Origin of the sequence: Ideonella flava (assembly GCF_051857595.1) — a bacterium.
In the GTDB taxonomy this organism is placed as follows: domain Bacteria; phylum Pseudomonadota; class Gammaproteobacteria; order Burkholderiales; family Burkholderiaceae_C; genus Ideonella.
The window spans coordinates 222,613-336,717 of sequence record NZ_JBPZHD010000004.1 but is presented as its reverse complement, the minus strand read 5'-3'; the positions used below and the strand labels follow the sequence as shown (position 1 = coordinate 336,717).

The following is a 114,105-nucleotide window of genomic DNA, read 5'->3' as shown; positions in this document are numbered from 1 at the left end:
CATCGACGCCGTACCGGCCCCTTGCGGCGCGGCGCCGCTCGCGTCCATCACCTCCGGCGATACGGCGCCGGTGTCCGATGCCTCGGCAGCCGGCGTCGCCATCGATTCCTCTTCGTCCGGCGTCACATCGGCGGGCGACTCCCCGGAGAGCGCCCGCTCGATGCGCTCGATGACCGCCTCGGGGGCATGGAACCAGTCCCTGGACAGGACCTGCACCACGCGCCATCCGAAGGCTCCCAGGATGCGCGGCCGCGAGACGTAGCGCTCCAGCACGTCGGGATTCGCGTAGTGCGCCTCGGTGTCGACCAGCACGCCGAGCTGGTAGGTCCCGCCCGGGCCGCGGATCGCCAGGTCGCAGCGGAAGCGCGACTGCCCGACCTGCTCGTCCACCTGGTGCCCGCGCGTGCGCAGCGCCGAGGCCAGCTGCTCCAGCACCTCGTCTTGCAGGACCTGCTCCGTCAGCGCCTGGCGCGTCGCCGGATTGAGCCCCTCCAGCACGCGCTGGGCCCCCTCCCGCTGGCCGCCGGACACCTGCTCGGCGTAGCGCAGGAACTGCCTCAGCGCCGAGGCGCCGTCGTTGTAGTCGTTGGTGATCGCGTCATGGCGGATGCTGCTCACCACCGCCATGTGATGTCGGGCCCGGCTGAAGATCACATTCAGGCGCTTCTCGCCGCCGCGCTGGTTGATGGGCCCGAAGTTCATCAGCATCCGCCCGTTGGGGCCGGGCCCGTAGCAGATGCTCAGCAGGATGATGTCGCGCTCGTCGCCCTGGACGTTCTCCAGGTTCTTGACGAACAGTCCGCAGAACTGCTCGTCCTCCTCTTTCACGTACTCCGCTTCCAGGCGGGTGCCGAACGCCGGATCCTGCGTGGCCAGCATCGCCAGCGCGTCTTCGATCTCGCCTTGCTGCGCCTCGGAGAACGCGACGATGCCGATGCTGCGGCCGCTCTCCCGCGCCAGCAGCTCGCGCACCAGCTGCGCGATGTAGGCCGCCTCGGCGGCGTTGCGGCGATCCTCGTATCGCCCTTCGGGCAGCGCGTGGAAGCTGATCGGGCGTGACAGCAGCGCGTCCGCGTGCAGGCCTATCGTCTCAGGCGTTGGGATGGCGCCCACCACGATCTCCCCGCGCCGGGCGGCCATCGACGTGCGGTCCGGGATCGTGTACAGGGTGCCGGCATAGAAGGCCGCATTGGAAAAGCCGATCAGCGACTCGCTGCGGCTGCGGTAGTGCCAGGACAGCACCGTCGCCTGCAGGTTGCGGGCGCCCTGGTTCAGCAGGCTGTCCGCATCCAGCACCACCGACAGCCGCTCGCCGTCGCGGGTGACCTCCACCGTATCGCCCTCGTCGTCGCGGCCGGACGAGAAGAAGCTCGTGGGCGGCAGCTGCATCTCGTCGCCGACGATGATGACCTGCGGCGCCCGCGAAAGCGCCGGCACCGCCTCCTCGACCGTGATCTGGCTCGCCTCGTCGAACACGACGACGTCGAACAGGTCGGGCAGCAGGGGCAGGGTGTCCGACACCGACAGCGGGCTCATCAGCCAGATCGGCTTCATGTCGCGCACCACCTGCCCGGTGTCACCGCTGGCGAGATCGCGGATGGACTTGTAGCGCATCGTCTTTCCGAACTCGTGCTCGAGTTCGCGCCGGCCGGCGCTGTAGGCCTTCTTGAACTGCCGGCCCTGCTCGTCGAGCTGGCCGACCGCCAGCATCGACATCCGCACCCGCTCGGCGAAGCGCCGGCGCACCGCGGCGCGCACCGTGAGCGCGTTGAGCTCCAGCAGCTTCCGCTCGCCGGCCTCCAGCCGCTCGGCATGACGCGCCAGCGCCGCCCCGTCGAAGCGCGGCAGCCAGCGCTCGGTGCGGTACAGCCGCTCCAGCGCCTCGTGGGCGATGGCGTATTCGATGCCCGAAGCCGGCCAGGGCAATCGCCGCAATGCCCGCGCGAACGCAGGGTCGGCGAGCCTCAGCTCACGCAGCAAGGGCAGCAGGTCCGGCAGGGCGTCGGCATGCTCACGCAGGTCGCGCACGGTCTCGCCCAGGTCACCGAAGGCGATCTCGCCGCGCTCGGCCAGCAGCTCCTGCAGCAGCGGCGCCAGGGCCGCCACGTCCTCCAGCAGGGGCGACAAGATCTTCACCGCCGCGCCCGCCGCCGCGCCCTCCTGGCTCAACACCCTCCGATGGAAGGCGGCCACGAGCGAGTCTTGCCGCGCTTGTGCACGCCATCGCCCGAGGGCCTCGGCCTGGGCTGGCGCAGAGGCTCCTCCGTGGAGGGTGGCCCATGCGGCGCGTGCCTCTTCCAGGCGCGCGGTGGCCTCGTGCTCGGCTGCGAGTTCGGCCAGGACCTGCGCCAGCGTCGGCCGCACCGGCTGCGCGCTGAAGTCGTAGCGCGCCTTCACCTGGCCGCGCAGCCGCCACCACGCTGGCTGCAGCCAGCGCAGCGGGCTGCCTTCCAGCGTCCGCGCCTGTGCCAGGGCCGCCGACGTGTCTGCCGGCGACAGCCTGTCTCGCCAATGCGAGTTCCTCGCCCGGGCGGCCTCGTACGCCTGCTGCAATGTCTCGAGCCCGGCGAGCGCCTGCTCCCACTCGCGCGTCGCGGCGGAGCCGGCGTCCAGCAGCGCCAGCTGGCCGCGCTCGGCCAGCGGCTGCAGTTCGCCGGCCAGGCGAAAGATCGCCTCGGCCTGCGCCCAGTTCAGCACCGGCATGTCCGGCCACGCCTGCTGCATCGCCTCGGCGCAGCGGTCGACCAGTGGTTCGGCCGCATCGGTCAGGTCGGCCAGCCGCGAAAGCGGATGTTCATGACCGATCACGCCGTCACCCAGCCGCGCCAAGACGTGCCCGGCCAGCGCCTGCACGCCCAGCGTCTCCTGCAGCGCCTGCTGCAGGCGCTCGGCCAGGCCGCCATGCGCCAGCCAGGCCTCGTAGCCCGGCAGGGCCTCGGCCTGTCTTGCGTCCGGCGCGGTTCGGTGAGCCCGCAGCGCGACGAGCCGGTGCACGAGCTCGCGCAGGCGCACGCCCGCACCGGCCGGCACGCCGCGCATGGCGGCGTCGAAACGCTGCAGGGCATCCAGGTCCTGCTGCATTTGCGCGAGCGCGTTGGTCCTTTGACGCGTCAGCGCCTCGTGCCCGTCCTCGCTCGCCAGCCAGCGTTCGTAGGTCTGCTTCAGGTTGAGGACGAATGCCTTCTTGTCCGCCTGCGAGTCGTGGATCAGGCAGCAGAGCTCGTCCAGCCCCTGCTGCCGCAGGCGGTGGAACACGACGTCGATCGCGGCGCGCTTCTCGCAGACGAACAGGACCCGCTTGCCCTGGCCGATGTGGTCCGCGATCAGGTTGGTGATGGTCTGCGACTTTCCGGTGCCGGGCGGCCCCTGGATGATGTAGCTGTCGCCCCGGCGCGCGAGCGCCACGGCGGCCGTCTGCGTCGCGTCGGCAGCGACGACGTTCCAGGGCTCGCCCAGTGGAGAAGGCGCCGGCGAAGCCGGATCCGCCGCGAGCTGGCGCGGCTGCATGGAGAACACGCGATCGAAGGCCGGGTTCGCCTGCTCGCTGTCGACGAGCGCGTTGTAGTCGCGCACCAGCGACATCTTGCGGTAGTTGAAGTTGCCCAGCGTCACCGAAGCCAGGTCGACGTCCCACTGGTACGGATTGCCGGTGCCCTCTTGCAATGCGTAGGTGGTGTGCTCCTGCAGCGCCTGGGCCATCTGCGGATGGCGCGGCGAAGGCGCGCCACCGACGGCGCCGCGCAGCGGCAAGGGCGCCGGCAGCACGTGGTCGGTGAACCACTTGAGCCCGAGGGGGCGGAAGTCTTCGGCGGCGTAGCTGTAGTCCGCACTGGCGGCCGTAGCCGCGCGCGCCGGCGCAGACGCCTGACGGCGGCGACGGAACTGCTCGAGACGCTGCTTCGCGCGCTGGTGGATCAGCTCGATCTGGGGCTCGGTGATCAGGCGCAGCTGCACGCCCGGCTCGGTGCTCGCAATGCGCGCGCGCAGCTGTTCATGGAAGGCCTGGATGGCGCCCTCGGCGAGTTCGAGCGTCTCGGGCAGCTCGATGCCGTAGACGAGCCTGAACTGCTGGCGAAGGACCGGGTTGACCTCGGCCGCGGTGCCCTGGGCTTGCAGGACGTACTGGTCGCGCACGCCCTTCTTGCGGGTGAGCTCGACCGGCAGCAGCAGCAACGGCGAGGCGATGCGCTCCTCGGGCGCTTCCTTCAGGTGGTGCCAGCGCAGGAAGGCGATGACGAGGTACAGCTGCGAAAAGCCGTACTCGGCACGGTCGCGGCGGGCCTCCTGGATGAGTCGGTCCAGCGCAGCGGGCAGATAGGGCTGGTCCTCGAAGCGCAGCCAGCTCAGCAGCGGCACGCGTTCGTTGGCGGTGACCGCCTGCGCAAAGCGCCCGCCCCAAAGGCACAGCTGGTCGGCGCGGATGCTCTTGAGGTCGACCACCAGCGGCACGCTCGCCACGGTCAGGTTGACGCTCGCCTGCGTGGGGCGGAAGTGCAGCAGCCGGTTGCGACGCGAGAGGTCGAACAGGCGGTCGCGAAGATGCGCCTGCACGGCGCTGCGACGCCGGGCGTTGCTGCTGCCGGCGGCGGCAATGCGGTCGAGCTGCAGGTCCTGCGGCTGCTCGCGATAGGTCTGCAGGCGCTGGATGATGGACGGCAGGTCCTTGGCGCGGCGGCGACGGTCCAGCTCGGTCATCTCCAGGATGACGCTGCCTATCACCGGGTGCAGGCGGGGCTGCAGGCGGAACAGGTTGTCCCGTCCCCTCGCAAACGTGCGCAGCTCATCCGGCTCGCCGAGGTCCAGCCCGCAGGCCAGGGTGGCCAGCATCTCGCCCAGCACCAGGATGTCGGTGACCGCGTCGTGGTGCCCCAGCAGCGATTCCCAGGCCGTGAAGTCCGGCAGGTAGACCGGCCGCTTCAGGCCGGCCGCCTCGACCGTCTCGGACACCGCCAGATCCTCGATGTCCATGCCGGACTCGTTGTCGACGGTGACCCGCAGCTCGCCCACCACGTGCAACACCGACGAGACCGGCGCCTGCAGCCGATCGACCTGCTGTCGCTGCTGGCGGGGTTCTTCGCCTTCGGGCCGTGCCAGCGCCAGGCCACCGTCCTGTCGCTGCACGATGCAGGCGGCGCCATGCAAGCCGGCGATGCGCTCGCGTTCATGCAGTGCGGCGACCTCCTGGAAAAGCGGCAGCAGCAGCGTCAGGACGTCGTCCGTTTGCAGCCCGCCGTGGGCCAGGCCGGTGTCCAGGATCCTCAGCAGCGCGGGGGACTCACGCACGGTCCGCCTCCGCCTTCTGCAGCATGCCGGCCGACTCCTGGTTGAGCTTGTTCAGCTGCCGCTTGCTCATGCCGAGGTCCTGCGAAACACGGCGTTCGAGAACAGGGGCGAGGCCCCAGGCGCGACCCAGTTCCAGCGCGGCCGCCAGCGGCACGTCTTCCAGCGCTCGGTCCGCGACCGCCATGTCCAGCAGCAGGGCTGTGATGTAGTCATGGCAGCCGGTGGCGGCGGCGACGTCGGCTGCGAGCGCGACGTCGGGGCTGGCGTCGATCGTGAAGTCGGGGAAGAAGCGCCGGGCGTGCGCGAGGGTCGCCTCGCTTTGCATCCAGGCAGGGCGAAGCATCTGCTGAAGCACGCGGCGGGTGAGGCGGGACAATGCCTGCCGCCCGGTCAGATCGGCCCCGTCCAGCCGCAGCGGCCCTCGCAGGGCGGCGGACAGCCAGGCGTCCGCCTGCGCGTCGCCCTGGCTCCACAAGCGCAACGCGCGGGCACGCACGAACACTTCCGGATGGCTGCTGCCCGTGTTCATGGCGGCGCGGCTGGCGATCTCGTCGGCCTGCTTGAGGTAGCTGGCAGCGCTGACGGCCTGCAGGCCGGTCTGCGTCTTCACCAGCGCGGTGACGGCCGGCTCGAGCGAGCCGCTGGCCACCACGGCGCCGCGATCCGCGTATGCCTCCGTGAAAAGGCGGTACAGCCGGGCGGTCTGCAGATGAGCCGCATCGGCGCGAGGATCGGCAGCGGTGGCGTCGAGGATGCGGTCGGCGGCGTGATAACGCCCGCCTTCCGACGACCACAGCAGGTAGTGCGAGAGCTCATGCCCAAGGACCGCTTCCAGCTCGGCGCCCTGCAGGCGCTCGAGCATCGGCCCCGAGAAGACGACGTGCGCCTGGCCCGGCAGGTAGAACAGCGAGGCGTTCATCGGGCCGTCCGTGGCCTGGTACAGGAAGATCGGCACGTCGAGCCCCAGGCGCCCGGCAGCCGCCTGGGCGGCACGATGGAGTTCGGGATGCGCCGTCTCGTCGAGGCGGTAGGTCTGCCTCAGGAGATCGGCTCGGACGGCCTCGGCGTGTTCGTCCTGCGCGGTGGCCGACTGCGACCATTGCCAGACGTCGGGCTCCTCGTCCTGGAGGTAGCGCACGACCTCGTCGTGATAAGGCAGCGGAGCGAGCGGCGGCACGGGTGGAGGCACGGCATGCAGGGCGTCGGTCATGTCGTTCGAAGGCGTGGGGTCGCGGCCGGCCGCCCGGCCGGCTGGTCAAACATGCTGGAGCCTCCTCCCGGAGGAGGCTGGAGGAGCCCGACATTCGGCCGCAGGCTTAGGAGCCCTTTCGGGCTCCTAAGCCCAGAGCACCGGTTGGTGACTGCCGACCCAGCGCTCGTAGTTCGACGAGTACAGCTCCTCGATACGGTTGCGCTTGACCTTGAAGGTCGGCGTGATCACGCCATTGTCGACCGTCCACGGCTCGCTCACGACGACGATGCAGTCGAGCTGCTCGTGCGGGTCGAGCACGGCGTTGACGGACTTCAGGTGCGCAGCCAGCGAGGCCTCGAGATCGGTACGGCCGCCGTTGGCCGCTGCCTTGGCCGCCTCGGGGTTCAGCATGACGATGCCCAAAGGCTGGCCGAGGTTGGCGCCGGTCACGCAGCAGGCCTCGACCGACGTGTGCATCACCAGCCTGTCCTCTATCGGCGCCGGCGCCACGTACTTGCCCTTGCTCGTCTTGAACAGGTCCTTCACCCGGCCGGTGATGCGCAGGTTGCCCTCGCCGTCGAGCTGGCCCTTGTCGCCGGTGTGCAGCCAGCCGTCCTCGGTGAAGGACTGCTTCGTCAGCTCCGGCTCCTTGTAGTAGCCCAACATCAGGCCCGGGCACTTGACCTGGATCTCGCCGTTGTTCGGGTCGATGCGGCTTTGCACGCCGCGGTAGGGAACACCCACCGTGCCCGGCCGCGGATGGCCTGGCATCGTGGCGTGGCTGACACCGCAGTTCTCGGTCATGCCGTAGACCTCGACGATGGGCAGGCCCAGGCGCTCGTACCAGCGCAGCAGGTCCGGCGGCATCGGCGCCGCGCCGCCGGCGGCGAGCACGCATTGATCCAGACCCAGCGCGCCGAGCACCTTCTTGCGCACGATGCCGCCGAGGATGGGGATCTTCAGCAGCCGCTCCAGCTTGGCCGGCGGCATCTTGGCGTTCACCCCCTGCTGGAACTTCACCCACAGCCGCGGCACCGAGAAGAACACCGTCGGTCGCGCGCGCTGCAGGTCAAGCGTGAAGGTCTCCAGGCTTTCGGCGAAGTACACACGCATGCCCGTGGCCAGCTGGCCGTGCTCGACCAGCGTGCGCTCCGCCACGTGCGACAGCGGCAGGTAGCTCAGCATGCGGGTGTTCTGGTCGATCTTGTTCACCCGGTCCAGGCCCGAAAGAATGGACCATGCAAAGGTGCCGAAGCTGTGCATCACGCCCTTGGGCACGCCGGTGGTGCCGGAGGTGTACATGATGGTGGCCAGCTCGTCCGCAGGCCGCGTCGGCTCGCCCGTCAAGGGCGTTGCCTTGGACAGTACCTCGTCCCACTTCGGATAGTCGTTGGGCGGTGCGAGCGGTGTGGCGATGCACGGCAGGCCGGCGGGGATGCCGGCCTTCATGTGCTCGAAACCGTCGAGCTTGCCGACGACGAGCAGCTTCGCCTCGCTGTGCTGCAGGATCTGGCGGATGGTCTCGGCGGCCAGCGTCGGGTACAGGGGCACCGAGACGTGGCCGGCCAGCCAGATCGCATAGTCGCTGATCAGCCACCAGACGGTGTTCTTCGACAGCAGCGCGATCTTCGAGCCGGGCGGGAAACCCTGGGCCTTCAGGTGGCCGGCGAGGCGGCGGGCCTGGTCCATCATCTCGCGCCAGGTCACGTCGCGCACCACCCCGCCGCCCATGGGCTGGGTGCAGGCGATGCGGTCGGGCGCGGTGCGCTCCCAGTGGTACAGGCGTTGCAGCGCGAGGGCCGAGTCCGGAATGGGCAGGCCGAAGGAGGTGTCGTTGGAGCTCATCGCAGGCGCAGGGAAAGGGCTGGACCGATCAGGGTAGCCAGCCCCCCGCGCGCCCGGCATCGGCGCGAACCCTCACCGCAGCCGCGCTGTCGCGCCTTCCTCATCGCAGGAAGGCGTCGTAGCCCGTCTTCAGGATCAGCGCGCCCACCACCGCGATGAACACGGCCCGCACGAAGCCGGCGCCGTGCCGGAGCGCCAGCCGGGTGCCGATCAGGCTGCCGGCCACGTTGGCCACCGCCAGGACGGCCGCCGCGGCCCACCAGACGTGCCCCGTCCAGGCGAAAAGCACCAGCGCTGCGAAATTGGTGGACGTGTTGAGCAGCTTGGCCGCCGCCGAGGCATGCAGGAAGTCGAAGCCCAGCAGGCGCACGAAGAGGAAGACGAAGAAGCTGCCCGTGCCCGGGCCGAAGAAGCCATCGTAGAAGCCGATGACCAGGCCGATGCCGCCGGCCACCAGGCGCTCCTGCGCGGCGGCATAACGCGGCAAATGGTGGCGCCCGAGGTCCTTGCGCGCCAGGGTGTACAGCAGGATGGCCAGCATCACCACAGGCAGCGCGCGGCGCAGCATCGACGCATCCACCTGTGTCACCGCCCAGGCGCCCACGAAGCTCCCGACGAGCGCGGCGCCCATGGCCGGCACCATCGTGGCCGCCGTCAGGGACACGCGGCGCGTGAACTGGACCGCCGCCCACGCCGTGCCCCAGATCGCCCCGCCCTTGTTCGTGCCCAGCAGCGTGGCCGGCGCCGTGCCCGGATAGGTGGCGAACAGCGCCGGGACCAGGATCAGCCCGCCCCCGCCCACGATGGCGTCGATCAGCCCGGCGAAGAGGGAAGCAAACGCGACGACAACCAGGTCGAACATGGGCAGCGAAGGCCATCCTGCGACGGCCGTTGGCGCGGGGGATAGGGCGGCCGCTCCCCCTTGGGGGGACGGGCTCGGCTTCGCCGGCGCCTCGGGGGCTCACAAAAGCAAAGGGCGCCAGCGTTTGGCTGGCGCCCTTGCATTCTTCCATGGTCACTCTCGCGGCCTTCTGGATGGCGGCGCGCGGGGGCCTTCGATATGTTGTGCTGCTGGCCCGGACTTGTCTCCTCGGACCCCCTTCAGTCGTGCACTCGCACAGGGCAATGACGACCGAAAGTGGGCGCACTATAAGGGTGCGCTGTCACTTTTCGCATCCGTGCTTTCCCCGTGCCGCAAGGGTCATCGCGGTGTAGCGGGCGGCCGGGTCAGCATCCATTCGGCCGCCCGCTCCGCGATCATCAGGGTCGGCGAGTTGGTGTTGCCGCTGGTGATGGTGGGCATGACGCTGGCATCGGCCACCCGCAGGCCGCCGACGCCGCGCACCCGCAGGCGTGCATCCACCACGGCCAGCGGGTCGTCCTCGCGGCCCATCCTGGCCGTGCCTACCGGGTGGAAGATGGTCGTGCCGATGTCGCCGGCCAGGCGCGCCAGTTCCTCGTCCGTCTCGTACTCGGTGCCCGGCTTGACCTCGCGCGGCCGGTAGCGCGCCAGCGCAGGCATGGACGCGATGTGCCGCGTCAGCCGCAGCGACTGGGCGGCGACCTCCCGGTCGCCCGGCGTCGAGAGGTAGTTGGCCAGGATCGAGGGCGCGTCTTCCGGCCGCGGCGAGGTGATGCGCACCCGCCCCCTCGACTCCGGGTTCAGGTTGCACACGCTGGCGGTGAAGGCGTTGAAGCCGTGCAGCGGCTCGCCGAAGGCCTCCAGCGACAGCGGTTGCACGTGGTACTCGAGGTTGGGATGCTCGCGCATCGGGTCGGAGCGGGTGAAGGCCCCGAGCTGCGAAGGCGCCATGCTCATCGGGCCGCTGCGCTTCATGGCGTACTCCAGGCCGATCATGGCCTTGCCCCACCAGCGGGCGGACAAGGTGTTGAGCGTCTTCACGCCCTCCACGGCGAACACGGCGCGGATCTGCAGGTGATCCTGCAGGTTGGCGCCGACGCCCGGCAGATCGACGAGCGGCTTGATCCCGTGCGGCTGCAGCCAATCGCCCGGCCCGATGCCCGACAACTGCAGGATCTGCGGCGTGCCAATCGCCCCGGCGGCCAGCACCACCTCGCCGCGGCAGCGTGCCGTGAGGGGCGCACCGCCGCCGAGCGGCAGGACCTCGACGCCGACGGCGCGAGGCCGGCCGTCCGGGCCCGGTTCGAGCAGCAGGCGGCTGACCGTCGCCCCTGTCCACACCTGGAGGTTGGGGCGGGACATCACCGGGCGCAGGAAGGCCTTGGCCGCGTTCCAGCGGATGCCGCCGCGCTGGTTGACCTCGAAGTAGCCGACGCCTTCGTTGTCGCCGCGGTTGAAGTCCGCGGTCGGCGGGATGCCGGCCTGCTGGGCGGCGGCGGCGAAGGCATCGAGCACGTCCCAGCGCAAGCGCTGGCGCTCGACCCGCCATTCGCCGCCCGCTCGCGCGCCGGTGCGATCGAAGCCGGGCGCGCCGTGCATCGCATCCTCGCCACGCCAGTGATCCTCGTGGCGCTTGAAGTGCGGCAGGCAATGCTCCCAGCGCCAGTTGGCATCACCCACCTCGGCGGCCCAGCCGTCGTAGTCGCGTGCCTGGCCCCGCATGTAGATCATCCCGTTGATGCTGGAGCAGCCGCCCAGCACCTTGCCGCGCGGGTAGCGCAGCCGGCGGCCGTTCAGCCCCGGATCGGCGTCGGTCTGGTAGAGCCAGTCGGTGCGCGGGTTGCCGATGCAGTAGAGGTAGCCCACCGGGATGTGGATCCACAGGTAGTCGTCGGCGCCGCCGGCCTCGATCAGCAGCACGCGGCGGGAGCGGTCGGCCGACAGGCGGTTCGCCAGCAGGCAGCCCGCGGTGCCGGCGCCGACGATGACGTGGTCGTAGGTCGGGCTGTCGCCTTCCACCGGTGCACTCCTTGGGACGTGGAAGGCGACATTCTCAGCGCACCGCCGCGGGAGCGCTGAAATCGTCGAACAGGCGGTACCAGTCGATGCGCCGCGTCAGCGCCATCACCACCGCCAGCAGCGCGAACAAGCCCAGCGCGCCAACGACCAGCGCCGTCTGCTCGCGGGTCAACAGCACGTACAGCAGGCCATACATCGCGGCGAGCGCGGCGCCGAAGCCGAGGCCACCGCGCCATCCCCCGAGGAGGTGGCTGCCGTAGTACGCCAGCACGCCCGCGCACCCGAGGCTCGCCGCAGCGTAGGCCCATTCAAAGCTCAGGTGCTCGGACAAGGCCAGCAGCAGCAGGAAGAACAGGCTCAGCGCCAAGCCCACCAGCGCGTACTGCACCGGGTGAATGCGCCGCACGCGCGGTCTCGCCAGAACTTCGGTCAGCGCCACGGCGACGAAGGTCAGCACGACGAACAGCAGGCCGTACTTGGTCGCCCGGTCGGCCAGGACGTAGGGATTGATCGGGTCGATGAAGGTGACGGCGAGGGAGTCGAGGCACGGGGCGGCGGAGCGATCGACCGTGCCGTCGTCGTAGGCCGCCGAGGCGTCCACCCGGCCCGCGCACAAGGGCGTTCCTTCGACGAGGTCGCGCGGGGCGGAACTCGCCAATTCGGACACCCGCCACACGGCGTGGAAGCCGCCTTCGGCCACTTCTCGTTCCGCGGGCAGGAAGCGCCCGCCGAAAGACGGGTGCGGCCAGTCGGCGCGCAGGTCCCACTCGGTCTGGCCGGCGGCAGGCACCAGGTCGAGCCGGCCCGTGCCGCGCAAGTCGATCGCGAGATGTGCCTTCAGCGGCTCGGCCTTCGCCCGTTCAGGCAGCGCGGCATGCAGGCCGCGGGCGTACTTCGGGTGCCCGGTGCCGGCGGCCACCGGCAAGGACTGCCCATCGAGCTGCAGCTCGGCACGCTGGACGCCACGCGTATCGGTGATCGCCAGCAGCAGCTCCACCGGCTCGCACGCGAGACGCGAGCCCCGCACGCTGCCTGTAGGCTCCAGCGCGGCGAGGTTCGCCCAGTCGGCATCGAAGGCCAGGCGGCCCAGGTAGCCGTTGACCTTGAACAGACCACGGTACCGGGTCTCGGCCATCGCCTGGCTGGCCACGTGCAGGCGGGTGGCCGCCAGGTCGAGGGTGAACTCGCGCCGCTGCGTCTGCTGCCGGCGCTCCTTGCCTTCGCCGACATCAGTCTCCCACTCTTCCGTGCAGCGTCGATGCAGCCACGGCCCGAGCACGGCCTGGGCGCCGGCCTGGGATTGCTGCACGCTCTGGATGGCCTCGAGCTGCCGGCCGCGGCGTTCGTCGACCAGCCAGCCGATGCGGGCCAGCACCAGCGTCAGGATGCCGACGATGGCGCCTATGGCCATCAGCTTGGCCCACGGTGATTGCGACAAGGTTTTCACGAGCCTCTTCCTCCGTTCGAAACGATGAAGGGCGCAGGCTCGCCCCGGCCGGTGAAGCGGTGATGGGCTGCGTGAAGCGAGCGTGAAGTCAGGCCCGTGGCAGGGCCAGCGTGACCTCGAGGCCGGGCGATGCCGGGGCTATGCGGAGCTCTGCGCCATGCAGCGCGGCCACCTGCCGCACGATGGCCAGGCCCAGCCCGCTGCCCTTGCGCGTGCCGCCAGGCCGCGCAGTGGCGTAGAAGCGCTCGCCCAGGTGAGGCAACGCATAGTCAGGCACGCCTTGACCATGGTCCCGCAGGCGCCATACGACGTGCTCCGCCTCGACCATCGTGGTGAGCTCCAGCGTCGAGGCTGCAGGGGCGAAATCGATGGCGTTGGCCAGCAGGTTGGACAGGGCCAAGGCCAGTTGCGCCGGGTCTGCTTGGACTGTCAACTTGTCATCGCGCACCAGCCACTGCACCCGCAAGCGACGCTGCTGCAACGTCGGGCCATGGTCGGCCAGCACCCGCTCGGTGAGCGCCACCAGGCCCACGCGCTCGCGCGAACGCGCCGGCCCGGCGCTTTCCAGCTTGGACAGCTCGAGCAGGCGATCGACGAGCTCGCGCAGGCGGTCGGCCTGCTCCTGCACCTGGGCCACGAAGCGCTCGCGTTCCGTGCGTTCCAGCGCCGGATCCTCCAGCAATTCCGCCGCGCCGCGGATGGCCGTCAGCGGCCCTTTGAGCTCGTGCGTCAGGGCGCGCACGAACTGCTCGCGCTGCGCGCGGCCATCCAGCCTTTCGCGCATCGCTCCCATGGCCCGTGCCAGGTCGCCCAGTTCGCCGGGCAGCCGAGGGGGCGCCACGGCGGGTTGATCGGCGCCGGCCTGCTGGGCATAGCGCCTGAGGCGCCGCACCTCCCACACCGCCCACAGCGTGACGGCCACGCCCACCGCCAGCGACAGCCCGAGCAGCCAGGCGCCGGCGACGAGGATCTTGCGCTCGGCCCGCTCCACGAACGGCGCGATCGTCGACTGGGCCTTGGCCACCGTCAGCACGCCCAGCACCTGTCCATCGGCCGCTCGCACCGGTGCGCCCACGTACATCACCGAGCTGGATTCGTCGGTTTGCAGCTCACGCGTGGCGCGGGCACCGTAGTCGCCGCGCAGGGTGAGGGCCACGTCGCGCCAGCGGGAGTAGTCGGCGCCGAGGGCCCCGCCGGCCGCCAGGCCGGCGCCCTCGTCGAGCACCACGCGGCCCGCGGCATCGGTGACGTAGATGCGCAGGTCCAGGCGCCGCTTGTGCAGGCCCCAGATCTGGGCATCGATGCTGCGTCCGGCGTAGGCCCGTGCCGCCGCGGCGAAGCGGCTGCCGCTCAGGTCGCCGCCGGGCGGCATGGCGGCCAGGTCGGCGGCCGCCTCTTCGGCCAGCAGGTTCGCCGTGTCGACCAGGATGTCTTCCATCACCTCGCGCACGCTGGGCTTGACCTCGGCGACGAAGACCCGCATGACGAAGAAGGCTGCCAGGCCGGTGATGACCAGGAAGCCGAAGAACAGCCGCAGGCCAAGGTGCATGGCGCCTCAGCGCGGTGGTGTGCGCGACACCAGCTCGAGCGCATAGCCCAGGCCGCGATGGGTCACGATGGGGTCGAGGTCGGGCCTCGCATCGCGCAGCTTGGCGCGCAAGGTCTTGACGTGCGTGTCGACCGTGCGGTCGCTGGCTTCGCAGTCCGGACCCCACACCTCGTCCAACAGGGCGCTGCGGCTCCTGATGCGGCCTTCGGCACGCCACAAGGCCTGCAGCAGCCCCAGCTCCAGCCGCGTGAGATCCAGCGGCCGGCCGCCCAGCCAGGCACGCTGGCCGTCGAGCTCCAGCATGGCCGCAGGCGCCGCGGGCGGCGGCGTCCAGGCGGCGCGCCGCAAAAGCGCGCGCACCCGCGCCACCAGCTCGCGCGGGCTGAAAGGCTTGGCGACATAGTCGTCGGCCCCCGCCTCCAGGCCGAGCACCCGGTCCATCTCCTCGCCCTGGGCGGTCAGCATCACGACCGGCAGGGTGCGAAGGCGGGGCTCGCTGCCCGCCCGCCAGGCGCGGCAGAGCGCGAGGCCATTGCCGTCTGGCAGGCCCACGTCGAGCACCGCCAGCGCCGGCGGATCGGCGCGCGCCAGGCGATCCGCCTCGCGCACCAGCAGCACCTGCTCCACGCGCCAGCCCTCGCGCTCGAAGACGAACGCGACGGTGCCCGCGATGGCCGGATCGTCCTCCAGCAGCAGGATGCGCGGCGCGGGCAGGGAGACGCTCACGCGTTCACGGCATCCGGATGCCGCCCAGCACCGGGAACAGCTTGAGCAGGCCGTCGGCCAGCAACTCCACTGCCATCGCGGCCAGGATCAGGCCCATCAGCCGCGTCATCACGCTGATGCCGGTCTGCCCCAGGACACGGGCAATCCGGTCGGACGCGAGGAAGACGAGGTAGGTGGCCAGGCCGATCACCACGCCATAGCCCACCAGAGCGGCGTGCTGCCAGAAGGTCTTGGTCTTTTCGGCGTAGATGACCATTGTGGAAATGGTCGCCGGGCCGGTGAGCAACGGGATGGTCAGCGGCACGACGGCGATGGAAGATCCGGCCTCGGCCTTCTCCTGGCCCTGATGGACATCGTCGGGCCGGCTCTCGGCCTGCTGGGCATTGAGCATGTGCACGGCCGACATCAGCAACAGCAGGCCGCCGCCGACCTGGAAGCTGGCGATGGTGATGCCGAAGAACTCGATGATCTTCAGCCCCGCGAGACCGCTGATCGAGATCACCAGGAAGGCCGCCGTGGCGCTGACGCGCCGGGTGTGGCTTCGTTGTTCCGCGCTGAAGTTCTGCGTGAAGTGCAGGAAGAAGGGCACCGCCCCGATCGGATTGACGATGGCCAGCAGGGCGATCAGGGGTTTGAGAAGGTCCATGCGCCGCATTGTGGTGCGACCCGGGACGGTCATCCCCTCATTCGTGGGGGATGGGGCTCAGGGGAAGCCCGAGGGACTCGCGGTCCCGCCGCGGAAATACGACACTTTGGCCGCCGGCGCTTTGTGGTGGCCGTGGAAATAGTCCCATAATAGTTTGGGGGGCCTCCACTGGACAATCGTTCAAAGCCCCCGGTTTCGCTGTGTATGGACGCGGCACCTTTGCTTGATGGGTTCACGCTGGGTTGAAGCTCCACATGGTCTTTTTGTTAGTGAGCGATTGAGGAGCTTCCCCCATGGGAAACAAGCTTTACGTCGGCAACCTCGCCTACAGCGTGCGTGACGACTCCCTGCAACAAGCGTTTTCCGAGTTCGGCACCGTCACGTCCGCCAAGGTCATGATGGACCGCGACACCGGCCGGTCGAAAGGCTTCGGCTTTGTCGAGATGGGCTCGGATGCCGAGGCGCAATCCGCCATCAACGGCATGAACGGCCAGACCCTGGAAGGCCGCGCGATCGTCGTCAATGAAGCCCGCCCCCGTGAAGAGCGTCCGGGCGGCTTCGGCGGCGGTGGTGGCAGCCGCAGCGGCGGCGGCGGCTACGGTGGTGGCGGCGGTGGCCGCAGCCCCTACGGCGGCAGCGGCGGTGGTGGCGGCGGCTACGGCGGCGGCGGTGGTGGCGGCTACGGTGGTGGTGGCGGCGGTGGCCGCAGCCCCTACGGTGGCGGCGGCCGCGGTGGCAACCGTGGCGGTGGTGGCGGCGGCTACGGCGGCGGCAGCAGCGGCTACTGATTGACCCAGGGCTCGGCACGTCGGCCGAGCCGGAGCTGCTCGAAGAGCCGCCAGATGACTCGGCCGGAATGACCGGCAGGAAAGGGCGCTAGCGAGAGATCGCAGCGCCCTTTTGCTTTGATGCCCGCGAAATCCGCGGATCCTAGGGTTCTCGCCGCGCCTTGCGGCCACGGCCGGCGAGCAGCCTGTCGAAAAGCGGATTGGGCAGCATTCGCAGCAGCTTGGCGGCGACCCCCATCTGCCACGGGATGACCCGATAGCTGGTGCCTGCCTCGATGGCACGGAAGGCGCGCTCCGCGAACTCCGCCGGCTGCATCAGGAACGGCATCGGGTAGCGGTTCTCTGCCGTCAAGGGCGTGGCGATGTAGCCAGGGACGAGCGTCACCACACGCACCCCGGATCCGCGGCACTCCCCGCGAAGGCTCTCGCAATACGCCACCACGCCTGCCTTGCTGGCGCAGTAGGCCCCGTGGCCGGGCAGGCCGCGGATGGCGGCCACACTGGCCACGCCCACCAGGGTGCCGTGGCCGCGTTCACGCATGGCCGCCAGGAAGGGATGGAAGGTGGCCGCGAGGCCGAGCACGTTGGTGTCGAGCGTCTCGCGCATGACCTGCAGGTCTTCCTGCTCGGCCGTGTCCATGCCCACCGAGATCCCCGCGCTGGCGATGACCACTTCGGGCAGGCCCTGCTCCGCCACGCATTGACGGCCGGCGGCGACGATGCTTTCCACCTGTTGGACATCGGCCGCGTAGACCTTCCAGCGCTCCGGCGCGAACCCCTGCGCAGTGGCCCACGATGCCACCGCCTCGGTGCGCCGGGCCACCAGCGCCAGGCGCCAACCCGCCGCGTGGTAGCGCGCGGCGAGCGCCTGGCCGATGCCGCTCGAGGCGCCGGTGATGAACGCCAGCGGCGCGGTGTTCACTTGGCCGTCGCTTTCACATCCAGTGGCAGCAGCGTGGCGCGCACGCGGCCGTGCAAGGTGACGAACTGCGTCGCCTCGTCGAAGTCCATGGCATCGGCCACCAGCACGCTGCCGCCCTGCCGCACGGTGACCGGCTTGTCCGACTGCACCTGCCGCTGCTGGGCGAGCACCAGCAGGTGCTCGCCGGTGATATCGACTTGCCGGCCGTCCGGGCCGGTCGAAACGACGTGGGCGCCGCCTTGCAGGCTGTAGCGGGATCCATCGCCTGCCGCCAGGGCCTGGCGCGCGGTGGCCTCGGTGCGGCGACCGTCCGCACCCGCGGTCGCCAGGCGCACGGTGTCGACCTCGATCTCGTCGGTGTCCGGAAAGTGGCGCACCTGCTCGCCCTCGACCTGCGCGATCAGTTGCCCGTCGGGGTTGTAGCGTTGCAGTTTCGCCCGTTCGGCGGTGTAGTCCGGATCGTGGCGCACGGCCTGGGCCGAGCGCTCGTCCGGCGAGCGCGGCGAGTAGCGCGCCAGCCACCACGTCGCGGCCGCCAACGCGCTCATCAGCAGCACCGGAAGGTAGGTCGTGAGCATGCCGCGCAGGCGGACGCTGAAGGCTTCGCGCCGTCGCCGCTCCCGGGTCTCGGTGGTCTCGGGTGCGATGCCGATCGCGACCGGGACTTCCGGCAGGTCCGGCAGGTGCAGCTCAGCCGTCACGCCCTTGTGGCCTTCAGCGGCTGTCCAGGGTTTGCAGGTGGCCGTGCAACAGCCCGGCGTAGCGGCCCGCGGCCACCAGCAGCAGGTCGCAGAACTCTCGTGCCGCGCCCTCTCCGCCGCGCGCCGCGGTCACGTGATGCGCCACTGCCTTGACTTCGGCGTGCGCGTTGGCCGGCGCGCAGGCAAAACCCGCTCGGGCAAAAAGTGGCAGGTCGGGCCAGTCGTCGCCGATCACGGCAGCCTCTGGCCAGGCGACACCCAGCGAGGCCAACAGCGGCTCGGCGGCCGCGACCTTGTCGCCCACGCCGAAGACAGCATGCTGCAAGCCCAGGTCGGCCACGCGGCGCCGCACGGCCGGTGAATCGCGGCCAGTGACGACGACAGGCACGATTCCACCCTGCGCCAGCAGCTTCAGGCCATGCCCGTCGAGGACGTGGAAGGCCTTGAAGGACTCGCCGTGTTCGCCGATGAAAAGCCGCCCGTCGGTCAAGACGCCGTCGACGTCGAAGATGGCGGCCTTCAGGCCCGACCCCGGGCCCTGGGCCTTGAGCAGCAGCTCGGGTGGAAACTGCAAGGCCGGCATCAGATCACCTTCGCGCGCAGCAGGTCGTTGGTGTTGAGCGCCCCCACGAGCAGGCCCGCTTCATCCACCACCAGCACGCTGGTGATGCTGTGTTGCTCCATCAGGTCGGCGGCGTCGACCGCCAGCGCATCCGCACGCACGCGCTTGGGCCCGATGTGCATGACCTCGCGCGCCTTGAGCGCGCGCAGGTCCGCGCCGGTCTCCAGCAGGCGGCGCAGGTCGCCGTCGGTGAAGATGCCCACGGGCTGCTGCTGCTCGACGATGACCGCGAAACCCAGGCCCTTGTCGGTCATGGTGTGCATCATGTCGATGAAGCCCGTCTCGGGAGCGACGCAGGGCAGGGCTTCGCCGGTACGCATCAGGTCGTGCACGTGCATCAGCAATTTGCGGCCGAGCGCGCCGCCGGGATGCGATCGAGCGAAGTCGTGTTCGCGAAAGCCTCGGGCATCGAGCAAGGCCACGGCCAGCGCGTCGCCGAGCGCCATTTGCGCGGTCGTGCTGGCGGTCGGGGCCAGGTTGAGCGGGCAGGCCTCCTGATCGACCGCGCAGGACAGCGTGACCTCGGCATGCCGCGCCAGCGTCGACCCGGCCCGCCCGGTGATGGCCACCATCGGCACTCCCAGCCGACGGACGGCGGGCAGGATGGCATTGATCTCGTCGCTTTCGCCGGAGTTGGAGATCGCCAGCAGCAGATCCTCCGAAGTCACCATGCCCAGGTCGCCGTGGCTGGCCTCCGCCGGGTGGACGAAGAAGGCCGGTGTGCCGGTGGATGCGAGCGTGGCGGCGATCTTGCGGCCGACGTGCCCGCTCTTGCCCATGCCCATCACCACCACGCGGCCCCGGATGGCGAGGATGGCTTGCAGGGCTTGCGAGAAGCTCGCATCCAGCCGATCGCGCACTCCCCGCAAGGCGGCGGCCTCGATGTCGAAAGTCTCGCGCGCCAAGGCGAGGGCACGATCGGGATCGAAGGGCTTGGCAGCGGCGATGTTCAAGGCAGACCCGGGTACAGAATGGGGGGATTCTAGGAGCCCATGGCCTCGACCCTTTCGCTCATCCTGCTGTACCTCGTTGCCGCCGTGGCCGGGGTCGTCGCCTGCCGCAGCCTGAAGCTGCCGCCCATGCTGGGCTACCTCGTCGTCGGGGTGCTGATCGGCCCCAATGCGCTCGCGCTCGCCAAGGACTCGGCGGCGGTGAAGGTGCTGGCCGAGTTCGGCGTGGTGTTCCTCATGTTCGTCATCGGGCTGGAGTTCAACCTGCCCAAGCTGCGCAGCATGCGCACCATGGTGTTCGGCCTGGGCTTGTCGCAGGTCTCGCTGACCATCCTGGGTGCCGTGGCCGGCAATGTGCTGCTGGGTGTCGGATTCGGGTGGCTGGGCATGGCATGGGACCTCGGCTGGCAGGGTGCCGTCGTGCTGGGCAGCGCCATGGCGATGTCGTCCACGGCCATCGTCGTGAAGATGATGTCCGAGCGGCTGGAGCTGGAGAGCGAACACGGCCGTCGCGTGATGGGCGTGCTGCTGTTCCAGGACCTGGCCGTGGTGCCGCTTCTGGTGCTGATCCCCGCGCTCAATTCCAGTGGCGAGGACATGGCCCGCTCGCTCGGCCTGGCCCTGGTCAAGGCGGGCGTGGTGCTGGGCCTGTTGCTGCTGGGTGGCCAGAAGCTGATGCGCTGGTGGCTGACCCTCGTGGCCCGCCGCAAGAGCGACGAGCTGTTCGTGCTGAACCTGCTGCTCGTCACGCTGGGGCTGGCCTGGCTCACTGAACATGCCGGGCTTTCACTGGCGCTGGGCGCCTTCATCGCCGGCATGCTCATCGCCGAGACCGAATACAAGCACCAGGTGGAGACGGACATCCGGCCCTTCCACGATGTGCTGCTGGGCCTGTTCTTCATCACCGTCGGCATGAAGCTGGACTGGCGGCCGCTGTGGGACCAGTGGCTGCTGGTCCTGCTGCTGACGCTGGTGCCGGTGGTCGCCAAGGCCGCGCTCGTGGCCGGGCTGGCCTATGCCTTTCGCGCCGCGCCAGGGGTGGCGTTGCGCACCGGCCTGTACCTCGCCCAGGCGGGCGAGTTCGGCTTCGTGCTGCTGACGCTAGGCAGTGACAATCGCCTGATCCATGCCCAGTGGACCAGCGCGGTGCTCGCCTCGATGGTGCTGTCGATGCTGGCGACGCCCATCATCATCCAGTACAGCAACCGCATCGTCATGCGGCTGGCCTCGAGCGACTGGCTGATGCAGTCGGTGGCGCTGACGGCGATCGCCAAGAAGGCCATCCGCACCGAGGCCCACGTCATCATCTGCGGCTACGGCCGCAGCGGCCAGAACCTGGCGCGCCTGCTGGACCAGGAGCACATCCCCTACATGGCGCTGGACCTGGACCCGGACCGCGTGCGCCAGGCCGCGGCGGCCGGCCAGAGCGTGGTCTTCGGCGATGCCGCGCGGCTGCAGAGCCTCATGGCGGCGGGGCTGGCCCGCGCCAGCGCGGTGGTGGTCAGCTATCCCGACACGCCATCGGCCTTGAAGATCCTCGACCTGGTTCGCCAGCACGCGCCGCAGGTGCCGGTGGTGGTGCGCACCATCGACGATTCGGACCTGGAAAAGCTGCGCGCGGCCGGCGCCACCGAGGTGGTCCCCGAAGCCGTCGAGGGTTCGTTGATGCTGGCCAGCCATGCGCTGGCGCTGGTCGGCGTGCCGATGCGGCGGGTGATCCGCCTGGCGCGTGACGCCCGTGACGCCCGGTACCGGCTGCTGCGCGGTTACTTCCACGGTGCCGACGACGACACTTCCGAGGAGCTGCAGCAGGAAAGACTGCGCACCGTCAGCCTGCCGCATGCCGCGGCGAGTGTCGGATCGACGCTGTCGGACCTCGCGCTGCACGCGCTGGACGTGCACGTGGTGTCCATCCGACGGGCCGATGGCCGCACCGTGCCGCCCGACGACAAGCTGCGCCTGGCTGGCGGCGACACCCTGGTGATCGCCGGCCTGCCCGAGACGCTCGCACTGGCCGAATCCAAGCTGCTCTCAGGCTAGCCGGCGCGCGCGCCGCGCCGGCCCTCCAAGGGCGGGCGCGGATCCTGCGGCAGACGGGTCCACTGCGCCCTCTGTCAGGTCAGCGACGCCTTCTGAGCGCGCGCAGCGCCGCTCCCACCCAGGGCGTGCGCGGATCCGGCTTCGCCGGTCCGCTGCGCGAGCCCCCTCGGGGGGCAGGCCCCGGCAGGGGCCGTGGGGGCCAATTCACGCCGCCGGCATGCCTCGTTCGAGATTCGCTCTCATGCGCTCGGCCATCACCGCACCGGCAGCGCGGAGGAACTCGATGGCCATCTCCGGCTGACGCTGGGCGAATTCGTCGAAGCGGTTGCGGGTCAGGCCCCACAGGACGCTGGGGGACATGGCCTCGACCTGCGCCATGCGCGGTGTTTCCGCGAACAGCGTCGGCTCGCCCACCACGGCGCCCGGGCGCAGGATGGCCACCGGCCGGCGCACCGGCCCGGCATCCGGCACGTAGACCTGCAGCGTGCCGCTCTCGAGCAGGTACATCACCCTGTCCATGTCACGGAAGCGGATCAGCGTGTCGCCGGCCCGCAGCTTGAACTGCTGCATGAAGGTGGCGAGCTGGCGCCACTGGCTCAGGTCGAGCCGGGCACGGAACGCGTCCTCGGCGTTCAGCGTCTGGATGGCTTGCAGAAGGATCTCGACGGCCATGGATGTGACCCCCTCCAGGCGTTGGGTGCAGCGGCCTCCCGGGCGCACGCCGCCGCACGAGGCAGTTGTGGATGTGCAACCCATTATCAGCAGACGGTTCGACGGCCGACAACCGCAAAAAGTGGCGTTCGTCGGCCCCGGGGTGCCGCTCGTCGTCTTGCGCGGGCTACTTGCCGATGCAGAAGCGGCTATTGAATCGCAAGTCCGCGCCAGTACAGGGCTGTCGACGAGCCCGCCACCCGAAAGGGACACAGCCGTGGACACAGCAAGCCCACCTGCCTTCGGCGACCGCCCCGACCGCTGCCAAGTCGTGACGCCATCGTCCGGCCGTGCCCCGAGCACCGCCGGCTTGATCCCCGGCGGCTCACACCCACGTTCATCGCGCCGCTCGGGGCACGCCCAGGCGCGATGACAAAGGAAAATGCGATGAACGATTCCACCGACCGCCGGGCCGAAGCGCCGCGCGTCATTCTTGTTGGCAACCTGGGCCTGAAGCAGCGTCTGGAGCAGCTCCTGCGCCGCATCGAGGCACTGGACCCGCCGACGGATCGCGAGGCGGTCAAGCCGCTCCGGGCTGCTTCGCTGACCGAGTTTCGTATTGGCGACCTGCTGAAGCAGGCAACTGGCGCGATCGACACCCTGGAAGATGCGGTCGCCCGGCCGTGCGGCGAAGGACCCTCTCGGCTGACCGTCGCCGATGCTTATGACAAGTTGAGGTTCGCCTGGCCGATTCTTCACCGCCACGCGGCTCAAGGGGACAGGGAAGGGGGCGGCACCGATGATTGCCTGGCCGAGTTGGAGCTCGCCATCGTTGCGGCGGAAGGCCAGGCACCTTCCCAGTTGGAGGGTGCACTGGCGCTGGCCCAGGTGCGCATGCTCGCGAGCTGCCATCGCGAAACTGTGGCAGCCATCCAGCATCAGGCCGTGTACTGGTTGACGAAGGGCCGCGCGGTACGCGTCGTCCTGGCCGCCCAGGTACGCAAGGTCTTCGGCGAACGCGCGATGCCCTTGTCGATGTCGCCAGACGAAGTGGCTCGGTTCCTGGTGGGCGATCACCTCCCTGCCGCGAGCCCATCCGATCAGGCCTCGTGGAACAACGGCACGGCCAAGCCAACCCGGACCACCTTCAATCTGGCGGCGTACACCCAGCTCACCGACTGATCGCAAACGGGCCCGTCGGCGCTCAAGACGTCCCGCGAGGCAGTCGTGACAGCAACGTTCGCGTGCCGGCAGCACGCGGATCCCCCCGCGAGTTGGCCCTGCCCCGCCATGCCGGTTTTCGCCGGCGGGGCCATCCACACACCGGAGAATCCCTTGTACAAGCTCGAACCGTCACAGACCGCAGCAAGCCTGCCCAGCCCGCCGCCCGACAGGAATCACATCGCCCTGTCGGCCAACCTTCGTTGCTCGTCCCTCTTTGGAATCGAGGCATGGCGGCCGATTCCCGGCCTGCCTGGCTACCAAGTGTCGAGCTTCGGCAAAGTGCGCAGCCTGCCCCGGGTGATCCAGCGCGGCGGCCGCTCGGCCAGGATGTCCGGCCGCATTTTGCGGCCGACGCTGCTCAAGGTGGGCTACCTTGCCCTGAACATCCGCGGCGCCACTCGGTATGTGCACCACCTCGTTTGCGACGCGTTTCATGGCCCTTGCCCTAGCGGCATGGAGCGGCGCCATCTCAATGGCAGCAAGACCTGCAACTGGGCCAGCAACCTCGCATATGGCACTTCATTGGAGAACCACGACGACATGCGGCGCCACGGTCGCGCTCCCTTGGGCGAGCGGAACCACAGCGCCACCCTGACGATGGCGGAGGTCGCCTGGGCTCGCCAGCAGGCATCTGGCGGCCACAGCGACATTCGCATTGCGGCCATGCTGGATCGGCCTGTCAAGACCATCAACGCGGCCGTGATCGGCAGGACATGGGCACATTGCCCGGTTCCACCCGTCCGGCGCCGGCCTGGTTGTACCGACCGCTCAGGGGGAACAAAAGGGTAGCCGACCTTGGACGCCCACAGGCGGCCTGCCGAGCCTCGCTCTATAGAACTTCGAGCGCCCGCCAGCCGGAGACGTCCGACACCGAAACGCGCCGCGGCAGCAACGGCGAGGGCCGAGCTCGCCGCACCGGCCCTGCTGCGCCAAACGGCGCGCCGGCGTGAGCGGCGTCGGCTTGCCACTGCGGCACAAGCCAGGCGATGCCCTCGATCGCCGGCTCTTGAGTTGGCCAGCGCAAGTCCAGCCCTTCCTCCAGCTCCCGGAAGGGCTGCAACGACCGCTCGCGCCAGCCGCCGAACGCGACCTCCACACTGACTAGCCAGTAGCGGGGGCCCGCGATCACGCCCACAGCGAGGCGCTCGACGCGCGTCGCCGCCGGGCGATGGCCCTTGGCGTTTCTCCCGGCGCGGGCCTCCCGCGCGCGATTGAAGCAGCTCACACAAATCGCGTCGACGACGAGGCCACCGCGGTCGCGAGAACCTGGCTGCGTCCAACACCGGACGCAATGCTGACGCCGCGGTGGTGGATCGAACCGCAGAGGTGGTGCGCCCTCGCTCTGCAATGGCCGTCGGGTCGGCACTTCGCAGGGAGCGTCGGCGTGTTCGACCCGATGCAACGCGCCTACGCCGCAGCCATGGCAGCTGGGCCTGCCGACCTTCACGTTGTCTGCGCATGCCTGCGTCGAAAGCATTGCCCTGAGCGGCCGGCAATTGAAGTGGCGCTGGCTGGCGCACAGCTCGCGGTACTGGACGCCCGCTGCTGGTGGCCAATCGTCCAGGGTTGGCCTGATGCGCGCGATGGCAAAGCTCTCGTTCCACATGCACCGATGCTCGGCGCACGACCACTGAAGCGGCGTAGCGCTCGTGAAATGAGGTGCTCCAGCGTGTCAACCAAGTGGCGCGTGGCTGACGCCAGCAACGGCGTCCATTTGGTCTCTTGCCGTCTCGCACAAGCCCGCTGCACGACACGGGACTGACACTTGACTCGTCAACCGGGTGTCAAGCTGGCCGTCAACCCTTCTTGGCCTGCCAAATGACGTTGGCCGCCACCTTCTGTGCAGCGAACTTGTCGCGTTGGCGCTCGGCGAGCAAGGCCTCTACCAGGGCCCCGGCGCACATGGCCTCCACCAACTTCAACGTCGCCGCGTCGGGTTGCAAACCCATTAACTGAAGCGCGGCCACCAGCCGGGCCAAGCGTTCTGTCTCGAACTCCGCTTCACTCAGCTCATGCTCGATGCCGGCCAGAGCCATTCCGACGACCTGGTTGTCGCCCATTCGAACCAGGCAAGGCTCCAGGCCCGATTCCCTCAGTGCTGCAAGCAGCTCCTGGGCGTTGATGCCGGAGCCGAGCCGCAGTGACACCACCGCCGCTTTTAATGCCCGACGGAAGGCTTCGCCCGCCTCCCCGGAAGTCAACCCCTGCAATTCCTGGGACAGCCGGCCCGCGATGTCATCCAGATCCCGGCAGTCGTCGAAAATCCCGGTCGGCACCGCCACCGAGGGCTCCTGGGCCAACACGTCCCAAGCATCGAGTCGCTCGCGCCAGAACGGGTCTTCCCCGACGGGGCGCTCGTCGTCGGGATGCACATAGCCCGGCGGCGGCGCCACCATTTCACCGGGCTGGTCCAGCCGCTCCAACGGCCGGATCTCCCAGCGAGAGGTGTCTTCGGAGAACTCGTGAAAGGCCAGCGGCACGCAGGGTGCGCTTTCCAGGCGGCGCTGAAACTCCCTCAACCAGGCGAGGTAGGCAGGGTCAACATCACCCACGCATTGCTCTCGCAGGTGTTCCGGCACGCTGACCATGATTGCCTTGGCGAGCGCCTCCGGCATGATGTCCCGACGCACCGTTCCGCCGGCGTGGTCCGCCAAGTAGCGAGAACCCGCGCCTTGCGAGTACCGGTAGAGCACACGGCTCGGGTGGCCAAGAACGTGGAACTCGCAGCGCCAGTAGCCCGCGCCCCCCACGTAGGGCAGGAAGGCAAGCCGGCCGAAGCCGTTCTCCGCCAGGTGAATACCGGCCTGCAGCAATCTCATTGACGCTTCGAGCAGTGCAACGTCATCCACGCTGACCCGGCGACCGCCTGGAGTTGCTGCGAAAACATTCATACCACTGCCTCCTTCCCCCGCTGGGAGCGGCATGTTGCCATCCGACAGGCTGGTTAGCTCCAGGTCAAGTTCGGATCACTGCCCGGCAAAATCTGTGCGACTCTCATTCCTCAACGCCTGCGCACCGGCCTGGAGATTCGTCCAGATCACCCCATGAGCTTGTGGCTCTGCAGAATGAGCGCATCAACTCGGCAAGGGCCGTGAGCCACGGCCACCCACCACCCAACATGCCCTACAACGATCGCCTGTTCCAGCTGCTGCGAGAGCTCGATGACGCGGAACTGCGCTCGATCTGGGTCACGGCCCTGCGCCGCGAAGGCGGCGACGAAGAATTCGACGCCGTGCCTCATGAGCTGAAGGTGGCCCTGATCAGCGCAGATTGGCGCGCCGTGCATGGCCACTCGTTGCGCAATCTCTTGCGCGACAGCCATGACTTGCCCTGGAAGCGCATCCTCATCGACGTCGCCGACAAGCTCAAGCCCGGGATTGGCTGGACGGCCTTCGACATGGATGACCCCATCAGCGAGGCGGAGCTGGAGCGGGTGATCCTGCGCTTCTTCGACGAGCGCGCTCGTGACGCCTGGGCGGCCATGAAGGACGAGGACAAGCAGAAGCTGGCCGACCAGATCGACGCCGAGCTGGCGTCCGCGGCCGGGCTGACCCGGCAGCAGGCGACCAAGGCCGGCTTGGGTCATGTCACCACCACGTCGCTGGCGACAGGCATCGGCACCGGGCTGCTCTCCGGCGCCGGCGCGCTGGCCCTGGCCAGCGGCACCACCACGCTGGCGCTTGGCGGCTTGATGGGCGGCGCGCTCTACCAGATCGGGCTGTGGGTCGTGGTTCGGGTGTTCGGCGTGCTGTCCGGCGCCCAGCTTGTCGCGTCCGGCGGCGCGGCCGCGGTGGGTGGTGCGCTGTTGTCCGCCCCGGCAGCGGCGGCGTTTCTTGCCAACGCGGCGATGTCGACCTCCTACCGCAAGACGATCCCGGCCACCTTGCTGCTGCTCGGCGCCCACGAGATGCGCCGCCAACTGGCCGAACGGGAGTGAGCGCCGTGTCGTTGCACCTCATGCAGGTCCCGGGCTGGCTGCTGGCGGCCGTGGACGCCAAATCGGCCTTCGTCGACGGAGCTGTGGTCAAGGACGCTGCGACGCGCCAGATCCTGGCCCATCTGCAACCCACACAGCAACTCAGCAACCTGGTGTTCGAGCAAGGCCTCGGCCTGGTCTCCCAGCCCTTGACCGCATTCAGCAGCGTGGCCGGCAACCTGCAGCTGTTGGAGCTCAAGCACATGGTCGAGCAGGTGCAAATGGTGGCCAGCATCGGCGCCGCAGCCTCGGTTCTGAACTTGGGCATCTCGGTCGGCGGCTTCGCCATGGTGCTGCACAGCCTGCGACGAGTGGAGTCCAAGGTCGACGCCGTGGCGGCCAGCATCAACTCGGTGGCGATGCTCCAGAAGGCCGAGTTCATGGGCCGCTGCAGCCACGCACTGCGCCGCGCCGAAGACGCTTTCAGCCTGAGCGCGCCGGCCGAGCGTCTCCGCTACTGGCAGGAGGCCGACTCCCTCCTCGCCGAGCTGACCGAGGTCGCCCTCCACCTGGTGGCCAGCCAAGGCTTGCCGCTGGAAGGCGCCCCGAGGGCGGACCTGACCGAGCGCGACCGCTTGCGGCTGCTCGCCAGCCCCCCAGTGCTGGACACGCTGCGCTGGCTGATGGCCTTCAGCGCCGCACGTACAGAGGTACTGCTGTGCTTGGGCCACCCCGGCAACGCGGCCGAGGTGGCCAGCCGCAGCGTCGAGTGGCTGGCCCCATTGCCAGCGTCCGTCAAGGCGCTGGCCCAGGCCAGGCTGGCGGGCCGGGTGCTGCCGCCCAGCCAGATGCAGGTCGTCACCAGCCTGGCGAAGGCCACAGGCACGTTGGTAGCGGCCGGCAGGGAGGTGGCCTCTTCGCGCGCGGCCCTTTGCCGCGATCTGCACGCCCAAGGGGCCGATACGACCCAGCACATGCTGCAGTTGCGCGAAGACCTGCAGGCGCGGGTGCTGGCGTGGGCGCCGCCTGAACCGCCAGCACAAGGCCGCTCATGAGCAAGGTCCTGGGCGTACTGGCCGTCCTTGGCATGCTGGGCCTTCTGCGTGGTGCGTTGCTGTACGGCGCAAGCCGCTGGTGGGTGGACCGGCGCAAGCCGATTGTTCCGCCGCCCAGCGCGCCCGAGGACGGTACCTGGGTCGAGGTCGAAACCTTCGGGCGTAGCCGCCAGCTCCAGCGGCTCCGCGTCGCGTCTCGCGCACGCCATTGGGTGGCGGCGCTGTACGCGGCGGTGGGCCCGTTGACTTGGCCGCTGCTCGCCTGGCGCTACGGCGCCAGGGCAGCCACGTTGTGGAGCTTGCCCGTGTTGGCCGGCCACGCGCTGGTACTCGGGCTCGTGCTGAACGAGAAACTGGGCATCGCCTGGCTGGGCCTGGGCGTTCCAGTCGTCTACTTCTTGCTGGCCCTGCGCCTCGCGTCGCGGGACCACGAGCGGCGCGTCGCCGGCCTGCAGCGCCGCGGCTGGCACAGCCTGGGCTGCTCCCGCGTGCTCGCCAGCACTCGCACCGCGTCCAACTCGCCGCGGCCGCCATCAGCGTTCGGCGCGGCCGCGACGTCGCCCACCTCTGCCTCTTTACGCCACCTGACCCCGCCGCAGCGCTGACACTACGCCCATGCTCGACGACATCAAGAAAACACTCTGGGCCGCCGCCGACAAGCTGCGCGCCAACATGGACGCAGCCGAATACAAGCACCTGGTGCTCGGCCTGATCTTCCTGAAGTACATCTCCGACACCTTCGCCGCCCGCCGCGCCGAGCTGCAAAGGCGGCTGGCCGACCCCGCCGACGAGTACTACTACGGCGACGCCAGCGCCGAAGACCTGGCCGCCGAGCTGGAAGACCGCGACTACTACAAGGCCGTCAACGTCTTCTGGGTGCCTGAGGCCGCCCGGTGGGGGGCGCTGCGCGCCGCCGCCAAGCAGACTGACATTGGCAAGCGCATCGACGACGCGCTGACTGCCATCGAGGTCGAAAACCCCAAGCTCAAGGGCATCCTCGACAAGCGCTACGGCCGCGCCCAGCTGCCCGACGGCAAGCTTGGCGAGTTGGTCGACCTGGTTTCCACCATTGGCTTCGGCGAAGACCCGTCCGCCGCCCGTGACGTGCTGGGCCAAGTCTACGAATACTTCCTGGGCCAGTTCGCCAGCGCCGAGGGCAAGAAGGGCGGGCAGTTCTACACCCCTGCCAGCATCGTGAAGACGCTCGTGGCCGTGCTGGCGCCGCACCACGGCAAGGTCTACGACCCCTGCTGCGGCTCGGGCGGCATGTTCGTGCAGAGCGAGAAGTTCATCGAAGCCATGGCGGCAAGCTGGGCGACGTGGCCATCTACGGCCAGGAATCGAACCCCACCACCTGGCGCCTGGCAGCCATGAACCTGGCCATCCGCGGCATTGACTTCAACCTCGGCCGCGAGCCGGCCGACACCTTCACCCGCAACCAGCACCCCGACCTGCGCGCCGACTTCATCCTAGCCAACCCACCCTTCAACATCAGCGACTGGTGGCACGGCAGCCTAGAAGGCGACCCGCGCTGGGTCTACGGCGACCCGCCGCAGGGCAACGCCAATTACGCCTGGCTGCAGCACATGCTGCACCACCTGAAGCCCGAGGGTCGTGCCGGTATCGTGCTGGCCAACGGCAGCATGAGCTCCAGCCAGAACAACGAGGGCCAGATCCGCGCCGCGATGGTCGACGCCGACGTGGTCGAGGTGATGGTGGCGCTGCCCGGCCAGCTCTTCTTCAACACCCAGATCCCGGCCTGCCTGTGGTTCCTGGTCAAGCAGAAGCAGGCGCGTCAGGGCGAGGTGCTGTTCATCGATGCCCGCAAGCTGGCCCGCATGATCAGCCGCGTGCAGGCCGAGCTGAGCGACGAAGTCATTGAGCGAATCGGCGCTACCGTGGCCGCTTGGCGTGGCAAGTCCGGAGCCGATGCGTACGCCGACGAGCTTGGCTACTGCCGCAGCGTGAGGCTGGCCGAGATCGCCCAGCACGGCCATGTGCTGACGCCGGGCCGCTACGTGGGCGCTGAGGAGGTCGAGGACGACGACGACGCCTTCGCCGAGAAGATGCAGAAGCTCACCGAGAAGTTGGGCGAGCAGATGGCAAAGGGAGCGGAACTGGACGAGTCGATCCGGCAGAGGCTGGGGGGGCTGGGATATGAGTTCTGAATGGCGTGAACTCACACTTGGCGATCTGTGCGCAGAGCAGGGCGGATCAGTTCAGACGGGGCCCTTCGGCAGCCAACTCCACACTTCCGACTACACCGAGGTAGGTGTGCCGGTAGTCATGCCAACCAACATTGGCGAAGGCGGGATAGATGTCGGCGGTATTGCCCGCATTGGCGCCGCCGATGTAGAGCGCTTAGCTCAACACAAGCTGAAGACCGGAGACATCGTCTTTAGCCGGCGCGGAGACGTGACAAAGAATGCCCTAGTCCGCGACTTCGAAAGCGGCTGGTTGTGTGGCACTGGATGTCTGAAAGTGCGCCTAGGCCGTTGCTCAATAGCCAGCCCGAGCTTTGTCTCTTACTTCTTGCGTCAGCCAGAAGTCAAAGACTGGCTGATTCGGCATGCCGTTGGCGCCACGATGCCCAACCTCAACACCGGCATTCTTTCTGCGGTTCCGCTGAGACTTCCACCACTGGCGGTTCAACTCGAGATAGTGGAGATGCTGGGTGCGCTCGACGAGCGCATCGCCCTCCTGCGCTCAACCAACGCCACCCTCGAAGCCATCGCCCAGGCGCTGTTCAAATCGTGGTTCGTCGATTTCGACCCCGTGCGCACCAAGTTGGAAGGCCGCGCCCCCGAAGGCATGGACGAGACCACCGCCACCCTGTTTCCAGATCGTCTGGACGTCGGGGACGAGGGCGAGCGGCCTGCCGGCTGGTCGCGTCGACCCATTCAAGACGTGGTCTCGGCCGTCTACGACGGCCCGCACGCCACGCCAGCAGAGGCCGACTCGGGGCCGATCTTCCTGGGCATCAAGAACCTCACCGGCACTGGCCTGGATCTCGACGAGATCCGTCACATCAGCGAGAGCGATTGGCCGCAGTGGACACGCCGGGTCACGCCTCGGGCCGACGACATCGTCTTCAGCTACGAAGCCACCTTAGGCTTCTTCGCCCTGATCCCGCCAGACTTGCGGTGTTGCCTGGGGCGCCGCCTGGCGCTCATTCGACCGCATGCCGTCGATGGCGCAGCGCACTTCTGGTTTCACCAGTTCACGGCCGCACCCTTCCAGCGCTGGCTCGAGAAGCACACGATCCACGGCGCTACGGTCAATCGGATCGCGCTGAAGGAGTTCCCCTCATACCCGGTACTGGCGCCCCCGATACCGCTGCAACTGGCGTTCGATGATGCTGTACGCCCGCTCTGGGCGAGGATTCACAAGAACTCCGCCCAGGCCAAGACACTCGCCGCCGTGCGCGACACCCTTCTACCCCGGCTGATTTCCGGTCAAGTTCGCCTGCCCGACGCCGCGACCACCTTGAATGAGGCCATCGCATGACTCGACCCATCAATGAGAGACAGGCCCTTTGGGACGACTTCCTGACGCGCTGGCCTCTCGAGACATTGGGCGAAATGACACTACCCCAGTACGCCACCGCTGGCGACAAGGATTGCTTCGTCTACTGGCTGGAAACCGCGACGGAAGACCTGGGGTCGATCTGGGGCGGCTCGGCCTTCAAGTTCGGCATCTACTCACGCAAAAACCAGGTCGACAAGACCAGCAAGCGGCCGATTCACTACGACGCCCAATACGCCTGGGCCGCCAAGTACGGCGAGACCCGTGAAACGGCATTCACGGCCGTCCGCGACATCATCGTCGAGGTCGCCAGCGCTGCGCGCGCTGGCAATCTGGCGGCAGTCGAGGACGCAGACCTCGGCAACGCCACCAAGTGGAAGATCGCCTTCCTGTATCAGGATCGGGTTCAACCGAGCATCGTTCCCGTCTTCAGCCGCGAGAGCTTGGAAACGCTGTTTGGCCCGCGCAAACCGGGAACGCCGCACAAGACCTGTGCGCAGATGCAGGCAGCCTTGGCGGCGGAGCGCGGCGAGCGCGCGCTACTCGCCTATGGCGATGAGCTATGGGCGCGAGTTGAGACGGTGGAGTCGGCCAAGCTGACCAGCGAGCAGGCGCTGGCGCTGCTGCAGGACTCCGATCGCTTCAAAGCCACCATGGCGCCGGCGCAAAAGATCGCAGGGTTCCGCAACAGCGACGGCCTGGAACTGGCCTTGATTCGCGAGACAGCTACTCCGACATTCTTCCTGACGCCGGGTGACTGGCTGAAGCCCGCCCGGGGCTACCTCGTGTCTGACCCTGTGCTCTATACCGCCGACAGAGAGCGCAACAGCGGGCTGGCCACACATGCTCCCAGCCTGGCACTTGGTCACCCAGCGGCCAGCGTCAAGGTGGCCTCACGGGCTGATCTCTTGAAGCTGCTGGACGCGTACGACGACCCTGAGGGTAGTAGCGCCACTGACAGCCCTGTGCCACCTTTGCCGATGCCATCGGCGCTGACCATGCCGAAGCCGCCACTGAACCAGATCTTCTTCGGTCCTCCGGGCACCGGCAAGACGTACACGACGGTCGACGCCGCATTGAAAGTTCTGGATCCAACGTTTCTGGCTGCACATGTCGGCGACCGGGTGGCACTCAAGGCGCGCTTCGACGCGCTGGTGAAGGACAGGCGAGTCCGATTTGTCACCTTCCACCAGAGCTTCAGCTACGAGGACTTCGTCGAGGGCATTCGGGCGACAACGGAGACTGACGACGAGGCAACGTCTGGCGCCATTCGCTACCGCGTCGAGAAGGGCGTGTTCGCGGAGCTTTGCCAAGATGCCAAACGCAATCGACAGTTGGAGGCGAAGATCGGCGTCCGCAGTGCGGCGAGGGTGTGGAAGATTTCGATCAAGGACGCCAACGCTTCAGACCACACTCGCCAGTACTGCCTGACGCATGGCGAGGCCCGCATCGGTTGGGCAGAAGCGGGTGACTTGCGCAATGCAAACCTCGCCGACCCAGCGCTGAAGCTTGGCCCCAAGGACCAAGCGTCGCTTCTGAACTTTGCCCACGAGATCGCGGTAGGTGACGTGGTCGTCTGCTTGTCGTCGACATCTTCGATCTGCGCGGTCGGCGTTGTCAGCGGCGACTATGAGTACGCCGCGCAGGTCCCCCAGGGCGTTCGCAGTGACTACGTCCACAGGCGGCCGGTCCACTGGCTGACGACAGGCATCGACTTCAACATCCTGCCTTTGAACAAGGGTGTTCAGTTGACGCAGCAGACGGTGTACCCGCTGTCGCGCGTCGATTGGCCGGACCTGCTTCAGGCGCTGAAAGCGGAGGGTGTGACGCTCGCCGACGTGCCGACCACGCTAGATCCGACCCCGGAGCCCTACGTGCTGATCATCGACGAGATCAACCGCGGCAACGTCTCGCGCATCTTCGGCGAGTTGATCACGCTGATTGAACCTTCCAAGCGCGCTGGCGCTGACGAGGGGTTGGAGGTGGTGCTTCCCTACTCCAGACAGCCCTTCAGCGTGCCCGCCAACGTCTATCTGATCGGAACGATGAACACCGCCGATCGGTCCCTCGCCGGGCTGGACGTGGCTTTGCGTCGACGATTCGTCTTTAGGGAGATGCCTCCGCGGCCCGACTTGCTCGATGCGGTCACGGTGGCAGGCATCTCGGTCGGGCAGCTCTTACGAACCCTAAATCAGCGCATCGAGGCGCTGCTGGACCGTGACCACTGCCTGGGCCATGCCAACTTCATGGCGTTGAGGGCCGAGCCGAAGATCGAACTCCTGGCGGCGATCTTCCGCAACCAAGTGCTGCCGCTGCTGCAGGAGTACTTCTTCGAGGACTGGCAGCGGATCCAGTGGGTGCTGAACGACCACCGAAAGCCGGCCAAGGCCTTCCAGTTTGTTCAGGCCCGACCGCAAGACACGGCGAGCTTGTTCGGCGACGACGTGAACGTCTCTCGCAGTCGCCAAGCCTGGCTGATCAACGACATCGCGTTTGACCACCCAGAGAGCTACCTCGGGGTGATGGACCACACCGCAGCAGCGTGAACGAGGTCATCAGCGTCCGTGAGTACGCTCGGCTGACCACCGAGCCGGTTGACGCTTCGCTGGACCGCGCGCAAGTGAGAGCGAGCGCGTTCGACTATCTCTGTCAGCTGAATGCCTCGTTCTCGCGTGCCGGCGTCAGCCTGGTTCAAGTGGAGGGGCGCCGTTGGCTGCGGCTGGACAACTATGTGGGCGTGCTGCAAACGCCCTGCGGCACGACACTGGAGGTGCTGCCCAAACACCACGAGCACACCGACAGTCTGAAGGACTGCCGAGCGTTGCTGCGCAAGATGATCCAGGCCACCCTGGACTTGCCCGCCCGCGAGGTGGGGCCAGCCCCACTTGAACTTTTCGACGCGCCCCTGTCCGAATGGGTGATGCAGCGCTTTCTAAGCGAGCTCGATCTGCTGGTGAAGCGCGGTCTGCGTTTCGAGTACCAACGCGTAGAAGACGAGACCCCGTTCTTGCGCGGCCAGTTGAACCTGGTGGCCCAGATGCGCCAGCCGCCAGGCAGGGATCACCATTTCCATGTTCGGCACGACATCTACTCACCCGATCGGCCTGAGAACCGCCTGCTGCGCCTGGCCCTGGACCGGGTGCGCCAGGCCACCCAGGAGCCCGAGAATTGGCGCTTGGCTCAGGAGCTGAGCTTTCGGCTGGCCGAAGTACCACCTAGCCGGCGACTGCGGGAAGACTTCCGCGCCTGGGGCACCGACCGGTTGATGGCCCACTACCAGGCCGTCAAGCCGTGGTGCGAGCTGATCCTGAATCGGCACATGCCGTTGGCCGTGCTGGGCGAGCAGTTTGGTCTGAGCTTGCTATTCCCGATGGAAAAGCTGTTCGAGCGCTACGTGGCGGCCTGGCTGCGGCGGCAGGTAGCCTCGTGGGTAGACATCCGCACACCAGCCAGCAGCGAGTCACTCTGCCTGCATGGCGGCAGCCCCATCTTCCAGCTGGAGCCGGACGTGCTGCTGCGAGCTGGGGGACAACGTTGGGTGCTGGATATGAAGTGGAAGCGCCTGGATGGCAGCGACCGAGCGGGCAAGTACGGCCTCAGTCAGGCAGACTTCTATCAACTCTTTGCCTACGGCCACAAGTACCTGGCTGGCCAAGGCGAGATGGCGTTGGTGTTCCCCCGCTCAGAGTCCTTCGCCAAGCCGCTGCCGCCGTTCGATTTCGACTCGGACCTTGCGCTTCACGTCTTGCCGTTTGATCTTGATGCGGACCGCCTGATCGGTTGGGATAGTCTTCAGATCCCGCTGCGCCAGGTGCATCAGGTCGTGCACGCTGCCATTGCCCTTTAGATAAGGCCCCATGAGCGCGATCGCGACACGTCCTCTGTGTGCAGTAGCCGGCTACGATTCATGCCAAACGAGGCAGCGGCGCGCTAGCTGCGCGGCCGAGGAGATTGCCGTGACCGAAGACCAACTCGAAGAGGAGGCACTGGGCTGGTTGGCCGAGGAGGGCTATGGTCGCCTCTACGGCCCCGATATCGCCCACGACGGCCCAGCTCCCGAGCGCAGCAGCTATCGCGAGGTCGTGCTGACCAGCCGTCTGCGCCAAGCCTTGGCTAGGCTGAACCCCGAAATCCCGCTGACTGCCCGGGAAGACGCGCTGAAGCAGGTGCTGGACCTCGGCATCCCGGCCCTGCTGAGCGCCAATCAACGCTTTCACCGCCTTCTGGTTGGTGGGGTGCCGGTGCAGTACCAGAAGGGTGGCGACACACGAGGCGACTTTGTGCGACTGGTCGATTGGGCAGACCCAGCGCGCAACGAATGGCTGGCCGTCAACCAGTTCACCATCAAGGGGCTGCACCACACGCGCAGGCCGGACGTCGTCCTGTTCGTCAACGGCCTGCCACTGGTGTTGCTGGAGCTGAAGAACCCGGCCGACCAGAACGCCAGCGTCTGGAAGGCCTATGACCAGATCCAGACGTACAAGGAGCAGACCCCCGACGTCTTCCACTACAACGAAGTGCTGGTGATCTCGGACGGCAGCGAGGCCTTGATGGGCTCGCTCTCAGCCGACAGCGAGCGTTTCATGGGCTGGCGCACGATCGACGGCGAAACGCTCGACCCGCTCGGCCCCTTCCAGGAGTTGCAGACCCTGGTGCGGGGCGCGCTGGCGCCGGCGCGCCTTCTGGACTACCTGCGGTACTTCGTGCTGTTCGAGGACGACGGTGGGTTGGTCAAGAAGATCGCCGGCTACCACCAGTTCCACGCGGTGCGGGTGGCGATCGAGCGGGTCGTCGCCGCGTCGCGGCCTGGCGGCACGCACAAGGGCGGCGTCGTCTGGCACACCCAGGGCAGCGGCAAGAGCATCACCATGACCTGCTTCGCCGCCCGGGTGATGCAGGAGCCGGCGATGGAGAACCCCACCATCGTCGTGATCACCGACCGCAACGACCTGGATGGCCAGCTCTTCGGCGTGTTCAGCCTGGCGCAGGACCTGCTGCGTGAGCAACCGGTGCAGGCGCTGACCCGGCAGGATCTGCGGGCCAAGCTGACCAACCGGCCTTCGGGCGGCATCGTCTTCGCCACCATCCAGAAGTTCATGCCGGGGGAGGACGAGGATGTGTTCCCAGTCTTGTCCGACCGCCACAACATCGTGGTGATCGCTGACGAAGCACACCGCACCCAATACGGCTTCGAGGCCAAGCTGAAGACGGTGAAGGTGCGCAGCAGGGGCATCGCCACTGGCGATGGCGGCGGCGCCAGCAGCGCGCTGGCGGCCGATTTCGTGCCGCCCGAGTACACGGTGGACCGCTACCAGGTCGGCTATGCGCAGCACCTGCGTGACGCGCTGCCCAACGCCACTTTCGTCGCCTTCACCGGCACGCCGGTGAGCAGCGACGACCGCGACACCCAGGCCGTTTTCGGCGAGTACATCCATGTCTACGACATGCAGCAGGCCAAGGAGGATGGCGCCACCGTCGCCATCTACTACGAGAGCCGGCTGGCGAAGCTGAGCCTGAAGGAGGAGGAGCTGCCGCACATCGACGACGAGGTCGATGAGTTGGCCGAGGACGAGGAGGAGAGCGCGCAGGCAAGGCTGAAGACCCGCTGGGCGGCGCTGGAGAAGGTGGTGGGCGCCACGCCCCGCGTGGCCAGCGTGGCCACGGACCTGGTGGCGCACTTCGAGGAGCGCAGCAAAGCCCAATCCGGCAAGGCCATGGTGGTGGCCATGAGCCGCGACATTTGCGTGCAGCTCTACGACGAGATCGTCAAGCTGCGGCCCGAGTGGCATGACACCGACCCCGAGAAGGGCGCGGTCAAGATCGTGATGACCGGTTCGGCCAGCGACAAAGCGCTGCTGCGGCCGCACATCTACAGCGCGCAGGTCAAGAAGCGGCTGGAGAAGCGTTTCAAGGACCCGGCGGACCCGCTGCGCATGGTGATCGTGCGCGACATGTGGCTGACCGGCTTCGACGCGCCCTGCGTGCACACCCTGTACGTCGACAAGCCCATGAAGGGCCACAACCTGATGCAGGCGATCGCCCGGGTGAACCGGGTATTCAAAGACAAGCAGGGCGGCCTGGTGGTGGACTACATCGGCATCGGCAACGAGCTCAAGGCCGCGATGAAGGAGTACACGGCCAGCAAGGGGCGCGGCCGGCCGACCGTGGACGCCCACGAGGCCTACGCTGTGCTTGCGGAGAAGCTGGACGTGCTACGGGCGATGCTGCACGGCTTCGACTACAGCGGCTTCCTGACCGGCGGGCACAAGACGCTGGCCGGGGCCGCCAACCACGTGCTCGGCCTGAAAACCGAAGGCGGCCGCGACGGCAAGAAACGGTTCGCGGACACCGCCCTCGCGATGAGCAAAGCCTTCACCCTCTGCTGCACCCTGGACGAGGCCAAGGCTGTGCGCGAGGAGGTGGCTTTCATGCAGGCAGTGAAGGTCATCCTGACCAAGAAGGACATCGTCGCGAAGAAGCGCACGGACGAGCAACGCGACCTGGCGATCCGCCAGATCATCGACTCGGCGGTGGTCTCCGACAGCGTGGTGGACATCTTCGACGCCGTCGGGCTGGACAAGCCGAACATCGGCCTGCTTGACGACGAGTTCCTGGCCCAAGTGAGAAGCCTGCCCGAGCGCAACCTTGCGGTCGAGTTGTTGGAACGGCTGCTGGAGGGCGAGATCAAGAGCCGATTTGGCCGCAACTTGGTTCAGGAGAGGAAGTTCTCCGAGCTGCTAAGCAACGTGATCGCCCGCTACCAGAACCGTTCGATCGAGACAGCCCAGGTGATGGAAGAGCTGGTCGAGATGGCCAAGAAGTTCCGCGAGGCAGCGTCACGTGGCGAGCAACTCGGACTGAACGACGACGAGGTGCGCTTCTACGACGCGCTGGCCACCAACGAATCGGCGGTGCGCGAGCTGACCGACGAGACGCTGAAGAAGATCGCCCATGAGCTGACCGAGAACCTGCGGCAGAGCGTGAGCGTCGACTGGTCCCAGCGGGAGAGCGTGCGGGCCAAGCTGCGGCTGATGGTCAAGCGGGTCCTGCGCAAGTACAAGTACCCGCCGGATGCCGCCGAGGCGGCTGTCGAGTTGGTGCTGCAGCAGGCGGAGGCGCTGGGTGAAGACTGGGCCGGGTAACTCGGCAGCAGAGTTGGACTTTCGCGGCTGGGCACGCGAGTCGGATTCGAGTTTCGCCGTCGCCCGTCTTGCGGAATACCCAAGCTGTCAACGTCCAACAAGACATTGATGGCATCGGCGACCTAGCGCGACGCCCAGCGACGATGCGCCTGGGTATGCCGCTTCACGCGGCTGACCAACGGCCTCTCAAAGAAGGTCGAGACCCTTGAGCACGCCGTGTCGCCTACAACTTCGCGCGCATCCACAAGGCGTTGCCCGTGACGCCAGCGAAGGCGGCCGGCACCAGTGACCATGTTGGTCGCTGAAGGATTCAGCGCGCTTGCCGATTGAAGGCCTAACGCTTCGGTTCTGGGTGCGGCTGCGGTATTGTCTTCGCAACCTTCGCCGCCACTTCGCGCACCATGGCGGCAGTCGGGCGCTGGTTGAAATCCTTGCGAAGGATGTCCTTCACCAGAGCCTCAGCCTGCTTCAGGACTTGGTCTTTGCTCATGATTTGCACCTCAAGAAATCTGGTCCCACACACGATCAATGATGAGGTCGGCAAAGAAGGACACCCAAAATTTGCCCTTCAACTTGTCGGCCGCCAGCTTGTTCACAAGCGCCTCATCGACTGCAAGAATCGGCGTTAGGGCGTTAGAGACATCGTCTCGCCGAATGGTTGCACCAGCAGGGAACGTATCTTCAACAAAGTCATAGGTCTTCTGCGCTACCTCTTTCCAGCGAGCCTCGTCCGCCGTGAAGAAGTCGATCAGTTCGGCGGCCTCAAGCCGCTGCTCTGCCTCAAGAGTCAGTGCCATTATTTTATCTCCCACACCGCAATCGACGCGGCTATGGCGACCGCCAAGAGCGCCAAGCCGAGACACACGACCGAAACGATCACCAAGCAGTTGACTTCCATCAACTTGCCAGCCAGCGCGAAGCCGGTAGCCAAGAGGGAGAACATGAAGCCAAGCAGCGCAAGAATCCCGCGCAGCAGAAACTTGGCTTTCACGGCTCGTTGAGCCGTCTTGTCGAATGAATCGAAGCTGTTGGAGATCGCACCGATGAACACGAGCAGTAGCCCGCCGAGCGCTGTTGAAGCAGCGGCGATGTCGCCGGCCGTTCCGACCCATTGAACCATTGCGGTTCACCCCCTGCGTGAATCGTATGCTTCGCAACGGGGCAGGCGGAGAGGGTCTGGCCGGCTTGACGATCCGAGCGCACAGGGGTACCCGTTGCACATCAGACTAAGACACTACCGCGCCGGTCGGCGGCTTGACCTCGGCGCCAGGGACCAGCTCGTTCGATGCGGTCGCTCAACCAACCGCTAAGTAAATCACCGCAGTCCACTTCGAGCGGTCAAACGGCTGGCTGGACCGCGCCTCGTCTGCCGGCGCGCCGTGGTTTGAGATGAAGTCTGAAACTGGGTTGCGCTGACGCCGCGATCGTCAGGCGCTGGGCGCCAAATCGGGCAGCACCGGCAAAGCGCGGCGCTGCCGGCACGGTCGGGGGAAGCTGACGGCCAGCGGCGTTGGTGGGGCAGGCGGCGACTTCACGCGGGCGAGCGCCGCTTCGTTCAACGCGTTCGAGACCGCCTCCAGCGGGAAGATCCAGCCTTGGCCGTACTTCAGGCCCGGCAGTTTCGCTTGACGCGCGAGTTCTTCGACTGTGCTCTTGGCGCAGTCGAGCAGGTCGGCCATCTGTGAGGCGTTCAGAACGGGGGGAAGGCGAGCCATGCGATTCTCACAAGTTGGGCTTCGTCCAGTTGAGGCCACAGGCGAGACCAGTTGATCTTTGCGTCTGCCTGGCTGGCCCATGGGATGCGGTGCAAGGTGTCTCCTGCACCCGCGCCAGGGGTGGCACCCGTGCCACGGGTGGCGCCCATGCCAGGGGTGGCGCCCATGCCAGGGGTAGCGCCCGTGCCAGGGGTGGCGCCCGTGCCAGGGGTAGCGCCCGTGCCAGGGGTGGCGCCCGTGCCAGGGATGGCACCGATGGGCAAACGCAGCTGTGGGGACGGCGACGGGCGTAGAAGCCGCCTCATCTTCTCGCGTAACCAGCCGACGACCGCTGCGCTGATCTGGGCGATGGGGACGCGGCGCCAGGCGATCGCCGTACCACCTGCCAGGCGCTCCCGCACCCATGCCAGAGGCGGCATCAATGCCAGGGGTGGCGCCCATGCCAGGGGTGGCGCCCATGCCAGGGGTGGCGCCCGAGCGTGCTGGCGAGGTGACGAGCCCCACCTCGGATGGGGCCCGACCGGCATCAATCGTCTTGTGGCGCTCAAGGGTGTGACGCAGGGCTGGCGCGTACTTCTTGACCGAGGTGAGGCCCACCCCAGCCGCCTGGGCGATTTCGGCGTTGGTACTCCACGGTGGCAAGCGACGCATGGCGTCGGCAACCCGCTCGCGTGTCTCCTCGGCACGATCGGCACTCGTCCTGCGCGCTGACGCAGCTTGCCGCCGCTTCACCTCCGCCTTGGGCAGCCTCTCGCCGGTCCCAATCCAGCGTGTGCACTGCGGATCGACAGTCCAGACCCGGCCGTCGCGTGGTTGATCATCCCGTCCGCGCCTTGGCCCGCCACCCACGAGCAATTCGCCGCGGTGGCAGTAGCGTGCCACTGAGCTTGCGACACCTCGAACTTCAGAGGCAGGAAGCGGCCAAGTGAGCGTGTCGTTGAGCAGCGTCGCTGCCTGCAAAAGCGCCTCCTGGGTCGGCGCCCGACGCGAGCGGATGGCTGCGCCCGCCCAGCGGCGCAGGCTGTCAAACAGCCAGCAGTTCCTCGAGTTCTCGCGGGAGCTTGCGGCTTTGCGAATGGCGCGCGCCGGCGAGCGATCGCCTTCAACGAAGGTCGCCAGCTCCTGCAGGGCCCAGGCCCGGGCGCACACCCAGGTCTCTCGATGCCCGTCTGCAAACGGCGACCGAAGGCCGTTTCCGGCGAAGGACGGGTCAAATCCTGGCAGGCGGGCGGCAAACTTGAGGCTGACGTCCCGCAAGAAGGCAGCGGCCTTCGGCGAATCACGCTTCACCGGGACGGCGAGGGCCCACACCATATGGCAGTGCCCGCTGCGCAGGTTCTCGACCACGCAGAGCGGCGGCGGCAGGCCGGCGTCGCGCCATGCGTGGCCGGATCCCTTCTCGTCGACGTCGACGACTACGAACCGCGCCACGTCTTCGTTGACGTACAGGTGCCTCCGGCGCACGGCCTCGTCGGGTGCGTGCCATTCCCGGGCGGAGTGGTGATCCGCGCAAGCCACGCGCCACGGCATGAGCGCCATGAACAAGTTGGGCGCGTCAGCTTCTCCACGCCCAGCGTCGCGGTCGACTGCACCCCGCCGTTGCGGCCCGTATGGTGCCGCCTGGCCTTGGCGCTGCACCGGCGCCGAATATAGAATCCCACCCATGGAAGGTGATCCCGCCTGATTGCCATTCCAAGAAGCCCACGCTGATCGGAAGTCGGCGTGGGTTTCGTCTTTTCTGGACTTGGGGCGACCCCGAATCCAATGCGATCAGTATGCCACTGTTGCTCTGAGGTGATTTCAGAGTGCATGCGGTATTCCTACAAGAGGCGTGGGAGTCGATATTTACCGCAACGGTGAATATCGAGCCATTTTCAGGTCAGTCCTCGTGCCCGTCGCTTGAGGCCGGGCGATCGGCAATGAGGAGGCCCGGCCACCAGGGCGTCAAGACCGGCGGCAACCGGGCTCAGGCGACGCTTACATTGTGGTCAGATGGAGGTATTTGACCTCTCAAGTAAACCCAGCACAGGCCGCCGACCGTCAACCGCCTTGTGATTTTGGATGGCCTTTCGGGGCATCATTCCTGTAGGGCACCGAAACGGCCTTCGTTTTCACCTTAGATTGACCAACAAACCAACTCCAGCATTTTGTCCGACCAGCTTTCGTTCAGCGCCAATATCGACTTGGCCGGGGTTTTACCTGCGAGGCCAAATACTGCCAATCAAAACCCTTGGCGTGGGTCTTCTTCACCGTCAAGACCCGCGCGCTCGATCATCACTCGCAAAGTGGCGTGACCGCTGGGCGGCGGGTCTGGCGACAGGGCCAGCCCATTTGCCTTGCGCTCGCCGTCCTGGGCCACTGTCAGGGTCTCGGCGGCGATCTTCCCCTGCTTCGCCTTTGCCGTAGTCGCGCGCGTTCACCGCCTCTCCTCGTGTCTGGTGCGCCGCATCGGCCCGGCTGTCCGCTTGACGCCAGGACGTCCCGCGTGACCCACCGCTTGATCACTTTGGCCTCGGCTTTGCTGGGCTGCCCGCACACCAGCCTGCAGTTGCGCCAGCCATGGTGGCCACGATTCACCTTCAGGTGGAATGGGGCCGATCCACATGGCATGGGTGCAGACCTCGCCTTTGCCATGTGAGCGCCGTTGTTGCGGCCGTCGTTGGCGCTGGGGCCTGCGGGAATCGCGAAACGGCTGAAGCGGCGGCGAATGTGCTTCGCCGCCATCCAAGCAGCGCCTTAGCCCTTAGTCGAGGGACAGCGCCGGCAATCGAAATCAGGCGCGCCGTGACGCTTCGCGCGCGCGCATTTGGGCCTCGATCCAGGCGTCGATGTCCGAGTCGAGCCAGCCGACGGCACGGCCACCGAGTTGGATGGGCGACGGGAAGCGGCCCTCGCTGATGCGGCGATAGAGCGTGCTGCGGGAAAGGCCGGTGCGCGACCTGACGGTCGACAGGCGAAGGAACGAACGGGACATTCGAGACCTCGTGAGGCGTGTTGGATGCCCTTGATCCTGTTGTCACGACTCACGGCCATGAGCCCTGGCGCTGCTCTGCCGACGCCTTGGCGGCGACGAGGGCCGCCTGATGCTGGCGCAGTTGTTGGAGGCGCTCCGCCATCGAAACCATTCGGGCTTCGAGTTCTCGAATCTCGTCGGCCAGTACCGCGGCGACCGCCTCACCGTCGACGGCCATCACGCCGCCTTCACCAACAGGACTTTTGGCTGGCTGAGCCGCAGGACGGCGGCGTCGACCGTATCGGCCCATTGTTGAAGCATGGCCTTGCGCTGCTCGGAGTACTCGGCACGGTTGTAGACGCCGCGCACGCCGCCGATCGTGTGGTTGAGGGCCTTCTCAACCACGTCGGATGCCCAGCCTTGTTCATGCAACAGAGTCGACGCCGTGCGTCGCAGGTCGTGGATGGTGAAGGCAGGGATGTCCTGACCCTGCAGCGACGTTTTCAGCGCCGAGTTGATGGCGTTGTGAGCGAAGGGCTTGTTGAGGCTGCTCCGGCCCGGCAGGACGAGCGCGCTACCGCCGGCCAACATGTGAAGCTCCTTGAACAGGGCGATCGCTTGCCGCGAGAGGTAAACGATGTGCGGCTTGCCGGTCTTTGAGGCCTCGGCCGGGATGTGCCATTCCGCCTCGTCAAGGTGAACGTCTTTCCAGCGGGCGAGCAGCAACTCCGACTTGCGCGACATGGTGAGCAGCGTCAGGTGCAGGGCAACCTTGAATTGGCGCCGGATGTTTGATTCCTTGGTGGCGCGCAGGAAGACGCCGATCTCGTGAACGGAAAGGGCCCGTTCGCGCGCCTTGGCCTTGAACACATGCCGCATGGGCAGGGCGAGCACGGGGTTGGACGCGACATGGCCACAGGTCAGGCCGTAGTCGAACAGGCGCTTCAACAGGCCGCGCAGGTCGGCGGCGGCGGCGTCAAAGCCCTGGTCCTTCTTGGCCCAGATGATGGCGCGTACGTCTTCGGTGGTGACTTCGCCCATGGGCTTCGCCCCGAGCGCCGGCAGGATCTGCTTGTCGAGGTAGCGGCGTGGCATGGTGGTGTTCTTGCGGTCGCGCTGGACGATTTCCCGGAAGAACTGCTCGCTGAACTCGGTCACCGTTTGGCTCTTGGGCGTCGCCGACTTGGCTTCCTGCTTGGCCCGTGCGGGTGATTCACCACGCGCGACTGCACGGCGGGCCTCGAAGTGCCGCTCCCGGGCCTCCTTCAGCGAAACCTCGGGGTAGATCCCGATCACCAGCTTTTCGGCCCTGCCGTCGAGCCGATAGCGGTACATCCAGGTTTTGCGCCCGCTCGTCTTGACCTCGATGACCAGGCCCTCGCCGTCGGCGGTTTGATACGTGCTGGCCCTCGGCTTGAGCGCCTTGATGCCGGTGTCGGTGAGTCGTCCCATTCCTGTTTTGTCCCTCGTCTGTGTCCACGGCCCTCCGCGGAGGGTGCGGAATTTAGCTCTGTGGACACAGTCTTGGACACTACACAGGTGGTACGTAGTGGGACTAAATGAGACACCCTGGAATCAAGATTCCTTTGGCGACAGGGGTTTAGGAGGGACGTCGGGACGCGACGAGACGCCCCGGAACCCCGGACTACTTTCCGATGCAGAAGCGGCTGAAGATCTCGCCCAGCAGGTCGTCCGCGCTGAAGGCGCCGGTGATGCGCTGCAAGGCCTCGTGGGCGAGGCGGAGTTCTTCGGCGAAGAGGTCGAGCGACGCGTCGGCCTGAGCGGCGTGTTCGGCGGCCCAGGCGAGATGGCTTTCGGCTTCGCGCAGGGCCTGGACATGGCGGGTTCGCGCGATGAACAGGCCTTCGGCCGAGGCCACGCCCCCGGCTCGTTCCAGCAGCGATTCGCGCAGGGCGTCGAGGCCCGTTCCGCTGCGGGCTGACAGACGCAGGCCCGGGCGGGCCTGCTCGAAGGTGCCGGGCGATGTGCTCGCGGCCAGGTCGGCCTTGTTGAAGACGTGGAGCAGGCGCGCCGGCTCCACGCTGTGCAGGCGCTCGGCGATGGCGGCGTCAGCGGCCTGGTAGGTGGGCTCCTCGACGCGCGTCAGGTCGTGCAGGAAGAGCACGGCATCCGCGCCGCCGATCGCCTCCCAGCTGCGCGCGATGCCGATGCGCTCGACTTCGTCGGGGCCGGTGTCGGTGTCGGCGCGCAAACCGGCGGTGTCGGTCACATGGACGGGCACGCCGTGGATCTGGATGGTCTCGCTGACACGGTCTCGGGTGGTGCCGGCGATGGGCGTGACGATGGCCAGCTCCGCGCCGGCCAGCGCATTGAGCAGCGAGCTCTTGCCCACGTTGGGCTGGCCGGCCAGCACCACGCGCAGGCCCTCGCGCAGCAGCGCGCCCTGGCGCGTGCGGGTGAGCAGCTCATCCAGGCGCGCTTGCAGGCCAGCGAGTTGGCCGCGTGCGTCGGCCTTCTCGAGGAAGTCGATCTCCTCCTCGGGAAAGTCCAGCGTGGCCTCGACCAGCATGCGCAGCCGCACGATGCCCTCGGCCAGTGCATCGACCTGGGACGAGAAGGCCCCGGCCAGCGATCGGCTGGCCGAGCGGGCCGCCGCCTCGGTGCTCGCGTCGATCAGGTCCGCCACCGCCTCCGCCTGCGCCAGGTCGAGCTTGTCGTTGAGGAAGGCGCGCTGGGTGAACTCGCCCGGCTCGGCCACGCGCATGCGGGGCAGGCCCGCCTCGGGTGCGAGCTCCAGGCAGCGGGCCAGCAAGAGCTGCAGCACGACCGGGCCGCCGTGGGCCTGCAGCTCGAGCACGTCTTCGCCGGTGTAGGAGTGGGGCGCGGGAAAGTACAGCGCCAGCCCCTGGTCGATGGGCTGGCCCTGGGCATCGAGGAATGGACCGTAGTGCGCACGGCGCGGCACCAGCGTCGCTCCGGTCAGCCGTTGGGCCAGCGATGCCAGGGCGGCGCCGGACACCCGCACGATGCCGACCGCGCCCCGGCCGGGGGCCGTGGCGATGGCGACGACGGGATCCTGGTGGTGGCCGAGCTGCAAGGTGCCGGCGATTGTCCCCGAGCGCCGTGGCGCGCCGCGAAGGGAGGAATTGGCGCGGGGGGAGCGTCGTTCGCCAGCCGTCACCGGCCCCGAACGATCACTCGCTTCCCGAGGAACTGGGTTGGCCCCGCGGCTGCATGATCGTCCGCGGATCCGGTCCGCTGAAGGCCCGAACGATCAACAAAAGTCGCGCCGCGGTAACCACCGTGGCATGCGTCACGCCGGGGGCGGGGCAGTCGCCGAGCCGCGGCCCGGCGACTGTCTCAGCTCACGCCGAGCCGCTTGTTGATGAACCACTGCTGGGCGATCGACAGCAGGTTGTTGGTCAGCCAGTACAGCACCAGGCCCGACGGGAAGTAGAAGAACATGAAGCTGAAGGCCAGCGGCATGATCCACATCATCCGGGCCTGCACGGGATCGGGCGCCTTCGGGCCCAGGGCCACCTGCAGGACCGAGCTGAGCGTCATCAGAATCGGCAGCGGGCCGACCGGCATGTGGAAGTAGGGCACCAGGCCGAAGAGGCTGTCAGGCTTGGACAGGTCGGTGACCCAGCCCATCCACGGCGCGCCGCGCATTTCCACCGACGCCAGCAACACCCAGTACAGCGCGATGAAGAAGGGCATCTGCACCACGATGGGCAGGCAGCCGCCCAGCGGGTTGATCTTCTCCTCCCGGTAGATGCGCATCATCTCCTGCTGCATCTCCTGGGGCTTGTCTTTCATCCGCTCCCGCATCTCCATGATGCGCGGGTTGACCGCCCGCATCTTGGCCTGGGAGCGGTAGGCGCTGGCGTTGAGCCAATAGAAGGCGATCTTCAGCAGCACCACCAGGGCGATGATGGCCCAGCCCCAGTTGCCGAGCAGGCTGTGCAGCTGGTCGAGCAGCCAGAACATGGGCTTGGCCAGGACGGTGACCCGGCCGTAGTCCTTGACCAGTTCGAGGCCAGGCTCCAGGGCGCCGAGCTTCTTCTCGTCCTGCGGCCCGGCGTAGAGCGAGGTCTGGAAAGCCGCGGTGGCGCCCGGCTCCAGGGTGCCCAGGGACTGCACCATGGCCACGGTGTAGTCGTTGTCGACCTTGTTGGTGACGAAGTCGCGCGGCTTGCCGGCCGGGACCAGCCACGCGCTGACGAAGTGGTGCTGGATCATGGCGATCCAGCCGTCGCTCGCGGCACCTTCGACCTTGTAGGGGTTCGCGCCTCGCTTGTCGATTTCCGCCGGCTCGACCTTCTTGAACTTGGTCGCGTCGTTGTAAAGGGCCGGCCCCGTGTAGGTGAAGCCGGTCGACGAGAACATCGACGTCGACTGGCCCTCGGGCGGCCGGCCGTCGCGCAGCAGCTGCAGGTAGATCTGCGGCGTCATAGGCGCGCCCGAGACGTTCGTCAGCTCATGCCGCACGCCGATGATGTAGTCGCCGCGCTTGAAGGTGTAGGTCTTGACCAGCTTGGCGCCGCCGATCTCCGGCGACTCGAAGCGCACCACGACCTCGTTGGCGCCGTCCTTGAGGCTGCGCTCGCCGGGCTGGACGCTGAAAGGGCTCAGGTGGCGCGGCAGCGGGGCGGCGCCCGGGGCCGGGTTGATGAAGCCGGTCTGCGCGAGGTAATGGCGCACCGCGCTCTGGTCGAACAGCACGACCGGCTTGTCCGGATCGATGGCGTCCGGATAGGTCTTGAGCTCCAGGTGGGTGAGGGTGGCACCCGTGCTGTCGATCGTGGCCTTGAACAGGTCGGTCTCGACGTTCACGGCCTCGCCGCTCGCCGCGCTGGCTGCCGCCGCAGCCGCGGCGGGCAGGGTGGTCGCGCCGGCCATCCCGCTGGCTGCGGCAGGCACGCCTGCGCTCGCTGCCGCGCTGGAACCCGCGGCCGGCGCCGAAGCGACCGGCTCCGAGATCGGCGCGCCGAACAGCGTCGGACGCCCGTTGTGCTTGTTCCACCCGTCATAGAGGAAGACGAGCGACATGATGAACACCACCCACAGCAGGGTGCGGCGCATATCGGTCATGGATGGGGCCTGGAAGGAATCTGAAGGGTCGAAGAGGGGGGCAGCGTGGCGCCGGGCAGCAACCGGCTGAACAGCCGCGGACGCACGACAGGCACCGGGTCGCAACCGCCTGCGCACCAGGGATGGCAGCGCAGGACGCGGGCCACGGTCAGGTAAGAGCCGGCCAGCGCTCCGTGGCGCTGCAGCGCTTCGATGCCGTATACCGAGCAGGTCGGCGCGAATCGGCACTGGTTGCCGAGCGAAGGGCTCAGCAGCAGCCGATAGGCCCGCAACAGGGCCACCAACACCCGGCGCGGGAACTGGCTCCAGCGTCTGGCCGCGGGCTGATCGACAGGCTTCATCGCGGGCGGGCGGGCGGCCTGGCCGCGCGGCTGAACAGCACCTCGATCTCGGCGTGCGCGGTTTCGCGCAGCGGCTCGGATGCAGGGCTAGTGAAGGCCTGGCGATCGAAGCCCTGCCTCAGCCGCACCACCCACAGGCCCGGGGGCAGCCGGCCGGCATGGCGCGCCATGGCCGCACGAAGCTGGCGCTTGATCAGGTTGCGAGTGACTGCTCGCTTGGCGTGCCGCTTGGGCACGACCAGGCCCAGCCAGTGGCCGGCCGGAGTGCTGGCGAGGCCCGGCGCCGGGGATTCATCCACAAGCGTCTGGCCGGAGCCGGTCGGGGTTGTGGATAAGTCTGGTGAAACAGGCGGGACAACCGCCTCGGCGGGCGCCTTGGACGCCGCCGCCCGGCCACGCGAAGGCTCGCCGGACACATGGTGAACGGCGAAGTGAGCACTTCGCGAACAAGGCACCGTCGCGAGCACGCGTTCGAAATCGGCCGGTCTCACGATGCGGCCGATCATGACGCGTGGGTCAGACCTGGGACAGCTTCTTGCGGCCCTTGGCGCGGCGCGCATTGATGACGGCCCGGCCACCGCGCGACTTCATGCGGACGAGAAAGCCATGCGTACGGGCGCGGCGGACTTTGGAAGGCTGATAGGTGCGCTTCATGGTGCTAGCTGGTTGGATGGGCCGGAGGGCGCCTGAAAGGCCGGATCGAAAAAACCCGCCTGGAGTCGCAAGAGCGCTTCGAAAGCGCCTCGCGGCGTGGACGGCGCCGTCTTGGGTCGTGCGTCGCGGCAAGGGCCCTGGATTGGCTCCTGCCCGTACCGCAAATCGCTCTTCCGCCGGGCCGATTCGGGAAACCCACTATTAGAGCAAAAAACGCTTGTCGGGTCAAACACTTGCACGGCAGATTGCGGCTTGGCGCGGCCCTTGACCCTGCTCCAGAAACTGTGGATAACCACCGCCTTCGACGATTGATCCGTGCGTAGAATCCGGCCGCTCGAAAACAACTTGTCCACAATGAGCTTCGATCTCTGGCAGCGCGGTTGCGAACGTCTCGCGACCGAACTGCCCGAACAGCAATTCGCCACCTGGATCCGCCCGCTGCCGCCGGCCGACATCACCGATGCCGGCGACGCTGGTGCGGTGGCCTCGCTGCGCGTGCCCAACCGCTTCAAGCTGGACTGGATCCGCTCGCAGTACAGCGCCCGCATCGAGACCGTGCTGAGCGAGCTCGCCGGCAAACCCGTGCGGCTGGAGTTGAGCCTGGCGCCTCGCGAGCCGCTGCCCGCGGCCTATGGCTCCGCCACCCGCAGCCCGATGGGGGCCGGCCTGAACGGCAGCCCGACCTTCGTGGCCCGTGCGCAGCAGCCTGTGCGTGCCGGCCACTTCCTCGCCACGGCCATGCTCCCCCAACGCGAGCCGGTGCTGGCCGGGGATGTCCACGAGGTGTCCGAGGAGCACTTCGCGCCTCCGCCCCGCCCGGCGGCGCCCGCCTTCACCGGCGTCGCCTCGCTGCCGCCGGCCGCCAACCGGCACCGCCTGAACACCGCCCTGACCTTCGACAGCCTGGTCGCCGGTCGCGCCAACCAGATGGCCCGCACCGCCGCGCTGCACGTCGCCGGCGCCCCGGGCCAGATGTACAACCCGCTGTTCATCTACGGCGGCGTCGGCCTGGGCAAGACGCACCTGGTGCACGCGGTCGGCAATGCGCTTCTCGCCGACAACCCGAACGCCCGCGTGCTGTACCTGCACGCCGAGCAGTTCATCTCGGACGTCGTCAAGAACTACCAGCGCAAGACCTTCGACGAGCTCAAGGCCAAGTACCACCAGCTCGACCTGCTGCTGATCGACGACGTGCAGTTCTTCGCCGGCAAGGAGCGCACGCAGGAGGAGTTCTTCAACGCCTTCGAGGCACTGCTGGCCAAGCGGGCGCACATCATCATGACCAGCGACACCTACCCCAAGGGGTTGGTGGACATCGACGAGCGCCTGACCTCGCGCTTCGACTCCGGCCTGACGGTGGCCATCGAGCCGCCCGAGCTCGAGATGCGCGTGGCCATCCTTCTGACCAAGTCACGCGCCGAGGGCACGGTGATGCCGGAGGACGTCGCCTTCTTCGTCGCCAAAAACGTCCGGGCCAACGTGCGCGAGCTCGAGGGCGCCCTGCGCAAGGTGCTGGCCTACGCCAAGTTCAGCCACAAGGACATCTCGATCAACCTGGCGCGCGAGGCGCTCAAGGACCTGCTGTCGATACAGAACCGGCAGATCTCGGTCGAGAACATCCAGAAGACGGTGGCCGACTTCTACAAGATCAAGATCGCCGACATGTACTCCAAGAAGCGGCCGGCCTCTATCGCCCGCCCGCGCCAGATCGCGATGTACCTGGCCAAGGAGCTGACGCAGAAGAGCCTGCCCGAGATCGGCGAACTCTTCGGCGGCCGCGACCACACCACCGTGCTGCACGCCGTGCGCAAGATCGGCGGCGAGCGGCACAAGAACACCGAGCTCAACCAGCAGCTGCACGTGCTGGAGCAGACGCTCAAGGGTTGATCAGTTCCCCGAGCCGGGCAGGCTGTTGCCGGCCCAGCGCTCCTGTGCGGCCATCAGGTGGCTGCGCATGGCCGTCTCGGCCGCCAGCGCGTCGCGCTGCTCCAGGGCTTGCAGGATTCGCTCGTGCTCGCGCAGGGCCTGCTCCCAGGTCTGGCGCGAGTCGGCATGGGCACTCAGCAGCATGGACATCGGGCTGTAGCGTTCGCTGAACAGCTCTCCGACCAGGCGTTCCAGCACCGCGTTGCCGGCCATGGCGGCCACGGCCAGATGAAAGCGCCGGTCGGCGTCCAATGCCGTCCGGCCAGAGGCCACCGCTTCGCGCATGGCAGCGACAGCCTCGCGCACCGCCGCCATCCCCTCGGCCGTCGCGCGGGCACAGGCCTGACTCACCAGGCCGCCCTCGAGCACGATGCGGGCCTGCATCAGCTCCAGCGGGCTTTCGCCGAGGCCGGCAGTTGCATGGTCACCGGTGCCGCGCACGTAGATGCCGGCACCCATCCGCACCTCGACGCTGCCGGCAATCTCGAGCGCGATCAGTGCTTCTCGCACCGAAGGGCGGGACACGCCCAGCTGCTGCGCCAGCTCGCGCTCGGGCGGCAGCCGCGTTCCTGGAACGAAGTGCCCATGGCGGATCAGTTCGCGGATCTGCTCCGCGATCTGCTGGTACAAGCGCCGGCTGTCCGCCGGCTTCAGATGCTCGATCATGGCGAGGCGCCCCTCCCGTGGCCTGACCAATTCTAGGCCCGCGCGGCTGTCGGGGTTTTCCCGGTCAGACCACTCTGGTCCCAAGCGCTAGACTGGCCTGACCAAGCCCGTCAGATCCGGGCTTTTTTCTTCATTGGCCTGACCGCCACAGGATTCGCCCATGGTTCCCTCCCCGTCCGCCAGCCTTGCCGGCAAGACCGTCCTGATCACCGCGGCGGCTCAGGGCATAGGCCGGGCCAGTGCGTTGGCCTGCCTGCGCGCCGGGGCCAGCGTCGTGGCGACCGACATCCAGGTCGAGGGCCTGGGCAGCCTGACGCAAGAGGCAGGCGACGGTGCCGCCTTGCGCACCGCCTTGCTCGACGTTCGAGACACCTCCGCGGTGCAAGCCCTTGCCAAGGACCTGCCTCCCCTGCACGGCCTGTTCAACTGCGCCGGCTTCGTCCACCACGGCACAGTGCTGGACTGTGACGAGGATGCCTGGGACTTCAGCATGGACCTCAACGTCAAGAGCATGTTGCGGACGGTGCGGGCCTTCCTGCCCGGCATGCTGGCGCAAGGCCAGCAAGAGGGCAGCAGCCCCTCGGTGCTGAACATGGCCTCCATGGCCTCCTCGATCAAGGGCTTTCCGAACCGCTTCGTCTATGGCGCGAGCAAGGCTGCCGTCATCGGCTTCACCAAGGCCGTGGCGGCCGACTTCGTGAAGCAGGGGCTGCGCTGCAACGCCCTGTGCCCGGGCACCGTCGACACGCCTTCGCTGCGCGGGCGCATCGCCGCCGCGGCGGACCCGGTGCAGGCGGAGAAGGATTTCATCGCCCGCCAGCCCATGGGCCGCCTGGCCACGGTGGACGACATCGCCCCGATGGTCGTCTTCCTGCTGTCCGACGCCTCGCGCTTCATCACCGGCCAGGCCGTGCTGGTCGACGGTGGCGTCACCATCTGAGCCGCGCCATGCATCCCGGCCGCGTTGACGCTCACCAGCACTTCTGGCGCCTCGCGCGAGGCGACTACGACTGGCTCGACCAGAGCGACCCGGCGCTCGCGCCACTGGCCCGCGATTTCGAGCCCGACGACCTGACGCCGCTGCGCCGCGCGAACGGCATCGGCCGCACCGTGCTCGTCCAGGCCGCGGCCACCATGGAGGAAACCGAGCACCTGCTCGGGCTGGCCGATGGTCACCCGGAGATTGCGGGCGTGGTCGGCTGGATCGACCTGTCGGATCCAGGCCAGGTCCCGGTGCTGGAGCGCTGGGCGAAGCGGTCCGCCTTCAAGGGTGTGCGGCCCATGCTGCAGGACCTGCCCGACACCGAGTGGATCGTCCACGGCCCGCATCCCGCGATGGTCCAGGCGCTGATCGACCTGGGGCTGCGCCTGGATGCGCTGGTCAAGCCCCCGCACCTGGCCGCGCTCATCCGCTTCGTCGAGCGCTGGCCTTCGCTGAAGGTGGTGATCGACCACGCCGCCAAGCCCACGCTGCGGGACGGATGGCAAGCGGACTGGGTCGCACCCTGGCGCACGGGCCTCACCGAACTCGCCGCCTATCCGCAGGTGTGCTGCAAGTTCTCGGGCCTGCTCACGGAGGCGGCGCCGCAGCAGATCACCTCGCCCGGGGCCGCCCAGGACCTGGTCGCTCCGGTGTGGGAAGAGCTGCTGCAGCGCTTCGGCCCCCAGCGCCTGATGTGGGGCAGCGACTGGCCGGTGTTGAACCTCGCCGCCGACTACGGCCGCTGGGCCGACATCGCCGGGCGCTTCATCGACCTCCTGCCACTGCCCGATCGCCAGGCGGTGTGGGGCGGCACCGCCGAGGCCTTCTACGGGCTGGAGCGTCCTTCATGACGGCCAGCCCGGTCACGCTGATCGAGATCCGGGGCCTGCACAAGGCCTTCTCCGGCGTGCCGGTGCTCGAAGGCGTGGACTTCGACCTGAGGGCCGGCGAGGTGCATGCCCTGATGGGCGAGAACGGCGCCGGCAAGTCGACACTGATGAAGGTCCTCGCCGGCGTCTACGAGAAGGACCAGGGCCAGGTGCTGGTCGATGGCCGGCCCGCCGCGCTCGCCAGCCCGCGCGACGCCCAGGCGCTGGGCATCGCGATCATCCACCAGGAACTGCAGCTGATGCCGCACCTGACGGCGGCGCAGAACCTCTTCATGGGTCGGGAGCCTCGCCGCTTCGGCGGCCTGCTGCTCGACGACGCGAGGCTGAACACCGAAGCCGAAGCCGTGTTCCAGCGCCTGAACCTGCGGCTGGACCCGCGCACGCCGGTGGGCGAGCTCACCGTGGCGCGCCAGCAGATGGTGGAGATCGCCAAGGCCATCAGCCTGCATTCGCGCGTGCTGATCATGGACGAGCCCACCGCCGCGCTGAACGATGCGGAGGTCGCGGACCTCTTCCGCGTCATCCGCCAGCTGCAGGCCGAAGGCGTCGGCATCGTCTACATCTCGCACAAGATGGACGAGCTGCAACGCATCGCCGAACGGGTGACCGTGATGCGCGACGGCCGCAGCATGGCCACGCTGCCGATGGCGGGCACCTCGGTCGACACCATCATCTCGCTCATGGTCGGGCGTGCGCTGGTGCACGAGGCGGTCGACGTGCCGGACACCTCGGGCGCCCCCGTCGCGCTGCGGGTGCGCGGCCTCAGGCGTGGCCACGCGGTGCGCGACGTGTCCTTCGAGCTGCGCTGCGGCGAGATCCTCGGCTTCGCCGGCCTGATGGGCGCCGGCCGCACGGAGGTCGCACGGCTCGTCTTCGGAGCCGACGAGCGCGAGGCTGGCGACATTGAAGTGCACGGCCGCGCCGCCACCATCCGCACGCCGGTGGACGCGGTGCGCCACGGCATCGGCTACCTGTCCGAAGACCGCAAGCACTTCGGCCTGGCCACCGGCCTGGACGTGCAGGCCAACATCGTGCTGGCCAGCCTGCCGCGCTTTGCCAGCCGCCTCGGCCTCGTCGACGACAACGCCACGCAGGACACGGCTGCCCGCCTGGTGCGCCAGCTGCAGATCAAGACCCCTTCGACGCAGCAGACCGTCAAGCTGCTGTCGGGCGGCAACCAGCAGAAGGTGGTCATCGCCAAGTGGCTGCTGCGCGACTGCGACATCCTCATCTTCGACGAGCCGACGCGCGGCATCGACGTCGGCGCCAAGGCCGAGATCCACAAGCTGATGCGCGCGCTGGCGGCCGAAGGCAAGGCGCTCATCGTCATCTCGTCGGAGCTGCCGGAGGTCCTGAGCCTGGCCCACCGGATCCTCGTGATGTGCGAGGGGCGGATCACCGGCGAGATTCCCGCCACCGAGGCCACCCAGGAACGCATCATGGCCCTGGCCACGCAGCGCGACGCCGCGCCAGCGCCCCAACCCGTCACCGCATGAACTCCACGACGACCCCCACGCCGCTGCCCGCCTCGGCCCGCCCTGTGTGGCTGCGACCTGCCGCGCGGCAGAAGCTGCTCGCCTTCGCCAGTCTGCTGGCGCTGATGGTGTTCTTCGGCTTCGCCTCCTCCAACTTCCTGCAGACCGACAACCTGGTCAGCATCCTGCAGGCCACCGCGGTCAACGGCGTGCTGGCGATCGCCTGCACCTTCGTCATCATCAGCGGCGGCATCGATCTTTCGGTGGGCACGCTGATGACCTTTTGCGCGGTGGTGACCGGCGTGGTGCTCACCTACTGGGGCCTGCCCCTGCCGCTGGGCATCCTGGCGGCCATCGTGGCCGGCGCCTTCTGCGGCGCCACTTCGGGCTGGCTGATCGCCAAGCTGAAGGTGCCGCCCTTCATCGCCACGCTGGGCATGATGATGCTGCTCAAGGGCCTGGCGCTGGTCGTCTCGGGCACCAAGCCGATCTACTTCAACGACACGCCGGGCTTCGAGTCCATCGCGCAGGATTCGCTCATAGGCGCGCTGCTACCCTCGCTGCCCATTCCCAATGCGGTGCTGGTGCTGTTCGCGGTGGCGCTGCTGGCCAGCGTGGTGCTGGGCCGCACGCTGCTGGGCCGCTACACCTTCGCGCTCGGCAGCAACGAGGAGGCCGCGCGGCTTTCGGGCGTGAACGTGGTGTTCTGGAAGGTCGTGGTGTATGCGGTGGGCGGCGCGATCTGCGGCGTCGCGGGGCTGCTGATCGCCTCGCGATTGAACTCCGCCCAACCCGCGCTCGGCCAGGGCTACGAGCTCGACGCGATCGCCGCCGTCGTCATCGGCGGCACCTCGCTGTCCGGCGGCACCGGCACCATCCTCGGCACGCTCATCGGCGCCTTCATCATGAGCGTGCTCACCAACGGCCTGCGCATCATGAACGTGGCGCAGGAATGGCAGACGGTGGTCACCGGCGTGATCATCATCCTCGCCGTCTACACCGACATCCTGCGCCGCCGCGCGGGCTGACCACCAGCTTCCCCAGGAGACTTCAACGCATGCTGCGACGCCGCCTCGCCCCCATCCTTCTGCTGCTCGCCGCCGCGCCGGCCTTCGCACAGCAGGCGACCTACATCCCATTGATCTCCAAAGGCTTCCAGCACCAGTTCTGGCAGGCGGTGAAGACCGGCGCCGAGCAGGCGGCCAAGGATTACAAGATCCAGGTCAGCTTCGAAGGGCCGGAGAGCGAGGCCATGATCGACAAGCAGATCGACATGCTCGCCGCCGCCCTGGCCAAGAAGCCGCAGGCCATCGGCTTTGCCGCCCTCGACAGCCAGGCCGCGATCCCGCTGCTGAAGAAGGCCCAGGCCGCGAAGATCCCGGTCGTGGCCTTCGATTCGGGCGTGGACAGCCCCATCCCGGTGACCACCGCCAGCACCGACAACCGCGCCGCCGCCGCGCTGGCGGCCGACAAGCTGGCCACGCTGATCGGCGGCGAGGGCGAGGTCGCGGTGGTCGCGCATGACCAGACCAGCCGCACCGGCATCGACCGCGTCGAGGGCTTCGTCAACCGCATGAAGTCGGCCTATCCGAAGGTGAAGGTGGTGACGGTGCAGTACGGCGGCGGAGACCACCTGAAATCGACCGAGCTCACCAAGTCCATCCTCGCCGGCAACCCGAAGCTCAAGGGCATCTTCGGCGCCAACGAAGGCTCCGCCATCGGCGTGGTGAACGCCGCTCGCGAGACCAAGCGCCAGATCGTCATCATCGGCTTCGACTCGGGCCGCCAGCAGAAAGAGGCGATCCTCAAGGGCGCGATGGCCGGCGCGGTGACTCAGAACCCGGTGGGCATCGGCTACAAGACCGTCGAGGCGGCCGTCAAGGCGCTCAAGGGCGAGGCCCTGCCCAAGACCATAGACACCGGCTTCTACTGGTACGACAAGACCAACATCGCCGATCCCAAGATCGCCGCGATGCTCTACGACTGACCTGCCTCACCGACTCACCATGAAGCTGCTTCGACACGGCGCCCCTGGCCAGGAACGCCCCGGCCTGCTCGATGCCCAGGGCCGCGTGCGCGACCTGTCCCACCTCGTGCCCGACATCGCCGGCAAGGTGCTCACGCCCGCCGGCCTGGCCGAGCTGCGCAGCCTCGACATCGAGCGCCTGCCCATCGTGCCGGGCACGCCGCAGCAGGGCCTGCGCCTCGGGCCCTGCGTGGGCCAGGTCGGCAAGTTCGTCTGCATTGGCCTGAACTACGCCGACCATGCGGCCGAGTCCGGCCTGCCGGTGCCCACCGAGCCGGTCGTCTTCGCCAAATGGACCAGCGCGATCTGCGGTCCGGACGACGACATCCAGATCCCTCGCGGCTCGGTCAAGACCGACTGGGAGGTGGAGCTCGGCGTGGTGATCGGGCAGGGCGGCCGCTACATCGAGGAAGCGGATGCGTTGAAGCACGTGGCCGGCTATTGCGTGGTGAACGACGTGTCCGAGCGCGAGTGGCAGCTCGAGCGCGGCACCCAGTGGGACAAGGGCAAGGGCTGCGACACCTTCGGCCCCATCGGGCCCTGGCTCGTCACCGCCGACGAGGTGCCCGACCCGCAGAACCTGGACCTCTGGCTGGAGGTCAGCGGCCACCGCTTCCAGAACGGCAACACCCGCACGATGGTGTTCGGCGTGGCGGCGATCGTGAGCTATCTCAGCCGCTTCATGAGCCTGCAGCCCGGCGACGTGATCTCCACCGGCACACCGCCCGGGGTGGGCCTGGGCCAGAAGCCGCCGCGCTACCTGAGGGCCGGCGAGACCATGCGCCTGGGCATCACCGGACTGGGCGTGCAGAACCAACGCACCGTCCCGGCCTGAGGGGCGGCCCGACATGACGACCATCCGCGACCTGCGCGTCCTCGACGTGCGCTTCCCGACCTCGCAGCACCTCGACGGCTCCGACGCGATGAACCCGGACCCGGACTACTCCGCGGCCTACGTCATCCTCGAGACCGACGAGGCCGGCCTGCAGGGCCACGGCCTGACCTTCACCATCGGCCGCGGCAACGAGATCTGCTGTGCCGCCATCCAGGCCATGCGCCACCTGGTGGTCGGGCTGGACCTGGACTGGATCGCCGCCGACATGGGCCGCTTCTGGCGCCACGTCACCTCCGACAGCCAGTTGCGCTGGATCGGGCCGGACAAGGGTGCCATCCACCTGGCCACCGGCGCGGTGGTGAACGCCGTGTGGGACCTGTGGGCCAAGTCGGCGGGCAAGCCGGTGTGGCAGCTGGTGGCCGACATGAGCCCAGAAGAGTTCGTGCGCTGCATCGACTTCCGCTACCTCACCGACTGCCTGACGCGCGAAGAGGCCCTGCAGATGCTGACCCGCGCCGCCGAAGGCAAGGCCGAGCGCCTGGCCACGCTGCAGCGCGAGGGCTATCCCTGCTACACCACCTCGGCCGGCTGGCTGGGCTACGAGGACGAGAAGCTCCGGCGCCTGTGCCAGGAGGCCGTCGATGCCGGCTTCAACCACATCAAGCTGAAAGTGGGCCGCGACCGGGCCGACGACATCCGCCGCCTGCGCATCGCGCGGGAGGTGCTCGGGCCGGATCGCCAGCTGATGATCGATGCCAACCAGGTCTGGGAAGTGCCGCAGGCGATCGACTGGCTGAAGGACCTGGCCTTCGCCAAGCCCTGGTTCATCGAGGAGCCGACGAGTCCCGATGACGTGGAAGGCCACCGCGCCATCCGCCAGGCCATCGGGCCGATGAAGGTGGCCACCGGCGAGATGTGCCAGAACCGCATCCTGTTCAAGCAGTTCATCATGCGCGGCGCCATCGACGTGGTGCAGATCGACAGCTGCCGCCTGGGCGGCGTGAACGAGATCCTGGCGGTGATGCTGATGGCCGCCAAGCACGGCCTGCCGGTGTGCCCGCATGCCGGCGGCGTGGGCCTTTGCGAGTACGTTCAGCACCTGTCGATGATCGACTATCTCTGCATCAGCGGCACCCGCGAGGGCCGCGTGGTGGAGTATGTAGACCACCTGCACGAGCACTTCGAGGAGCCCTGTCGCATCGAACACGCGGCCTACATGCCGCCCATGGCACCGGGCTTCTCGATCACGATGAAGCCGCAGTCGCTGCGGCAATACGAACACCGGCCGGCGCCGGCGGTCTGACATGGATCTGAATCTGAACGGCCAGGTCGTCATCGTCACCGGCGGTGCGGCCGGCATAGGCGGCGCCATCTGCCAGTCCCTGGCCGCCGAGGGCGCCATCCCGGTGGTGCTCGATCGCCACCCGCCCGAGGCCGGCTTCTGGAAGGGCCTGCAGGCCCTGCAGCCCGAGGCACGAGCCTTCCAGCTGGAACTCAACGACGAAGCGGCCTGCCGCCAGGCGGTGCAGGCCACGCTGACGCTCTTCGGCGGACTGCACGGGCTGGTGAACAACGCCGGCGTGAACGACGGCGTCGGGCTGGACGCGGGGCCGCAGGCCTTCGTCGCCTCGCTCGAGCGCAACCTCGTCCATGCCTACCTGATGGCGCATCTGTGCGTGCCGCATTTGCGCACCAGCCGCGGCAGCATCGTCAACATCTCGTCGAAAACGGCGGTGACGGGGCAGGGCGGCACGAGCGGCTACACCGCGGCCAAGGGCGCGCTGCTTTCGCTGACCCGGGAATGGGCGGCCTCGCTGCGGCGCGACGGGGTGCGCGTCAACGCCGTCATCCCCGCCGAGGTGATGACGCCGCTGTACCGCCGCTGGCTGGACGGCTTCGAGGATCCGGACGCCAAGCTGGCGGCCATCACGGCCCGCATCCCGCTGGGCCAGCGGATGACGACGCCGCAGGAGATCGCCGACACGGTGGTCTTCCTGCTTTCCGACCGGGCCAGCCATACCACCGGGCAATGGGTGTTCGTGGACGGCGGCTACACGCACCTGGACCGGGCGCTGGACTGAAGTTTCGTTCGCGGTGGGCGCCGGCGCTTCGCGTGGGCGCTCTTGAACGGAAGCGCGATCCTTAAGGTCGACGCTCGAAGTTCACGAGCGTCCACCATGTTCCACGGCATCAAGCTACCGCACCGCACCAGCACCAGGCCTGCGGACAATCAGCCGCTCCTGCCCAAGGGCTCCGGCTCGGCCAGCGGCAGTTCCTCTGCCCATGCCCATCCCGAGCTGGCTGGCCGGGGCTCGCCTGGCGCGGGCCCGAGCGCCATGGCGCCGCGCGGAAGTCCCTTCCTGAAACGCTCGGATGCCCTGTCGCCTCACGCCCAGGCCAACGCCCAAGCCGCCTTCCCGGGGCAGCGCCTGAGGTTTGCGGCGGACGCGTCCATCGTCCAGGAAGGCGTGAAGGTCGGGCAGGCGCCGGTCGAATTCGGGGCCAAGCCCAAGCCGACCAAGGTGGGGTCGCCTCGCCTCTCCCCGTCCGTGGCGGCGCCCCCGCCGGAACCGCCCCCCTCCACGCAGCGCCAGGAGCCGAAGCGCGGGCTCTTCGGGAACATCTTCAGTTCGTCGCAGGCCACCGCCTCCCACCAGGCGCCCAGCAGCGCGCCACCCCGGCCGGCGCAGACCAACCCGGCAAGTGCCGCCCACGCGAGCACTTCTCGCACCCCGGCCGAGAAGTTCAATGAGCGCTTGACGAAGTTCATGAGCCAGTGCCCCGAAGGCACGCTCAAGCGCACGCTCCGAAGCTACCTCGCCCAAGGCAACTTCCAGGGCTTCAGGAACGAGGTCATCAAGTCCTTGTCGCAGCACAAGGCGCCCAATCAAGCGGCCCACGAAGCGCTGATGCTGATGAACAGCTCGCTGCACAAGATGAGCGACTTCTCCGGCGTCGCGCTCCAGGAATACGTTGCCAGTTCGCCGCTGCAGTCGGCTGGCGCCACGTCCCGCACCCCGGCCGAGAAGTTCAGCGAGCGCCTGACGAAATTCATGAACCAGTGCCCCGATGGCACGCTCAGGCGCACTCTGCAGCTTCATGTCGCCCAGGGCAACTTCCAGGGCTTCAGGAACGAGGTCACCAAGGCCCTGACCGAGCACAAGGCCCCCGATCAGGCGGCCTACGAAGGGCTGATGTTGATGAACAGCTCGCTGCACAAGATGAGCGACTTCTCCGGCGTCCGGATCAACTACGCCAAGGCCAGGGCCTGATCCCTGCAGGGTCCCCGGCACCCTGATCGCTGTCGCGCGGTCGGTGATCAACCTCTAGACCAGGCCCCACCAGCCTGTCAAGGCGCAAGCCTGGGGACAACTTTCGGACAACCGGGCGGTTACCCACAGGCGCCGCCGGTGCGACGGAATTGCTGTCTTTTGGCCCCCAGGCCGCCCCGGGTCGGCTACACAGGGTTGCCCGGACTCTAAATCCTTGTCAAAACAGGCGAAAATGCTGTTTTCCACAGATTGCGCGGTCGTCTACTAAAACGACTAATCTGAAAGAGGAAGACATGATTGTTCTGAAGGCACCACAAGAAAAACTTCTGACCGCGTTGCAGGCCGTGGCCGGCATCGTCGAAAGGCGCCACACCCTGCCCATCCTGGCCAACGTGCTGTTGCGCAAGACGGGCGAGCAGATCGAGTTCACCACCAGCGACCTGGAGATCCAGGTCCGCACCTCGGCCACCCTGGGTGGCGATGCGGGCAGCCTGTCCACCACGGTGGGCGCCCGCAAGCTGATCGACATCCTGCGCACGCTGCCGTCCGACCAGCTGGTCTCTCTCACGGCCTCCGGCTCCAAGCTGACGCTGCAGGGCGGCAAGAGCCGATTCACTCTGCAGACCCTGCCCTCCGAGGACTTCCCGCTGGTGAACGAGGCGGTGGATTTCGGGCCCGTCTTCAGCGTCCCGCAGAAGACCCTCAAGGGGCTGATCGACCAGGTGCACTTCGCGATGGCGGTGCACGACATCCGCTACTACCTGAACGGCATCCTGTTCGTGGCCGAGGGCAAGACCCTGACCCTGGTCGCGACCGACGGCAGCCGCCTGGCGCTGGCCCAGGCCCAGCTCGAGACGGACATCCCCAAGCAGGAGGTGATACTGCCCCGCAAGACGGTGCTGGAGCTGATGCGCCTGCTGAAGGACGACAAGGATTCGGCCGAGGCCACGATCGAGATGCGCTTTGCCGTCAACCAGGCCAAGTTCAGCTTCTCGGGCATGGAGTTCGTGACCAAGCTGGTCGAGGGAAAATACCCCGACTACAACCGCGTCATCCCGAAGAACCACAAGAACATCGTCACCCTGGGGCGCGCGCCCTTGCTGGCCAGCCTGCAACGCGCCGCCATCCTGACGAGCGAGAAGTTCAAGGGCGTGCGGGTGAACATCGAGCCCGGCGTGCTGCGCATCGCCTCCTCCAACGCCGAGCAGGAAGAGGCCAAGGAAGAACTGGAAATCGACTACGACGGCCCGGCGATAGAGGTCGGCTTCAACGTCACCTACCTGATGGACGCCCTGGGCAACATCGGGCACGAAATGGTGAAGTTCGAGATGCACGACGGCTCGTCCGCCGCGCTCATCACCGTGCCGGAGCAAGAGGGATTCAAGTACGTCGTGATGCCTATGCGCATCTGAGGCCGCGCGGGGCCCGACCCTCCCCCCACCCCTGACCGGCGGGCTTCCAAGCCCGCCAAGCCGTTTTTAAGGGGCTTGCCGGGCCTGTCCCGTTGCCGAGCTCCCACCTGAAGAAAAGCCATGAGCGACCCCAAGAACCCCACCCCCGGCAGCCCTGACGACGGCGTCACCCGGCGCGAGATCCCTTCGCCCGAAGGCCTGGGGGCCTCGACGGGCGCGGAAGCCTCGGCCGCCTATGGCGAGGGCTCGATCCAGATCCTCGAAGGCCTGGAGGCGGTGCGCAAGCGCCCGGGCATGTACATCGGCGACACGTCCGACGGCACCGGCCTGCACCACCTGGTGTTCGAGGTCGTCGACAACTCGATCGACGAGGCCCTGGCCGGCCACTGCGACGACATCGTCGTCACCATCCACACCGACAACTCGATCTCGGTCATCGACAACGGCCGCGGCATCCCGACCGGCGTGAAGATGGACGACAAGCACGAGCCGAAGCGTTCGGCCGCCGAGATCGCCCTGACCGAGCTGCACGCCGGCGGCAAGTTCAACCAGAACAGCTACAAGGTCTCGGGCGGCCTGCACGGCGTGGGCGTGAGCTGCGTGAACGGCCTGTCTAAGTGGCTGCGGCTGACGGTGCGGCGCGACGGCAAGGTCCACTTCATCGAGTTCCGCAAGGGCATCCCGCAAGACCGGGTGATCGAGCTGCGCGACGGCTTCGAGACCAGCCCGATGAAGGTCATCGGCGACACCGAGAAGCGCGGCACCGAAGTCCACTTCCTGCCCGACACCGAGATCTTCCAGCAGAACAACGAGTTCCACTACGACATCCTGGCCAAGCGCCTGCGCGAGCTCTCGTTCCTGAACAACGGCGTCAAGATTCGCCTGGTCGACGAGCGCAACAACAAGGAAGACAACTTCGCCTACGCCGGTGGCGTGAAGGGCTTCGTCGAGTTCGTCAACAAAGGCAAGAAGACCCTGCACCCGAACATCTTCCATGCGGTGGGCGACAAGACCAGCGACCAGGGCACCAACATCGGTGTCGAGGTGGCGATGCAGTGGAACGACTCGTTCAGCGAGAACGTGCTGTGCTTCACCAACAACATCCCGCAGCGTGACGGCGGCACCCACCTGACCGGCTTGCGCGCCGCGATGACCCGCGTCATCAACAAGTACATCGACGACAACGAGCTGGCCAAGAAGGCCAAGGTCGAGATCGCCGGCGACGACATGCGCGAAGGCCTGGCCTGCGTGGTGAGCGTGAAGGTGCCCGAGCCGAAGTTCTCGAGCCAGACCAAGGACAAGCTGGTCAGCTCGGAGGTGCGCGCCCCGGTCGAGGACATCGTCAGCCGCCTGCTGAACGACTGGCTGCTCGAGAACCCCAACGACGCCAAGATCATCTGCAGCAAGATCGTGGACGCCGCCCGTGCCCGCGAGGCTGCGCGCAAGGCCCGCGAGATGACGCGCCGCAAGGGCGTGCTCGACGGCATGGGCCTGCCCGGCAAGCTGGCCGACTGCCAGGAGAAGGATCCGGCGCTGTGCGAGATCTACATCGTCGAGGGTGACTCCGCCGGTGGCTCCGCCAAGCAGGGCCGCGACCGGAAGTTCCAGGCCATCCTGCCGCTGCGCGGCAAGATCCTGAACGTGGAGAAGGCGCGCTACGAGAAGCTGCTGAGCTCCAACGAGATCCTGACGCTGATCACGGCGCTGGGCACCGGCATCGGCAAGGGCATGGGCGGGGATGACTTCAACCCCGACAAGCTGCGCTACCACCGCATTATCATCATGACCGACGCGGACGTGGACGGCGCCCACATCCGCACCCTGCTGCTGACCTTCTTCTACCGCCAGATGCCCGAGCTCGTGGAGCGCGGCCACATCTACATCGCGCAGCCGCCTCTGTACAAGGTCAAGCACGGCAAGGCCGAGCAGTACCTGAAGGACGGCACCGAACTGGATGCGTACCTGCTGCGCGTGGCGCTGGACGGCGCGCAGATCGAGCCCGGCGAGAGCAAGCCCGTCATCCGCGGTCCCGAGCTGGAAAGCCTGGCCCGCCACTACGTGCAGGCCACGAACGTGATCGACCGCCTGTCGGCCTGGATGGACGTCGAAGCGCTGCGCGCCATCAGCGACGGCCTGACGCTGAACCTGGACGACATGGCCCTGGCCGAAGCCAGCGCCACGGCACTGAAGGCCGCGCTGCACGACGCCGAGGTCGAGGCCGTGTTCGACCAGCGCACCGACAAGCACCTGCTTCGCATCAGCCGCCGCCACCACGGCAACATCAAGTCCAGCGTCATCACGCCCGACTTCGTGCACGGCGCCGACTACGAAGCCCTCGCCATCGCCGGCCGCGAATTCAAGGGCCTGCTCGGCTCCGACGCGCTGGTCAAGCGCGGCGAAGGCGACAAGCAGAAGGAAAGCAAGGCCGGCGACTTCCGCGCCGCCATGGCCTGGCTGATGGGCCAGGCCGAGAACAGCGTCGGCCGCCAGCGCTACAAGGGCCTGGGCGAAATGAACCCCGGCCAGCTCTGGGAAACCACGATGGACCCGACTGTGCGGCGCCTGCTGCGCGTCCAGATCGAGGATGCGATCGAGGCCGACAAGGTCTTCACGATGCTGATGGGCGACGAGGTCGAGCCGCGGCGGGACTTCATCGAGACGAATGCGCTGAGGGCGGCCAACATCGACGCGTGAGGAGGGCGTTGTCGCGAACCGCGACACCACTCGCCTTTCGAGATGCCCTGGCCAAGTCCCGGCGGTAAGCGGTACCCCGCCGGGACGGCCAGCAAGCTGGTACGTCCCTTCGCATGCCGCGACACCGCTGCGCCTGTGAGCTCCGAGCGGGCGCAGCACGCGCCAGCATCGGGGCACGCCGTACCCCCTTTCCGACCCAGTGGCCGGCGCCAAGACGCGCATCATGGACCCACTGCGAAACTCACCGACGATCAGGCCTCGGGACTCGCGCTCCGACTCCGAGGACGCCAGCCCGAGGCGGACGCGCGCCCGCACCGAGACGTCGCAGCAAGGGACCGTGCCGCTTTCCCCACGGGGCGGCCGGCCGGGCGACCTGGAAGCCGGGTCCTCGTCACGCGCCCCGCGCGCCGGCTCGCCCGTGCCCAGGCGATACGAGCCGAATGCTTCACTGGCCGCATTCCCGCGGGCGGCATGGGTGGACCTGAACGCGCCAGCGCCAGGGTCGCCCCGACCGAGGTTGCTGGACTTGAACGACGCTGCGGCGCATCCGCCACGTCAGGGTGAGTTGGACCTGAACGTCGCGCCGCCCGGTTCGCCCACGTCGCCCCGACCGAGGTTGTTCGACTTGAATGACCCTGCGGCGGGGGCGCCACGCCTGGCTGGGTTGGACCTGAACGCCACGCCGCCCGGGTCGCCACTGCCGGACTTGAATGAGGCCCCGGATGCAGTCGCGTCCCGGTCGCCGAGCCCCGGCGCTCCCTTGGCAGCCGGCGCGGCGGCGATGGCGCATTTCGGGATCCGGGGCATGCCCCGGCCGGCCGACCTGATCCGGGTGCTGGAACTCATTCCCCAGCAACCGCACCCGGCATTCGAAGCCCTGGTCTTGCGCGCGTGCGAGGAAATGCTGACGCTGATGGGCAGTTCCGAAGAACTGCTCCAGGCGCTGGACGAGCGTTATGCCGGCAACCCGGTCCTGAGCCACGCGATCGACCAACTCATGAACCACATCCTCGCCATCGAGGATTTCAGCGGCGTGTCCCACTCGCACGGCAGCGAGGAGTCCGATGGCCTGCAGGACGATGTCGAGCAGCAGCAGATCCCGCTGGGCGAGCAGATCCGCGCGTGGGACGCTTCGTTGGAGACGCGCGATTTCGACAACGAGCCCAACGCGCGGCCGTTCGCGCGCCTGCTCGCGCGCCTGCTCGAGCGGCGCGACGAGGGCTCGTCGTCCTCGGCCGCCGAGCAGTTGACGTTGCAGGTGGCTTCGGTCATCCGGGCCATCGCCGCCGATGCCGACCTGCGGGCCCAAGTCTTCCAGCTTGCGGAGTCCGCACTGGGCAGTTGCACCGACAACCTGTCCGAGGGCTTCTCCAACATCCTCCTGGCGGTGAACAACCATCAGATGTTCCAGGCCGTGGAAAGTGGCAGCGTGGGCGAGGTACAACTCCATCACTGGGCGGGGCAGCAACTGCGACTGTCGCTGCTCGAAAGCGCGGTGAACCGCTTCATCGCGGACAGCCTCCAGCGGCCCGACCTTTCGCGCGCGCAGAAGGAGAACCTCAAGAAGGAGCCGCTCGAGACCATGGTGCATGCCAAGGTGGCCCTGCGGGAGCGGCTCGACCTGCCGGAGAGCACGGTGTCGTCGATGACGTTTCGCACCTGCAGCGTGCTGACGCAGGGCGACCTGGAAGGGCTGGCGAGGCAGGTGGTCGAATCGTCTGCCGACCCGGCGACCCGCAACGCCTTCCTGCTGGGCAACGCCACCTGGCGCGCTGGCATGAGGGCGGCGCACCCGCAGGCGTTCGCAGACCTGGCGCGCGAACGCGACGAAGATCCCTTCCACGATCTCGACCTGCCTTCGCCCAATGACGAAGTGGCACAGATCGAATATGCCGGCCTGGCGCGCGAAGTCGAGGCGAAGTGGGCGCGGCGGGAGGACGAGCTCTTGTTGGCACTGGCGGCCGCGAACGAGAAACGACCTGCCCCTGGCTGACGCCAGCATTCCGAATCACACTTCGACCTCCCGTCGCAGCCCACGAGATACTTGCCGCGCAAGCGGCTGCCCTGCGGGTGTCGAATGACGGACGTCGACTTTCTGACCGCCCCCGCGCCTGGAGTGTCAGGCGTGGCATCGAGCCCCTGCCTGTTGCTGCCATGGCGCTCTTCCCCCAAGGCCTGACCAACGTCGACAGGCGCTGCACGCCGGGCGAGCGCAACGTGCTGCACCAGCTCAAGCGCTGCCTGGGCGATGACCATGTCGTCTGGCACGACGTGCCGATCGGACCGAGGGCGCGGCAGCCGGATTTCGTGGTGCTCGGGCCGCGGCAAGGATTGCTGCTGCTGGAGGTCAAGGATTGGAAGCTGTCCACACTCGCCAAGGCGAACCCCGATGCGGTGGAGCTGAACACGCCGCGGGGCCTGGTGACGGTGGCCAACCCTTTGCGCCAGGCGCGCGACTACGCCGCCGAGATGGCCGATGTGATGGCTGCCGACCCGTTGCTGGTGCACGGCGGAGGCCCTTTCCGCGGCAAGCTCCTGTTCGCCTGGGGCTGGGGCGTGGTCTTCGCCCGGATGCGCGAGAAGGAGCTGGCAGGCACCGACTTTCGGGAGCTGTTCCCGTCGCACCGATGTCTCGTCCAGGATGACCTGGATGACGAGGTGGAGCCGGCGGATTTCGCGGCGCGCCTGTGGGGCATGTTCAATGTGTCGTTCCCGTACACGCTGACCCTGCCGCAGCGCGACCGGATCCGCTGGCATCTGTTCCCCGAGTTGCGTGTCTCGACACAGGCCAGTCTCGGCTTCGACGAGGGTGCGCCGTCTGCTGCGCCGGCCTTGCCGGATCTGCTGCAGGTGATGGACTTGCAGCAGGAGCAGATCGCCCGCACGCTGGGCGAGGGCCACCGCGTCATCCACGGTGCCGCGGGCTCGGGCAAGACGATGATCCTGGTGTATCGCGCCCAGCACCTGGCCGCGGCCGCGCGGCCGGACCGCCCGGTGCTGGTGCTTTGCTACAACCGCGCGCTGGCCGATCGCATCGAGGCCCAGCTGCGCGACCGCGGCATCGACGAGCGCGTCCAGGTGCGCACCTTCCATGGCTGGTGTTCGGATGTGATCGACAGCTACCAGCTCGACGTGCCCTGGGTGCCGGACAAGCCTGCGCGCTACCGGCTGATGGCCGAGACGACCGAGCGTGCATTGCACACCGGCTTCGTGCCGGGCGGCCAGTACACCGCGCTGCTGGTGGACGAGGCACACGACTTCGAGGATGCCTGGCTGCGCATGGCAGTGAAGCTGGTGGACCCGGCCACCAACAGCCTGCTGGTGCTGTTCGACGATGCGCAGTCGATCTACCAGCGCAAGCGCCGGCGGCAGTTCACGCTGTCCAGCGTGGGCATCCAGGCGCAGGGGCGCACCAGCATCCTGAAGATCGACTACCGCAACACGGCGGAGGTGTTGGCGGTGGCGGTGCAGTGTGCACAAGGCCTGCTGGCCGGGGGCTCGGAGACGATGGACGACGAAGGCGCGATTCCCTTGGTCCAGCCTGCCACTGCCGGGCGCCGTGGGCCCATGCCGGTTTTCGTGCAGGGGCGCAACGAGCACGAGGAGGCGGAGCTGATCGCCGAGCGCATCGAGGTCGCTTGCCAGGGTGGCCGGTCGCTCTCGGAGGTGGCGGTGCTGTGCCGTGCCAAGTACCAAATGCGGCCGATCGAGCAGGCGCTGCGGCGCCGGCACATGGCCTGCCAGTCGATGGGGTCTCAGCGGGTCGGCGGCTTCGCCTGGCGAGAGCAGAGCGTGAAGCTGCTCACCCTGCACAGCGCCAAAGGGCTGGAGTTCCCGCTGGTGTTCATCGCCGGTCTGCAGGCCATGCCGATGAAGGACGAGTCCCCGGAGGAGGCGGCGCGCCTGCTCTATGTGGGAATGACGAGGGCCACCCACGAACTGGTGCTGTCCGCGCACGGCGACTCGCCCTTGGTGCGGCGGGTAGCCGCCGCGCTGCAGGAGGTCCAGGGGCAGTTCTCGGCGGCCGCGTGAGACGGCGTCGGCCTTGGACGCTCTGCGCGTCATCGGCTCAGGTGCTCTCGGCGCTTGGGGCTGTCACCGGCGGGCGGTTCTTGCGGTAGGAGTCCTTCAGCGCGATCTTGCCGCCTCGAAAGGTGAAGACATCACAGCCATGGACTTCGACGCGATTGCCGTCGGTCCGCGTTCCGGTGAACGTCCACTCGGACACGCCCCTTTCCCCATGGACAAAGTGCCGGGCGTCACCCCAGTGGGCATCGGGGAAGGCCGTCCAGACCTGGACGAAGGCCGCCTGCACGGCCTCACGGCCCGCGTACCGGGTGCCGCAGGCATCCGGTCCTGCCGAGGCTTCGAAGACACAGTCATCACTCATGAACGACATGAGGGCGGCGGCATCGTGGCGATTCCACGCATCGGCAAAGGCTTGCAGGACCTCGATGGTGACTTCTGCCATCACGTTCGACATGATCTGACTCCTCTTCGGCGCGCTCGCTCACGATCATGCTCCTGGCGCCCAGCGGCCGGAGAGGCCGCTGGCAACGACAGGTCAGTCGACTCGGGGCTATTCTTCGACGCCCTCGGGCACGCTGTCGATTCCCGCTGCCCTTGTTCGTCATGCAAGGAAACCTCTCGCTGAGCAACGGACAACCTCATGCCTGCCCATCCCGCATCCCACTCGCCCAGCCACCGCTGGCTCGCCCTGACCGTGCTGTGTCTCGGGGTGCTGATGATCGTGCTGGACACGACCATCGTGAACGTGGCGCTGCCGTCGATCCGTGTCGACCTGGCCTTCACCGAGACTTCGCTGGTCTGGGTCGTCAACGCCTACATGCTGACCTTCGGCGGCTTCCTGCTGCTGGGGGGGCGCCTCGGCGACCTGTACGGCCACCGCCGAGTCTTCATCGCGGGCATCGCCGTCTTCACGCTGGCGTCGCTGGCCTGCGGACTGGCGCCCTCGCAGGAGGTGCTGGTCGCGGCGCGGGCGGTGCAGGGCTTCGGCGGCGCGGTGGTGTCCGCCGTGTCGCTGTCGCTGATCATGAACCTGTTCACCGAGCCGGCCGAGCGCGCCAAGGCGATGGGTGTCTACGGCTTCGTGTGCTCCTGCGGGGGCAGCATAGGCGTGCTGCTCGGTGGGTTGCTCACCACCAGCCTGGGCTGGCACTGGGTGTTCCTGGTCAACCTGCCGATCGGCGTGGCCGTGATCGCGCTGTGCATGAAGCTGCTGGCCGCGTCCGCGGGTGGCGCGCAAGGGGCGCGGCTGGACTGGGCCGGTGCGGCGGCGGTGACGCTGTCCCTGATGCTGGCGGTGTATGCGGTGGTCAACGGCAACACGGCGGGCTGGGTGTCGGCGCAGACCTTGTCGATGCTGGCCGTGGCGGTGGCGCTCTTCGGCCTGTTCCTCGCCATCGAAGCGCGCATCGCTCAACCCCTGATGCCGTTGTCGCTGTTCCGCTCGCGCAACCTCTCGGCGGCCAATGCGGCGGCCGTGCTGTGGGCGGCGGCCTGCTTCGCCTGGTTCTTCCTCTCGGCGCTGTACATGCAGCTGGTGCTCGGCTACACGCCCTGGCAGGTGGGCATGGGCTTCCTGCCCGCCAACCTGATCATGGCGGTCATGTCACTGGGCCTGTCCGCCAGGATGGTGATGCGCTTCGGCATCCGGGGGCCGCTGGCGGTGGGGCTGCTGCTGGCCGCGGCAGGGCTCGTCTGCTTCGCCCGCGCGCCGGTGGACGGCGACTTCTGGTGGGACGTGCTGCCGGGCATGCTGCTGCTCGGCCTGGGTGGCGGAGTGGCCTTCAACCCGATGCTGCTGGCCGCGATGAGCGACGTGAATCCCGCCGACTCGGGCCTGGCCTCCGGCATGGTCAACACCTCGTTCATGATGGGTGGCGCGCTGGGGCTGGCGGTGCTGGCCAGCGGCGCGGCGGCGCGCACCGATGCATTGAAGGCCGCCGGCGTCGAAGCCGTGCAGGCGCTGAACCAGGGCTACCAACTCGCCTTCGTCCTCGGCGCGGCCTTTGCGGCGCTGGCCGCGGTGCTGGGCGTCGCTCTCATCCGCGCGGCCCATTCGGCCGGCGCATCCTCGCCTCCCAACCCCTCAGCCGAAGGAGAACCCGCATGAGCGTGTACGTCGATGGTTTCGTGGTGCCCGTGCCCCAGGACCGCCTGGCCGATTACCGCAAGCTCGCCCGCAAGGCCGGCAAGGTGTGGAAGGAGTACGGCGCGCTGCAGTACGTCGAGTGTGTGGCCGACGACGTGAAGCCCGGCAAGTCCACTTCCTTTCCGCAGGCCGTGAAGCTGAAGGAGGGCGAGGTCGTGGTCTTCTCGTACATCGTCTACAAGAGCCGCCGCGATCGCGACCGCATCAACAAGCTGGTCATGGCCGATCCGCGGCTGGAAGCGATGATCGATCCGAAGAACCTGCCCTTCGACGGCAAGCGCATGTTCTGGGGTGGCTTCAAGGGAATCGTCGAGATGTAAGGCCCCCACGCCCCTGGTTTTGGCCGCGTGCGATGGAGCTAGTCTTGGATGAAGTTGATCGGTTCGTGAAGCGAGCGCCGGCTGCGGAGTTGGCGCGGCTGCAGGCCGAGGCCGAAGGGCTGGCGACACTGGCTGCGACCCAGGCGATCACCGTCCCGGCAGTGCAGTCGTGTGGCATCGATGACGAAACCGGCCAGGCCCGGCTGGTGATGGACCGGCTCGACCTGCGCCCGCCCGATGCCGGTTTCGGCGCGCGTTTGGGCGAGGCGCTCGGTCGCCTGCATGCGGCGGTCCCTGAGAAGGGCGACGGGCGTTTCGGGTGGGATGCCGACAACTTCATCGGCGCCACGCCTCAGGTCAACGGATGGAGTGCGTTCGGCGGCGTAGAAGACTGGATCGCCTTCCACCGCGAGCAGCGCCTGGGCGCGATGGCAAGGCGCCTGGCGCGATCGGGCGCGGCGATCGAGCTGCTGCGTGCCGTCGAGGACGTGCAAGCCGCACTGCCTCGCTTCTTCGACGACGGCCACGTGCCGCGCGCCAGCCTCATCCACGGTGACCTCTGGAGCGGCAACTGGGGCATGCTGCCCGATGGGCGTCCAGTCATCTTCGACCCCGCGGTGTCGGTGTCGGACGCCGAAGCCGAGCTGGCGATGATGGAGCTGTTCGGCTCTCTACCCGCGGACTTCTGGCCGGCCTGGCGCGCCGTGATGGGCCCGCACGAGGGCTACCCGCGCCGACGCGGCCTGTACCAGCTCTACCACCTGCTGAACCACGCGCTGCTGTTCGGGGGCGGGTATGCCGCGCAGTCGCTGGCCATGACCCGGAAGCTGCTGCGAAGCGCCTGATTCAGTCTTCCGAATCCGGCCGCGGGAAGTGCCGCCGGGCCGCCCAGTAAGTGGCGCCCTCGGGCCCGTAACGCTCGGCGTGGGGAACGTCGTGGCGCAGGTCGAAGGTGTCGCCCGGCTGCAGGTGTCGTGTATCGCCGTTCACCGTGAGCCACATTTCGCCATGCACCACCAGCGCATGGACGCCGAAGGGATGGCTGTGCGTCGCCACCACTTCACCCGGTGCCCAACTTCGCTCGGCCACTTCGTCGTAGCCGTGGGCCAGGGCGTGGTCGCGGAAGGCGTTGAACTCGGTCTGCGTGGTGGTCATGGCGGCAGGCCTCCTGCGGCGAGTGTGACGCAATCGTTGCCCGGCTTCAGGCGACCGCCACCCGCACCGGGATGCGCCGCGCGCCGAAGCCATGGCCCTTGAACCGGCTGAAGCGCCCGGCGATGGCCGTGCCGCAGTGCGGACAGGAGCCGCGCTCGTCCAGCTCGCAATGCCGGATCTCGTACCAGTCGCGCACGATGAGTGCGTTGTGGCAGCCCGGGCAAAAGGTGGTGCCGCCATCCGAGTCGTGCACGTTGCCCGTGTAGACGAAGTGCAGTCCTTGCGCCAGTGCGATCTCGCGCGCGCGGCGCAGCGTGGCCTTCGGGGTCGGGGCCACGTCGGTCATCTTGTAGTCGGGATGGAACGCGGTGAAGTGCAGCGGCACGTCGGGCCCGAGGTGCTCCATGATCCAGCGCGACTCGGCCTCGATCTCCTCGCTCGAGTCGTTGTGGCCGGGGATCAGCAGCGTGGTGATCTCGAACCAGCAGTCTGTCTCGTGCCTGAGGTACTGCAGCGTGTCGAGCACCGGGGCGAGATGGGCGCCGGTCTGCTGGAAATAGAACTTCTCGGTGAAGCCCTTCAGGTCGACATTGGCCGCGTCCATCTTCGAATAGAACTCGCGACGCGCCTCGGGCCCGATGTAGCCGGCCGTCACGGCCACGCTGTTCAGGCCCAGCTCGTGGCAGGCATCGGCGCAGTCCATCGCGTACTCGGCAAAGATGACCGGGTCGTTGTAGGTGAAGGCGACGCTCTTGCAACCCGCGGCCGCGGCCACTTCCGCGATGCGCCCGGGCGAAGCCTGGTCCATCAGGCGGTCCATCTCGCGGCTTTTCGAGATGTCCCAGTTCTGGCAGAACTTGCAGGCGAGGTTGCAGCCGGCGGTGCCGAAGCTGAAGACGCTGGAGCCGGGGTGGAAATGGTTCAGCGGCTTCTTCTCGATCGGGTCGATGCAGAAGCCCGAGCTGCGGCCGTAGGTGGTGAGCACCATCGCGTCGCCCTGGCGCTGGCGCACGAAGCACAGGCCGCGCTGGCCCTCGTGCAGCTTGCAGTCGCGCGGGCAGAGGTCGCACTGGATGCGGCCGTCGTCGAGGCGGTGCCACCAGCGGCCGGGGTACGAACCCTCGGTGCTCACACCGTGCCCTCGTAGTGACGCACCTCGAAGCGCTGCAGCTCGACGTCGGGTGCCCAGAAGTCGGTGCGCAGCCCGGCCTTGTGCTTGAGCGCGGCGAAGAATGCCGAAGGGGCGGGCAGCTGCTGCCAGACCTGCGGCAGCAGGGTCGCGCGCCGGCCGTGCCAGGAGATCACGAGCCCATCGATGCCGGGCCGCACGGCGGCGAGCGCTTCGGCCTCGTTGCGCACTGGCACCGGCTGCAGGGGGCCGAGCAGCGACACCTCGATCTTCAGCCCCGGCCATTCGTGGGCGGCCAGGGGCGCGAAGCGGCTGTCGCGGAAGGCGGCCGAGCGGGCGTTGGAGCGAAGGTCCTCGCGCAGCGGGCCCTCGGGCTCCAGCCGGCCGATGCAGCCGCGCAGGTCGCTTTCGCGGTCATGCAGGCTCACGAAGCAGGCGCCGGGGGCGTCCAGCAGCGGGTGCGGCGGCTCGTCGACGAGCGGTTCACCCAGGTCGCGCGCGATGGCGTTGCGGGCCACGGCGAAGGCGGCCCGGCCCCAGGCGAGATCGTCGGCGCGCTCATCGGCCTCGTCGCGTCCGGAGTCTTCGCTCGCGGGCGCCTCGAAGGCCAGCGCGGCATAGCCGACGACGCGACGTCGATCTCCGGCGGTATCACCCGAATTGCGCGCGTCCAGCAGGCGGGGCTGCAGGCCGTGGCGCCGCGCCACGATCAGCGCACCGTTGAGTGCGTGGCATCCGCAAGCCTCGTCAGGCTCGATGTCGCTGTCGAAGGCCAGCAGCCGCTCGAGGGTCTCGCCGTCGCGCTCGCGGGCCGCGGCATAGGGAAGGAAGTGCGAGAGGTCCGAGCTGATCAGCACCAGCGTCTCGTCTGCGCCCCACAGCTGCTCCAGCACCTGGGCCACCTCGTTCGGCCGGGCATCTCCAACGACCAGCGGGACGAGCGTGAAGCCGCGGCCCAGCACCTGCTGCAGGAAGGGCAGCTGCAGTTCCAGCGAATGCTCCCACTCGTGGGCACGGTCGCTGAGCTCGACGAAGGGCAGCTCGGCGACAGCGCGCAGGGCGGACTGGTCGAGCGGGATCTCGCCCAGCGGCGTCGCGAACGCCGCCACGGTGGGCGCGGCCAGGCCGCGCACGGGCACGCGATGTGCTGGCCCCAGCAGGACGACCCGGCGGATGCGCTTGCGCGCGTCGCCGGTCAGCAAGGCATAGGCGCTGGCGGCCACGGGGCCGGAATAGGCCGTGCCGGCATGCGGCACGACGAGCATCTTGGGCGGGCCGGAGGGCGCCGGCGCACTGGGGTGGGCGGCAGCCAGGCAACGGGCGACTTCGTCGCGCAAGGCCGCGGGCTCGGCCGGGTAAAAGGAACCGGCGACCGCCGGGAAGCGGGTCGGCATGCGGGCGTGGGACCCGGTGAACGAGGCCCCCGGGCGGGGCCATCTCGAAGGCATGTACTACTTCACCTCCTGTCTCTCAGTGTGGCGCCGCAGGCGGGAAGTTCAATACCCCGCCCGGTGGCTTGTCGGCGGCAGCGCGCGGCGGGGCGTTAGGCTCGGGGTGGTGAATCTCATTCCGATCCGATCGACCCTGTTGGTGGCGCTGGCTTTGGCTGGCGCGAGGCCCGCCGCCGCTGCCGGCGCCACGGAAGCCGACACTGCTTTCTTCCGCCATGCGGCCGCCTGCGTGGCGGCGCTGGAGCGCGATGCCACGACGATGGCCGGCCGCTACCAGTCCGGCGACCGCAGCGTGAAGCCGGGGCTCGTGAAGCTCACCGAACAGGGCTTCAGCTTCGTGGGCAAGGCCTACCTGCGCGGCCTGCGCAAGGAAGAGGCCGACCAGCTCACCGCCGAGGCGCGCGAGAGCCAGAAGGGCATGTCCTCCGCGGCGCTGCAGAAGCTGTCCACCGATTGCCAGGCCGAGGGCGGCAAGCTCTACGGCCAGGCCAGCGCGCTGGAGCAGGCGGTGGTCTCGAACCGGGCCAAGGCCCGGGTCGAGAAGCTGCTGGCGAAAAAGTCCTAGCCGGGGTCCATCCGAACCTGCGCGCTCACCTCTGCGAAGGGGTGTCCATCAACCCGCGGTCGCTCGTTCGACGGGAACGGGCGTCGGTGGCGTAGAAGATGAGGTAGGCCAGCCCCACGGCGATCGGGATCAGGCCCCAGGCGGCGCTGTCGATGTCGCGGTTGATGGCCAGGGCGGCCGCCACGGCACAGCCCACCAACGACCACAGCAGCCCGCGGCGCAGGTAATCCGCCGGCCCGGTGCTGCGGGCCTCCCGCGTGCTGGCGCCCTGCAGCAGCTGCGGCGGAAGAGGCGGCACCTCCATGCCGCGCTCGATGGCGAACATCCGCTCCTTGTGGTGCAGCTCGAAGATGTCGCGCTTCTTGCGGTAGTCGATCCAGACGGCCAGCATCGCGATGCCGATGCCCATCACAATCGCGACGATCGGGATCAGGAAGGGCAGGATGTGGCGCAGTTCGCCGATGTCTCGCATGACGGGGCTCCTCGTGGGTTCGGGTGGTCGATGCGCTTGATACCCGCGTCGCCGGCGGCCGGTTTCACGGCCGGCGCGAAGAAACTTTCGGCGCCACGCTGAAACCTCGGCGCGATGGCCCGGGTATCAAGGCACATGCCCTTGGACGCAACGCCCGACACGGCCGCCTCTGTCGTCGCCAGCGAAGCCGCACGACGCGACCGCGACATCGTCGAGTTGCTGGCGCTGGGTTCAGCCGAGCTTGCCTTCCAGCGCCTGGCGTCGCGCTACGCGCCCAAGGTCTACCGCCTGTGCCTGGCGATGCTGCGCGAGCCCGCCCGGGCCGAAGACGCCGCGCAGGACAGCCTGCTACGCGCCTGGCGGGCGTTGGCCGGCTACCAGCCGCAGGCAGGCGCCTTGTCGACCTGGCTGTACGCCATCACGCGCAACCGCTGCCTCACGCTGCTGGAGCGTGGCGACTCGCCTGCCCATTCGGTGGAAGACGAGGCGGTGCAGGCCGAGGTGGCCGCGCTGGCCGCGCCGCTGCAGGCCGACGGCCAGGGGCACGCACTGCTGCGCCGGCTCGTGGGCGCATTGCCCGAGCCGCAGCGTCTCGCGCTGACGCTGTACTACTACGAAGAGCGCGCCGTCGCCGAGGTGGCCGCAATGCTCGGCCTGCCCGAGGCGACCGTGAAGACCCATCTGCACCGCGGCCGGGCCCGGCTGCGCGCCATGCTGGCCGAGCACGGCCTGGACGACCCGGCGCTGTGGCTGGCCTGAAGGAGACACCAGCATGAAGATCCAGCCCACTGCCCTCGATGACCCGCTGCCCGGCGGTCTGGATGCGGCATTCGGCGGCGCCCTGGCGCCTCCGCCGCTGCCCGAAGGCTTCCACGAACGATTGCAGGCCGCCTGGCGAGCCCTGGCCGCCGAAGATCTGGCGCGCCAGCGCCGCACGCTGGAGGCCGAACACGCGCGCGAGCTCGAAGCGCTGCAGCGCGGCTACGTGCGCCTGAAGCGCGACACGCTGGCGCTGGTGCTCGCCGTGGCCTTCACGGCCGGTGTGGTGGTCGCCTGGGGCTTGCCCTGGCTGCGCGCGACGCACGGCGTCGACCTGTCGTCGCTCGCGCCCCTGCTGGCGGTGGGCATCGGCATGGCGGCGGGTGCCTTGGCGTGGGTGGATCGATTCGGCCTGCCGTGGCGCCGTTGACGCTTCAGTCCATCGGCCAGGGCATCTGCCGCGGCAGCCGCAGGTCCGGCAGCTTCGACGTTGGCGCGGCACCGGCCGCGCCGACGGCCCGCCACCACGGCGTGGCGGCCTCGGCCAGGTCGGGCTCGATCGGCTGCCCCAGCCAAGGCATCACCAGGCGGGCGCCGAACTCGGGGGCACGGGCGAGAAGCACTTCGGCCGGCTGGTCCCAAGGATGCAGGCCCAGCGAGAAGGTGCCCCAGTGGATGGGCAGGAAGGGGCCGCCGCCGAGCAGTTGCCAGGCCTTCAAGGCGTTGTCGGGTCCCAGGTGGATGTCGCCCCACGAGGGATGGAAGGCGCCGATCTCCAGCATCACGAGATCGAAGGGCCCCAGGCGCTCGCGGATGACTTCGTATTCGGTGGTGAGCCCGGTGTCGCCGCTGAAGAAGACGCGGTGCCTGTCGGTGCGCATCACCATCGACGACCAGAGCGTCGCGTTGCGATCTTTCAACCCCCGGCCGGAGAAGTGCTGCGACGGTGCGGCCGTGATCTGCAGCGAGCCGCCCCGCAGCGTGGCGCTTTCCCACCAGTCCAGCTCGGTGATGCGCGATGGCGGGACGCCCCAGGCTTCGAGATGCGCCCCCACGCCGAGCGAGGTGACGATGGGCACCTGGGTGTGGCGGGCCAGTGCGACGACCGTCGGATAGTCGAGGTGGTCGTAGTGGTCGTGCGAGATGACCACGGCGTCCAGCGGCGGCAGGTCCTTCAGCTTCACCGGCACCGGCTGGTAGCGCTTGGGCCCGGCAAAGCGCAGGGGCGAGGCGCGCGGGCCCCACACCGGGTCGGTCAGCACGCGGTGGCCGTCGATCTCGAGCAGCAGGGTCGAGTGGCCCAGCCAGGTGGCGCGCAGGCCGCTGCTGCTGGACTGCTGCCATGCTGCGCGCGGGTCCAGCGCCGGTAGCGGGTGAGCCGGTGTGCGGCGCTCCCCGCCGCAGAGGAAGTCCGACAGGCTGGGCCGCGGCACCTGGCTGTCGCGCAGGCCGGGCAGTACTGGGTGCTTGTTGCGGAAGCCGCCGCCGCGCTCGTCGTCCTGCCAGAGCGAAGAGGCGCGCATGCGCTCCAGGCGCAGCCCGCCGGTGCGGTGCGCGCGTTGGCCGAAGGTCTTCATGGCGGGGATTGTGCGCGCGCAGTTTTCGCCAGCAGGGCTCCTTGATCCGTAGGGCTCATCCCGCTTGGCGGGGCGGGTCGCAGGCCTTAGGGTGCGCCCATGAATGCACCCGACCTGAGCGGCACGGCGGCCACGAGTCGCTGGCATGTCGACCCGGACGTGACCCGCGCCGAGACGCTGGACAAGGCCTTCTACCTGGATACGGCTGCGCAGGCAGCGCAACGTGAACAGGTCTTCGCCCGCAGCTGGCAGTGGCTGGGCGACGTGGCCGAGGCGGCCGAGCCCGGGTCGCTGGCCCCGCGCCACTTGCTCGAGGGTTGTCTGGACGAGCCGCTTCTGCTGGCGCGCGACACCGCGGGCACGCTTCGCTGCTTGTCCAACGTCTGCACCCACCGCGGCAACCTGCTGGTGCAGCAGGCCTGCGCAGGAGCGAAGCAGATCCGCTGCGGCTACCACTCGCGCCGCTTCGAGCTCGATGGCCGGATGGCCTTCATGCCGGGCTTCGAAGGCGCCCGGGACTTCCCGCGGCCGTGCGACCACCTGCCGCAGCTGCCCTTCGCCGACTGGGGTGGCCAGGCCTTCGTGGCACTGGGCGAGCCGCTGGCGTCCTTCGACGAGGTGTTCGGCCCCTTGCAGGAGCGCCTGAACTGGCTGCCGCTGCAGGACTTCCGGCCGGACGAGCAGGCCAGCCGCGACTACGAGTTCGACGCCCACTGGGCGCTCTACGTCGAGAACTACCTCGAGGGCCTGCACATCCCCTTCGTGCACCCGGGCCTTACCCGCACGCTGGACCTGGCGCAGTACCGCTACGAGCTGCTGCCCTGGGCCAACCTGCAGCTGGCCGTGGCGGGGCCCGATGAGCTGGTCTTCGAGCTGCCGGCTTCTTCGCCCGACCACGGGCAGCGCATCGCGGCCTACTACTACTGGGTCTTCCCCAACCTGATGCTCAACTTCTATCCCTGGGGCCTGTCGGTGAACCAGGTGGTGCCGATCGGCCCGGCCCGCACGCGGGTGCGCTTTCGCTCCTACGTGTGGAAGGCCGAGCTGCAGGCGCAAGGGGCCGGCGGCGCGCTCGAGCAGGTCGAGATGGAGGACGAGGCGGTGGTGATGACGGTGCAGCGTGGGCTGCGTTCGCGCTTCTACCAGCGGGGGCGCTACTCGCCCGGTCGCGAACAGGGCGTGCACCACTTCCATCGCTTGATCGGCGCGGTCATGAAGGGTTGATCCTGGGGCCTGCGCGGCTTGCGGGCTCCGGAGGAGGCGCCGGCACCATCCGCGCCGCGTGTCGAAAGGGGGCGGGAACTTTCCGAGGGGCTCGTGCCCATGGAGAGGAACCGCCGCCGAACCATGCTCCCCTTCGTGCCCTGGACCCTCCGCCCCCGACCCGCCGCGGCCTCGCGCGATGGCCTGGCCTGGCTGGAGGCGGCCTATCGGCAGGAGGGCGAGTCGGTCTACCGCTATGCGCTCGCGCTCTCGGGTGACGCGGCACTGGCGGCCGATGCGACGCACGAGGCCTTCGTCGCGCTGGCGCAGTCGCCCGGGGGCTACGACGCGTCGCTCGGCAGCCTGGGCGCCTACCTCGCCGGCATCGCACGCCACCAGCTGCTCGCCGCCTGGCGCCAGCGTGATCGCCACGTGGCCTGGGAGGCCCACGCCGCCGACGACGGCGAAGACGATCCCGCCACCGACCCCACCCACCCGCTCGCGCCCGACCGCGAAGCCACCCTGATCGGCCAGCAGACGCTGGAGGCGCTGTGGGCGGCGATTCGCGCCTTGCCCTGGCCCTTCCGCGAGGCGCTGGTCCTGGTGGACCTCCAGGAGCGCCCCTATGCCGAGGCGGCCCGGATCGCCGGCATCGAACTCAACACCTTGCGCACGCGGGTGCACCGCGCGCGCCGGCGCCTGGCCGCGCAATTGACGGGCCAGGCGGCCGGCGCCAGGAGTGAACTGACATGACGAACGATCCCCGACCTTCGCTTCTGCCGGACGGCGAAGCTCCGCCGCCTGCCCTGGCCTGCGCCTTGGCTCAGCTGCGTGACGACCTTGCCGCGGCGCCGTTGCCGCCAGCGCTGTGGCGCCGCATCGCCGCCCATGCCCCCCAACCGGTGCCGGCGTGGCAGCTGGCGGCGCCGCAGGGACCCTCGGTGAAGCAGTCCTCCTCAGCCTGGCCGGCGTGGGCCTGGCTCCTGGTCGCGGGCCTGGCGGTGGCGCTGGTGTGGTTCGCCGGGCCGGGCCGCCAGCGCGCCATCCCGGCGGCCCCGTCGCAGCCAGCCCTTTCCGACGGCGGCGGCGGCGCCATCAGCGCCGGGCCGCTGGGCCGGGTGCCGCGCGCCAGCGGCTTCGTGCCCGTGGCCTCGCCCGAGCGATTCGCGCAGCTCTGGCAGGGCGGTGCCGAGGCCGCGCCGGCCTGGGTCGTGCGCACCGAGCTGCCCCGGGAGCGCCTGGCCTCCCTCGGCCTGCCCTACGACCCGGCGCGCGCCGGCGAACTGGTGCACGCCGAGCTCCTCATGCATCCGTCCGGCGACGTGCTGGCGGTGCGCCTGACCCGTTGAGCCCATCACTGTCGCATCGGACCGAAGGAGAACGAGATGACATCCCCCGCCCTTTCCCGCCGTTGGCATGCGCTGGCAGCCGCCGCGGCGCTCGCGATGGCCGGCGCACCAGCCCACGCGGGCGACCCCGACATCGACCACATCGTGCACATGGCCCTGGCCGACGCCGGCGTGATGGACATGGACTTCGACTTCGACGAGGCCAGCTTCGACTTCGCCTTCGACGAGATGGGCGGCGAGCGGCTCGTCAAGGGCGCCCCCTATTGCGCCGATGCGGTGCACGAGACCGTGCAGACGCTGACCGACGGCAACCGCATCGTGCGCAAGCAGCAGACGCGCCTGTGCCGTGACGGCGAGGGCCGCACGCGGCAGGAGGTGGACCGCAACGGGCGCAAGCTGGTCTGGCTGCGCGACCCGGTGGCCAGGCAGGGCTGGGTGCTCGACCCTCAGCGCAAGACTGCGCGCAGGCTGGGCCACTTCGGCCATGCGATGTGGTTCAACGATTCGGCCATGGGGGCCATGCAGGCCGAGGAATGGCGGGCGTTCGCCGACAAGGTCCGCGAGGAGGCGCGAGCCGGTGCCGAACAGGCCCGCCAGCAGGGCGAGCAGGCGAGGGAGCAGGCCCGGCAGTCACGCGAGCAGGCGCGCCAGATGCGGGACCAGGCGCGGGAGCCGGCCCGTGGCGCGTCCGCGGTGGTGCAGCCGCAGCCGGTCGTGCAGCCCCAGCCTGTGGTCATCGCCCGCGGCTCGCCGACGGAGATCCAGGTGTTGCGGATCAACGAGGCGGCGCCCGTGCCACCGGTGCCGCCCGTGCCCCCCGTCCCGCCGATGGTGGGATGGCAGGCCCAACGCGGCGCGCCGCGCGGGCCGGGCGTGCTGAGTCCGCTGGGCAGCAAGGACATCGAAGGCGTGCGCGCCAATGGCGAGCGCACCACCTGGACCATCGAGGCCGGCAAGGTCGGCAACGAGAAGCCCATCCAGATCACGCGGGAGGTGTGGACCTCGCCCGACCTGCTGTTGACGGTGCTTACGCGTGATGCCGACCCGCGCCGCGGCGAGACGATCTACCGCCTGGCCAACCTGAAGCGCGGCGAGCCCGACGCGGCGCTGATGAAGGTGCCCGCCGACTACGCGGTCAGCGGCGGCGAGGCCGCGTCCTCGCCCCGGCCCGTGCCGAGGCCCAAGCCCCTGCCGGGCGCCAGCACGCCGGGCAAGGGCTGATCAGTCGCGGTCGCGCATCAGCCGCGCGCCGAAGCCGCCCACGCCCTGGCTGCAGGCGAAGTCCGCACCGTCAGGGAAGCTCACGCAGCGGGGCGTGGGGTCGGTGGGGAAGGAAGACGAGGTCCAGAGGACATCGGCGTTCGCCCCCGGGAAGGCCCGCAGGTCGATGTGCTCGCGCCGCTCGTGATCGAGCAGCGAGGCCAGCTCCTTCACGTTGGGCAGCCGCCAGGCCACGCCGCTGTCTCGCGCCTCGCGGCGCGCATGGGCCAGCGTCTTGAGCCACGGTTGGACGAGCGGCGTGCCTACGCAGCGTCCGCCGTCGAACGTGCGGCCTTCGACGCAACGGCGCCACGTCAGCCCGGTCTGCCGGTCGGTCACCTCCTGCTGGTCGGGTGAAAGCACGAAGCGCTTGCCGCCGGGCACGTCGCCATGCACGAGCCGCACCGGCCTCGCACCGGAGCGGAATTGCGCGCTGATCGCGCCCAGGCCGAAGAAGAAGTCGCTGCCCCAGGCGAGCTCCTTCTCGAGCTGGAAGCCCAGGGCGCGGCCGGCACCCCAGTAGAAGTTGGCCTGGGTGTGGGGAAAGAAGCGTTCGTCCACCGCGGGCGGGATGATGACGGCCATGTCGACGAGGCCCATCAGCTCCGTCGGCCGGGGCAGCCTCCACTCGTGTGAACCGCACAGGCCGGCTTCGTTGACGCTGGCGAGGAAGCCGGTGAGGTCGTCCGGGCCGCCGTACTGGCCGTCGGGGTCGTACTCCGGGCTGTAGAAGGTGTAGGCGCGGCTGCCCGCGCGGTGGCCCGAAGCGGTCTTGGTCTCCCACAGCAGATGGGTCACCTCGTCACGCGTGCAGCCCCATTCGTCCGGGGCGTCGCCGGGCTGCGGCTGGGCCGGGCAGCTCCCCTCGCCGGCCCGCTCGCCGCTGTTGCACAGGCGCGTGAAACGAAAGCCCAGGCGCCCGTCCGCGTCGCGCGGGTGAGCGACGTCGCGGCCGAAGGTGGCGTCCTGGCCGGTGTGATGGCAGTCGATGAACTCGCCATCCGCATCGATGCAGAAGTCGATGCCGGTGTCGTTCAGGCGGGGTGCCGCAGTGGCACTGGTCGGGGCCAGCGTAGCGGCGGCGGCCATGAGCGTGGCGAGCAGGACGCGTGGGGACACGAGTGACCTCCATGGAGGCTGTGCACGGCGGCATTGCCGCGCTGGCGCCGACTCTAGGGCCCCGCCGCGCGGCGACCATCCCTTACCTGGGGGCCGCGCCTCGAACCGCCGCCGGGTCAGCGCGGCGCGAGGAAGACGCGCTCGACGTCCACGGTGCCGCGCACGCCCACGTCGGTCGCATGGGCGGCCAGCCAGCGCTCGCCGGCCGCGCGGCCGAGGCTGAAAAGCGCCTGCAGCAGGCGCGGGTCGGTGTTGGCCTTGCTGCTGGCGTTGTAGGGCGCCAAGCCCTCTTCATCGGCGAGGCGGTGAAGCCGCAGGTCCTTGTAGTGCGTCGGGTCGACCTTGCGTGCGCGAACCAGCTTCTGCACGAAGGCAATGGCGCGCATCTCGGCCGTCAGGCTGGCGTTGAAGGTGATCTCGTTGATCCGGTCGGCGATGTCGGCGGCGCTCATCGGCAGGGCCTCCCGCCGCAGCGGGTTGATCTGCACGAGCAGCACGTCATGCGTGGGCGTGCCGTAGACCAGCGGCCACAGGGCCGGGTTGCCGCTGAAGCCGCCGTCCCAATAGGGCTCGCCGTCGATGGTGACGGCCTGGCTGGATTGCGGCAGGCAGGCCGAGGCCATGAGCGCATCGATGCCCAGCTCCTCGCCGCCGAAGACGCGGGGCTGGCCGGTGCGCACCGCGGTGGCGGTGACGAAGACCTGGATCGGCCCGCGCTTGAGCGCGGCTTCGTCGACGTGGTGCCGGACGATGTCACGCAAGGGGCTGAGATTGAAGGGGTTGAGCTGGTAGGGGCTCCACAGGCGCGACCAACCCTCCCACAGGGCGTAGCCCGGCCACTGGTCGCGGTTGAAGGCCCAGGGTGGCGCAGGCAGGGCCATGGGCGGCTTGGCGATCGACTTGCCCCAGGCCTGGTCCAGCCCGCCTATGGCGCCCCAGAACGAGGCCAGCGCCTCGCGAGCGCCGGCTCGGCCGCCCTGTGCCCAGCCGCTGGCCAGGACGGCCGCGTTCATCGCGCCGGCGCTGGTGCCGGAGATGCCGTCGGGCTGAAGCCTTTCGTCTTCGAGCAGGGCGTCGAGGGCGCCCCAGGTGAAGGCGCCGTGCGAGCCGCCGCCTTGCAGGGCGAGGTCGATGGGGCGGGGGGCACGTCGGCGCCGTGCCGTGGCGCGCTGCGGCGGCAGCACCGGGGCCGAAGAGGGCATGCGGGAAATGCTAACCCGTGCCTTCAGCGGGGGCCCGGCCGCGCTCCGTAAAGTTGTTCGGCGCGGTTGAGCAGGATCCAGCTGGTCAGGATGTACTTGTCGCCCGACACCGGCGTGCAGCCGCGGTGGGTGTGGGTGAAATACGCCGGGGCGATGACCATGCGCCCGGCCTTGGGCTGGATGGCGCGCTGCTGGTAGAAGAACTCGGTGTGGCCGCCTTCCTCCACGTCGTTCAGGTAGTACATGAACAGCAGCGTGCGGTGCAGCGCCTCGGCGTTGGCCTCGGGGTAGACCTCGCAGTGCCAGTAGTTGTAGTTGCCGACGCCGCGGTCGTACTTCTGCGCCTGCACGTTGCCGAGGCGGTACAGCGCGCGCATCAGGTCGCCCGTCTTGGGCGCGGCCACCTCGGGGTAGTTCTCGTGCGTCACCGCCACCGGCTGGCCGGTCTCGGGGTGGGCGAGCGTCAGCGCGAGCGGGGCGATGAGGGCGAAGTGATAGGTGCGGAAGTACTGCTCCGCGTACCGCGTGGTGACCTTCAGCACGTGGGCCAGGTCGGCCTGGCATTCGGCGTGCTGATTGAGCACCAGGTCGGTGCTGATCTTCTTGCTGCGGTCAACCCCGCCGCCGGTGTGGCCGGGGATCTTGTGGCGACTGGCCTCGAAGCGCTTGATGAAGTCCTGGCAGAAATCCGCGTCGAGCGCGTCGTCGTAGACCTCGATGAAATCGGGGCTCATCGGGAACGCGGACGGCGCGGCGCGGTCAGGGCGCCACCGCCGCGGCGGCGACCGCGGCTGCGGCATCCACCAGTCCGCCGCCACAGCCGCCACGGCACTGCGCCGGCGGGATGGGCCGCGCCGAGCCTTTGAGCAGGCTCTGCACGCGGTCGGGCTCCAGCCGCGGATTGACCGACAGCATCAGCGCGGCCACGGCGGCCACGTGCGGCGCTGCCATCGAGGTGCCCTGCATGTAGGCGAGCACGTCGGTGGCGGGGCGGCGGGTGCCGCTGTTGTAGGTCGACAGGATGCCGTTGCCGGCGGCCTGCACCATGTCCCCGCCCGGCGCGGCAACGGTGATGTGGCGGCCGAAGTTCGAGTAGTACGCCTTGGCGCCCTCGCGGGTGCTGGCCGCCACCGCGATGACGCCGCGGCAGCCGGCCGGGCTGATGCGCGAGACATCGATGTCGCTGTTGCCCGCGGCGGCCACGACGACCGTGCCGACGGCGCGCACCGCGTCGATCGCGGCCTGGAAGGCCTTGCTGCAGCTGTTCACGCTGCCGAGCGAGAGGTTGATGACCCTGGCCGGATGCGGATTCGTGGGCACGCCCTGGACGGGGAGGCCCGCGGCCCAGACCATGCCGTCGATGATGTCGGAGGTGTAGGCGCCGCAGCGGCCGCTCACCCGCACCGGCAGCACCTTGGCCTTGGGCGCGATGCCGGTCACGCCGATGCCGTTATTCGACACCGCGGCGATGGTGCCGGCGATGTGCGTGCCGTGCCAGGAGCTGTCGTCCGGATCGCCATGGGCCGTGCTGCACTGGCCGGCGGTGCTCCAGTTGCCTTCGTCCCATGCCTGCGGATCGCGGCCGTCGCCGTCCCGGGCGACGGCGCGCTTGGAAACGAAGTCGTAGCCGGGCAGCAGGTTGGGCATCAGGTCGACGTGGGGGCGCACGCCGCTGTCGACCACGGCCACCACCACGCCGGCGCCCCTGGACATCGCCCAGGCTCCGGCCAGGTCGATGCCACCGGCCGCTTCGGTCAGGTTCCACTGCTCGCCGACGTGCTTGTCGTTGGACAGGCCCATCGGGACCATCACCACATCGGGCTCGACGTAGTCGATGCGCTCGTCGAGCATGGCGATCTCGTCGGCGAGCTGGCGCAGCACGGAATGGGGCAGGACCTTGTCGAGCTGCATCAGGTGTCCGCCCCGGGCCAGGCGACGCAGCTGCGCGAGGCTCACGTTGTGGCGGGCGGCGAGGGCGCGCGCGCGGGCGATCAGCCGCTCGTCCAACACCGCGTCGCTCTTGATCCTCACGATGAGGCCGCCGCTGAACTCCGGCACCGTCTCCTTGTGCACGCGGCCGCTGCGCGCCGAAGCCTGGGCCTGGGTGGCCAGTCCGGCGCCGAGCAGGGCGACCATGGCGGCCAGCGCCAGGGTGCGGCAAAGAGGTTGGTTCATCACGACGAGGCTCCGAACTTTTGGCTGGACGTCGCCACGCGCCCAGGGGTGGCGGACGTGCAGCAATCCACGCAGTCAAGCAGATACTATGCCCGGTCCTCGCCCAAAGTCTCAAGGATCGTCATCATCCGGGGGGGCACGCGATGCCGCAATAATCTGGACATGACCGGAGGCCGGATTGTGCGGCCGGTCAGTTGACACGTGTATGGCGTTTTCCACGCCCCGGGCGGTGTTCGCCTGGCGAAGGCGTGGCAGGAGCGAAGTCTTGGCCCTGATCTATCTGCTGGAAGACGATCCCGATTGCTCGGCCAGCGTCGAGCAGTGGCTGGCGCGCGCCGGTCACCAGGTGAAGACCTTCGGTCGTCCCCACGAGTTCTTCTACGAGGTGAGCAAGCAGGCCCCGCGTTGCGCGGTGGTCGACTGGCGGCTGCCCGAAATGGAGGGCATAGACGTCGTGGCGCGGCTGCGACAGCTGCTGGCCTCCGGCGTCGGGGTGGTCATGCTCACCGGCCTGGACACCGAGGAAAGCGTGGTGCGCGCGCTCAAGGCTGGTGCGGACGACTACATCGTCAAGCCCGGGTCGGAGTCGGTCGTCGTGGCGCGCATCGAGGCGTTGCTGCGGCGCATGACGCCGGCGGCGTCGACGCTGACCCACATCGAGCGTCCGCCCTACCGGCTCGACTTCGGTCGGCGCGAGGTGACGATCGAGGGCCGCGCCATCGAGCTGGCGCCGCGGGAGTTCGACCTGGCCTGGATCCTGTTCAGCGAGCCGGCGCGACTGTTCACCCGGCACGAGCTGCTGGCAGCGGTGTGGGGCCGGAACCACGAGGCCGGCGTGCACACGGTGGCCCAGCACGTCTACCTGATCCGCCGCAAGCTGGCGCTGACCGAGCACGGCTTCCGCCTGAACGCGGTCTACGGCACCGGCTATCGACTGGAGCTGCCCTCGGCGACGGCGGCGGCCTGAGGCCTGGCTTGCGGCCATGATCGAGCTGAGCGCGGCCGCCTCTGCGGCGACAGGGCACTGGCTGGACCAGCCCGCCGAAGCGGCGCTGCAGCAGCTCGAGATCCTGGTGGCCGACGCCCAGCGCCTCGGCGACGGATCTGCCCTGGCCCTGGGCCTGCTCTGGCAGGGCCAGGTGCAGAGCGCCGTCGACCAGCCCGAGGCCGTGACGACATTGCAGCGTGCACGCGCGCAGGCTGCGCGGGTCGGCGACCCGGCGCTGCGCTGCCAGGCCTTTCTCGCCCAGGCCTGGCACGACGCGGACAACGGACAGCATGCCCGCGCCCTGGCCGCCTGCCGTGGCGTGGCCGAGCTGGCCCGCGCGCAAGGGCTCTCGACACTCGCCCGCCAGGCCTTGTTCACCAGCGGCACCAGCCTTTGCCACCTCGGCGAGCACGAGCTCGCGCTGGAAGCTTTCGAGGAGGCGCGGATGCTGCTCCGCGCCAACCCGGCTTCGCTGCCGGCGGCCGACCACCGCATCGCGCTGGGGCGCTACGCGGCCGCGGAGGCTCAGGCGTGGCTGATGCGGGGCGGCCTGCTGCTGGAGGCCAGCGGCCCCGAAGCCGCGGCCGATGCGCTTCAGCGGGCTCGCCGGCTGGGGGAGCAGGCGTGCACTGCGCTGCTGGGGGCGAGCGCGCGCTTCAGCCACGCTGCGCTGTTCGGCCTGGTGCGGGTGCTGCTCGAGGCGGGCGAAGCCGGCCTGGCGCGATCCTGGGTGGCGCGGGTGCTCGCCGCCTGCCCGCTACCGGCCCCTGCGGGCAGCCTGGCGCTGGCGCAGCTCGTGCTGAGCGAGTCGATGATCGAGCTGCGGCAGGGCGCGGCCGATCCGGGACGGGTCCTGCAGCGCCTGGCCGAGGTGGAGCAGGTGCGGCATCCGCGGGTGCTGGGCGGCGACCTGCGGCTGTCGTACCTGCGCTGCCAGTTCGAGGCTTTCGAGTTCGCCCAGCGCCATGCCGAGGCCCTGGCCTGCCAGCGCCAGTGGTCGCACACCAAGGCCCGGGTGCGGGCGAACCTGGCCCTGGAGCACAACCGCTGGACCCGCGAGACGCTGGGCGCGCTGCGCACCGAGGCCGACGATTTCGTGACCAACGAGCTGCGGGCGCCGCTGCGGCATGCGCACGCCGAGCTGAGCGCCCTGGCCGCCGGCGAGGCGGACGCGACGCGACGTGAGGGCCTGGGTCGCGCAGCCCGTGGCGTGCAGCGGGCCCTGGACATCGCCGACCAGTACTTGAGCGTGATGCGCGCCGAGCACTTGCGTCAGGAGGACCTGGCGCCGGTCGACCTGAGCGCGCTCGCCGAGGACGTCTGCGAGCAGATGGCGCCGGCTGCGGGCCCCGGTCCCAGCCTGCGGCGCGCCATCCAGCCGGGCGTGCTGGTCACGGGCGACCAGTTGCTGCTGATGCGCGCCGTCGCCAACCTCCTGAGCAATGCGCTGAAGCACGCGCCCGCGGGTACGGCCGTGATGGTCACCCTGTGCAGCGATCCGCAGCAGGCCCGGCTGACCGTGGCCGACCGGGGGCCGGGGCTGCCGGTGGACATGCGGGTGCGCCTGTTCCAGCGTTTCGCCACCGGCGCGGTCCGCAAGGGCAACGGCCTGGGGCTCGCGCTGGTCGCGCGCGCGGCGCGGGTTCACCGGGCGCGCATCGTCGTCGACAGCGAGCCCGGCCGTGGCACGGCTGTCACCTTGATCATCGCGCTGCGAGACGATGGACTCGTTTGAACCGGCCGCTGGCGCCAACGATCCGGCCGAAGAAGGCGGCAGCGACGCCTTCTTCGACGCGGTACAGCCGCTGCTGGCCAGCCGGCCGCAGGACGCCGCCGACGTTGCCCAGGCCGCGCTGGATCGCGCGGTCGCCCGGCGGGACGAGGCCGCCATCGTGCGGGCCCTGCTGGTGCTCGGCATGGCCCACGACGCGATGGGTCACGTCGAGCGCGATGCGGTGCTTGGCCGTGCGCTGCAGCTGGCCGAGAAGCTGGCCGAGCCGGTGCTGCTGCTGCGTGCCGTCAACAGCCAGCTGGTGGTGGACATCTACCACGGCCGGTATGCCGATGCACTGGCGCGTGGCCAGTCGGTGCTCGGGATGGCCTACGTGCTGCGGCGCGACGACCTGCTCGGCCGGCTGTTGAACAACCTGGCGACCGCGCTGAGCCTGATCGGCGAATTCCAGTTGGCCATCGGCATGTTCGACGAGCGGCTGCTGCTGCTTCGGGGCCATTCCGCCGAGACTCGGGTGCAGCGTGCACGGGCCGTCAACAACCAGGCCATGGCCTGGCTGGGCATGGCCCGATCGGCCCAGTTCGGCGAGGCCGGACCGGGCTCCCCGGCCGCGCCTCCCGCGCTCGCAAGAGCCCGCTCACTCGCGGAGACCGCTTGCCAGCAGATGCTGGCCGAGAACCACCTGAGCATGCGCCTGAGCGCGCTGGACACGCTGGTGAGCGTTCTGCTGCACGCCGGCGACACCGCGAGCGCGCGGGACTGGACCGACCGCGTTGCCGCGGCCAGCGGACACGAGCTGGTGCGCGGCACCGTGCACTGGGGCACCTTCGCTCTGGTGCTGGCGCGGGTCGAGCTGGCGCAGCGCCGCTCGTCGCTGGAGGACGTTCTGCAGCTGCTGCGGGAGGTCGAGTCGGTGCCCGGCCCTCGGTTTCGCGGGGGTGAGATGCAGGCGGCGCTCAACCAGTGCCTGGCCGACACGCTGGAGCGCATGGGCCGCCATGCCGAGGCCCTGAAATACCACCGGGCCTGGCTGCAGTTCGAGGCCCGCACGCAAAGCATGCTGGTTCGCGAGCACGCGATGGCGGTGCACCACACGCTCGATTCCCTGCGCGGCGAGACCGAGGAGTTCATCACCCACGACCTGCGCAACCCGATGGGTGCGGCGCTGGTGCAGCTGGGGCCCGAGGCGCTGGAGGCGGCGCCGGAGGAAACCCGCCGCCGCATGATCGAGGCGCGCCAGACCATCCAGCAGGTGTTCGACACGGCCGACCACTTCCTGGCCGGGGTGCGGGTGCGCAACCTGCGCCGCAGCGAGCTCAAGGCCATCGACCTGGCCGAGCTGGTCGACGACGTGGGCGAGCGCCTGGCACCGCCGGCCGCGGCCGCCGTGCGGCTCGAGCGCGAGATCGAGTGGGGGCTGGACATCCGTGCCGACCGGATCTCGCTGCTGATGTCTCTCGACCACCTGCTGCGCAGTGCGCTGGCCGGTGCCAGCGAAGGCGCGCAGGTGCACTGGAACCTTCGCGGGGAGCCGGGGCATGCGGTGCTTTCGGTCCAGGCCAGCGGCCTGGCGTGGCAGGCGCGCATCGCGCCGCTGCGGGCGGCGTCAGGCCCGCGCGGGGCCGACATGGCGGCCGCGATGGTCACACGGGCGGCGCAGCTGCACGACTCCATGCTGGAGGTCGCGGCCGTCGGCGACGGCGGCTGGCGGCTGGAGTGGCGCTTCCCGCTGATCCCGCTGATCCCGGCGGGTCAGGCCTGACTCACTGGATCACGCAAAGAGACTCCAGCGGGACCGGCCGGCCGAACAGATAGCCCTGGTACAGGCCGCAGCCGAGGTCGCTGAGCATTTCGCGCTGCTCCGGCGTCTCCACGCCTTCGGCGACCAGCTCCAGGGCCAGGTCGCGCGCGAGCGCGATCACGGTGCGCACGAGCGCCGCCTCGCGCGGGTCGGAAAGCATGTTCCGGACGAAGACCTTGTCGATCTTGAGCTGCGACAGCGGCAGGTGCTTGAGGTAGCTCAGCGACGAGTAGCCGATGCCGAAATCGTCGAGGCTCAGGCGCACGCCGAGGTCGCGCAGCGCGTGCATCTGCGCCTGCACGCCGGGCATGTCCGAGATGATGACGTTCTCGGTGACCTCGAGCTTGAGCAGGCTGGGCGAGACGCCGGCGGTCTGCAGCGCGAGCCGCACCTCCTCGACGAAGCCCGGATGCTGGAACTGGTGCGGGCTGACGTTGACCGACAGGGTCAGGTGCGCGGTGGCCGGATCCTGCGCCCACCAGGCCAGCACCCCGCACGCATCGCGGATGACGGCCCGCCCGATCGGCACGATGAGGCCGGACTCCTCCGCCAGCGGGATGAAGCGGGCCGGCTCTATCGGGCCCAGCTCCGGCGCATCCCAGCGCAGCAGCGCCTCGGCCCCGACGACGCGGCCGCTGCGATCGACCTGCGGCTGGTAGTGCAGACGGAACTCCTGGGCCGGGACCGCGTGCCGCAGGGCAGCGAGCAGGCGCGCCCGCTCGTCGGCCTCGGCCTGCATGGAGGCTTCGAAGACGCGCACGCAGTCGCGGCCGGCGCGCTTGGCGCGGCGCAGGGCCAGGTCGGCCTCGCGCAGCGCCTGGTCGAGCGGCTTGTCTTCGGTGAGCCAGGTGGCGCCGGCGCTGGCCGTCAGGTGGTGCTCGCCGCCATTGCCCATGAACGGCCGCCGCAGCCGGTGCAGCAGGGCTTCGCCCAGGCCGGCGAGGGCTGCGTCGTCCGGACGCAGCGGCTGCGGCGGCGCCAGCAGGGCGAATTCGTCGTTGGCCAGGCGGCCCGTGAGGGCGGGCGGCTCGAAGGCCTCGCTCAGCCGGACGCCCGTCTCGTGCAGCCAGAGGTCGCCGATCTCGTGGCCGAGGCTGTCGTTGAGAACGCCGAGGCGGTCCAGGCCCATGAGCACCAGCGCGCGGGGTGCGCTGCCGGCGGCGCGCCCGGCCTGCACCCGGCTGAGGAATTCGGCCCGGTTCGGCAAGCCGGTGACGCGGTCCAGCCGCGAGACCGGCGCGTCGGCCGGGGGCGAGTGGCGCCTGGCCAGCATCGGGCCCAGCGTGCCGCCGAGCGCGGCACCGGCGATCGCCGCCAGGGCAGCGGCGCCTCCGTCCAGCGCGACCCCGGCGGTCATCAGGCCGAGCGTCGCACCGCAGGCCGCACCCAGACCGGCCACGAGGGCGGCACGGGTGCGGACGATGACGCTGCCGGCCTGTCCGTCGGATTCGACGTCGGTCGAGGTGGAGAGCGCAACGGGCGGGCGCGAGGCAGGCGAGGCCAAGGTGGAAGGCGGGTTCACGGCTGTAAGGACGCACATCGGGGCGTCAGGTTCCGTGGCCAACCGGAGCCGGGCGACGGACCGCCTCGAATGGGCTGTTCCGGCCGGCTGCCACCCTCCAGGCTCGCACGTTTTGTTACGGCATCATAAGTTTCACGGTGGCACGCAGAAGGGTTCGAGTTGGGGGGAGGGGAACCCCTTGGGACCCTGGCCGACAATCGGCCAGGCCGTCCCGCCGATGAACCCCACCGACTCCCGACCATGAACTCCGATGCCGCCGACGCCCGCGCCGACGCCGAAACCGACGGCGGCCGGCCCCTGGCCGACGGCGATGCCCTGGCCGACCTGGCGCGGCGGGACCGCTTCGCCGAAGCCTTGGCCGCCAGCCTCGCCGACGGCCGCTTTCGGCGCCTGGTGCTCGCCAAGCCGCGCTCCGGCGCGGGCGACCTGCAGCGCATCAGCGCCAAGCCCATCACCCTTCGAGGCGTGCCGTGCCTGCAGCTGCTCGCGCAGCACCGCACGCGCGAGCTGACCGAGAACCTGCCGCTCGAGGCCGCCCGCGCCCGCATCGAGGGCTTGATCGGCACCAGCTTCGCGCACGTGCACCTCTTCACCGTCGAAGAGGAGCTGCAGCTGCTCATCAGCAAGCGCGGCCGGGTGGCGCTGCGGCGTTCGCGCATCGCCGCGGCCGAAGAGGCCGCGCCACTGGATTCCGCGCGCGGCCACGAGCACGCCAAGCGCCGGCTGCTGTCCCTGGAGGCGCCCTTCCTGCGAGCGCTGGGCGTGGTGGACCGTGGTGGGGCCCTGGTGCCGGCCATGGCGCGCAAGTGGAAGCAGATCAACAAGTTCCTCGAGGTGCTGGATCACGCCCTCGACGAGGCCGGCCTGGCCCAGGGCGAGCCGGCTGCCGGCGCGCCGGCGCTGCAGGTGGTGGACTTCGGCGCCGGCAAGGGCTATCTCACCTTTGCCACCCACCACCACCTGACCACGACGCGTGGCTGGCCGACCCGCACGCTGGGGGTCGAGCTGCGCCAGGACCTGGTGGATCTTTGCAACGGCGCCGCGCAAAGCTGCGGCCTGGCCGGGCTCGAATTCGAATGCGGCGACGTCAGCCGTGTCGTGCCGGAGAAGGTCGACGTGATGATCGCGCTGCATGCCTGCGACACCGCGACCGACCATGCCCTGGCCACTGGTATCCACGCCGGTGCGGCGGTGATCCTGAGCTCACCGTGCTGCCACAAGCAGCTGCGGCCTCAGCTCGAGCTGCCCGAGGTGCTGCGGCCCATGCTGCGCCACGGCATCCACCTCGGCCAGGAGGCCGAGATGCTGACCGACAGCCTGCGCGCGCTGCTGCTGGAGGCGCACGGCTACGACGCCCAGGTCTTCGAGTTCGTGTCGCTGGAGCACACGAGCAAGAACAAGATGATCCTGGCCGTGCGCCGTCGCCACCCCTTGCCCGCCGCGAGGCGCCAGGCCGTGCTGGTCGAGATCGAGCGCATCAAGGCCTTCTACGGCATCCGGGAGCACTGTCTTCAGAGCTTGCTGCAGGCTTGAGCGGCGAAGCCGCTCGCGCCTCGCAACGCTCCGCAGTGCTCCATGAACGATGGGCTCCCACCAGCCTCCCTCCGAGAGGGAGGCTCCAGAGTGATTGGCGAGTTGTCCGTGCCCTGGGACGGACTGGCTAGTGCCCTCCTCCCGGAGGAGGGCTGGGAGGTGCTGTCGAACTGGCTGGAGCCCCGCTCTTGGAGGGGGCTCGGGGGAGCAGGGCATTCGGCTGGAGCCAGCGGCCACAGGCCGCTGGAGCCCCGCTCTTGGAGGGGGCTCGGGGGAGCAGGGCATTCGGCTGGAGCCAGCGGCCACAGGCCGCTGGAGCCCCGCTCTTGGAGGGGGCTCGGGGGAGCTCACGGTACATCAGCGGGTTAGCTAGCTAACCCGCTGGATCACTGCCGCCAGGCGGCCGAGATCCAGCGGTTTCGCGACGTGGTCGTTCATGCCGGCGGCCAGGTAGGCGGCGCGCTCCTCGACCATGGCGTTGGCCGTCATGGCCACGATGGGGATGTGCGAGACGGAATTCGGCAGGGTTCGGATGGCACGGGTGGCGGCCACGCCGTCCATGCCGGGCATCTGGATGTCCATCAGCACCAGGTCGTAGTTGGCGGCCTGCACCTGGCGCACGGCCTCGAAGCCGTCGGCCACCACGTCGCTGTAGTGGCCGAGGTGGTCGAGCATCGCCTTGATGAGGATCTGGTTGACCCCGTTGTCCTCGGCCACGAGGATGCGCCGCGCCGGCTGTGACTGCGCCGGCTCGGGGCCCGGCGAGCCGTCCGCCTGCGGCGACTCCTCGGCAGGCTGCAGCACTTCCAGCGGCAGGCTGACGCTGAAGCTGCTGCCGACCCCGGGCGTGCTCTGCACCTCGATGCGCCCGCCCATCAGCTCGATGATCTCCTGGCTGATCGCCAGGCCCAGGCCGCTGCCGCCGTGCCGGCGCGCGGTGCTCGAGTCGCCCTGGCTGAAGTGGCGGAACAGGCGCGGCAGGGTCTCGGCATCGATGCCGATCCCGGTGTCGCTGACGGAAATCATCAGCTCGACGCGCCTGCCGGGCAGCGGTCGGTGGGTGAGTTCCACGTCGACCCGGCCTTCGCTGGTGAACTTCAGCGCGTTGCCGATGAGGTTGAACAGCACCTGCCGCAGCCGGCTCGGATCCCCTCGCAGCCGCGGCGGCAGGCCGGGCGCAGAGCTCATCTGCAGCGCCAGTCCCTTGGCCTCGGCGCGCACCGCCAGCAGCGAGACCACCTCGTTGACGGTGGCCAGCGGGTCGAACTCCACGATCTCCAGTTCCATGCGTCCGGCTTCGACCTTGGACAGGTCCAGGATGTCGTTGATGAGGGTCAGCAGGGTCTGGCCCGAGCTGCGGATGAGTTCGGCATAGCGCCGCTGCTCGGGTGTCAGCGCGGTGGTCAGCATCAGGCCGTTCATGCCCAGCACCGCGTTCAGCGGGGTGCGGATCTCGTGGCTCATCGAGGCCAGGAAGCGGGACTTGGCCTTGTTGGCGGCCTCCGCCTCGGCCTTGGCGCGCTCCAGCGCCCGCTCGGTGGCGGTGACGTCGTGGTAGACGGTGATGACACCGCCATCGGGCGTGTGCCGTTCGATGGCGTGGATGACGCGGTTGTCGGGCAGCGTCTGCTCGAACCGGCCGTCTTCCGTGCGGTGGATGGCCATGCGCCGCTGCACCCAGCCCTGCTGGTCTTCCGGCGCGGCATCGGGCAGCAGCGCGTTCACGCCGACCAGGACGAGCCGCTCGAAGGGCACGCCGGGCGCGATCACGTCCTTCAACCAGGGGTAGATGGCCAGGAAGCGCGGGTTCCAGACGACGACGCGGTCGCTCGCGTCGCACAGCAGCATGCCGTCGGCCATGGAGGCGAGCGCGTGGTCGAGCATGGTCTTGCTGCGGTCCAGCTCGGCCCGGGCCTGTGCCAGCCGGCCCAGGTGCCAGTGGGCGAAGGCCCCGGCGCCGGTGACCATCAGGGCGAACAGAAGGGCGGCCGCGATGACGAAGCGGCGCTGCTCGTGCACGTCCTCCAGCGCCGCGTCGATCGGGATCGATGCCGCGATCAGGAGGGGCCGGTACAGCACCGGCCTGACGGCGACCAGGGCCGGGGCGCCGCCTATGCGGGCCGGCGCGCGCTGCGCGTGGCCGCTCGGTGTCTCGTCGCCCAGCGGCAGGGGCAGGCGTTGGCCGACCAGCGCGTCGTGCGGCGGAACGCTGACCAGCAGCACGCCGTCGTCGCGCTCCAGCGTGGCGACCATGCCTTCGATGTCGGCGGCCTGCGAGAGCAGGCTGGCGACGAGCGCCGCCGGCACCTCGGCCACTGCGAGGACCCGGGAACCGCCGCCGAGGTCGACCGGCCGCGCGAAGTACACCATCCGTTCGGCGGTGACGAAGTTGACCAGCGGCGGGCTGATCACCAGTTGCGGCGAGGGCAGGGCCATCGCGCTGGCGACGAAGCCGGGGGGCAGGGGCAGGCCGAGCCGGGCGCTGTCGGGCTGGGCGCCGGCCAGGACGGTGCCGTCCGGCCGCATCAGCACCAGATCGCGCACCAGCAGGTTCTGGCTGATGGTGGTGCGCAGCTGCGATTGCAGGCCCGTCACGTCGTGGGTGCCGTTGGGCAGCAGGTGGGGCTTGAGCAGGAGGTCGGTGCCGGCCAGCATCACGTCTATGCCCAGCAGCGTGCGGTTGAGCGAGGCCTCGGCACTGGCGATGAAGTGCTCGGCCCGCTGCCGGGCCGCGTCCAGCGCCTCGCGCTCGGAGCTGTTGACCAGCGCGATCGCGGCCGCCAGCACCGTGCCCACGAACACTCCCACGAAGGCCGCGATGATCCACTGCACGCGCTTCGGCGGGTTCAAGGGTTCACCTTCTTCAGGGCTTGGCTTCGACCTTGCTGATCGGGCCGATGGTGTGGTTCCAGGCGTCGGCGCAACTGCGGCCGCAGCGCTGAACCCAGCGGGCGATCACCGTGTCGGCCAGGATGCTGCGGCGGCGTTGCTCGTCCGCCGGGCCGGGCGCCTTGGCCACGAGGCGCCCGGGGGCGCCGCCGCAGTCCTGCTCGCCGGTCAGGCAGCGCACGCCTTCGCCCGTCTCGCGCTCGGCCTCGGCCCAGACGGCCTGTTCGAGGCGCAGCAGCTCCTGCTTGAGCAGGGTGCGCTGGTCGGGGGGCAGGGCGGCCCAGGCGGTGCCGTTGGCAGCGAAAATCGACATGCCCCAGGTGACCGGCATGGTGAACAGGTGCTGCGTGTGCTGCTGCAGGCCGATGGTGTAGCCCGACATGCTGCCGGTCAGCGCGCATTCGGCGTTGCCGTGGCGCAGGGCGTCTGCCAGGCCGGCGAAAGGCATGGTCACCGCCTTGGCGCCCAGGGCCTCGATCCAGTCCACCTGGGTGGGGCTGGAGCTGCGGATGCGGCGCCCCGCCAGGTCGGCCAGGCCGGCTATGGGGCGCTTGCAGAACAACATCTGCGCCGGGTAGATGTAGACCGCCAGCAGCTCGATGCCGTGGCGCTCGCGCAGGGTCTTCTCGAGGAAGGGCCGGTAGGCGGCCGTATGGCGGCGCAGGGTCGCGATGTCGGGGTTCAGGCCGGCCAGGTCGGCCGCGCCCACCAGGGGATCGGTGGCGGCCGACAGCGAGACCAGCGCGGTGCCGAAGGGCACCACCCCGAGGCCGATCAGGCGCAGCATGTCCTGGCCCCGGATGCCGGCGCGGTCGAAGGCCACGATGTCGGCGCGCAGGCGCCCGCCGGACAGGCGGGGCAGCTCCTGGGTCCAGAAGGGCTGTTCCTGGCGGGTGAACTGGTTGACGCCGTCCAGGCCGCCGACGACCCGAAGCGTGATCGGTGCCGGCGCCGAGGCCGAGGTTGCCGGCGTGCCGGCGGACTGGCCCGGCACCGCGGCCGGCAGGACCAGCGCGAGGGCGAGTCCGATGGCGAGCCCCACGGCGCGGCGCCGGGAGGCGAACGAGATGGCGGGGATCCCTGCTGATGTCCTCACTGAAATCCTGCGGCCTGCGTGCCGGGTCGTGGGCGGTCTGTTCTCGTTGGCCGGCGGTGGCCGGCGAGCCGGTGTCGGCCGGCCGAGTATGGCAGGAAGGCGGGGCGATTTGAAAGCGCTTCAGCCGCGCCGGCGGAACATGCCCCAGCCTTCCATGGTCAGCACCGCCTGGGCGTGCTGGTTGACGGTGGTCCAGCGGGAGCGCACCAGGCCCATGCCCGGGCGGCTCTCGCTGGCGCGCGACTCGAGCACGGCCAGCGTCCCGCTGAGGACGTCGTCCACGTACACCGGCTGCAGCCAGCGCAGGTTCTCGACCCCCGGGCTGCCCAGGCTCGCGGAGTTCAGGAGGTAGGCGTCGCACAGCATGCGCATGGTCATCGCGCAGGTGTGCCAGCCGCTGGCGGCCAGGCGGCCGAAGAGCGAGGCCTCGGCCGCGGCGTCATCGAGGTGGAAGGGCTGCGGATCCCACTGCCGCGCGAAGTCGATGATGGCCTCGCGCGTGACCTTCATCGGCCCGTAGGGGCGGGTCTGGCCGAGCTCGAAGTCCTCCCAGTGGATCGTTGCTTCCATCAGAATGCCCTGTCCGTTTGCCACCACGAGGAGCGAGTCTGACATGACACCCCTGGTCATCGGCCTGCTGCTGTTCCTCGGCGTGCACTCGATCCGCATCGCGGCCCCCGACTGGCGTGCCGCACAAGTGGCCCGGATGGGCGAGCGGCGCTGGAAGGGCGTGTACGCCCTGGCGTCCGTCGTCGGCTTCGTGCTGCTGGTGTGGGGCTACGGCCAGGCGAGGCAGCAGCCGGTGGTGCTGTGGACGACCCCGGCGCTGCTGCGCCATCTGGCGCCGCCACTGACCCTCATCGCCTTCGTGCTGGTGGCCGCGGGTCAGCTGCCCGGCAATGCGCTCCAGGCGAAGCTGCAGCACCCGATGCTGCTCGGCACCAAGGTCTGGGCCTTGGCGCACCTGCTGGCCAACAACACGCTGGCCGACGTCCTGCTGTTCGGCGGCTTCCTGGCGTGGGCGGTGCTGGATTTCCGCAGCGCGAGGCGGCGAGGCCGCGTCGAGGTGGCGGTGAAGCCGGGGCGCACGGCCGCGGCGGTCGTGGCCGGTGTGGCGCTGTGGGCGTTCTTCGCGTTCTGGGCGCACCAGGCCTGGATCGGCGTGCGGCCCTTCTGATCCGCTGCTGGCAGGCGATCAGCCCTGTGCGTCGCGGGGGCCGAACAGGCGCTCGAACAGCTTGCTGCCGATCAGCTCGCGCACCTGCAGGCCGTTGAGCGACTCCTCGAAGGTGCTGCCTTGCTCGACTTCGAACAGCTCGCGGCCGATCGGCTGGGTCTCGGCCCAGCCGGGGCTTTCGGGCGCCTTGGTGACCTGCATCGGCGGCAGGCCATCGAGCGGCACCGGCCAGGTCAGAGGGGGCAGCTCCGGCCGCTGTCTGGCATGGGTCGTGCGGGGGGTGTAGGTGGGCTTCATCGGTGGATCCCTCAACGTGACCGAGAGGCTACGCGCCTCGGCGGCCCGGCTAGGGCGCGAACAGAAGGGTCAGGCCAGCTCATTTCTGTGGCAGGCCCGTCAGCGAGCTAGGGCTTGACGGCCTGGCGAACGCTGGTCCGAATCTCGTCCTCGCCTGGTGGCGGACCGGCTGAGCTGTCACGCCCAGGTCATTGCAGCTTCCTATGGTCGCCGGCTGTTCGCGACCTTCCATCGCCAAGAGGAGACCCCATGAAACCCACCCGCCTGGCCGCAGCTGCGCTGCTGGTCCTTGCCGCCCAGACCATGACGGTGCAGACCGCCTCCGCCGCGCTGCCCCAGCTCGCCGGCCCGCCGATCGTGATCGGCCACCGAGGCCTGGCCGGCCACCTGCCCGACCACACGCTGGAGGGCTACGCGCTGGCGATCGAGATGGGCGCCGACTTCGTCGAGCCGGACCTCGTCTCGACCAAGGACGGCGTGCTGATCGCCCGCCACGAGCCCAACCTGATCGCCACGACCAACGTCAAGGACATCGCCAAGTTCGCCTCGCGCAAGCGGATCGCGGTGGTCGACGGCGTGCCCGAGGAGGGCTTCTTCGCCAGCGACTTCACGCTGGCCGAGATCAAGGAGCTGCGCGCCGTGCAGCCCATGGGCGGGCGCGACCACGGATTCGACGGCTGGTACAAGATCCCGACGCTGCGCGAGGTGATCGCGCTGGTCAAGCGCAAGACGCTGGAGAAGGGCCACACGATCGGCATCTACCCCGAGACCAAGCACCCGACCTACCACAAGAGCCTGGGCCTGCCGCTGGAGGACAAGCTGTTGGACGAGCTGACCCTGGCCGGCTGGAACCACCGCACCGCGCCGGTCTTCATCCAGAGCTTCGAGACGGCCAACCTGCGCGAGCTTCGTGCGAAGACGACCGTGCACCTCGTGCAGCTGGTCGACGCCAACGACCTGAATCCCGACGGCACGCTGGACTTCACCCCGCCCTATGACAAGCCCTATGACTGGGTCGTCTCCGGCCGCAAGGGGCTGTTCAGCGACCTGGTCACGCCCGCCGGGCTGGCCGAGGTGGCCACCTACGCCGACGGCATCGGCCCGTGGAAGTACTACCTGCAGACGACGGCCTGCAAGCTGATCGTCAACGGTGCCTGCCAGGACGCCAACGGCGACGGCGTCGTCAACGAGGCGGACCGCACCGTGTTGCCACCGACCACCGTGGTGGCCGACGCCCATGCCGCGAAGCTGCTGGTGCATCCGTACACCTTCCGCAGCGAGCCTTCGCGACTGCCGCTGGAAGACGGCGCCATGCCCTCCAGCGAGTACCAGCGCTTCTTCTCGCTCGGCGTCGACGGCGTTTTCTCCGACTTCGCCGAGGATGCGGTCGCCGGCCGCTCGATGTTCCTGTTGAAGAACCTGCCCGGCTACCGCGCCTGCCTGCTCAAGGGCACCTGCCAGCACCCTTGATCGAGCCCCCGGCCATCCCCCCAGTGATGGGGGGTGGTTTCCCTGGGGATGTAGGGGGTTGACCCTGGCCCCCCGGCGCTGCCGAATCTCCCGTTGCATAACCAAACGTAACGGGAGAATCGACGATGCAGCGCCACCTCACCACCTTTCTCGACGGGCAGCCGGTCGGCTGGCTCGAGACGCTGGAATCCTTTCAGCGCCTGGAAGACGAACAGGCTTGGATGGGGCCGGACAAGACGGTCGTCGGCACACCCGGCAATGACAAGCTGCACGGCGGCCAGGGCAACGACGACATCGACGGCCTGGCCGGGGCCGACACCATGGCCGGCCGACTGGGTGACGACACCTTCCATGTCGACAACGCCGGCGACGTCGTGAGGGAGCGGATCGGCGAAGGCATGGACACGGTGGTCACCACCGTCGACTGGACCTTGGGCAAGCAGGTCGAGAACCTCGTCCTGAGCGGCAGCCTGGCTGACCTGAACGGCACAGGCAACAAGCTCGACAACCTGATCACCGACAACTACGGCGAAAACCGGATCGACGGCGCGGCTGGCAATGACACGCTCGATGGCGGGCGCATCGTGTCGCCCGGGGAGGCCGACACCCTCGTGGGCGGCCTCGGCGACGACCTGTTGCTGGCAGGAAGGCTCTACTACTCGAGCGACTTGCTCCAGGGCGGCGCGGGGAACGACACGCTGGTGGCCAAGCTCGGCAGCTGCTCGCTTTACGGTGGCGATGGCAACGACCTGCTGGACGGAGGGCTGGGCGGCTATCACCAGGGCAATGGCTACCTGTACGGTGGTGCCGGCCACGACACGCTGAAAGGCGGCGTCTCGATGGATGGAGGCGATGGCAACGACCTGCTGCAATCCACCGTCAGTGCCGTCCAGCTCGATGGCGGCGCTGGCGACGACACCATCTCGGGTTCGGGCGGGGCGGGTTACAACAATCTGACCGTGCATGCCGGGCTGGGCAACGACAGCGTCGACGTCTACTCCGGCAACAACAGCCTGTTCCTGTACGGCGGCGACGGCGACGACACGCTGACCGGTGGAGCGTCCATCAATGTCGTGATCGACGCCGGTGCGGGCAACGACAAGGTGTCTTCCTTCGCGCAGTCCAGCGGATCGACCACGATCCACGGCGGCGACGGCAACGACACGATCTCCTTCAACGCCAACCACGGCGTGGCGCACGTCGACGGCGGCAGGGGCGATGACCAGCTCTATGGCACCGCGGCATCCGGCCACGTCCTGGAGCTGGATGGCGGCGTGGGCAGCGACACGCTTTCCACCGGCTCGGGCGTGTGCTACTTCACCGGCGGCGCTGGCAGTGATCGTTTCACGCTTTCGTCCAAGGAGGTCTACGGCCTTGACATGGTCAGCGTCACCGACTTCGCCAGCGGCCTGGACCTGCTCACGGTGCGGCAGGGCAGCCTGCCTGTCGGCAACGGCGACCTGATGGTGGACGGCGCGGTGGCGGTGAGCGGCCCCGGTGGATTCGATGCCTCGGCCGAACTGGTGATCGTGACGGCCAACATCACCGGCGAATTGACCCTGGACAAGGCGGCGGCGGCCATCGGGAGCGCCAATGGCGCTTATGCGGACGGCCAGACGGTGGTCTTCATGGTCGACAACGGCACGCAATCCTGGGCGCTGTATTTCGAATCCGACGGCACCGACGCGGCGGTGAGCGCCCCCGAGCTGAGCGTGCTGGGCCGGCTCACAGGCACGCCATCGACCGCCATCGACGACATCTTGTGGGGAGCCTGAGGCGATACCCGAGGAGCCATCATGAACGTTCAATTGCGTCACGCGCAGGCGTGGAACGAAGACGAGGACCTGGCCTTCAGGCCCTGGGCAAGCGGCCTGTCCGCCGGCACGGCAGGCGCCGAGGGGTCGGGCATCTGGCCGGACAAATCGATCGTGGGCACGCCGGGTGACGACACGCTGCACGGCGGCAGCGGTGACGACACCATCGACGGCGCGGAGGGCGCCGACCAGATGTCGGGCCGCCGTGGCAACGACACCTACTTCGTCGACAACGTGGGCGACCTCGTCATCGAGCTCGACCGCCAGGGCACGGACACGGTGATGTCGAGCATCGACTACACCTTGCCCGCTTTTGTGGAGAACCTGGATCTGCTGGACGCGAACTACCCGTTCGACCTGAACGGCACCGGCAACGAGCTGGACAACCAGATCTCGGGCACCGCCGGCGACAACCTGCTCCAGGGCCTCGGCGGCGACGACTACATCGACGGTGGCGGCCACATCGGGCCTTATGGCGAGGACACGCTGATCGGCGGTGACGGCAACGACACCCTCGTCGCCGGCACCGTCAGCATGGGCAGCGACGTGCTCTACGGCGGGTTGGGCGACGACGTGCTGCAGGTCACCCGCGGCTCGAACGGCCTGTACGGCGAGGACGGCAACGACAGCCTCGTGGCCGGCGAAGGCGGTCCCTACGGGGTGGCGGACTACCTCTCGGGCGGCGCAGGCAACGACACGCTGAACGGCGGGGGTGGCCTGGATGGCGGCGACGGCAACGACCTGATGTACACCAGCTACGCGACCAGCTCCGCCAACGGCGGGCTGGGCAACGACACCATCGAGGGCCCCGGCGGCTCGGGATACGTCAACTTCTACGTGGACGGCGGCGGCGGCAAGGATTCCATCGACGTCTATGCCACCAACAACCGCCTGTACCTCTCGGGCGGCGCGGGCAACGACACCTTGCGAGGCGGCGCGGGCCTGGAGGTGAGCATCGATGGGGGCGGGGGCGCCGACTTGATCACCGGCTACAAGACCTTCGGTGGGGGCCCCCTGACCGTCACCGGTGGCGGCGGGAACGACACCATCGAGGGCAGCGGCGCCGGCGACATCTCGCTCTACGGGGGCAGTGGGCAGGACCAGCTGCACGCCGTGGGGGATTCAGGCTTTTCGCTGCTGCTGGACGGCGGCGTCAACGACGACATCCTGTCCGCCTTTGGCGGGGCCGTTCATCTGCTCGGCGGCGCCGGCTCGGACACCTTCGTGCTGACCGGCAAGGAGCTCGACCAGGACATGCTCTGGGTGGACGACTTCGTCTCCGGGGTGGACCGCCTGGCGGTGAGCCAGTCCAGCCTCGTGGTCGGCAATGGCGACCTGGTCGTGAACGGGGCGGTGACCGTGAGCGGGCCGGGCGGATTCAAGGCCAGCGCGGAACTGGTGATCGTCACCACGGACCTGGCCGGCGGCGGCGCGCTGCTGGATCAGGCCGCGGCCGCGATAGGCCACGCCAACCAGGCCTACGCGGCGGGGCAGACGGCGGTCTTCATGGTCGACGATGGTTCCAGCTCGTACGCGCTGTACTTCCAGTCCTCCGGGAACGACGCCACGGTCAGCGCCGACGAGCTGAGCGTCATCGGCCGGCTGGCGGGGGCGCCGTCCACGGGCCTGGGCGACGTGGTCTGGAGCGCCTGAACGGCTGGCGCTGCTGCTCCGAAAGGGGCCCCGCCGGGGCCCTGCGACAACGGTTATCCTCCCGGTCTTGGCAGCCGACCCGCGCGCTGGCGATTCACCGCCGGCAACAGGCCGCAACATTCACGCAACACGGCCGATTGACCATCGGCCGATTCCGAAGGACCTGGACTACCCATGCGCATGAACAAACGCCACCTGCTCGGCCTCGTGGCCGCCCTGCCCCTGGCGTGGCTGACCGCCTGCGGCGGCGGCGACAACGGCAACGATGCCAATGTCCGCCTCGTCAACGCAAGCGCCTACAGCTCGCTCGACCTGAATGTCGACGACGCGGATTCGCCCCAGATCACGGCGGTGGCCTTCGGCACCGGTAGCGCCTACGCGGGCGTGCCTTCCGGCGATGTCGACAACGTGCTGACGCAGACCGGCTCGGGCACCGAGCTGCTCACCCAGACCCGCTCGCTCGGCTCGGGCAAGAAATACACCATCGTGGCCTTCGGCTGGGAGGGCGCCCTCAGGTCGGCGATCCTCACCGATGACGAGAATGCGGCCGACAGCGGCAAGACCAAGGTCAACGTCCTGAACGAAGCGATGGACGCTGGAGAGCTTGACGTCTACCTGACCGGTACCGACGACTCGCTCGACTCCTCGACCCCCGTGGCCTCCGGCGTCGATGGCGGCTCGTCCAGCGGCTTCAACAGCGTCACCTCCGGCACCTACCGCCTGCGCGTCACCGCGGCCGGCGACACGACCGACGTCCGCCTCGACGTGCCGGCCGTCACCCTGGACAGCACCAAGGTGGTGAACCTGGTCCTGACGACGGGCAGCGGCGGCGTCCTCGTGAACGCGATGGGCCTGGTGCAGGATGGCGACGTGACGCCGTACCTGAACACGCAGGGCCGGGTGCGCGTCGTGGCTGCCATGGCCAACAGCGGCACCGTGACCGTCACGGCGGGCGGCACGCCCCTGGCGTCCAACGCCAAGTCGTCGACCGTCCTGGCCTACCAGACGATCGACGCCGGCACGCTGACGCTGTCGACGACCGTCAACGGCACCGCGCTGTCGGCCGGCACGCTGACGCTGACCGGTGGCGAGGACGTGACCGTGCTGGTCACCGGCACCACCGCCGCCGACGCTGTCGTCAGCCAGATCGTCGACGACAACCGCCTGCCTCTGATCACCACCAAGTACAAGATCCGCATGATCCACGCGGCGCCGACGCTGGCCGACCAGAACCTGTCGATGACCATCGACTTCGGTGCGGTGGTCGACGACCTGGCCTTCGCCCATGCGTCGGACTGGACCAGCCTGCCGGCGAGCACCTCGTCGACCATCGACGTGACCTCGCCCGCCGATGGCAGCGTGTTCACGCTGACCGACCTGACGCTGCTGTCCAAGGGTCTGTACACCCTGTTCATGTTCGACACGACCAACGGCCTGGTCGGCGTGCTCCGAAAGGACCGCTGATCCTTGGGCCCGGGCGCCGCAGCGGCGGCCCGGGCGGAAAAGACCAAGGCGCGGTGGCCGCAAGGCCCCGCGCCTTTCTTCATGGGCGGCTGCGGTTCAGGCCAGGCGACCGGCCCGGAAGTCTTCCACCGCCTGGAAGATCTCGGCCTGGCTGTTCATCACGAAGGGCCCGTACTGGACGATGGGCTCCCGCAGGGGCCGCCCGGCCACGAGCAGGGCACGCGTCGCCTCCTCGCCGGCCACCAGGCGCACGCCGTCTGCCGTCGTGTCGTTCGCGAGGATCGCCATGCACTGGGATGGCACGACCGTGTCGCCGACGCGGGCCTCGCCCCGATAGACGTAGACGAAGGCGTTGTGTCCCGCAGGCAGGGGCTGCTCGAAGCTCGCCCCTGGCTCCAGCGCGATGTCCAGATAGACCGGCTCGGTGTGCTCCCGCTGCATGGCGCCCGGCACCGCGTCCTCGCCCGCACCGGCCTGGCCGGCGATCACTCCCACATCGACGCCCGGCGCGCGCCAATGCGGGATCTCGCCGGCCGGGATGTCTCGATACCACGCCGGCACCATCTTGTCCTTGGCGGGCAGGTTGAGCCACAACTGGAAGCCTTCCATCCGCCCTTGCTGCTGCTCGGGCAGCTCGCTGTGGATGACCCCGCGGCCGGCGGTCATCCACTGGACGCCGCCGTTGCCGAGCAGGCCCTCGTGGCCGGCGGAATCCCGGTGGCGCATGCGGCCGGCGAGCATGTACGTGACGGTCTCGAAGCCGCGGTGGGGGTGATCGGGAAAGCCGCCGATGTAGTCGTCCGCGTCGTCCGAGCCGAAGGCGTCCAGCATCAGGAACGGGTCCAGCCGGTATTGCAGGTCCTGCGTCAGCACACGGGTCAGCTTGACGCCGGCGCCGTCAGAGGTCGGCTTGCCGACGACCAGGCGCTCGACCCGGCGAGGCCGGGCCAGCGCGCTGGACGTCGGGGCGATCGTGGCAGTGGTCATCGGTTTCTCCAGGATGTTCACGGGAGCCCGGCCTTGGGGCCGGGCAGTGGATCTCAGGCGATCGCTTCCTCGCTGGCGCCTTGCAGGGCCCGTTCCATTTCGGCGCGGGCAGTGGCCAGGGCGCGGGCTTCGGCCTCGGGGCCCATGGACAGGCCTTCGGCGAAGATGAAGCGCAGGTCCGTCATGCCCAGGAAGCCCAATGCCGCCTTCAGGTACGGCACCTGGCTGTCGCGATCGGTGCCGCGGTGCAGCCCGCCGCGCGACAGCACGACGTAGACCGTCTTCCCGGTCAGCAGGCCGACCGGGCCGTTCTCGGTGTACTGGAAGGTCACCCGAGCACGCGCGATGGCGTCGATCCAGTTCTTCAGCTGTGCGGTGATGCCGAAGTTGTACATCGGCACGCCCAGCACGACGACATCGGCGGCCTGGATCTCGGCGATGAGCGCGTCGTCCAGCGCGACGCGGGCAGCCTGCTCAGGGGTGCGCGATTCGGCCGGGGTGAACAGCGCGCCCAGCGCCGCTTCGTCGAGCACGGGATGCGGCTGGCGTGCGAGGTCGCGCACCGCCAGGGTGGCATCCGGATGGGCCGCCAGCAGGCCGGCCGACAGCTCGTTGGCCAGGCGGGTGGAGACCGAGCCCTGGTCGTTTTCGAAGACGCGGGCGCTGGAGTTGACTTGCAGGACGTTCATGGCGGGCCTTCCGGGGAGGTTGAGCTCGGCGAGCTCGATGACTGCACTTTATTGATAACGAAGGGGTCGATAAATCCATCCAAATGCACATGTTTGTTCCTGTGGTGGAACAATGGACGCTCCCGCTGGAGGCCCGCCATGACCACCGCCGCCGTCGACCCCAACGACCTCGCCCTGTTCGCCCACGTGGCGGATGCCGGCAGCTTCACCCGGGCTGCCGACAAGCTCGGCCTGCCGAAATCCACGCTGTCGCGCCGCTTGTCCGGCCTGGAGGCGCAGCTCGGGGAGCGCCTCATCCTGCGGACGACGCGGCGCCTGACGGTCACCGAGTTCGGTGCAGCAGTGCTGGAGCACGCCCGGCAGGTGGTGGCGGAGGTCGACGGCACCCGCGCGCTGGCGGAGCACCGCCAGGCCCGGCCGAGCGGCCACCTGCGGGTCTCGATGCCGAACGACATCGCCATCCTGGCGCTCGGTCCGATGCTGGAGACCTTCGTGCGCGACCACCCGGCCGTGACGCTGGAACTGGACCTGTCACCCCGCCGCGTCGATCTCATCGCCGAGAACTTCGACGTGGCCTTGCGGATGGGGGCGCTGCCCGACGAGGCGCAGCTGGCCGCGCGGCGACTGGCCTGGTTCAGCGGCGGCCTTTTCGCCTCGCCTGACTGGGTGCGCGAGCACGGCATGCCGCAACATCCGGAAGAGCTGATGGTCAGCGACGAGAGCTGGCGCGCATTGGCCATAGCAGGGCAAGGCGGCGAGCCCGTGCCGTGGCGGCTGGAGCGGCCCGTGGAAGGCGCCGGCGTCGAGGCCGTGCCGGTCGAGCAATGGCAGGGCTTGCCGCCGCGTCGAATGCTGGCCAACTCCCCACCCGTGCTGTTGCGGATGGCGCGCGCCGGCCTGGGCCTGGCTTTGGCAGCAGATTTCTTCGCCGTGCCGTACGTGCGTGCCGGCGAGCTGGTCCGCGTGCTGCCGGCCTGGCGCTCCGCTCCCGCCGCGGCCTGGGCGGTATTCCGGGAAAGGCGCCTGATGCCCGCCAAGACCCGCGCCTTCATCGACGCCCTGGCCAAGGCCCTCGAGCCCTGCCGCGAGCCCGGCGCCGAACTTTTCACCGACTGCCGCGACGCCGCCCAGGCCGGCCACTCGCACACCGGCTGCGGCGAAGCCACCCCCGGCGCCTTGAAGAACCCTCACGACTAGCTAGCCACGCCGCCCTCGGCGCTCCGCAGGAGTCGCCGCATTCACGGGCGTGCGCGGAGCCGGCTCTGCCGGTCCGCTGCGCGAGCCCCCTGGGGCAGGCCCCTGGCAAGGGGCCGTCAGGGCAACATTCCGCCAGTCCGCTGCGCACCCTTGACCAGGTCAGCGACGCCTTCCGAGCGCGCGCAGCGCCGCTCCCTACCAGGGCGTGCGCGGATCCGGCTCCGCCGGTCCGCTGCGCGAGCCCCCTGGGGCAGGCCCCTGGCAAGGGGCCGTCAGGGCAACATTCCGCCAGTCCGCTGCGCACCCTTGACCAGGTCAGCGACGCCTTCCGAGCGCGCGCAGCGCCGCTCCCTACCAGGGCGTGCGCGGATCCGGCTCCGCCGGTCCGCTGCGCGAGCCCCCTGGGGCAGACCCCTGGCAAGGGGCCGTCAGGGCAACATTTCGCCAGTCCGCTGCGCACCCTTGTCCAGGTCAGCGACGCCTTCCGAGCGCGCGCAGCGCCGCTCCCTACCAGGGCGTGCGCGGATCCGGCTCCGCCGGTCCGCTGCGCGAGCCCCCTTGGGGGGCAGGCCCCGGCAGGGGCCGTGGGGGCTAATCGTTCGCGGTGTGATCGAGGTGATCGCGCACCGCCTCGATCACGTGCTGCTGGCTGTCGGCCTGGGACAGCGTGTGGTCCGCGCCGGCCACCATCAGCATCCGGAAGTTGGGCTGGCCCTGCATGTGCCGGCCGCGAGGGCCCAGGTGGTATTCGAGGTAGTCCAGGCCATCATCCGCCTCGGCCACGATGAGCAGGATGTCGGTGCCGCGTTCGCTGAGCAGGCGCATGTTGGCCAGCACGTTCTCCTCGGCCGGTGCCTGCCGGAACAGGCGCCGGGCAGCGCGCTCGGCGCGCACCCGGGTCAGCGTCACGACACGCCCGGCGATGCCGCGTACGTCGATCTCGCCCTTGAACAGGCGACGGTAGGTGGACGCCTCGAGCAGCGCGCGCCGATAGAAGTGGCTGGACTTGTAGCTGCGCTGCATGGCGCTTTGCAGCGTCTCGCCCTCCTTCCAGTCCAGGCGCCGCGGGTTGATCAGCACCAGGCCGGTGACGCGCGGGTCGGCCAGCGCGGTCTGGAAGGCGACGTAGGCCCCCGAGCACAGCCCCACCAGGATGAAGCGCTGCACCCCCAGGCCTGAGAGCCGTTCGATCGCCGCCCCCACGTCGACCGTCGAGCCCTTCGAATACAGCCGGGTGGTTGCGTAGCCGGCGGCGGTGCGGCTGTCCCCGATGCCGGCCAGGTCGAAGCGCAGCGAGCGGTAGCCGCGCGCCGCCCAGGCGCGGGCCATCTTGACGTACAGGCGGTTCGGGCCCACCCGGTGGTTGGTGCCCACGTTGAGCATCAGGATGGCCGTCTCGGCCCGCTTGCCGGCGGCGGCGAGATCTTCCGGCTCGGCGAGGATGCCGAACAGCCCGTGCTCCCGCCCGAACAGCAGGGGAATCTCGCGCACGCCCCCGAAGACGGCATCTCGCTGCTGCGGCGCATTCGTCGACGCGGGGGCGCGCAGGGCCGGGACGGCCGGTTCGCCGGCCCGCAGCCAGGCGATGATGCCGTCCAGGGTCTCGCGCGGGACGTCGGCCTCGTGCGGCTCGGCCATCATCGCGCTGTAGCCCGGCCAGTCGACCACGGTGGTCTCGATGCCGGCCTGGCCATAGGCGGCGGGCAGGGGGCCGGCGCCGGGCAGGTCGTCCCGGCCGATGAACAGGGCGCGCGGGGCAGGGCGTGCGGCGCCTCCGGCGGGCCGGGCGTCGAGGGCCTGCAGGTCGGACAGGGTCTGCACCGTGTAGAGGGTGCCGAGGGTCTCCAGATCGTCTTCCTGGGCGGCACCCGGTCGCGGCGCGTGGGCCCGCATCGTGCCGGCCGCGCGCAATTCGCGCACGAAGGCCCGGCCGGTCGGGCAGGGAGCCCACCAGACGACGCTGTCCACGCCGCCGCGCTCGGCCGCGACGCCGGCCGCCAGCGTGGCCCCGATGCGCACGCCGAAAAGCGCCAGGCGGGGGCAGCCGGACAGGCGTCCGATCTCGTCGAGCGCTGCGCCAATGCAGGCACGCCAGGCGGCGACCCGATCCGGATCGGCGTCGCTGCCGATGGAGTCGCCGGTGCCGTGGTAGTCGAATCGGATGACCGCGAAGCCGTCGTCCGCCAGCCGCTCAGCGAGCTGGGTATAGGTCTCGTAGGCGCAGGTGCCCTCGTAGCCGACCGGCCGGCACAGCACGACGCCGGTGGCGCGGGCGGGCTGGGCCGGGGCGTGGTACCAGCCGAAGCAGCGTGTGTGGGCCTCCCCGAAGGCGATCGGGATCGCGCCCGGCGCCGTGCCGCGGCGAGCTTCGCCGGTGGCAGGTGCACCGAGTGCCACCGCCGTGGCGGCAGCCAGCTGGTTGGAGGCGATCGACTCCCTCATGTCGTTGTCGGTCCGCGCGGAAAGCATGGCAGCAGGCCAGTATAGGGTGGGTGTGTACGCTCGACAGGGGCGCGGAATTCCGGGTGGCCACTCGACGGCCGGGTCTGCAGGCGTAGCATGCGCCGAGCCATCGCCGGGCGTCGGGCGACGGGTTCAGGAGCGTCAAGGGATGAAAGCGATATTCAACGGAGTGGTCGTCGCCGAGAGCGACGACACGGTGGCGGTCGAGGGAGAGCACTACTTCCCCGAAGCCTCGCTCAAGCGCGAGTACGTGAGCTTCTCCAACCACCGCACGAGCAACTGGATGGGCCAGGCGCGCTACTACAGCCTGCTGGTCCATGGCGAACTCAAGCCCGATGCGGTCTGGTACTACCCCGAGCCGAGCGAGGCCGCGGCCCAGGTCAAGGGCCGGGTGGCCTTCGTGCGGGGCGTAGACATCGTCGAGTAAGCCGGCGGTGAGCGCCGACGCTTCGGCCCTGAAGCTGCCCGCGGCCCTGGGCAGCGTGCACCGGCGCCGCCTGCGCGAGGTCTGGCGGTCTGCCGGGTGGCCGTGCCAGGACCTGGTCGAGGCGGAGCTGCTGGCCGCCGGCTGGCTCGAGCGCGTGCGCGATGCCCATGGCCGCGAGACCCTGCGCGTCACCGATGCCGGCATCCAGGTGCTGGCCGCCACGCTGCAGCGCAACCGGGCGGCGCGCGATGCGCACGAGGCGCTCGTGGCGCGCGTCGCCGCTGAAATGCAGCGGGCCGGCCGCGTCGTGTGGCGCGGCCTGTCGCTGCGGGCGCCGGTGGCCGGCGAGCTGGTGGGTCCCGAGGGGCAGGCGTTGCCGGTCACGCGCTGGGCGATGGCCATGCCCGATGTCTATTCGATCCGCCACACGACGGTCGAGGACTATGCGCTGCCGATCGTGCATGAAGTGAAGGTGCGTCGCGCCGATCTGCTGTCCGACCTCAAGAGGCCGGCCAAGGGCGAGGCGTACCGGGCCTTGTGCAGCGAGTGCTGGTACGTGATCAAGGCCGGCATCGGCCGCGCCGAGGAAGTCCCCGAGGTCTACGGTGTCATGCAGGCCGAGCCGCTCGAGGCGGGGGATGGCCAGGTCGGTTTTGGCGCGCTGGAGGTACTGCGTCCGGCGCCCCGGCGGCCCTTCCGTCTGCCGTTCGCGGTCTGGATGGCCCTGGCACGAGCGGCTGCCGTGCCACCCGAGGAAGAGCCTCCCCAGGCGATGCTGGGGTCCATCGATCCGCCCTGCTGAAACGCCGGCAGGCTTGCCGCACAATCGCCGCCAGCCGCTGCGCACCATCGGACAGCGCTCTGCCGAGCCGCCACCCGCGGCGCGAGGGAGCCGCCGCGGCGCCCCCACACGACTGGAGAGCTCCCGTGCCCATCGCCCTGCCTTCATCCCCGTTCGTGCGCCGCCTGGCCCCTCTTGCGCTGGCCTGGGGGC

General features: G+C 69.1%; 95 protein-coding genes and 2 pseudogenes (2 of these 97 cut by a window edge). 49 read left to right on the top strand and 48 right to left on the bottom strand.

Annotation, left to right across the window (positions count from 1 at the left end):
• From ACS5PM_RS10635 to ACS5PM_RS10595, 9 genes are all read right to left on the bottom strand, one after another.
• Positions 1-5,283 carry the 5' portion of a DUF4011 domain-containing protein gene (locus ACS5PM_RS10635; RefSeq protein WP_439387586.1) on the bottom strand. 204 nt of this gene lie to the left of the window's left edge, so only the first 5,283 of its 5,487 coding nucleotides appear in the window; its start codon is at positions 5,281-5,283; its stop codon lies beyond the left edge, outside the window.
• Positions 5,276-6,493: a M48 family metalloprotease gene (locus ACS5PM_RS10630; RefSeq protein WP_439387585.1), complete on the bottom strand. Its 1,218-nt coding sequence runs from the start codon at positions 6,491-6,493 to the stop codon at positions 5,276-5,278. The genes ACS5PM_RS10635 and ACS5PM_RS10630 overlap by 8 nt, the downstream gene beginning before the upstream one ends.
• Before the next feature lie 126 nt (positions 6,494-6,619).
• The gene (locus ACS5PM_RS10625) at positions 6,620-8,320 is read right to left on the bottom strand and encodes an AMP-binding protein (protein ID WP_439387584.1); all 1,701 of its coding nucleotides are present in this window, start codon (positions 8,318-8,320) and stop codon (positions 6,620-6,622) included.
• A gap of 100 nt (positions 8,321-8,420) precedes the next feature.
• Positions 8,421-9,182: a TSUP family transporter gene (locus tag ACS5PM_RS10620; RefSeq protein WP_439387583.1), complete on the bottom strand. Its 762-nt coding sequence runs from the start codon at positions 9,180-9,182 to the stop codon at positions 8,421-8,423.
• Between the two features lie 339 nt (positions 9,183-9,521).
• Positions 9,522-11,201, bottom strand: a complete 1,680-nt coding sequence (locus tag ACS5PM_RS10615) for a GMC family oxidoreductase (RefSeq protein WP_439387582.1) — start codon at positions 11,199-11,201, stop codon at positions 9,522-9,524.
• Between the two features lie 34 nt (positions 11,202-11,235).
• Positions 11,236-12,648 (bottom strand): cell envelope integrity protein CreD, encoded by a 1,413-nt coding sequence (gene creD, locus ACS5PM_RS10610; protein ID WP_439387581.1) that lies wholly within the window; start codon positions 12,646-12,648, stop codon positions 11,236-11,238.
• A gap of 88 nt (positions 12,649-12,736) precedes the next feature.
• Positions 12,737-14,197: a two-component system sensor histidine kinase CreC gene (gene creC / locus ACS5PM_RS10605; RefSeq protein ID WP_439387580.1), complete on the bottom strand. Its 1,461-nt coding sequence runs from the start codon at positions 14,195-14,197 to the stop codon at positions 12,737-12,739.
• Positions 14,198-14,203: 6 nt separating this feature from the next.
• Positions 14,204-14,923, bottom strand: coding sequence for a winged helix-turn-helix domain-containing protein (locus tag ACS5PM_RS10600; protein ID WP_439387579.1), 720 nt, complete (start codon positions 14,921-14,923; stop codon positions 14,204-14,206).
• Positions 14,924-14,927: 4 nt separating this feature from the next.
• On the bottom strand, positions 14,928-15,569 hold the full coding sequence (locus ACS5PM_RS10595; protein ID WP_439387578.1) for a MarC family protein: 642 nt from the start codon (positions 15,567-15,569) through the stop codon (positions 14,928-14,930).
• Between the two features lie 293 nt (positions 15,570-15,862).
• On the opposite strand from ACS5PM_RS10595, the gene rbp reads away from it, so the two are divergent.
• Entirely contained in the window at positions 15,863-16,357 is a 495-nt protein-coding gene (gene rbp, locus ACS5PM_RS10590) for an RNA-binding regulator (protein WP_439387577.1), read from the top strand.
• A gap of 142 nt (positions 16,358-16,499) precedes the next feature.
• Here rbp and ACS5PM_RS10585 read toward each other — a convergent pair whose 3' ends face one another.
• The 4 genes from ACS5PM_RS10585 to ACS5PM_RS10570 are packed head-to-tail and all read right to left on the bottom strand — an operon-like array spanning position 16,500 to position 19,555.
• Positions 16,500-17,279 (bottom strand): SDR family oxidoreductase, encoded by a 780-nt coding sequence (locus ACS5PM_RS10585; protein WP_439387576.1) that lies wholly within the window; start codon positions 17,277-17,279, stop codon positions 16,500-16,502.
• Positions 17,276-17,980, bottom strand: coding sequence for an LPS export ABC transporter periplasmic protein LptC (gene lptC / locus ACS5PM_RS10580; RefSeq protein WP_439387575.1), 705 nt, complete (start codon positions 17,978-17,980; stop codon positions 17,276-17,278). Before lptC ends, ACS5PM_RS10585 begins: the two co-directional genes overlap by 4 nt.
• Before the next feature lie 13 nt (positions 17,981-17,993).
• On the bottom strand, positions 17,994-18,563 hold the full coding sequence (locus ACS5PM_RS10575; RefSeq protein ID WP_439387574.1) for a KdsC family phosphatase: 570 nt from the start codon (positions 18,561-18,563) through the stop codon (positions 17,994-17,996).
• Positions 18,563-19,555 (bottom strand): KpsF/GutQ family sugar-phosphate isomerase, encoded by a 993-nt coding sequence (locus ACS5PM_RS10570; RefSeq protein ID WP_439387573.1) that lies wholly within the window; start codon positions 19,553-19,555, stop codon positions 18,563-18,565. The genes ACS5PM_RS10575 and ACS5PM_RS10570 overlap by 1 nt, the downstream gene beginning before the upstream one ends.
• A gap of 39 nt (positions 19,556-19,594) precedes the next feature.
• Here ACS5PM_RS10570 and ACS5PM_RS10565 point away from each other — a divergent pair, with 39 nt between their 5' ends.
• Entirely contained in the window at positions 19,595-21,592 is a 1,998-nt protein-coding gene (locus tag ACS5PM_RS10565) for a monovalent cation:proton antiporter family protein (protein ID WP_439387572.1), read from the top strand.
• 204 nt (positions 21,593-21,796) lie between these two features.
• Here ACS5PM_RS10565 and ACS5PM_RS10560 read toward each other — a convergent pair whose 3' ends face one another.
• Positions 21,797-22,264 carry a cyclic nucleotide-binding domain-containing protein gene (locus ACS5PM_RS10560; protein WP_439387571.1) on the bottom strand — a complete coding sequence of 156 codons (468 nt, stop codon included), beginning with the start codon at positions 22,262-22,264 and terminating at the stop codon, positions 21,797-21,799.
• 426 nt (positions 22,265-22,690) lie between these two features.
• Between ACS5PM_RS10560 and ACS5PM_RS10555 the strand changes: the two genes are divergently transcribed.
• Complete coding sequence (locus ACS5PM_RS10555; RefSeq protein ID WP_439387570.1) at positions 22,691-23,425, top strand: hypothetical protein; 735 nt, start codon at positions 22,691-22,693, stop codon at positions 23,423-23,425.
• A 153-nt stretch (positions 23,426-23,578) separates the two neighbouring features.
• Positions 23,579-24,256: an NUMOD4 motif-containing HNH endonuclease gene (locus ACS5PM_RS10550; RefSeq protein ID WP_439387569.1), complete on the top strand. Its 678-nt coding sequence runs from the start codon at positions 23,579-23,581 to the stop codon at positions 24,254-24,256.
• A gap of 40 nt (positions 24,257-24,296) precedes the next feature.
• On the opposite strand, the gene ACS5PM_RS10545 is transcribed toward ACS5PM_RS10550, so the two are convergent.
• Both ACS5PM_RS10545 and ACS5PM_RS10540 read right to left on the bottom strand, forming a co-directional pair.
• Positions 24,297-25,073, bottom strand: a complete 777-nt coding sequence (locus tag ACS5PM_RS10545) for a hypothetical protein (protein ID WP_439387568.1) — start codon at positions 25,071-25,073, stop codon at positions 24,297-24,299.
• 190 nt (positions 25,074-25,263) lie between these two features.
• Positions 25,264-26,358, bottom strand: coding sequence for a hypothetical protein (locus ACS5PM_RS10540; protein ID WP_439387567.1), 1,095 nt, complete (start codon positions 26,356-26,358; stop codon positions 25,264-25,266).
• A 227-nt stretch (positions 26,359-26,585) separates the two neighbouring features.
• On the opposite strand from ACS5PM_RS10540, the gene ACS5PM_RS10535 reads away from it, so the two are divergent.
• From ACS5PM_RS10535 to ACS5PM_RS10500, 8 genes and pseudogenes are all read left to right on the top strand, one after another.
• Complete coding sequence (locus ACS5PM_RS10535; RefSeq protein WP_439387566.1) at positions 26,586-27,404, top strand: hypothetical protein; 819 nt, start codon at positions 26,586-26,588, stop codon at positions 27,402-27,404.
• Between the two features lie 5 nt (positions 27,405-27,409).
• Entirely contained in the window at positions 27,410-28,438 is a 1,029-nt protein-coding gene (locus tag ACS5PM_RS10530; RefSeq protein WP_439387565.1) for a hypothetical protein, read from the top strand.
• Positions 28,435-29,043, top strand: coding sequence for a hypothetical protein (locus ACS5PM_RS10525; RefSeq protein ID WP_439387564.1), 609 nt, complete (start codon positions 28,435-28,437; stop codon positions 29,041-29,043). Before ACS5PM_RS10530 ends, ACS5PM_RS10525 begins: the two co-directional genes overlap by 4 nt.
• Positions 29,044-29,053: 10 nt before the next feature.
• A pseudogene (locus tag ACS5PM_RS10520) lies at positions 29,054-30,606 on the top strand (class I SAM-dependent DNA methyltransferase).
• Positions 30,607-30,724: 118 nt separating this feature from the next.
• Positions 30,725-31,945, top strand: coding sequence for a restriction endonuclease subunit S (locus tag ACS5PM_RS10515; protein ID WP_439387563.1), 1,221 nt, complete (start codon positions 30,725-30,727; stop codon positions 31,943-31,945).
• On the top strand, positions 31,942-34,509 hold the full coding sequence (locus ACS5PM_RS10510) for a DUF8426 domain-containing protein (RefSeq protein ID WP_439387562.1): 2,568 nt from the start codon (positions 31,942-31,944) through the stop codon (positions 34,507-34,509). Before ACS5PM_RS10515 ends, ACS5PM_RS10510 begins: the two co-directional genes overlap by 4 nt.
• On the top strand, positions 34,506-35,810 hold the full coding sequence (locus ACS5PM_RS10505; protein ID WP_439387561.1) for an McrC family protein: 1,305 nt from the start codon (positions 34,506-34,508) through the stop codon (positions 35,808-35,810). The genes ACS5PM_RS10510 and ACS5PM_RS10505 overlap by 4 nt, the downstream gene beginning before the upstream one ends.
• A gap of 109 nt (positions 35,811-35,919) precedes the next feature.
• Positions 35,920-39,105, top strand: a complete 3,186-nt coding sequence (locus tag ACS5PM_RS10500; protein WP_439387560.1) for a type I restriction endonuclease subunit R — start codon at positions 35,920-35,922, stop codon at positions 39,103-39,105.
• A gap of 334 nt (positions 39,106-39,439) precedes the next feature.
• Here ACS5PM_RS10500 and ACS5PM_RS10495 read toward each other — a convergent pair whose 3' ends face one another.
• The 13 genes and pseudogenes from ACS5PM_RS10495 to rpmH form a co-directional block, all read right to left on the bottom strand.
• Positions 39,440-39,595, bottom strand: a complete 156-nt coding sequence (locus tag ACS5PM_RS10495; protein WP_439387559.1) for a hypothetical protein — start codon at positions 39,593-39,595, stop codon at positions 39,440-39,442.
• Positions 39,596-39,605: 10 nt separating this feature from the next.
• Positions 39,606-39,902 (bottom strand): hypothetical protein, encoded by a 297-nt coding sequence (locus ACS5PM_RS10490; RefSeq protein WP_439387558.1) that lies wholly within the window; start codon positions 39,900-39,902, stop codon positions 39,606-39,608.
• Entirely contained in the window at positions 39,902-40,225 is a 324-nt protein-coding gene (locus ACS5PM_RS10485) for a hypothetical protein (RefSeq protein WP_439387557.1), read from the bottom strand. The genes ACS5PM_RS10490 and ACS5PM_RS10485 overlap by 1 nt, the downstream gene beginning before the upstream one ends.
• Before the next feature lie 307 nt (positions 40,226-40,532).
• The gene (locus ACS5PM_RS10480) at positions 40,533-40,784 is read right to left on the bottom strand and encodes a helix-turn-helix domain-containing protein (RefSeq protein WP_439387781.1); all 252 of its coding nucleotides are present in this window, start codon (positions 40,782-40,784) and stop codon (positions 40,533-40,535) included.
• Positions 40,785-41,702: 918 nt separating this feature from the next.
• Positions 41,703-42,350 (bottom strand): annotated as a pseudogene (locus tag ACS5PM_RS10475) (replication initiation protein); the annotation flags it as partial.
• A 1,243-nt stretch (positions 42,351-43,593) separates the two neighbouring features.
• Positions 43,594-43,794, bottom strand: coding sequence for a helix-turn-helix transcriptional regulator (locus ACS5PM_RS10470; protein WP_439387556.1), 201 nt, complete (start codon positions 43,792-43,794; stop codon positions 43,594-43,596).
• A 49-nt stretch (positions 43,795-43,843) separates the two neighbouring features.
• Complete coding sequence (locus ACS5PM_RS10465) at positions 43,844-44,011, bottom strand: hypothetical protein (RefSeq protein WP_439387555.1); 168 nt, start codon at positions 44,009-44,011, stop codon at positions 43,844-43,846.
• Positions 44,011-45,225 (bottom strand): tyrosine-type recombinase/integrase, encoded by a 1,215-nt coding sequence (locus tag ACS5PM_RS10460; RefSeq protein WP_439387554.1) that lies wholly within the window; start codon positions 45,223-45,225, stop codon positions 44,011-44,013. Before ACS5PM_RS10460 ends, ACS5PM_RS10465 begins: the two co-directional genes overlap by 1 nt.
• Before the next feature lie 193 nt (positions 45,226-45,418).
• A complete protein-coding gene (gene mnmE / locus ACS5PM_RS10455; RefSeq protein ID WP_439387553.1) occupies positions 45,419-46,831 on the bottom strand; it encodes a tRNA uridine-5-carboxymethylaminomethyl(34) synthesis GTPase MnmE in 1,413 nt (470 codons plus the stop codon).
• A 263-nt stretch (positions 46,832-47,094) separates the two neighbouring features.
• Entirely contained in the window at positions 47,095-48,828 is a 1,734-nt protein-coding gene (gene yidC, locus ACS5PM_RS10450) for a membrane protein insertase YidC (protein WP_439387552.1), read from the bottom strand.
• Complete coding sequence (yidD, locus tag ACS5PM_RS10445; protein WP_439387551.1) at positions 48,825-49,169, bottom strand: membrane protein insertion efficiency factor YidD; 345 nt, start codon at positions 49,167-49,169, stop codon at positions 48,825-48,827. Before yidD ends, yidC begins: the two co-directional genes overlap by 4 nt.
• Positions 49,166-49,468, bottom strand: a complete 303-nt coding sequence (locus ACS5PM_RS10440) for a ribonuclease P protein component (RefSeq protein ID WP_439387550.1) — start codon at positions 49,466-49,468, stop codon at positions 49,166-49,168. Before ACS5PM_RS10440 ends, yidD begins: the two co-directional genes overlap by 4 nt.
• Positions 49,469-49,685: 217 nt before the next feature.
• A complete protein-coding gene (gene rpmH, locus ACS5PM_RS10435) occupies positions 49,686-49,823 on the bottom strand; it encodes a 50S ribosomal protein L34 (RefSeq protein WP_439387549.1) in 138 nt (45 codons plus the stop codon).
• Between the two features lie 354 nt (positions 49,824-50,177).
• Here rpmH and dnaA point away from each other — a divergent pair, with 354 nt between their 5' ends.
• Positions 50,178-51,710, top strand: a complete 1,533-nt coding sequence (gene dnaA, locus ACS5PM_RS10430) for a chromosomal replication initiator protein DnaA (protein ID WP_439387548.1) — start codon at positions 50,178-50,180, stop codon at positions 51,708-51,710.
• Here dnaA and ACS5PM_RS10425 read toward each other — a convergent pair whose 3' ends face one another.
• Complete coding sequence (locus ACS5PM_RS10425) at positions 51,711-52,415, bottom strand: FadR/GntR family transcriptional regulator (protein WP_439387547.1); 705 nt, start codon at positions 52,413-52,415, stop codon at positions 51,711-51,713.
• Between the two features lie 160 nt (positions 52,416-52,575).
• On the opposite strand from ACS5PM_RS10425, the gene ACS5PM_RS10420 reads away from it, so the two are divergent.
• From ACS5PM_RS10420 to ACS5PM_RS10360, 13 genes are all read left to right on the top strand, one after another.
• Positions 52,576-53,355, top strand: coding sequence for an SDR family oxidoreductase (locus ACS5PM_RS10420; protein WP_439387546.1), 780 nt, complete (start codon positions 52,576-52,578; stop codon positions 53,353-53,355).
• Positions 53,356-53,363: 8 nt separating this feature from the next.
• A complete protein-coding gene (locus tag ACS5PM_RS10415; RefSeq protein WP_439387545.1) occupies positions 53,364-54,248 on the top strand; it encodes an amidohydrolase family protein in 885 nt (294 codons plus the stop codon).
• Complete coding sequence (locus ACS5PM_RS10410; RefSeq protein WP_439387544.1) at positions 54,245-55,783, top strand: sugar ABC transporter ATP-binding protein; 1,539 nt, start codon at positions 54,245-54,247, stop codon at positions 55,781-55,783. The genes ACS5PM_RS10415 and ACS5PM_RS10410 overlap by 4 nt, the downstream gene beginning before the upstream one ends.
• Complete coding sequence (locus ACS5PM_RS10405; protein WP_439387543.1) at positions 55,780-56,790, top strand: ABC transporter permease; 1,011 nt, start codon at positions 55,780-55,782, stop codon at positions 56,788-56,790. The genes ACS5PM_RS10410 and ACS5PM_RS10405 overlap by 4 nt, the downstream gene beginning before the upstream one ends.
• A gap of 29 nt (positions 56,791-56,819) precedes the next feature.
• Positions 56,820-57,749, top strand: a complete 930-nt coding sequence (locus ACS5PM_RS10400) for an ABC transporter substrate-binding protein (RefSeq protein WP_439387542.1) — start codon at positions 56,820-56,822, stop codon at positions 57,747-57,749.
• 19 nt (positions 57,750-57,768) lie between these two features.
• A complete protein-coding gene (locus ACS5PM_RS10395) occupies positions 57,769-58,623 on the top strand; it encodes an ureidoglycolate lyase (RefSeq protein ID WP_439387541.1) in 855 nt (284 codons plus the stop codon).
• Positions 58,624-58,636: 13 nt separating this feature from the next.
• A complete protein-coding gene (locus ACS5PM_RS10390; protein ID WP_439387540.1) occupies positions 58,637-59,926 on the top strand; it encodes an L-fuconate dehydratase in 1,290 nt (429 codons plus the stop codon).
• Position 59,927: 1 nt separating this feature from the next.
• Complete coding sequence (locus ACS5PM_RS10385) at positions 59,928-60,704, top strand: L-fucose dehydrogenase (RefSeq protein ID WP_439387539.1); 777 nt, start codon at positions 59,928-59,930, stop codon at positions 60,702-60,704.
• A 96-nt stretch (positions 60,705-60,800) separates the two neighbouring features.
• On the top strand, positions 60,801-61,895 hold the full coding sequence (locus ACS5PM_RS10380) for a hypothetical protein (RefSeq protein ID WP_439387538.1): 1,095 nt from the start codon (positions 60,801-60,803) through the stop codon (positions 61,893-61,895).
• 293 nt (positions 61,896-62,188) lie between these two features.
• Positions 62,189-63,307: a DNA polymerase III subunit beta gene (gene dnaN / locus ACS5PM_RS10375; RefSeq protein WP_439387537.1), complete on the top strand. Its 1,119-nt coding sequence runs from the start codon at positions 62,189-62,191 to the stop codon at positions 63,305-63,307.
• 120 nt (positions 63,308-63,427) lie between these two features.
• Positions 63,428-66,001: a DNA topoisomerase (ATP-hydrolyzing) subunit B gene (gyrB, locus tag ACS5PM_RS10370; protein ID WP_439387536.1), complete on the top strand. Its 2,574-nt coding sequence runs from the start codon at positions 63,428-63,430 to the stop codon at positions 65,999-66,001.
• Between the two features lie 805 nt (positions 66,002-66,806).
• On the top strand, positions 66,807-67,994 hold the full coding sequence (locus tag ACS5PM_RS10365; protein ID WP_439387535.1) for an NEL-type E3 ubiquitin ligase domain-containing protein: 1,188 nt from the start codon (positions 66,807-66,809) through the stop codon (positions 67,992-67,994).
• Positions 67,995-68,155: 161 nt separating this feature from the next.
• The gene (locus ACS5PM_RS10360; RefSeq protein WP_439387534.1) at positions 68,156-70,033 is read left to right on the top strand and encodes a DEAD/DEAH box helicase; all 1,878 of its coding nucleotides are present in this window, start codon (positions 68,156-68,158) and stop codon (positions 70,031-70,033) included.
• Between the two features lie 37 nt (positions 70,034-70,070).
• Here the strand turns inward: ACS5PM_RS10360 and ACS5PM_RS10355 are convergent, their stop codons facing one another.
• Positions 70,071-70,484, bottom strand: a complete 414-nt coding sequence (locus ACS5PM_RS10355) for a nuclear transport factor 2 family protein (protein ID WP_439387533.1) — start codon at positions 70,482-70,484, stop codon at positions 70,071-70,073.
• Between the two features lie 186 nt (positions 70,485-70,670).
• Between ACS5PM_RS10355 and ACS5PM_RS10350 the strand changes: the two genes are divergently transcribed.
• From ACS5PM_RS10350 to ACS5PM_RS10340, 3 genes are read left to right on the top strand one after another with little or no spacing between them, the layout of a single operon-like run.
• A complete protein-coding gene (locus ACS5PM_RS10350; protein WP_439387532.1) occupies positions 70,671-72,137 on the top strand; it encodes a DHA2 family efflux MFS transporter permease subunit in 1,467 nt (488 codons plus the stop codon).
• On the top strand, positions 72,134-72,496 hold the full coding sequence (locus tag ACS5PM_RS10345) for a DUF1428 domain-containing protein (protein WP_439387531.1): 363 nt from the start codon (positions 72,134-72,136) through the stop codon (positions 72,494-72,496). Before ACS5PM_RS10350 ends, ACS5PM_RS10345 begins: the two co-directional genes overlap by 4 nt.
• Before the next feature lie 44 nt (positions 72,497-72,540).
• Complete coding sequence (locus ACS5PM_RS10340; protein ID WP_439387530.1) at positions 72,541-73,341, top strand: fructosamine kinase family protein; 801 nt, start codon at positions 72,541-72,543, stop codon at positions 73,339-73,341.
• Position 73,342: 1 nt separating this feature from the next.
• On the opposite strand, the gene ACS5PM_RS10335 is transcribed toward ACS5PM_RS10340, so the two are convergent.
• Genes ACS5PM_RS10335 through amrB form a run of 3 tightly spaced genes read right to left on the bottom strand, consistent with a single transcriptional unit; the run spans position 73,343 to position 76,228 of the window.
• Complete coding sequence (locus ACS5PM_RS10335; RefSeq protein WP_439387529.1) at positions 73,343-73,651, bottom strand: cupin domain-containing protein; 309 nt, start codon at positions 73,649-73,651, stop codon at positions 73,343-73,345.
• Positions 73,652-73,697: 46 nt separating this feature from the next.
• Complete coding sequence (gene amrS, locus ACS5PM_RS10330; protein ID WP_439387528.1) at positions 73,698-74,783, bottom strand: AmmeMemoRadiSam system radical SAM enzyme; 1,086 nt, start codon at positions 74,781-74,783, stop codon at positions 73,698-73,700.
• Complete coding sequence (amrB, locus tag ACS5PM_RS10325; RefSeq protein WP_439387527.1) at positions 74,780-76,228, bottom strand: AmmeMemoRadiSam system protein B; 1,449 nt, start codon at positions 76,226-76,228, stop codon at positions 74,780-74,782. Before amrB ends, amrS begins: the two co-directional genes overlap by 4 nt.
• A 109-nt stretch (positions 76,229-76,337) precedes the next feature.
• Between amrB and ACS5PM_RS10320 the strand changes: the two genes are divergently transcribed.
• Positions 76,338-76,796 carry a hypothetical protein gene (locus tag ACS5PM_RS10320; protein ID WP_439387526.1) on the top strand — a complete coding sequence of 153 codons (459 nt, stop codon included), beginning with the start codon at positions 76,338-76,340 and terminating at the stop codon, positions 76,794-76,796.
• A 25-nt stretch (positions 76,797-76,821) separates the two neighbouring features.
• Here ACS5PM_RS10320 and ACS5PM_RS10315 read toward each other — a convergent pair whose 3' ends face one another.
• Positions 76,822-77,268: a DUF6249 domain-containing protein gene (locus ACS5PM_RS10315; RefSeq protein WP_439387525.1), complete on the bottom strand. Its 447-nt coding sequence runs from the start codon at positions 77,266-77,268 to the stop codon at positions 76,822-76,824.
• Positions 77,269-77,403: 135 nt separating this feature from the next.
• Between ACS5PM_RS10315 and ACS5PM_RS10310 the strand changes: the two genes are divergently transcribed.
• Entirely contained in the window at positions 77,404-78,027 is a 624-nt protein-coding gene (locus tag ACS5PM_RS10310) for an RNA polymerase sigma factor (protein ID WP_439387523.1), read from the top strand.
• A 13-nt stretch (positions 78,028-78,040) separates the two neighbouring features.
• A complete protein-coding gene (locus ACS5PM_RS10305; protein WP_439387522.1) occupies positions 78,041-78,457 on the top strand; it encodes a hypothetical protein in 417 nt (138 codons plus the stop codon).
• Between the two features lie 4 nt (positions 78,458-78,461).
• On the opposite strand, the gene ACS5PM_RS10300 is transcribed toward ACS5PM_RS10305, so the two are convergent.
• Entirely contained in the window at positions 78,462-79,604 is a 1,143-nt protein-coding gene (locus ACS5PM_RS10300) for an MBL fold metallo-hydrolase (protein ID WP_439387521.1), read from the bottom strand.
• A 99-nt stretch (positions 79,605-79,703) separates the two neighbouring features.
• Here ACS5PM_RS10300 and ACS5PM_RS10295 point away from each other — a divergent pair, with 99 nt between their 5' ends.
• The 4 genes from ACS5PM_RS10295 (at position 79,704) to ACS5PM_RS10280 (ending at position 83,377) form a co-directional block, all read left to right on the top strand.
• Positions 79,704-80,828, top strand: a complete 1,125-nt coding sequence (locus ACS5PM_RS10295; protein ID WP_439387520.1) for an aromatic ring-hydroxylating oxygenase subunit alpha — start codon at positions 79,704-79,706, stop codon at positions 80,826-80,828.
• A gap of 135 nt (positions 80,829-80,963) precedes the next feature.
• Entirely contained in the window at positions 80,964-81,560 is a 597-nt protein-coding gene (locus ACS5PM_RS10290) for an RNA polymerase sigma factor (RefSeq protein ID WP_439387519.1), read from the top strand.
• Positions 81,557-82,156, top strand: a complete 600-nt coding sequence (locus ACS5PM_RS10285; RefSeq protein ID WP_439387518.1) for a hypothetical protein — start codon at positions 81,557-81,559, stop codon at positions 82,154-82,156. Before ACS5PM_RS10290 ends, ACS5PM_RS10285 begins: the two co-directional genes overlap by 4 nt.
• Before the next feature lie 36 nt (positions 82,157-82,192).
• The gene (locus ACS5PM_RS10280) at positions 82,193-83,377 is read left to right on the top strand and encodes a F0F1 ATP synthase subunit B family protein (protein ID WP_439387517.1); all 1,185 of its coding nucleotides are present in this window, start codon (positions 82,193-82,195) and stop codon (positions 83,375-83,377) included.
• Here ACS5PM_RS10280 and ACS5PM_RS10275 read toward each other — a convergent pair whose 3' ends face one another.
• The 4 genes from ACS5PM_RS10275 to ACS5PM_RS10260 form a co-directional block, all read right to left on the bottom strand.
• Complete coding sequence (locus tag ACS5PM_RS10275) at positions 83,378-84,535, bottom strand: Lcl C-terminal domain-containing protein (RefSeq protein WP_439387516.1); 1,158 nt, start codon at positions 84,533-84,535, stop codon at positions 83,378-83,380.
• 116 nt (positions 84,536-84,651) lie between these two features.
• Positions 84,652-85,737: a patatin-like phospholipase family protein gene (locus ACS5PM_RS10270; RefSeq protein ID WP_439387515.1), complete on the bottom strand. Its 1,086-nt coding sequence runs from the start codon at positions 85,735-85,737 to the stop codon at positions 84,652-84,654.
• Between the two features lie 23 nt (positions 85,738-85,760).
• Positions 85,761-86,471 (bottom strand): 2OG-Fe(II) oxygenase, encoded by a 711-nt coding sequence (locus ACS5PM_RS10265; RefSeq protein WP_439387514.1) that lies wholly within the window; start codon positions 86,469-86,471, stop codon positions 85,761-85,763.
• Between the two features lie 25 nt (positions 86,472-86,496).
• Positions 86,497-87,912: a S8 family peptidase gene (locus ACS5PM_RS10260; protein WP_439387513.1), complete on the bottom strand. Its 1,416-nt coding sequence runs from the start codon at positions 87,910-87,912 to the stop codon at positions 86,497-86,499.
• 265 nt (positions 87,913-88,177) lie between these two features.
• Here ACS5PM_RS10260 and ACS5PM_RS10255 point away from each other — a divergent pair, with 265 nt between their 5' ends.
• From ACS5PM_RS10255 to ACS5PM_RS10245, 3 genes are read left to right on the top strand one after another with little or no spacing between them, the layout of a single operon-like run.
• Positions 88,178-88,879: a response regulator transcription factor gene (locus ACS5PM_RS10255; RefSeq protein ID WP_439387512.1), complete on the top strand. Its 702-nt coding sequence runs from the start codon at positions 88,178-88,180 to the stop codon at positions 88,877-88,879.
• A gap of 16 nt (positions 88,880-88,895) precedes the next feature.
• Complete coding sequence (locus tag ACS5PM_RS10250; protein WP_439387511.1) at positions 88,896-90,635, top strand: ATP-binding protein; 1,740 nt, start codon at positions 88,896-88,898, stop codon at positions 90,633-90,635.
• Positions 90,622-92,394, top strand: coding sequence for a sensor histidine kinase (locus ACS5PM_RS10245; protein ID WP_439387510.1), 1,773 nt, complete (start codon positions 90,622-90,624; stop codon positions 92,392-92,394). The genes ACS5PM_RS10250 and ACS5PM_RS10245 overlap by 14 nt, the downstream gene beginning before the upstream one ends.
• Position 92,395: 1 nt before the next feature.
• Here ACS5PM_RS10245 and ACS5PM_RS10240 read toward each other — a convergent pair whose 3' ends face one another.
• Positions 92,396-93,955 carry a putative bifunctional diguanylate cyclase/phosphodiesterase gene (locus tag ACS5PM_RS10240; RefSeq protein ID WP_439387509.1) on the bottom strand — a complete coding sequence of 520 codons (1,560 nt, stop codon included), beginning with the start codon at positions 93,953-93,955 and terminating at the stop codon, positions 92,396-92,398.
• A gap of 240 nt (positions 93,956-94,195) precedes the next feature.
• Between ACS5PM_RS10240 and ACS5PM_RS10235 the strand changes: the two genes are divergently transcribed.
• Positions 94,196-95,488, top strand: coding sequence for a class I SAM-dependent methyltransferase (locus ACS5PM_RS10235; RefSeq protein WP_439387508.1), 1,293 nt, complete (start codon positions 94,196-94,198; stop codon positions 95,486-95,488).
• A 369-nt stretch (positions 95,489-95,857) separates the two neighbouring features.
• Here ACS5PM_RS10235 and ACS5PM_RS10230 read toward each other — a convergent pair whose 3' ends face one another.
• The 3 genes from ACS5PM_RS10230 to ACS5PM_RS10220 form a co-directional block, all read right to left on the bottom strand.
• Positions 95,858-98,338 carry an ATP-binding protein gene (locus ACS5PM_RS10230; protein WP_439387507.1) on the bottom strand — a complete coding sequence of 827 codons (2,481 nt, stop codon included), beginning with the start codon at positions 98,336-98,338 and terminating at the stop codon, positions 95,858-95,860.
• 13 nt (positions 98,339-98,351) lie between these two features.
• Positions 98,352-99,473, bottom strand: coding sequence for a TRAP transporter substrate-binding protein (locus tag ACS5PM_RS10225; protein WP_439387506.1), 1,122 nt, complete (start codon positions 99,471-99,473; stop codon positions 98,352-98,354).
• A 120-nt stretch (positions 99,474-99,593) separates the two neighbouring features.
• The gene (locus tag ACS5PM_RS10220) at positions 99,594-100,043 is read right to left on the bottom strand and encodes a MaoC family dehydratase (RefSeq protein WP_439387505.1); all 450 of its coding nucleotides are present in this window, start codon (positions 100,041-100,043) and stop codon (positions 99,594-99,596) included.
• Positions 100,044-100,086: 43 nt separating this feature from the next.
• On the opposite strand from ACS5PM_RS10220, the gene ACS5PM_RS10215 reads away from it, so the two are divergent.
• Positions 100,087-100,650 carry an NnrU family protein gene (locus ACS5PM_RS10215; protein ID WP_439387504.1) on the top strand — a complete coding sequence of 188 codons (564 nt, stop codon included), beginning with the start codon at positions 100,087-100,089 and terminating at the stop codon, positions 100,648-100,650.
• An 18-nt stretch (positions 100,651-100,668) separates the two neighbouring features.
• On the opposite strand, the gene ACS5PM_RS10210 is transcribed toward ACS5PM_RS10215, so the two are convergent.
• Positions 100,669-100,947, bottom strand: coding sequence for a hypothetical protein (locus ACS5PM_RS10210; protein WP_439387503.1), 279 nt, complete (start codon positions 100,945-100,947; stop codon positions 100,669-100,671).
• Between the two features lie 249 nt (positions 100,948-101,196).
• Here ACS5PM_RS10210 and ACS5PM_RS10205 point away from each other — a divergent pair, with 249 nt between their 5' ends.
• The 4 genes from ACS5PM_RS10205 to ACS5PM_RS10190 all read left to right on the top strand — a co-directional run bounded on the left by ACS5PM_RS10205 (position 101,197) and on the right by ACS5PM_RS10190 (position 107,348).
• Complete coding sequence (locus ACS5PM_RS10205) at positions 101,197-102,417, top strand: glycerophosphodiester phosphodiesterase (RefSeq protein ID WP_439387502.1); 1,221 nt, start codon at positions 101,197-101,199, stop codon at positions 102,415-102,417.
• Between the two features lie 125 nt (positions 102,418-102,542).
• Positions 102,543-104,192 (top strand): calcium-binding protein, encoded by a 1,650-nt coding sequence (locus tag ACS5PM_RS10200; RefSeq protein ID WP_439387501.1) that lies wholly within the window; start codon positions 102,543-102,545, stop codon positions 104,190-104,192.
• Between the two features lie 21 nt (positions 104,193-104,213).
• Positions 104,214-105,884, top strand: a complete 1,671-nt coding sequence (locus ACS5PM_RS10195; protein WP_439387500.1) for a calcium-binding protein — start codon at positions 104,214-104,216, stop codon at positions 105,882-105,884.
• 180 nt (positions 105,885-106,064) lie between these two features.
• Positions 106,065-107,348 (top strand): DUF4397 domain-containing protein, encoded by a 1,284-nt coding sequence (locus tag ACS5PM_RS10190; protein WP_439387499.1) that lies wholly within the window; start codon positions 106,065-106,067, stop codon positions 107,346-107,348.
• 96 nt (positions 107,349-107,444) lie between these two features.
• On the opposite strand, the gene ACS5PM_RS10185 is transcribed toward ACS5PM_RS10190, so the two are convergent.
• Together ACS5PM_RS10185 and ACS5PM_RS10180 are read right to left on the bottom strand one after the other, a co-directional pair.
• Positions 107,445-108,335: a pirin family protein gene (locus ACS5PM_RS10185; RefSeq protein ID WP_439387498.1), complete on the bottom strand. Its 891-nt coding sequence runs from the start codon at positions 108,333-108,335 to the stop codon at positions 107,445-107,447.
• 53 nt (positions 108,336-108,388) lie between these two features.
• Complete coding sequence (locus ACS5PM_RS10180) at positions 108,389-109,024, bottom strand: FMN-dependent NADH-azoreductase (RefSeq protein WP_439387497.1); 636 nt, start codon at positions 109,022-109,024, stop codon at positions 108,389-108,391.
• Between the two features lie 138 nt (positions 109,025-109,162).
• On the opposite strand from ACS5PM_RS10180, the gene ACS5PM_RS10175 reads away from it, so the two are divergent.
• Positions 109,163-110,221, top strand: a complete 1,059-nt coding sequence (locus tag ACS5PM_RS10175; protein ID WP_439387496.1) for a LysR family transcriptional regulator — start codon at positions 109,163-109,165, stop codon at positions 110,219-110,221.
• 591 nt (positions 110,222-110,812) lie between these two features.
• On the opposite strand, the gene ACS5PM_RS10170 is transcribed toward ACS5PM_RS10175, so the two are convergent.
• Entirely contained in the window at positions 110,813-112,690 is a 1,878-nt protein-coding gene (locus ACS5PM_RS10170; RefSeq protein WP_439387495.1) for an alpha/beta hydrolase, read from the bottom strand.
• A gap of 142 nt (positions 112,691-112,832) precedes the next feature.
• Here ACS5PM_RS10170 and ACS5PM_RS10165 point away from each other — a divergent pair, with 142 nt between their 5' ends.
• From ACS5PM_RS10165 to ACS5PM_RS10155, 3 genes are all read left to right on the top strand, one after another.
• Positions 112,833-113,111, top strand: a complete 279-nt coding sequence (locus tag ACS5PM_RS10165) for a DUF427 domain-containing protein (RefSeq protein WP_439387494.1) — start codon at positions 112,833-112,835, stop codon at positions 113,109-113,111.
• A gap of 7 nt (positions 113,112-113,118) precedes the next feature.
• A complete protein-coding gene (locus tag ACS5PM_RS10160; protein ID WP_439387493.1) occupies positions 113,119-113,913 on the top strand; it encodes a hypothetical protein in 795 nt (264 codons plus the stop codon).
• Positions 113,914-114,038: 125 nt separating this feature from the next.
• On the top strand, positions 114,039-114,105 hold the beginning of the coding sequence (locus tag ACS5PM_RS10155) for a thioredoxin fold domain-containing protein (RefSeq protein ID WP_439387492.1). 1,517 nt of this gene lie beyond the right edge of the window; only the first 67 of its 1,584 coding nucleotides appear in the window; it begins with the start codon at positions 114,039-114,041; its stop codon lies beyond the right edge, outside the window.

What these genes read in the sequence shown, in the direction of transcription:
- ACS5PM_RS10525 (WP_439387564.1), top strand. Translation starts at nt 28,435, where the DNA reads ATGAGCAAGGTCCTGGGCGTACTGGCCGTCCTTGGCATGCTGGGCCTT.
- ACS5PM_RS10190 (WP_439387499.1), top strand. Translation starts at nt 106,065, where the DNA reads ATGAACAAACGCCACCTGCTCGGCCTCGTGGCCGCCCTGCCCCTGGCG.
- ACS5PM_RS10360 (WP_439387534.1), top strand. Translation starts at nt 68,156, where the DNA reads ATGGCGCTCTTCCCCCAAGGCCTGACCAACGTCGACAGGCGCTGCACG.
- ACS5PM_RS10180 (WP_439387497.1), bottom strand. Translation starts at nt 109,024, where the DNA reads ATGAACGTCCTGCAAGTCAACTCCAGCGCCCGCGTCTTCGAAAACGAC.
- ACS5PM_RS10170 (WP_439387495.1), bottom strand. Translation starts at nt 112,690, where the DNA reads ATGCTTTCCGCGCGGACCGACAACGACATGAGGGAGTCGATCGCCTCC.
- ACS5PM_RS10350 (WP_439387532.1), top strand. Translation starts at nt 70,671, where the DNA reads ATGCCTGCCCATCCCGCATCCCACTCGCCCAGCCACCGCTGGCTCGCC.
- ACS5PM_RS10485 (WP_439387557.1), bottom strand. Translation starts at nt 40,225, where the DNA reads ATGGTTCAATGGGTCGGAACGGCCGGCGACATCGCCGCTGCTTCAACA.
- ACS5PM_RS10235 (WP_439387508.1), top strand. Translation starts at nt 94,196, where the DNA reads ATGAACTCCGATGCCGCCGACGCCCGCGCCGACGCCGAAACCGACGGC.
- ACS5PM_RS10265 (WP_439387514.1), bottom strand. Translation starts at nt 86,471, where the DNA reads ATGAGCCCCGATTTCATCGAGGTCTACGACGACGCGCTCGACGCGGAT.
- dnaA (WP_439387548.1), top strand. Translation starts at nt 50,178, where the DNA reads ATGAGCTTCGATCTCTGGCAGCGCGGTTGCGAACGTCTCGCGACCGAA.
- rpmH (WP_439387549.1), bottom strand. Translation starts at nt 49,823, where the DNA reads ATGAAGCGCACCTATCAGCCTTCCAAAGTCCGCCGCGCCCGTACGCAT.
- creC (WP_439387580.1), bottom strand. Translation starts at nt 14,197, where the DNA reads ATGCACCTTGGCCTGCGGCTGTTCTTCGGCTTCCTGGTCATCACCGGC.
- ACS5PM_RS10285 (WP_439387518.1), top strand. Translation starts at nt 81,557, where the DNA reads ATGACGAACGATCCCCGACCTTCGCTTCTGCCGGACGGCGAAGCTCCG.
- ACS5PM_RS10540 (WP_439387567.1), bottom strand. Translation starts at nt 26,358, where the DNA reads ATGAATGTTTTCGCAGCAACTCCAGGCGGTCGCCGGGTCAGCGTGGAT.
- ACS5PM_RS10165 (WP_439387494.1), top strand. Translation starts at nt 112,833, where the DNA reads ATGAAAGCGATATTCAACGGAGTGGTCGTCGCCGAGAGCGACGACACG.
- ACS5PM_RS10545 (WP_439387568.1), bottom strand. Translation starts at nt 25,073, where the DNA reads ATGTGGAACGAGAGCTTTGCCATCGCGCGCATCAGGCCAACCCTGGAC.
- ACS5PM_RS10425 (WP_439387547.1), bottom strand. Translation starts at nt 52,415, where the DNA reads ATGATCGAGCATCTGAAGCCGGCGGACAGCCGGCGCTTGTACCAGCAG.
- ACS5PM_RS10490 (WP_439387558.1), bottom strand. Translation starts at nt 39,902, where the DNA reads ATGGCACTGACTCTTGAGGCAGAGCAGCGGCTTGAGGCCGCCGAACTG.
- ACS5PM_RS10295 (WP_439387520.1), top strand. Translation starts at nt 79,704, where the DNA reads ATGAATGCACCCGACCTGAGCGGCACGGCGGCCACGAGTCGCTGGCAT.
- ACS5PM_RS10465 (WP_439387555.1), bottom strand. Translation starts at nt 44,011, where the DNA reads ATGGCCGTCGACGGTGAGGCGGTCGCCGCGGTACTGGCCGACGAGATT.
- ACS5PM_RS10280 (WP_439387517.1), top strand. Translation starts at nt 82,193, where the DNA reads ATGACATCCCCCGCCCTTTCCCGCCGTTGGCATGCGCTGGCAGCCGCC.
- ACS5PM_RS10205 (WP_439387502.1), top strand. Translation starts at nt 101,197, where the DNA reads ATGAAACCCACCCGCCTGGCCGCAGCTGCGCTGCTGGTCCTTGCCGCC.
- amrB (WP_439387527.1), bottom strand. Translation starts at nt 76,228, where the DNA reads ATGCCTTCGAGATGGCCCCGCCCGGGGGCCTCGTTCACCGGGTCCCAC.
- ACS5PM_RS10305 (WP_439387522.1), top strand. Translation starts at nt 78,041, where the DNA reads ATGAAGATCCAGCCCACTGCCCTCGATGACCCGCTGCCCGGCGGTCTG.
- ACS5PM_RS10365 (WP_439387535.1), top strand. Translation starts at nt 66,807, where the DNA reads ATGCCCCGGCCGGCCGACCTGATCCGGGTGCTGGAACTCATTCCCCAG.
- dnaN (WP_439387537.1), top strand. Translation starts at nt 62,189, where the DNA reads ATGATTGTTCTGAAGGCACCACAAGAAAAACTTCTGACCGCGTTGCAG.
- yidC (WP_439387552.1), bottom strand. Translation starts at nt 48,828, where the DNA reads ATGACCGATATGCGCCGCACCCTGCTGTGGGTGGTGTTCATCATGTCG.
- ACS5PM_RS10380 (WP_439387538.1), top strand. Translation starts at nt 60,801, where the DNA reads ATGTTCCACGGCATCAAGCTACCGCACCGCACCAGCACCAGGCCTGCG.
- ACS5PM_RS10185 (WP_439387498.1), bottom strand. Translation starts at nt 108,335, where the DNA reads ATGACCACTGCCACGATCGCCCCGACGTCCAGCGCGCTGGCCCGGCCT.
- ACS5PM_RS10250 (WP_439387511.1), top strand. Translation starts at nt 88,896, where the DNA reads ATGATCGAGCTGAGCGCGGCCGCCTCTGCGGCGACAGGGCACTGGCTG.
- ACS5PM_RS10200 (WP_439387501.1), top strand. Translation starts at nt 102,543, where the DNA reads ATGCAGCGCCACCTCACCACCTTTCTCGACGGGCAGCCGGTCGGCTGG.
- ACS5PM_RS10215 (WP_439387504.1), top strand. Translation starts at nt 100,087, where the DNA reads ATGACACCCCTGGTCATCGGCCTGCTGCTGTTCCTCGGCGTGCACTCG.
- ACS5PM_RS10390 (WP_439387540.1), top strand. Translation starts at nt 58,637, where the DNA reads ATGACGACCATCCGCGACCTGCGCGTCCTCGACGTGCGCTTCCCGACC.
- ACS5PM_RS10620 (WP_439387583.1), bottom strand. Translation starts at nt 9,182, where the DNA reads ATGTTCGACCTGGTTGTCGTCGCGTTTGCTTCCCTCTTCGCCGGGCTG.
- ACS5PM_RS10260 (WP_439387513.1), bottom strand. Translation starts at nt 87,912, where the DNA reads ATGAACCAACCTCTTTGCCGCACCCTGGCGCTGGCCGCCATGGTCGCC.
- ACS5PM_RS10460 (WP_439387554.1), bottom strand. Translation starts at nt 45,225, where the DNA reads ATGGGACGACTCACCGACACCGGCATCAAGGCGCTCAAGCCGAGGGCC.
- ACS5PM_RS10410 (WP_439387544.1), top strand. Translation starts at nt 54,245, where the DNA reads ATGACGGCCAGCCCGGTCACGCTGATCGAGATCCGGGGCCTGCACAAG.
- ACS5PM_RS10480 (WP_439387781.1), bottom strand. Translation starts at nt 40,784, where the DNA reads ATGGCCGACCTGCTCGACTGCGCCAAGAGCACAGTCGAAGAACTCGCG.
- ACS5PM_RS10595 (WP_439387578.1), bottom strand. Translation starts at nt 15,569, where the DNA reads ATGGACCTTCTCAAACCCCTGATCGCCCTGCTGGCCATCGTCAATCCG.
- ACS5PM_RS10420 (WP_439387546.1), top strand. Translation starts at nt 52,576, where the DNA reads ATGGTTCCCTCCCCGTCCGCCAGCCTTGCCGGCAAGACCGTCCTGATC.
- ACS5PM_RS10210 (WP_439387503.1), bottom strand. Translation starts at nt 100,947, where the DNA reads ATGAAGCCCACCTACACCCCCCGCACGACCCATGCCAGACAGCGGCCG.
- ACS5PM_RS10495 (WP_439387559.1), bottom strand. Translation starts at nt 39,595, where the DNA reads ATGAGCAAAGACCAAGTCCTGAAGCAGGCTGAGGCTCTGGTGAAGGAC.
- rbp (WP_439387577.1), top strand. Translation starts at nt 15,863, where the DNA reads ATGGGAAACAAGCTTTACGTCGGCAACCTCGCCTACAGCGTGCGTGAC.
- ACS5PM_RS10395 (WP_439387541.1), top strand. Translation starts at nt 57,769, where the DNA reads ATGAAGCTGCTTCGACACGGCGCCCCTGGCCAGGAACGCCCCGGCCTG.
- yidD (WP_439387551.1), bottom strand. Translation starts at nt 49,169, where the DNA reads ATGAAGCCTGTCGATCAGCCCGCGGCCAGACGCTGGAGCCAGTTCCCG.
- ACS5PM_RS10345 (WP_439387531.1), top strand. Translation starts at nt 72,134, where the DNA reads ATGAGCGTGTACGTCGATGGTTTCGTGGTGCCCGTGCCCCAGGACCGC.
- ACS5PM_RS10555 (WP_439387570.1), top strand. Translation starts at nt 22,691, where the DNA reads ATGAACGATTCCACCGACCGCCGGGCCGAAGCGCCGCGCGTCATTCTT.
- ACS5PM_RS10355 (WP_439387533.1), bottom strand. Translation starts at nt 70,484, where the DNA reads ATGTCGAACGTGATGGCAGAAGTCACCATCGAGGTCCTGCAAGCCTTT.
- ACS5PM_RS10315 (WP_439387525.1), bottom strand. Translation starts at nt 77,268, where the DNA reads ATGCGAGACATCGGCGAACTGCGCCACATCCTGCCCTTCCTGATCCCG.
- ACS5PM_RS10510 (WP_439387562.1), top strand. Translation starts at nt 31,942, where the DNA reads ATGACTCGACCCATCAATGAGAGACAGGCCCTTTGGGACGACTTCCTG.
- ACS5PM_RS10335 (WP_439387529.1), bottom strand. Translation starts at nt 73,651, where the DNA reads ATGACCACCACGCAGACCGAGTTCAACGCCTTCCGCGACCACGCCCTG.
- ACS5PM_RS10385 (WP_439387539.1), top strand. Translation starts at nt 59,928, where the DNA reads ATGGATCTGAATCTGAACGGCCAGGTCGTCATCGTCACCGGCGGTGCG.
- ACS5PM_RS10565 (WP_439387572.1), top strand. Translation starts at nt 19,595, where the DNA reads ATGGCCTCGACCCTTTCGCTCATCCTGCTGTACCTCGTTGCCGCCGTG.
- ACS5PM_RS10300 (WP_439387521.1), bottom strand. Translation starts at nt 79,604, where the DNA reads ATGAAGACCTTCGGCCAACGCGCGCACCGCACCGGCGGGCTGCGCCTG.
- ACS5PM_RS10175 (WP_439387496.1), top strand. Translation starts at nt 109,163, where the DNA reads ATGACCACCGCCGCCGTCGACCCCAACGACCTCGCCCTGTTCGCCCAC.
- ACS5PM_RS10415 (WP_439387545.1), top strand. Translation starts at nt 53,364, where the DNA reads ATGCATCCCGGCCGCGTTGACGCTCACCAGCACTTCTGGCGCCTCGCG.
- gyrB (WP_439387536.1), top strand. Translation starts at nt 63,428, where the DNA reads ATGAGCGACCCCAAGAACCCCACCCCCGGCAGCCCTGACGACGGCGTC.
- ACS5PM_RS10625 (WP_439387584.1), bottom strand. Translation starts at nt 8,320, where the DNA reads ATGAGCTCCAACGACACCTCCTTCGGCCTGCCCATTCCGGACTCGGCC.
- ACS5PM_RS10270 (WP_439387515.1), bottom strand. Translation starts at nt 85,737, where the DNA reads ATGCCCTCTTCGGCCCCGGTGCTGCCGCCGCAGCGCGCCACGGCACGG.
- ACS5PM_RS10575 (WP_439387574.1), bottom strand. Translation starts at nt 18,563, where the DNA reads ATGCCGGCCTTGCAGTTTCCACCCGAGCTGCTGCTCAAGGCCCAGGGC.
- ACS5PM_RS10535 (WP_439387566.1), top strand. Translation starts at nt 26,586, where the DNA reads ATGCCCTACAACGATCGCCTGTTCCAGCTGCTGCGAGAGCTCGATGAC.
- ACS5PM_RS10400 (WP_439387542.1), top strand. Translation starts at nt 56,820, where the DNA reads ATGCTGCGACGCCGCCTCGCCCCCATCCTTCTGCTGCTCGCCGCCGCG.
- ACS5PM_RS10310 (WP_439387523.1), top strand. Translation starts at nt 77,404, where the DNA reads ATGCCCTTGGACGCAACGCCCGACACGGCCGCCTCTGTCGTCGCCAGC.
- ACS5PM_RS10470 (WP_439387556.1), bottom strand. Translation starts at nt 43,794, where the DNA reads ATGTCCCGTTCGTTCCTTCGCCTGTCGACCGTCAGGTCGCGCACCGGC.
- ACS5PM_RS10245 (WP_439387510.1), top strand. Translation starts at nt 90,622, where the DNA reads ATGGACTCGTTTGAACCGGCCGCTGGCGCCAACGATCCGGCCGAAGAA.
- ACS5PM_RS10405 (WP_439387543.1), top strand. Translation starts at nt 55,780, where the DNA reads ATGAACTCCACGACGACCCCCACGCCGCTGCCCGCCTCGGCCCGCCCT.
- ACS5PM_RS10515 (WP_439387563.1), top strand. Translation starts at nt 30,725, where the DNA reads ATGCCAACCAACATTGGCGAAGGCGGGATAGATGTCGGCGGTATTGCC.
- ACS5PM_RS10220 (WP_439387505.1), bottom strand. Translation starts at nt 100,043, where the DNA reads ATGGAAGCAACGATCCACTGGGAGGACTTCGAGCTCGGCCAGACCCGC.
- ACS5PM_RS10195 (WP_439387500.1), top strand. Translation starts at nt 104,214, where the DNA reads ATGAACGTTCAATTGCGTCACGCGCAGGCGTGGAACGAAGACGAGGAC.
- ACS5PM_RS10560 (WP_439387571.1), bottom strand. Translation starts at nt 22,264, where the DNA reads ATGGCCGTCGAGATCCTTCTGCAAGCCATCCAGACGCTGAACGCCGAG.
- ACS5PM_RS10630 (WP_439387585.1), bottom strand. Translation starts at nt 6,493, where the DNA reads ATGACCGACGCCCTGCATGCCGTGCCTCCACCCGTGCCGCCGCTCGCT.